Annotated in this window: 96 protein-coding genes and 4 pseudogenes (1 of these 100 running past the window's edge); 52 read left to right on the top strand and 48 right to left on the bottom strand. The window is 69.2% G+C overall.

The window, feature by feature from the left end; genetic code table 11:
* Nucleotides 1-621: the 5' end (the start) of a tyrosine-type recombinase/integrase gene (locus ACWEQO_RS16625; RefSeq protein ID WP_452983616.1), read on the bottom strand. It extends 621 nt beyond the left edge of the window; the window shows 621 of its 1,242 coding nt (coding positions 1-621); its start codon is at nt 619-621; its stop codon lies off the left edge, out of view.
* Nucleotides 622-723: 102 nt separating this feature from the next.
* On the opposite strand from ACWEQO_RS16625, the pseudogene ACWEQO_RS16620 reads away from it, so the two are divergent.
* The 6 genes and pseudogenes from ACWEQO_RS16620 to ACWEQO_RS16595 form a co-directional block, all read left to right on the top strand.
* A pseudogene (locus tag ACWEQO_RS16620) lies at nt 724-1,299 on the top strand (DUF317 domain-containing protein); the annotation flags it as partial.
* A gap of 29 nt (nt 1,300-1,328) precedes the next feature.
* Nucleotides 1,329-1,820: a hypothetical protein gene (locus tag ACWEQO_RS16615; RefSeq protein WP_452983613.1), complete on the top strand. Its 492-nt coding sequence runs from the start codon at nt 1,329-1,331 to the stop codon at nt 1,818-1,820.
* 222 nt (nt 1,821-2,042) lie between these two features.
* On the top strand, nt 2,043-2,327 hold the full coding sequence (locus ACWEQO_RS16610) for a DUF317 domain-containing protein (protein WP_452983610.1): 285 nt from the start codon (nt 2,043-2,045) through the stop codon (nt 2,325-2,327).
* 54 nt (nt 2,328-2,381) lie between these two features.
* Nucleotides 2,382-2,681, top strand: a pseudogene (locus tag ACWEQO_RS16605) (DUF317 domain-containing protein); the annotation flags it as partial.
* 29 nt (nt 2,682-2,710) lie between these two features.
* Nucleotides 2,711-3,736: a SpaA isopeptide-forming pilin-related protein gene (locus ACWEQO_RS16600; RefSeq protein ID WP_452983607.1), complete on the top strand. Its 1,026-nt coding sequence runs from the start codon at nt 2,711-2,713 to the stop codon at nt 3,734-3,736.
* 130 nt (nt 3,737-3,866) lie between these two features.
* Nucleotides 3,867-4,364 (top strand): hypothetical protein, encoded by a 498-nt coding sequence (locus ACWEQO_RS16595; RefSeq protein ID WP_452983604.1) that lies wholly within the window; start codon nt 3,867-3,869, stop codon nt 4,362-4,364.
* A 120-nt stretch (nt 4,365-4,484) separates the two neighbouring features.
* Here ACWEQO_RS16595 and trxB read toward each other — a convergent pair whose 3' ends face one another.
* Both trxB and ACWEQO_RS16585 read right to left on the bottom strand, forming a co-directional pair.
* Nucleotides 4,485-5,465, bottom strand: coding sequence for a thioredoxin-disulfide reductase (gene trxB / locus ACWEQO_RS16590; protein WP_452983601.1), 981 nt, complete (start codon nt 5,463-5,465; stop codon nt 4,485-4,487).
* Nucleotides 5,462-5,884, bottom strand: coding sequence for an arsenate reductase ArsC (locus tag ACWEQO_RS16585; protein WP_452983598.1), 423 nt, complete (start codon nt 5,882-5,884; stop codon nt 5,462-5,464). The genes trxB and ACWEQO_RS16585 overlap by 4 nt, the downstream gene beginning before the upstream one ends.
* A gap of 95 nt (nt 5,885-5,979) precedes the next feature.
* On the opposite strand from ACWEQO_RS16585, the gene ACWEQO_RS16580 reads away from it, so the two are divergent.
* The 4 genes from ACWEQO_RS16580 (at nt 5,980) to ACWEQO_RS16565 (ending at nt 9,911) form a co-directional block, all read left to right on the top strand.
* The gene (locus tag ACWEQO_RS16580; RefSeq protein ID WP_452983595.1) at nt 5,980-6,288 is read left to right on the top strand and encodes an ArsR/SmtB family transcription factor; all 309 of its coding nucleotides are present in this window, start codon (nt 5,980-5,982) and stop codon (nt 6,286-6,288) included.
* Nucleotides 6,285-7,397, top strand: coding sequence for an ACR3 family arsenite efflux transporter (gene arsB, locus ACWEQO_RS16575; RefSeq protein ID WP_452983592.1), 1,113 nt, complete (start codon nt 6,285-6,287; stop codon nt 7,395-7,397). Before ACWEQO_RS16580 ends, arsB begins: the two co-directional genes overlap by 4 nt.
* A complete protein-coding gene (locus tag ACWEQO_RS16570) occupies nt 7,394-8,458 on the top strand; it encodes an ArsO family NAD(P)H-dependent flavin-containing monooxygenase (RefSeq protein ID WP_452983589.1) in 1,065 nt (354 codons plus the stop codon). Before arsB ends, ACWEQO_RS16570 begins: the two co-directional genes overlap by 4 nt.
* Nucleotides 8,459-8,573: 115 nt before the next feature.
* Nucleotides 8,574-9,911 carry a hypothetical protein gene (locus ACWEQO_RS16565; RefSeq protein ID WP_452983586.1) on the top strand — a complete coding sequence of 446 codons (1,338 nt, stop codon included), beginning with the start codon at nt 8,574-8,576 and terminating at the stop codon, nt 9,909-9,911.
* Here the strand turns inward: ACWEQO_RS16565 and ACWEQO_RS16560 are convergent.
* A complete protein-coding gene (locus ACWEQO_RS16560; protein WP_452983583.1) occupies nt 9,895-10,941 on the bottom strand; it encodes a flavin-containing monooxygenase in 1,047 nt (348 codons plus the stop codon). The genes ACWEQO_RS16565 and ACWEQO_RS16560 overlap by 17 nt on opposite strands.
* 46 nt (nt 10,942-10,987) lie before the next feature.
* Here ACWEQO_RS16560 and ACWEQO_RS16555 point away from each other — a divergent pair, with 46 nt between their 5' ends.
* Nucleotides 10,988-11,332, top strand: coding sequence for an ArsR/SmtB family transcription factor (locus tag ACWEQO_RS16555; RefSeq protein WP_452983580.1), 345 nt, complete (start codon nt 10,988-10,990; stop codon nt 11,330-11,332).
* 25 nt (nt 11,333-11,357) lie between these two features.
* Here the strand turns inward: ACWEQO_RS16555 and ACWEQO_RS16550 are convergent, their stop codons facing one another.
* A complete protein-coding gene (locus ACWEQO_RS16550) occupies nt 11,358-11,699 on the bottom strand; it encodes an ArsR/SmtB family transcription factor (protein WP_452983577.1) in 342 nt (113 codons plus the stop codon).
* Between the two features lie 98 nt (nt 11,700-11,797).
* Here ACWEQO_RS16550 and ACWEQO_RS16545 point away from each other — a divergent pair, with 98 nt between their 5' ends.
* The 5 genes and pseudogenes from ACWEQO_RS16545 (at nt 11,798) to ACWEQO_RS16525 (ending at nt 16,177) form a co-directional block, all read left to right on the top strand.
* On the top strand, nt 11,798-11,968 hold the full coding sequence (locus ACWEQO_RS16545; RefSeq protein WP_452983574.1) for a hypothetical protein: 171 nt from the start codon (nt 11,798-11,800) through the stop codon (nt 11,966-11,968).
* 30 nt (nt 11,969-11,998) lie between these two features.
* The gene (locus tag ACWEQO_RS16540) at nt 11,999-13,393 is read left to right on the top strand and encodes an FAD-dependent oxidoreductase (RefSeq protein ID WP_452983571.1); all 1,395 of its coding nucleotides are present in this window, start codon (nt 11,999-12,001) and stop codon (nt 13,391-13,393) included.
* Between the two features lie 140 nt (nt 13,394-13,533).
* Nucleotides 13,534-14,631: pseudogene (locus tag ACWEQO_RS16535) on the top strand (MFS transporter); the annotation flags it as partial.
* 64 nt (nt 14,632-14,695) lie between these two features.
* Nucleotides 14,696-15,283, top strand: coding sequence for an ATP-dependent DNA ligase (locus ACWEQO_RS16530; protein ID WP_452983568.1), 588 nt, complete (start codon nt 14,696-14,698; stop codon nt 15,281-15,283).
* 162 nt (nt 15,284-15,445) lie between these two features.
* Nucleotides 15,446-16,177 (top strand): hypothetical protein, encoded by a 732-nt coding sequence (locus ACWEQO_RS16525; RefSeq protein ID WP_452983565.1) that lies wholly within the window; start codon nt 15,446-15,448, stop codon nt 16,175-16,177.
* A gap of 118 nt (nt 16,178-16,295) precedes the next feature.
* Here ACWEQO_RS16525 and ACWEQO_RS16520 read toward each other — a convergent pair whose 3' ends face one another.
* The gene (locus ACWEQO_RS16520) at nt 16,296-17,618 is read right to left on the bottom strand and encodes a restriction endonuclease, SacI family (RefSeq protein WP_452983562.1); all 1,323 of its coding nucleotides are present in this window, start codon (nt 17,616-17,618) and stop codon (nt 16,296-16,298) included.
* 265 nt (nt 17,619-17,883) lie between these two features.
* Here ACWEQO_RS16520 and ACWEQO_RS16515 point away from each other — a divergent pair, with 265 nt between their 5' ends.
* The 3 genes from ACWEQO_RS16515 to ACWEQO_RS16505 all read left to right on the top strand — a co-directional run bounded on the left by ACWEQO_RS16515 (nt 17,884) and on the right by ACWEQO_RS16505 (nt 19,469).
* Nucleotides 17,884-18,237 (top strand): DUF317 domain-containing protein, encoded by a 354-nt coding sequence (locus tag ACWEQO_RS16515; protein ID WP_452983559.1) that lies wholly within the window; start codon nt 17,884-17,886, stop codon nt 18,235-18,237.
* A gap of 104 nt (nt 18,238-18,341) precedes the next feature.
* On the top strand, nt 18,342-18,632 hold the full coding sequence (locus tag ACWEQO_RS16510; RefSeq protein ID WP_386518453.1) for a hypothetical protein: 291 nt from the start codon (nt 18,342-18,344) through the stop codon (nt 18,630-18,632).
* Nucleotides 18,633-18,647: 15 nt separating this feature from the next.
* Nucleotides 18,648-19,469 carry a DUF317 domain-containing protein gene (locus ACWEQO_RS16505; RefSeq protein WP_452983556.1) on the top strand — a complete coding sequence of 274 codons (822 nt, stop codon included), beginning with the start codon at nt 18,648-18,650 and terminating at the stop codon, nt 19,467-19,469.
* A 247-nt stretch (nt 19,470-19,716) separates the two neighbouring features.
* Here the strand turns inward: ACWEQO_RS16505 and ACWEQO_RS16500 are convergent, their stop codons facing one another.
* The 9 genes from ACWEQO_RS16500 to ACWEQO_RS16460 all read right to left on the bottom strand — a co-directional run bounded on the left by ACWEQO_RS16500 (nt 19,717) and on the right by ACWEQO_RS16460 (nt 28,111).
* Complete coding sequence (locus ACWEQO_RS16500) at nt 19,717-20,409, bottom strand: hypothetical protein (protein WP_452983553.1); 693 nt, start codon at nt 20,407-20,409, stop codon at nt 19,717-19,719.
* Between the two features lie 79 nt (nt 20,410-20,488).
* Complete coding sequence (locus ACWEQO_RS16495) at nt 20,489-20,932, bottom strand: hypothetical protein (RefSeq protein ID WP_452983551.1); 444 nt, start codon at nt 20,930-20,932, stop codon at nt 20,489-20,491.
* Nucleotides 20,933-21,162: 230 nt separating this feature from the next.
* Nucleotides 21,163-22,905 (bottom strand): mobilization protein, encoded by a 1,743-nt coding sequence (locus ACWEQO_RS16490; RefSeq protein ID WP_452983548.1) that lies wholly within the window; start codon nt 22,903-22,905, stop codon nt 21,163-21,165.
* A gap of 14 nt (nt 22,906-22,919) precedes the next feature.
* Entirely contained in the window at nt 22,920-23,321 is a 402-nt protein-coding gene (locus tag ACWEQO_RS16485; protein ID WP_452983545.1) for a plasmid mobilization protein, read from the bottom strand.
* A gap of 550 nt (nt 23,322-23,871) precedes the next feature.
* Nucleotides 23,872-24,063, bottom strand: a complete 192-nt coding sequence (locus tag ACWEQO_RS16480; RefSeq protein ID WP_007491133.1) for a hypothetical protein — start codon at nt 24,061-24,063, stop codon at nt 23,872-23,874.
* Nucleotides 24,060-25,700: a hypothetical protein gene (locus tag ACWEQO_RS16475; RefSeq protein WP_452983541.1), complete on the bottom strand. Its 1,641-nt coding sequence runs from the start codon at nt 25,698-25,700 to the stop codon at nt 24,060-24,062. The genes ACWEQO_RS16480 and ACWEQO_RS16475 overlap by 4 nt, the downstream gene beginning before the upstream one ends.
* Nucleotides 25,697-26,338: a WhiB family transcriptional regulator gene (locus ACWEQO_RS16470; RefSeq protein WP_401459048.1), complete on the bottom strand. Its 642-nt coding sequence runs from the start codon at nt 26,336-26,338 to the stop codon at nt 25,697-25,699. Before ACWEQO_RS16470 ends, ACWEQO_RS16475 begins: the two co-directional genes overlap by 4 nt.
* Nucleotides 26,339-26,498: 160 nt before the next feature.
* Complete coding sequence (locus tag ACWEQO_RS16465; RefSeq protein ID WP_452983538.1) at nt 26,499-27,212, bottom strand: zinc finger domain-containing protein; 714 nt, start codon at nt 27,210-27,212, stop codon at nt 26,499-26,501.
* A 2-nt stretch (nt 27,213-27,214) separates the two neighbouring features.
* Nucleotides 27,215-28,111 carry a helix-turn-helix domain-containing protein gene (locus ACWEQO_RS16460; RefSeq protein ID WP_452983535.1) on the bottom strand — a complete coding sequence of 299 codons (897 nt, stop codon included), beginning with the start codon at nt 28,109-28,111 and terminating at the stop codon, nt 27,215-27,217.
* Nucleotides 28,112-28,796: 685 nt separating this feature from the next.
* Here ACWEQO_RS16460 and ACWEQO_RS16455 point away from each other — a divergent pair.
* From ACWEQO_RS16455 to ACWEQO_RS16440, 4 genes are all read left to right on the top strand, one after another.
* Nucleotides 28,797-29,249, top strand: coding sequence for a helix-turn-helix domain-containing protein (locus ACWEQO_RS16455; protein ID WP_452983532.1), 453 nt, complete (start codon nt 28,797-28,799; stop codon nt 29,247-29,249).
* A gap of 179 nt (nt 29,250-29,428) precedes the next feature.
* On the top strand, nt 29,429-29,983 hold the full coding sequence (locus ACWEQO_RS16450; RefSeq protein ID WP_452983529.1) for a secondary metabolite protein: 555 nt from the start codon (nt 29,429-29,431) through the stop codon (nt 29,981-29,983).
* Complete coding sequence (locus ACWEQO_RS16445; protein WP_452983525.1) at nt 29,980-31,179, top strand: MAB_1171c family putative transporter; 1,200 nt, start codon at nt 29,980-29,982, stop codon at nt 31,177-31,179. Before ACWEQO_RS16450 ends, ACWEQO_RS16445 begins: the two co-directional genes overlap by 4 nt.
* Nucleotides 31,169-31,762 (top strand): hypothetical protein, encoded by a 594-nt coding sequence (locus tag ACWEQO_RS16440; protein ID WP_452983522.1) that lies wholly within the window; start codon nt 31,169-31,171, stop codon nt 31,760-31,762. The genes ACWEQO_RS16445 and ACWEQO_RS16440 overlap by 11 nt, the downstream gene beginning before the upstream one ends.
* Nucleotides 31,763-31,946: 184 nt before the next feature.
* On the opposite strand, the gene ACWEQO_RS16435 is transcribed toward ACWEQO_RS16440, so the two are convergent.
* Nucleotides 31,947-32,177 carry a DUF397 domain-containing protein gene (locus ACWEQO_RS16435; protein ID WP_452983519.1) on the bottom strand — a complete coding sequence of 77 codons (231 nt, stop codon included), beginning with the start codon at nt 32,175-32,177 and terminating at the stop codon, nt 31,947-31,949.
* Nucleotides 32,174-33,031, bottom strand: a complete 858-nt coding sequence (locus ACWEQO_RS16430) for a helix-turn-helix domain-containing protein (protein ID WP_452983516.1) — start codon at nt 33,029-33,031, stop codon at nt 32,174-32,176. The genes ACWEQO_RS16435 and ACWEQO_RS16430 overlap by 4 nt, the downstream gene beginning before the upstream one ends.
* Nucleotides 33,032-33,248: 217 nt before the next feature.
* On the opposite strand from ACWEQO_RS16430, the gene ACWEQO_RS16425 reads away from it, so the two are divergent.
* From ACWEQO_RS16425 to ACWEQO_RS16350, 16 genes and pseudogenes are all read left to right on the top strand, one after another.
* Nucleotides 33,249-33,671 (top strand): ATP-binding protein, encoded by a 423-nt coding sequence (locus tag ACWEQO_RS16425; RefSeq protein WP_401459062.1) that lies wholly within the window; start codon nt 33,249-33,251, stop codon nt 33,669-33,671.
* Between the two features lie 56 nt (nt 33,672-33,727).
* Nucleotides 33,728-34,183 carry a GNAT family N-acetyltransferase gene (locus tag ACWEQO_RS16420; RefSeq protein ID WP_452983512.1) on the top strand — a complete coding sequence of 152 codons (456 nt, stop codon included), beginning with the start codon at nt 33,728-33,730 and terminating at the stop codon, nt 34,181-34,183.
* 112 nt (nt 34,184-34,295) lie between these two features.
* Nucleotides 34,296-35,711, top strand: a complete 1,416-nt coding sequence (locus ACWEQO_RS16415; protein WP_452983509.1) for a protoporphyrinogen/coproporphyrinogen oxidase — start codon at nt 34,296-34,298, stop codon at nt 35,709-35,711.
* A complete protein-coding gene (locus ACWEQO_RS16410; protein WP_452983506.1) occupies nt 35,701-36,177 on the top strand; it encodes a protein-tyrosine phosphatase family protein in 477 nt (158 codons plus the stop codon). Before ACWEQO_RS16415 ends, ACWEQO_RS16410 begins: the two co-directional genes overlap by 11 nt.
* Nucleotides 36,174-37,580 carry a glycosyltransferase gene (locus tag ACWEQO_RS16405; protein WP_452983503.1) on the top strand — a complete coding sequence of 469 codons (1,407 nt, stop codon included), beginning with the start codon at nt 36,174-36,176 and terminating at the stop codon, nt 37,578-37,580. The genes ACWEQO_RS16410 and ACWEQO_RS16405 overlap by 4 nt, the downstream gene beginning before the upstream one ends.
* Nucleotides 37,573-39,927 carry a pyridoxal phosphate-dependent decarboxylase family protein gene (locus ACWEQO_RS16400; protein WP_452983500.1) on the top strand — a complete coding sequence of 785 codons (2,355 nt, stop codon included), beginning with the start codon at nt 37,573-37,575 and terminating at the stop codon, nt 39,925-39,927. The genes ACWEQO_RS16405 and ACWEQO_RS16400 overlap by 8 nt, the downstream gene beginning before the upstream one ends.
* Nucleotides 39,924-40,802, top strand: coding sequence for a phosphotransferase family protein (locus ACWEQO_RS16395; protein WP_452983497.1), 879 nt, complete (start codon nt 39,924-39,926; stop codon nt 40,800-40,802). Before ACWEQO_RS16400 ends, ACWEQO_RS16395 begins: the two co-directional genes overlap by 4 nt.
* Nucleotides 40,799-41,311: an NUDIX domain-containing protein gene (locus ACWEQO_RS16390; protein WP_452983494.1), complete on the top strand. Its 513-nt coding sequence runs from the start codon at nt 40,799-40,801 to the stop codon at nt 41,309-41,311. Before ACWEQO_RS16395 ends, ACWEQO_RS16390 begins: the two co-directional genes overlap by 4 nt.
* 34 nt (nt 41,312-41,345) lie before the next feature.
* Entirely contained in the window at nt 41,346-42,365 is a 1,020-nt protein-coding gene (locus tag ACWEQO_RS16385) for a monodechloroaminopyrrolnitrin synthase PrnB family protein (RefSeq protein WP_452983491.1), read from the top strand.
* Nucleotides 42,362-43,468: a GHMP family kinase ATP-binding protein gene (locus ACWEQO_RS16380; RefSeq protein WP_452983488.1), complete on the top strand. Its 1,107-nt coding sequence runs from the start codon at nt 42,362-42,364 to the stop codon at nt 43,466-43,468. The genes ACWEQO_RS16385 and ACWEQO_RS16380 overlap by 4 nt, the downstream gene beginning before the upstream one ends.
* The gene (locus ACWEQO_RS16375) at nt 43,465-44,109 is read left to right on the top strand and encodes a class I SAM-dependent methyltransferase (RefSeq protein WP_452983485.1); all 645 of its coding nucleotides are present in this window, start codon (nt 43,465-43,467) and stop codon (nt 44,107-44,109) included. Before ACWEQO_RS16380 ends, ACWEQO_RS16375 begins: the two co-directional genes overlap by 4 nt.
* A gap of 22 nt (nt 44,110-44,131) precedes the next feature.
* Nucleotides 44,132-45,172: a hypothetical protein gene (locus ACWEQO_RS16370; protein ID WP_452983482.1), complete on the top strand. Its 1,041-nt coding sequence runs from the start codon at nt 44,132-44,134 to the stop codon at nt 45,170-45,172.
* A complete protein-coding gene (locus tag ACWEQO_RS16365) occupies nt 45,159-46,379 on the top strand; it encodes a hypothetical protein (RefSeq protein WP_452983480.1) in 1,221 nt (406 codons plus the stop codon). The genes ACWEQO_RS16370 and ACWEQO_RS16365 overlap by 14 nt, the downstream gene beginning before the upstream one ends.
* A complete protein-coding gene (locus ACWEQO_RS16360) occupies nt 46,376-47,134 on the top strand; it encodes a phosphotransferase (protein ID WP_452983477.1) in 759 nt (252 codons plus the stop codon). The genes ACWEQO_RS16365 and ACWEQO_RS16360 overlap by 4 nt, the downstream gene beginning before the upstream one ends.
* Before the next feature lie 21 nt (nt 47,135-47,155).
* A complete protein-coding gene (locus ACWEQO_RS16355) occupies nt 47,156-47,872 on the top strand; it encodes an HAD family hydrolase (RefSeq protein ID WP_452983474.1) in 717 nt (238 codons plus the stop codon).
* A gap of 67 nt (nt 47,873-47,939) precedes the next feature.
* Nucleotides 47,940-48,161 (top strand): annotated as a pseudogene (locus tag ACWEQO_RS16350) (kinase); the annotation flags it as partial.
* On the opposite strand, the gene ACWEQO_RS16345 reads toward ACWEQO_RS16350, so the two are convergent.
* The gene (locus ACWEQO_RS16345) at nt 48,158-49,330 is read right to left on the bottom strand and encodes a bifunctional class I SAM-dependent methyltransferase/NUDIX hydrolase (RefSeq protein ID WP_452983471.1); all 1,173 of its coding nucleotides are present in this window, start codon (nt 49,328-49,330) and stop codon (nt 48,158-48,160) included. The pseudogene ACWEQO_RS16350 and the gene ACWEQO_RS16345 sit on opposite strands and share 4 nt — an antisense overlap.
* Nucleotides 49,331-49,400: 70 nt before the next feature.
* On the opposite strand from ACWEQO_RS16345, the gene ACWEQO_RS16340 reads away from it, so the two are divergent.
* Nucleotides 49,401-50,276 (top strand): IS5 family transposase, encoded by an 876-nt coding sequence (locus tag ACWEQO_RS16340; protein WP_452983468.1) that lies wholly within the window; start codon nt 49,401-49,403, stop codon nt 50,274-50,276.
* A gap of 55 nt (nt 50,277-50,331) precedes the next feature.
* Here ACWEQO_RS16340 and ACWEQO_RS16335 read toward each other — a convergent pair whose 3' ends face one another.
* The gene (locus tag ACWEQO_RS16335) at nt 50,332-50,994 is read right to left on the bottom strand and encodes a TetR/AcrR family transcriptional regulator (protein WP_452983465.1); all 663 of its coding nucleotides are present in this window, start codon (nt 50,992-50,994) and stop codon (nt 50,332-50,334) included.
* A 91-nt stretch (nt 50,995-51,085) separates the two neighbouring features.
* Between ACWEQO_RS16335 and ACWEQO_RS16330 the strand changes: the two genes are divergently transcribed.
* The 3 genes from ACWEQO_RS16330 to ACWEQO_RS16320 all read left to right on the top strand — a co-directional run bounded on the left by ACWEQO_RS16330 (nt 51,086) and on the right by ACWEQO_RS16320 (nt 53,866).
* Nucleotides 51,086-51,940 carry a nuclear transport factor 2 family protein gene (locus ACWEQO_RS16330; protein WP_452983462.1) on the top strand — a complete coding sequence of 285 codons (855 nt, stop codon included), beginning with the start codon at nt 51,086-51,088 and terminating at the stop codon, nt 51,938-51,940.
* Nucleotides 51,941-52,081: 141 nt separating this feature from the next.
* Nucleotides 52,082-53,125, top strand: a complete 1,044-nt coding sequence (locus tag ACWEQO_RS16325; RefSeq protein WP_452983459.1) for an LLM class flavin-dependent oxidoreductase — start codon at nt 52,082-52,084, stop codon at nt 53,123-53,125.
* Nucleotides 53,126-53,149: 24 nt separating this feature from the next.
* Nucleotides 53,150-53,866, top strand: a complete 717-nt coding sequence (locus tag ACWEQO_RS16320) for an NADPH-dependent F420 reductase (protein ID WP_452983770.1) — start codon at nt 53,150-53,152, stop codon at nt 53,864-53,866.
* Between the two features lie 95 nt (nt 53,867-53,961).
* Here the strand turns inward: ACWEQO_RS16320 and ACWEQO_RS16315 are convergent, their stop codons facing one another.
* The 22 genes from ACWEQO_RS16315 to ACWEQO_RS16210 form a co-directional block, all read right to left on the bottom strand.
* Entirely contained in the window at nt 53,962-54,864 is a 903-nt protein-coding gene (locus tag ACWEQO_RS16315) for an NUDIX domain-containing protein (protein WP_452983456.1), read from the bottom strand.
* Nucleotides 54,865-54,993: 129 nt separating this feature from the next.
* Nucleotides 54,994-56,184, bottom strand: a complete 1,191-nt coding sequence (locus tag ACWEQO_RS16310; RefSeq protein ID WP_452983453.1) for a M15 family metallopeptidase — start codon at nt 56,182-56,184, stop codon at nt 54,994-54,996.
* A gap of 62 nt (nt 56,185-56,246) precedes the next feature.
* A complete protein-coding gene (locus ACWEQO_RS16305) occupies nt 56,247-57,719 on the bottom strand; it encodes an NUDIX domain-containing protein (RefSeq protein WP_452983450.1) in 1,473 nt (490 codons plus the stop codon).
* A 57-nt stretch (nt 57,720-57,776) separates the two neighbouring features.
* Nucleotides 57,777-58,865 carry an NUDIX hydrolase gene (locus ACWEQO_RS16300; RefSeq protein ID WP_452983447.1) on the bottom strand — a complete coding sequence of 363 codons (1,089 nt, stop codon included), beginning with the start codon at nt 58,863-58,865 and terminating at the stop codon, nt 57,777-57,779.
* Nucleotides 58,866-58,972: 107 nt separating this feature from the next.
* A complete protein-coding gene (locus tag ACWEQO_RS16295; RefSeq protein ID WP_452983444.1) occupies nt 58,973-60,913 on the bottom strand; it encodes an ATP-binding cassette domain-containing protein in 1,941 nt (646 codons plus the stop codon).
* Nucleotides 60,914-61,147: 234 nt separating this feature from the next.
* Nucleotides 61,148-62,260 carry a hypothetical protein gene (locus ACWEQO_RS16290; protein ID WP_452983441.1) on the bottom strand — a complete coding sequence of 371 codons (1,113 nt, stop codon included), beginning with the start codon at nt 62,258-62,260 and terminating at the stop codon, nt 61,148-61,150.
* A 4-nt stretch (nt 62,261-62,264) separates the two neighbouring features.
* On the bottom strand, nt 62,265-64,310 hold the full coding sequence (gene fxlM / locus ACWEQO_RS16285; protein WP_452983438.1) for a methyltransferase, FxLD system: 2,046 nt from the start codon (nt 64,308-64,310) through the stop codon (nt 62,265-62,267).
* Between the two features lie 37 nt (nt 64,311-64,347).
* Entirely contained in the window at nt 64,348-65,418 is a 1,071-nt protein-coding gene (locus ACWEQO_RS16280; RefSeq protein WP_452983435.1) for a lanthionine synthetase C family protein, read from the bottom strand.
* Nucleotides 65,415-67,454: a lantibiotic dehydratase family protein gene (locus ACWEQO_RS16275; protein ID WP_452983432.1), complete on the bottom strand. Its 2,040-nt coding sequence runs from the start codon at nt 67,452-67,454 to the stop codon at nt 65,415-65,417. The genes ACWEQO_RS16280 and ACWEQO_RS16275 overlap by 4 nt, the downstream gene beginning before the upstream one ends.
* Nucleotides 67,455-67,543: 89 nt before the next feature.
* Nucleotides 67,544-67,729, bottom strand: a complete 186-nt coding sequence (locus tag ACWEQO_RS16270) for an FxLD family lanthipeptide (RefSeq protein WP_311582985.1) — start codon at nt 67,727-67,729, stop codon at nt 67,544-67,546.
* A 127-nt stretch (nt 67,730-67,856) separates the two neighbouring features.
* A complete protein-coding gene (locus ACWEQO_RS16265; RefSeq protein ID WP_401459107.1) occupies nt 67,857-68,324 on the bottom strand; it encodes a DUF6082 family protein in 468 nt (155 codons plus the stop codon).
* Nucleotides 68,325-68,397: 73 nt separating this feature from the next.
* Nucleotides 68,398-68,973 (bottom strand): DUF6624 domain-containing protein, encoded by a 576-nt coding sequence (locus ACWEQO_RS16260; protein WP_452983427.1) that lies wholly within the window; start codon nt 68,971-68,973, stop codon nt 68,398-68,400.
* Complete coding sequence (locus tag ACWEQO_RS16255; RefSeq protein WP_452983424.1) at nt 68,970-69,533, bottom strand: hypothetical protein; 564 nt, start codon at nt 69,531-69,533, stop codon at nt 68,970-68,972. The genes ACWEQO_RS16260 and ACWEQO_RS16255 overlap by 4 nt, the downstream gene beginning before the upstream one ends.
* 83 nt (nt 69,534-69,616) lie before the next feature.
* Nucleotides 69,617-69,976: a DNA-binding protein gene (locus ACWEQO_RS16250; RefSeq protein WP_452983421.1), complete on the bottom strand. Its 360-nt coding sequence runs from the start codon at nt 69,974-69,976 to the stop codon at nt 69,617-69,619.
* Nucleotides 69,977-70,230: 254 nt separating this feature from the next.
* Nucleotides 70,231-71,484, bottom strand: coding sequence for an acyl-CoA dehydrogenase family protein (locus tag ACWEQO_RS16245; protein ID WP_452983418.1), 1,254 nt, complete (start codon nt 71,482-71,484; stop codon nt 70,231-70,233).
* Nucleotides 71,485-71,568: 84 nt separating this feature from the next.
* Entirely contained in the window at nt 71,569-72,210 is a 642-nt protein-coding gene (locus ACWEQO_RS16240; RefSeq protein WP_452983415.1) for a GAF domain-containing protein, read from the bottom strand.
* A complete protein-coding gene (locus ACWEQO_RS16235) occupies nt 72,210-72,797 on the bottom strand; it encodes a GTP-binding protein (protein WP_452983412.1) in 588 nt (195 codons plus the stop codon). Before ACWEQO_RS16235 ends, ACWEQO_RS16240 begins: the two co-directional genes overlap by 1 nt.
* Nucleotides 72,798-72,840: 43 nt before the next feature.
* Complete coding sequence (locus tag ACWEQO_RS16230) at nt 72,841-73,248, bottom strand: DUF742 domain-containing protein (protein WP_452983409.1); 408 nt, start codon at nt 73,246-73,248, stop codon at nt 72,841-72,843.
* Entirely contained in the window at nt 73,245-73,760 is a 516-nt protein-coding gene (locus tag ACWEQO_RS16225) for a roadblock/LC7 domain-containing protein (protein ID WP_452983406.1), read from the bottom strand. The genes ACWEQO_RS16230 and ACWEQO_RS16225 overlap by 4 nt, the downstream gene beginning before the upstream one ends.
* 67 nt (nt 73,761-73,827) lie before the next feature.
* A complete protein-coding gene (locus ACWEQO_RS16220) occupies nt 73,828-75,345 on the bottom strand; it encodes an ATP-binding protein (RefSeq protein ID WP_452983403.1) in 1,518 nt (505 codons plus the stop codon).
* Nucleotides 75,346-75,373: 28 nt separating this feature from the next.
* Nucleotides 75,374-77,275 (bottom strand): glycoside hydrolase family 15 protein, encoded by a 1,902-nt coding sequence (locus tag ACWEQO_RS16215; protein WP_452983400.1) that lies wholly within the window; start codon nt 77,273-77,275, stop codon nt 75,374-75,376.
* A 221-nt stretch (nt 77,276-77,496) separates the two neighbouring features.
* Nucleotides 77,497-77,895 carry a DUF6415 family natural product biosynthesis protein gene (locus tag ACWEQO_RS16210; RefSeq protein WP_452983397.1) on the bottom strand — a complete coding sequence of 133 codons (399 nt, stop codon included), beginning with the start codon at nt 77,893-77,895 and terminating at the stop codon, nt 77,497-77,499.
* Between the two features lie 291 nt (nt 77,896-78,186).
* Between ACWEQO_RS16210 and ACWEQO_RS16205 the strand changes: the two genes are divergently transcribed.
* Nucleotides 78,187-79,575: a Tat pathway signal protein gene (locus ACWEQO_RS16205; protein WP_452983394.1), complete on the top strand. Its 1,389-nt coding sequence runs from the start codon at nt 78,187-78,189 to the stop codon at nt 79,573-79,575.
* Between the two features lie 75 nt (nt 79,576-79,650).
* A complete protein-coding gene (locus tag ACWEQO_RS16200) occupies nt 79,651-80,136 on the top strand; it encodes an SAM-dependent methyltransferase (RefSeq protein ID WP_388283352.1) in 486 nt (161 codons plus the stop codon).
* Between the two features lie 123 nt (nt 80,137-80,259).
* On the opposite strand, the gene ACWEQO_RS16195 is transcribed toward ACWEQO_RS16200, so the two are convergent.
* Complete coding sequence (locus tag ACWEQO_RS16195) at nt 80,260-80,766, bottom strand: ATP-binding protein (protein WP_388283354.1); 507 nt, start codon at nt 80,764-80,766, stop codon at nt 80,260-80,262.
* A 319-nt stretch (nt 80,767-81,085) separates the two neighbouring features.
* On the opposite strand from ACWEQO_RS16195, the gene ACWEQO_RS16190 reads away from it, so the two are divergent.
* From ACWEQO_RS16190 to ACWEQO_RS16170, 5 genes are all read left to right on the top strand, one after another.
* A complete protein-coding gene (locus ACWEQO_RS16190) occupies nt 81,086-82,501 on the top strand; it encodes an XRE family transcriptional regulator (RefSeq protein ID WP_452983390.1) in 1,416 nt (471 codons plus the stop codon).
* 32 nt (nt 82,502-82,533) lie between these two features.
* Nucleotides 82,534-83,439 (top strand): phosphotransferase, encoded by a 906-nt coding sequence (locus ACWEQO_RS16185; RefSeq protein ID WP_401459164.1) that lies wholly within the window; start codon nt 82,534-82,536, stop codon nt 83,437-83,439.
* A gap of 509 nt (nt 83,440-83,948) precedes the next feature.
* Nucleotides 83,949-88,955: a hypothetical protein gene (locus ACWEQO_RS16180; protein ID WP_452983387.1), complete on the top strand. Its 5,007-nt coding sequence runs from the start codon at nt 83,949-83,951 to the stop codon at nt 88,953-88,955.
* A gap of 158 nt (nt 88,956-89,113) precedes the next feature.
* Nucleotides 89,114-92,656, top strand: a complete 3,543-nt coding sequence (locus ACWEQO_RS16175) for a hypothetical protein (protein WP_452983384.1) — start codon at nt 89,114-89,116, stop codon at nt 92,654-92,656.
* A gap of 198 nt (nt 92,657-92,854) precedes the next feature.
* The gene (locus ACWEQO_RS16170; protein ID WP_452983381.1) at nt 92,855-93,913 is read left to right on the top strand and encodes a hypothetical protein; all 1,059 of its coding nucleotides are present in this window, start codon (nt 92,855-92,857) and stop codon (nt 93,911-93,913) included.
* Nucleotides 93,914-93,970: 57 nt separating this feature from the next.
* Here ACWEQO_RS16170 and ACWEQO_RS16165 read toward each other — a convergent pair whose 3' ends face one another.
* From ACWEQO_RS16165 to ACWEQO_RS16140, 6 genes are all read right to left on the bottom strand, one after another.
* Nucleotides 93,971-96,295 carry a UvrD-helicase domain-containing protein gene (locus ACWEQO_RS16165; protein WP_452983378.1) on the bottom strand — a complete coding sequence of 775 codons (2,325 nt, stop codon included), beginning with the start codon at nt 96,293-96,295 and terminating at the stop codon, nt 93,971-93,973.
* Nucleotides 96,292-103,029 carry a DEAD/DEAH box helicase gene (locus ACWEQO_RS16160; protein ID WP_452983375.1) on the bottom strand — a complete coding sequence of 2,246 codons (6,738 nt, stop codon included), beginning with the start codon at nt 103,027-103,029 and terminating at the stop codon, nt 96,292-96,294. Before ACWEQO_RS16160 ends, ACWEQO_RS16165 begins: the two co-directional genes overlap by 4 nt.
* Nucleotides 103,026-108,476 (bottom strand): hypothetical protein, encoded by a 5,451-nt coding sequence (locus tag ACWEQO_RS16155; protein WP_452983372.1) that lies wholly within the window; start codon nt 108,474-108,476, stop codon nt 103,026-103,028. The genes ACWEQO_RS16160 and ACWEQO_RS16155 overlap by 4 nt, the downstream gene beginning before the upstream one ends.
* A complete protein-coding gene (locus ACWEQO_RS16150) occupies nt 108,473-111,532 on the bottom strand; it encodes an SNF2-related protein (RefSeq protein WP_452983369.1) in 3,060 nt (1,019 codons plus the stop codon). The genes ACWEQO_RS16155 and ACWEQO_RS16150 overlap by 4 nt, the downstream gene beginning before the upstream one ends.
* Nucleotides 111,533-111,660: 128 nt before the next feature.
* Nucleotides 111,661-112,836 carry a serine/threonine-protein kinase gene (locus ACWEQO_RS16145; RefSeq protein WP_452983366.1) on the bottom strand — a complete coding sequence of 392 codons (1,176 nt, stop codon included), beginning with the start codon at nt 112,834-112,836 and terminating at the stop codon, nt 111,661-111,663.
* Between the two features lie 233 nt (nt 112,837-113,069).
* Nucleotides 113,070-113,240: a helix-turn-helix domain-containing protein gene (locus tag ACWEQO_RS16140; RefSeq protein WP_228679018.1), complete on the bottom strand. Its 171-nt coding sequence runs from the start codon at nt 113,238-113,240 to the stop codon at nt 113,070-113,072.
* A 668-nt stretch (nt 113,241-113,908) separates the two neighbouring features.
* Here ACWEQO_RS16140 and panD point away from each other — a divergent pair.
* Nucleotides 113,909-114,328 (top strand): aspartate 1-decarboxylase, encoded by a 420-nt coding sequence (gene panD / locus ACWEQO_RS16135; protein ID WP_452983363.1) that lies wholly within the window; start codon nt 113,909-113,911, stop codon nt 114,326-114,328.
* A gap of 44 nt (nt 114,329-114,372) precedes the next feature.
* Nucleotides 114,373-114,720 (top strand): GNAT family N-acetyltransferase, encoded by a 348-nt coding sequence (locus ACWEQO_RS16130; protein WP_452983360.1) that lies wholly within the window; start codon nt 114,373-114,375, stop codon nt 114,718-114,720.
* Nucleotides 114,721-115,343: the final 623 nt, after the last annotated feature.

Below are 115,343 nucleotides of genomic sequence, written 5' to 3'. Positions count from 1 at the left end.
CGCGTCGGGGATCCGCCGAGGCGCTCGCTTGGGGATGGCCGGCCGGTAGCGGCCCTGTCGTTCGTGGCGAAACCGCTCGTCAGGGTTGTGGTGAGCGTGTGCCCTGCCATGGCGCCGGGAGCGATCCAGTGGAAACGGGTTCAGGATCGGGCCGGTTCCCTCGGAGAGGTGGAAGTCGTAGAAGGCCCGCAGGACGGTCTCGCAGTGCGCTCGCGTTGTCGGCGCGTATCTCGGCCCTGGGGACGACTTTCCTGTGATCGGATTGGGGGCTCCGGGCGGCAGCTGCTCTCGTACTGGCTTTGGTGTTGTCTCCGTCTGGATGGCCCGTGGGTGGCGCCAGTGCAGCGGTGCGGACTTGTTCGCGATCTGCATCCAGCGGGCGAAGTCCCGAGCGTCCGACCGGTCTGCACGATCCCAGGCAATCCCCCAGCCCCACAGGAAGCGCCACCAACGCAGCAGATCCATTCCGTATGACCGGATCGTGGCTGCTGACTTGTCACAAGCCAGCAGCTCCGCGAAGAAGGCGGCCACAGGTTCGATCTCGACACCGTCCGCGTCCAGGAGGACAAACGGTCTCCATCGATCTCCTGTCTCCGCCAGCTGTCCGGCCTCGGGCAGCACGAGGCTTGCTAACTCCCTCTCGGGTTCCCGTCCAAGCATCCACGGAAGCTAGCAGAAAGGCTATCTGACCTGCGAAAATGTTGGAGTTAGTTCAGTCAACGGTTCGTCACCGCCTTCACCACCGCCCTCGCCGAGGCGTACCGGCAGGGCCCGGCCCATTACCTCGTCCGGCCGCTCGACGGAAGCGCCGACCACAACCCGTTCCTGGCCGTCACCCCACTCATCAACCACGGCTGGCAGCTCGACCGCCCGGACTCGAGCACCTTCGCCATCACCGCACCCGACGGTCTGGCCACGCTGGAGTACACCACCGGCGACCTCGACCCGGCGATCGAACTGGACACCCGCGACGCTCGCTGGCACCTGTGGGCCGGCACCTCCTCAGCCCGGCCCTTCTGGTACGCCACGGCCAGCACCGACACCCCCGCCGCCCTTCTGCGGGCCGTGACCGAAGCCGTGGCCGACCCCGTACCCCTGCCTCGATGGCGGGATGACAGCTACAGCTACGTCAAGGGCCACGCCCAGCTCTCCCCGATTCTCCCGCCGAGTCCGCCATCGCCCACCCCGCTCGACGTCCGGCGGGCCGCCGCGTCCCGCCGCCCGGCCGCGCTTCCCGCGGCCAGCGTCCCGCGCTGGAGCACCACGAGCCGAGCTGCCCTGCCCGGCCCACGCCGCTGACCCCAGCCCAACTCCGACCGGAGACCCTCGTGTCCTTGCAGGCCCCCGAGTTCTTCACCGAGCTGTGCCTCCCTTTCCACGACCACGCCGTCGTGGGCAACACCTACTACGCCGCTCCCGTCCCGGGCACGCCGCTACGGCTGCGGATCGACTTCACCCGCACCATCCACGCGGACACCTACGGCGGGCTGCGTGTCGCAGTCGTCCACCCGGACCGCGGCGAGATCGACGCGGTGGCACTCAGCTTCGCGGACCACGGGACCTTCCACCGCCGCGACGAAGCCACCCACACCCGTCCGAACACCAAGCAGTACGGCACCTTCGACACCTACCACCGCCCCGGCCGCCCGCCGTGGGACGGGGCCGTCACCACCGGGCTGCGCGATGCCATCGAGCAGTACACGGCCGTCTGGTTTCCCGGCGCCTGGGCCGCCTCCGCGCCCAAGCGAGCGGCTGGCCGCACATCGCGCAGCACTCCGGCCCCGCCAGTCGCCCCCGCCGGGGCGGCCCGCACCCGCTGAGCCTCTTCCCGATCCCCGCGCACCGCACCCGCGCCAGCTACCCAGCAGGAGCATCTCCTCGTGTTGCCCGATCCGCCTCCCGACCCCTTCAAGGATCTCGACCCTGTCCAGACCGTGAGGGTTCTCCCGCGTCACCTTGCCGGTCCCGGCCAGGCTGACCTAAAGACGATCTGGGCCTTCCCCTGCGACGATGGCTGGTACCTTCACCAGGGGCTCGAAGGGATGGCGTTCGCCATCAGCCCCTGCGCCCGGCTGTGGACCCGTTTCGCTCCCAAACCCGAGGAGCGAGGCCAGGGGACGTGGACCATCGGCATGGACCGTGTCCCCTTCGGCCCGCGGGCCTGGGAGATCACCTTCGATGCCACCACCCCCGCCGAACTCCTGCGCGACGTCCACGTCGAGTTGCTCGACCTGTACGTCGAAGACCGCCACAGCGACCAGAACCACCTGTTCGAGGACGCGACGGCCCCGCACGAGGTGTACACGCCGCTCCTTACCCACGGCTAGAGCCACAGCGTCAAAACGGACGGCACACAGACCTTCCTCCCACCGGACGGCCTCGGCGGCGTGCGCCACCGGTACGCCACCACCGGCTCCGACGGCCCGGTCTGGCGGGCCTGGGGCGGATACCCGAGCGAGCCGCACTGGCAGGCCCGGTTCTCTGCCGGCGCGCCCACCACCCTCGCCGCGGCTTTCACCGCCTCGCTGATCTCCACCGAACCGCTGCACCGGGCCGTGAAACACATCCCTTTCCATACCCGTCGTCACCTCTACGTCGCACCCGCTGGGGCTCCGCAGCCACTCAACCGTCCGACCCCTGCGATACCACCCACCGGCCATACGACCGGCCGCACCCGCTGACCCCGACCGATCAAGGAGTCTTCTTCCTCGTGCACGCACGTCTCGTCCGATTCGCCGCCGCCATCGCCGTCGCCGCGGCCGGCACCCTCACCTGGGCGCCGGCCGCGAGCGCCGAGCCCTCCGAACCGAGCCCCTCGGCCTCCGCCGCCCCCGCCGAGACTCCGGCCCCGGACGCGGGCAGCGTCGAGATCACCACCAAGGACACGGCCGGAGACGCCCTGCCCGGCGCCGTGTTCCTGCTGCTCGACTCCGCCGGCCAGGAAGCCGGACACGGGAAGACCGACGCACAGGGAAAGCTGACCTTCTCCGACCTAGCGCCCGGCGTCTACCGGCTCAAGGAGACGGCCTCCGGCAGCCCGCTCCACGAGGTCGTCGCCGACCAGGACGTCATCGTCACCCCGGGCGCGACCACACGGCTGACGATCACCGACCCGTTCAAGGCCGCCAAGGTCCTCCTGCAGGCCAAGGACGACAAGACCGGCAAGCTCCTGCCCGGCGCGACCGTGAACATCGGCACCGGCACCTCGACGCTGCTCACCCTGACCACGGGAGCCAAGGGCACGGCCTCCGGAGAGCTGCCCATGTCGAGCCGGAAGACCCAGTTCTGGGTCAAGGAGATCAAAGCCCCTGTCGGCTACGACCTGTACAAGCCCACCAAGACGTTCACCGCTGGTCCCGGCGGCCCGGTGACCGTGACCGTCACCAACGCCAAGACCACCACCACCCCGAAGCCCGAACCCTCGGGCAAGCCCACGCACACGCCCACCGACACCCCCTCCTCCAGCCCAGGCAAGCCGAACAGCGGTACGGGGAGGGCCACGCCGTCCGCGTCGGATAGCGACACACCGGAACCCGACTCCTCCACCATCGCTGCCACCCCGGTCGGCGACTCCACACCGAAGACGCCGACGGGCTCCCTCGCCCACACCGGTGCTGACGCCACGCCGTGGCTGATCGGCGGAGCGGCCGTTCTGATCGTGGCCGGTGGAGGCGCCCTCGCCGTGGCACGCCGCAGTCGCACCGACAGCCACACAGAAGACTCCACCGGGAGCTGACTGCACCCCCCTTCTTCACTACACGGAGCCCCCGCAGCCCCAGCTGGACACGCTGTTGGCGACCGCCAACAGCGTCCTCCCGGGTGTGGGGGCCTCGGTGTCTGAAAACCTCCCCTCTACAATCGAACGTGTGAGCGATACTCCGTCTCGTCTGGAACTGCTGCAGTTCACACGCTCCCGCCTCATCGTCGGCCTGGTCGCCATCCGCGCCGTTGAGGTGGCCCGGCTCCTGCTGACCGACGTGAACCTGAAGAACCGGACCATCGCGGTACGGCGGGGCCTACGCATCCACATCGTCTACCTCGACGACCTGAGCACCCGGCTGGTGGCCGACTGGCTGCGTGAACGACGCACCCGCTGGCCCCGGGCCACCAACCCCCACCTGCTCGTCACCGCCCAGACCTACCGGCATCCGGCAGGCCCGCAGATCAGCTACACCGGCATGCGCTCAGTCTTCGACCAAATCGGGCTCCTGCCCTGCCAGCTGTGGACCGACCGCGTGCTCGACGAAGCCCGCGAGACGGCCGACCCAATCTGCCTCGTACGGCTCTTTGGCATCTACCCCAGGGCCGCCGTGAAGTACGTGCACACGGCGCACCCGGACAAAGCACTGCCGCGAATCCGCTGAAGCTGAGGCGCTCCGATCGGCAACCCGGCGAAAACCGCCACGCACGACGTTGGCATGGCACGACAACGACAGCAACGGGGCTGTCTGGAACATCCGGACGGTCCCGCGCGCGGATGTCACTCAGGCCGGGACGGCTTCCGTCGCCCTCTCAGTCTTGCCCGCGCCCCCGGCGGCCAGGTAGCGCTCGGCGTCCAGCGCTGCGGCCGCGCCGGTGCCCGCGGCCGTGATGGCCTGGCGGTAGGTGTGGTCGACGACGTCGCCGGCCGCGAACACCCCGGGCAGGCTCGTACGCGTCGACGGGGCGGCGACCCTCATGTAGCCCTCGGCATCGAGGTCGACCTGGCCGGTGAACAGCTCGGTGCGCGGGTCGTGGCCGATGGCGATGAACAGGCCCGTCACGTCCAGATCGCGGGTGGCGCCGGTGAAGACGTCGCGCAGGATCACGGCGCCGACCATGCCGTCCTTCTCCTTGATCTCGGCGATCTCGCTGTCGAAGGCGAAGGCGAAGGAGATCTTGTCGTCGGCGAAGGCCCGGTCCTGCATGACCTTGGAGGCGCGCAGGGTGGAGCGGCGGTGGACGACGGTGACCGAGCGGGCGAAGCGGGTGAGGAAGGTGGCTTCCTCCATGGCGGTGTCGCCGCCGCCGACCACGACGATGTCGCGGTCCCGGAAGAAGAACCCGTCGCAGGTCGCACACCACGAGACGCCCCGGCCGGACAGCTCCTCCTCGTTCGGCAGGCCGAGCTTGCGGTAGCCGGAACCTGTCGCGATGATCACCGTCTTCGCGCGGTGCACGGTGCCCGCGGAGTCGGTGAGCAGCTTGATGTCACCGGTGAGGTCCACCTCGACGATGTCGTCGTCGATCATCTCGGCGCCGAACTTCTCGGCCTGGGCCCGCATGTTCTCCATCAACACCGGCCCGTCGACGCCCTCGGGGAAGCCGGGGAAGTTCTCCACCTCGGTCGTCGTCGTGAGCGATCCGCCGACGAAGATGGAGCTGCCGAACAGCAGGGGCCTCAGCTGGGCGCGGGCGGCGTAGAGGGCGGCGGTGTATCCGGCGGGGCCGGAGCCGATGATGACGACCTCGCGTATCTCGCTCACGCCGTCGTCTCCGGCTTCGCCGGGGCGATCTCGGCGATCAGACCCTCGACCAGGGTCTTGATCTCGTCGCGGATCGGGCGCACGGCCTCGACGCCCTGGCCGGCCGGGTCCTCGAGCTTCCAGTCCAGGTAGCGCTTGCCGGGAAAGACGGGGCAGGTGTCGCCGCAGCCCATGGTGATGCACACGTCCGACTCGCGGACCGCGTCGATGGTAAGGATCTTCGGCGTCTCCTTGGAGATGTCGATGCCGACTTCAGCCATGGCCTCGACGGCGGCCGGGTTGACCTGATCGCCGGGGTTGGAGCCGGCGGAGCGGACCTCGACGCGGTCGCCGGCCAGATGGGTCAGCCACGCGGCGGCCATCTGGGAGCGGCCGGCGTTGTGGACACAGACGAACAGGACGGACGGCTTGTCGGCCATGGTGATCGTTCTCTCTCGTCGCACGGCGGAACCCAGCCGCCAATGACTTCAGCCCCCGCTGGTATCAGCGGATGATGATGTGAGAGTATCAGCGCATGCTGACTTCAGTCGATCCTGATGTGATCCGGGCGCTGGGCGATCCGCTCCGCCTGAAGATCGTGACCCTGCTGGCGCGCGAGACGCTCTGCACGACGCACCTGGTCGAGGAGACCGGAGCCAAGCAGACCAACCTGTCCAACCACATGAAGGTGCTGCGCGAGGCCGGGATCGTGGAGACCGAGCCCTGCGGCCGCTACACCTACTACAAGCTCAAGCCCGAGGTCCTGGCCGGCCTGTCCGAGCAGTTCGCCGAACTCGCCGCCTCTGCCCGCACCGCCGCCGAGAACAAGAGGGCCTGCCCGTGACCTCCACCGAGCCCACCACCGCCCCCGCTCCGGCCGGCGGTGGGGACGACTCGATCGTCAAGAAGCTCTCCACCCTCGACCGCTACCTCGCGGTGTGGATCCTGCTCGCCATGGCCATCGGCCTTGGCCTGGGCCGCCTCGTCCCGGGGATGAACGACGCGCTCGCGAAGATCGAGATCGGTGGGATCTCCCTGCCGATCGTGCTCGGCCTGCTCGTGATGATGTACCCGGTCCTGGCGAAGGTCCGCTACGACCGGCTCGACCGCGTGACCGGCGACAAGAAGCTGATGGTCTCCTCACTGGTCGTCAACTGGATCGCCGGCCCGGCGGTGATGTTCGCCCTGGCGTGGATCTTCCTGCCGGACCTGCCCGAGTACCGCACCGGCCTGATCATCGTCGGCCTGGCCCGTTGCATCGCCATGGTCATCATCTGGAACGACCTCGCCTGCGGCGACCGCGAGGCCGCCGCCGTCCTGGTCGCCCTGAACTCGGTGTTCCAGGTCCTGGCGTTCGGCCTGCTGGGCTGGCTCTACCTCGACCTGCTGCCCCGGTGGATGAATCTCGGCGACGGCCAGGGCCTGGACGTGTCCGTCTGGCACATCGCGCTGAACGTGGTCATCTTCCTCGGCGTCCCGCTGCTGGCCGGCTTCCTCACCCGCCGCATCGGCGAGCAGAAGATGGGCCGCGAGAAGTACGAGCAGAAGTTCCTGCCGAAGATCGGCCCGTGGGCGCTGTACGGGCTGCTGTTCACGATCGTCATCCTCTTCGCCCTCCAGGGGAAGACCATCACCTCGCAGCCGCTGGACGTGGCCCGGATCGCGCTGCCGCTGCTGGTCTACTTCGCGGTCATGTTCTTCGGCACCTTCCTCCTCGGCAAGGGCCTGGGCTTGGCCTACGACCGCACCACGACGCTGGCGTTCACCGCGGCGGGCAACAACTTCGAGCTGGCCATCGCGGTCGCCATCGCCACCTTCGGCGTCACCTCCGGGCAGGCCCTGTCAGGCGTCGTCGGCCCGCTCATCGAGGTGCCGGTGCTGATCGGCCTGGTGTACGTCGCGCTCGCCTGGCGACGGAAGTTCGCCGCCGACGCGGTGACGACGGCGCCGTGACGCAGCACACGGATGTGGTGGTGGTTGGCGGCGGCCAGGCAGGGCTGGCCGCCGGCTACCACCTGCGCCGCCAGGGCCTGGATTTTGTGATCCTGGACGCCGGCACGGCGCCGGGCGGGTCCTGGCAGCACATGTGGCACTCCCTGCATCTGTTCTCCCCGGCCGAGCACTCCTCGCTGCCCGGTCGGCTCATGCCCGCCCAGGCGGGTGAGACCTACCCGGATGCCGGGCACGTGGTGGACTACCTCGCCGACTACGAGAAGCGCTACGACCTGCCTGTCCAGCACGGCACCCGCGTGGAGGCCGTACGCCGCGACGCAGGCCGGCTCCTGGCCGAGGTGGACAGCGGCACCTGGCGGGCCCGCGCGGTCATCAGCGCGACCGGCAGCTGGTCGCGGCCGTTCCTGCCCGCGGTCCCCGGCCGCGAGGTGTTCACCGGGCGGCAGCTGCACACGGTGAACTACCGCTCGCCGGCCGACTTCACGGGTCAGCACGTGTTCGTGGTCGGCGGCGGGAACTCCGGCGCCCAGATCGCCGCCGACCTCGCCCTGGACGGCCAGGTCGACGTCACGTGGGTGACCCAGCGCCCGCCACGGTTCCTGCCCGACGACATTGACGGCCGCGCCCTGTTCGACGTTGCCACCGCCCGCCGCCGCGCTCTCGACGCCGACCGCGGCGACGCCGGCGGCGTCGCCTCGCTCGGCGACATCGTGGCCGTGCCGCCCGTACGCGCTGCCCGCGACGCCGGACTCCTGCACGCGCAGCCGATGTTTACCCGGCTCACCGCCGACGGCGTCCGGTGGGACGACGGCACCCGCGCTGAGGCGGACGCGGTCATCTGGTGCACTGGCTTCCGCCCTGCTCTGTCCCACCTCGCCCCGCTCCAGCTCCGAGGCACGCGCGGGCACATCGCGACCGACGGCACGCGTGCGCTGGACGAGCCGCGTTTGTACCTGCTCGGCTACGGCGACTGGACCGGCCCGGCCTCCGCCACGCTCATTGGCGTGGGCCGCCCTGCCCGGGAGACCGCCCTTCAGATCGCACGCCAGCTGAACACCTGACCCGGCGACCTGGTCGGCACGGATAGCAGAGACCATCTGCTGGGCCTGCTGTCGCGCTCAGGGGCAGTGGCAAATCCCACGCGCCGACCGGGTCGCGCGGCGTCTAATGGGCGCCATGACCGACCCGACTTCCCCTCCCTCTCAGCTGTGGCGCTACGTCCAGGACGACGACCCCAGCGCGTTCACCCTCATCGTGGAGACTCCCAACGGGCCCTACGTGCGGCGGATACCTCCGGCGCTGCCCCTGCCGTCCGGCGTCGACCATGGCTCCGGCGCTGAGGCTGCCGCCCATACCGCCGCGGCCACGTGGGGCATGCCGGACTTCGTCTTCCAGCAGGCCGATCACGCCACCAAGGGGTCGGGGCGCCGGGAGCTGGGCGACCGGTTGCTGCTTTCCGGCAGGCGAGGCGCGGTGGTGCAGGTCAAGGCGCGCACGATCAAGCCCAAGCCGGATTCCCAGGAGGTCGCCTGGATCCAGAAGGTGGCGGCCAAGGCGATGAGCCAGGCCAAGGGCACCGTGCGGCAGTTGCGCATGCTGCCCGCCGACATGGTCAACGGCCGGGGCCGGACGCTGCAGGTCGACGGAAACACATACGAGTGGGTCGCGGTGTTCCTGCTGGATCACCCCCAGGTCCCGGAGGGCGCCCAGGTCACCTGGGAGCCGATCGGGATGCCTGCCATCGCGCTGACCCGCCGCGACTGGGACTTCCTGTTCGACCAGCTGCGCTCCACCACCGCCGTACTCGACTACCTCTTCCGCGCAGCTGCCGAAGAGCCTGTGCCGCTGGGCGAGGAGCCGGTCCGCTTCTACGAGCTGGCTGCCGCGGATGCCGCCGCGCCGCCCAAGGACATCGACACCGAACTGGTCGGTCCGGGTGGCACGCTGTTCTCCACACCGCGGCTGCCGCAGGCACCGGCCGGCTCCGACGGTACTCACGCCCACCTCATGATCCGCATCATGCTCGAAGACGTGGCCACCAGCCTCCTGCGCGACTCGGTGGCCGAGGGCGACCGCTTCACGGTGCTGTCCGACTTCGACCGGCTGCCGGTGCCGGCCCGGGCCGAGTGGGGGCACCTGCTGCTGGACATGCTCCGTGACGTGCCAGAAGTACCCGAGGAACACTGCAAGTGGCGCTTTAGGCGCCTGGTCGAGGAGGACGGCACCCGTCAGTTCATCGTGGGCGCGGCCACCCGCTTCGACCCCATCATCGAGGCCGCCTTCTCCGCGTACGTGCAGCTGCGCCACCACGAGGTTGCCGAGCGTACCGGCCGGGCTGAGGAGTCCTCCACGCTTGGGGTCCTGCTCACTCCGCGCCGCGACGGGGTGCGGCCGTGGGACACCAGCGCGGTGCGGGTCCACGGCTACCTGGACCTGTCCGAGGAAGAGATCCAGGTCTACAGCGAGGAGTGGAACCGCGCGACCGAGAACGCTGACGTCAGCGTGAGCGGCTGAGCTGGGCAAGGACGTGCGCGGCGTCGCGGCCGACGCCGCGCAGGGTGTTGGAGGAGAAGCTGCGCTGGAACTCGATGCCGACGAACCCGAGCCCGGGGACGGTGGCGATGCCGCCGCGGTGCCGGGGCCGGCCGTCGGCGTCCAGGGCGCCGCTGCCGTTCAGGTAGGGGTAGGTGAGGCGGTAGCCAGTGGCCCAGATGACGGCGTCGCCCGGTTCCTTGGTGCCGTCGGCCCATACGACACCGTCCGGGGTGAGGCGGGTGAACATCTCGCGCCGTTCGACGCCGTGGGTGTCCAGAGCCGTGCGGTAGTGGCCGTCGTCGAGGACGGACACCGGCATCTTCTCCAGCAGCCGGCTCAGCGGGGCGGTGTCGAAGCGGGTGTGCGTGAGCCACCAGTGGACGTCCCGGCCCAGCGGGCGCTGCTTCATCCAGCCGATCGGCCGGCGGCTGGCCAGCGTCGTCATGGTGACCGCGCCGAGTTCGGCGGCGATCTGCACCGCGGAGTTGCCGCCGCCCACGACCACAACACGCCGGCCGGTGAAGGGTTCCGGACTGCGGTAGTCGGCGGCGTGCAGCGACTGCCCCGCGAACTCAGCGCTTCCGGGCACGTCCGGCGTGTGCGGGCTGCGGAAGGCGCCGGACGCGGCCACGACCGTACGCGCCGTGAACTCAGCACCGTCCTGTGTGCGCACCGCCCAGACGCCGTCGCGGGGCAGCACCGAGGTGACCGTGGTGGAGGTGCGGATCTCTGCGTCGAGCCGGCGGGCGTAGGTGCGCAGGTAGTCGACCACCTCGTCCCTGGTCGGGTAGCGGTCGCGGTCACCGGAAAAGCGCATGCCGGGCAGCGAGGAGTACCGGGCGGGAGAGAACAGGGTGAGGCTGTCGTAGTAGCGCGGCCAGGACCCGCCAGCCTGCTCGGCGGCCTCCAGGACCAGGGTGCGGGCGAAGCCATGGCGCGGGGCGAGGGCGGCGGTGGCCAGACCGGACTGGCCGGCACCGATGACGATGAGGTCGGCGTGATGCTCCATGAGAACCTTCTCCTGCAAATAACGTTGTTTCGGGAAGTGACGAAATATGAGGCGCGAAGAAGCAGAGGCGGCGAGCGGTGAGGCGAGCGAGGGGGTCGACCCGGCGACGGCCGACTTCCTCAAGGCCCTGGCGAGCGAGACCCGCCAGTTGGTCATGCAGCAGTTCGCAGGCAGTCGCGAGCTGACCGTCGGGGAGATCGCCGAGCAATGCGGCCTCAAGCCCTCCACCGCGTCCGAGCATCTGAGCCTGCTGCGCCGCGGCGGCCTGGTTCTCTCCCGCAAGGAGGGCAAGCAGGTCTTCTACCGCGCCGACGGCGCCACCATGGCGAGCCGCCTCGACGCGCTCAAGGAATACCTGCGGCGCTGCTGCCCGCCCGGATGCGGCGACTGACAGCAGGCCCGCCCCGGGGCAGCGGTCAGGCGCGCAGGTCGAGCATGGCAGACATGGCCGCCACCACGGACGGAGCGACCTGGTAGTAGACCCAGGTACCGCGCCGCTCGGAGGTCAGCAGGCCGGCCTCGCGCAGCTTCTTCAGGTGATGGGAGACGGTCGGCTGGGAGACCCCGACGTCGGCGATGTCGCAGACACACGCTTCCCCGCCCGGATGGGACGCGACCTTGGAGAACAGCCGCAGACGCACCGGGTCCGACAGCGCCTTGAACATGGCGGCCATCCTCCCCGCATCCGCAGGGGACAGCTCCCCGGCCGTGATCGGCGGGCAGCACGGCACCACGTCGCCGGCCTGCAGGACGGGCAACTCCACAACCTCTTATTTCGACATACGTCTATGTTGACACTCGTCGATACCGGTGGCAAGCTCCGAGGTATCGACAGACATCGAAACAAGGAGTCGTCGTGACCACCGCCTTCCGTACCGTGCTCACCGCGGCCCGGGCCCGCCGCACCACCCGCCACCTGGCCGGCGTCAGCTTCTGCGACAGCTGCGCCCAGGTCAGCGACAGCGCTACCCGGGCGGCCGAACGCCGCCAGCACGCCCAGCTGACCGCCCTCGCCCACATGCGCTGACCCCCTTCGCCCTCAAGGAGACTGAGCATCATGAGCACCCAGCAGCTCCCCGTCGTCGTCATCGGAGCCGGCCCCGCCGGACTCGCTGCCGCCGCCCACCTAACCGAACGGGGCATCAAGCCCCTCGTGCTGGAAGCGGGCGACAGCGCCGGCGCGGCCGTCCGCGAGTGGAGCCACGTGCGCCTGTTCTCCACCTGGGGTGAAGTCGTCGACCCGGCCGCCGAGAAGCTCCTCGCCCCTACCGGATGGATGAGGCCCGACCCGGCTACGTACCCATCCGGCGGCGACTGGGCCGAGCAGTACCTGCAGCCGCTCGCCGACGTCCTCGGCGACCGCGTCCGCACCGGCGCCACCGTCACCGGCGTCTCCCGAGCCGGCCGCGACCGCATCGTGGACGCCGACCGCGCGACCCAGCCCTTCGTCGTCCACGTCGCTTATGCCGACGGCCGCGAGGAGCGCCTCTTCGCCCGCGCCGTCATCGACGCCTCCGGCACCTGGGCCACGCCGTCACCGGCCGGCGGCAGTGGTCTGCCCGCGCTCGGCGAGCGGGCCGCCGCGGACCGGATCACCTACCGCGTCCCGGACCTGAAGGACCCGGCCGTCCGCGCCCGGTACGCAGGCAAGCGCACCGCCGTCATCGGCTCCGGCGCCTCCGCCTTCACCGCACTCGCCTACCTCGCCGACCTCGCCAAGTCCGACGACGGCTCGGGCACGAAGGGCGTGTGGATCCTGCGCCGCGGCATCTCGGGCTCCACCTTCGGCGGCGGCGAAGCCGACCAGCTCCCCGCACGCGGCGCCCTGGGCCTAGCGGCGAAGGCCGCCGTCGACGAGGGCCACGCCGACGCGGTCACCGGCTTCCGCACCGAGGCGATCGAGCGCGACACCGACGGCCGCCTGATCCTGGTCGGCGAGGACGGGCGCCGCCTGGAACCGGTCGACGAGGTCATCGTCCTCACCGGCTTCCGCCCCGACCTGTCCTTCCTCGACGAGCTGCGCCTCGGCCTCGACGAGCGCCTCCAGGCCCCCGTGGCCCTGGCTCCGCTGATCGACCCCAACCAGCACTCCTGCGGCACCGTCTACCCCCACGGCCACCGCGAGCTCTCCCACCCCGAACCGGGGGTGTACCTGGTCGGGATGAAGTCCTACGGCCGCGCCCCGACGTTCCTGGCGATGACCGGCTACGAGCAGGTCCGCTCCGTCGCCGCCGCGATCGCCGGTGACCTCGATGCCGCCGACCGCGTCGAACTCACCCTCCCCGAGACCGGAGTCTGCGGCGGCGCCGGCCTCTTCGACGCCCCCGACGCTCAGGAGGCTGACGGCGGTGGCTGCTGCGCGCCCGCTCCGCAGCTCGTCCAGCTCGGCGCCCCTGCCCCGGTTGGCGCGGCTGCCGAGGAGGTCCCGGCGGGCGGCTGCTGCGGCTCGTGACCAACCTCAGTACCCGAGGCGGCGGGGTCGCGACCGGAACAGGGGACCGGTCACGACCCCGCGCCGCCCTGCCCGCCCTCTGCGCCACGCAGATCGTGAGCTGGGGCATCGTCTACTACGCATTCCCCGTCCTCAACCCCCAGATCACCACCGCGACCGGCTGGCCGGCCGGGGCGACCACCGCGGCGTTCTCCCTCGCTCTCGTCGTCTCCGCACTCGCCGGAATGCGCGTCGGCCGCATCCTCGACCGAAGCGGCCCGCGCACCGTCATGACCGCCGGATCCGTACTCGGCGTCGTCAGCCTGCTGATCGTGGCCGCGGCCCCGAACCTGCCGGTCTTCTTCGCCGGTTGGGCGCTGGCCGGGCTCGCGATGGCGGCCACCTTCTACCAGCCCGCGTTCGCCGCCCTCACCCGTTGGTGGGCCCCCGACCACATCCGGGCCCTGACCATCGTCACCCTCGCCGGCGGGCTCGCATCCACCGTCTTCGCACCCCTGACCGCGACCCTCGCCGACCATCTGGCCTGGCGCCACACCTACCTCGTGCTCGCCGTGATCCTCGCCGCCGTCACCATCCCGGCCCACGCCCTGGCCCTGCGCGCACCCTGGCCCGAGGCTCCAACGAGCCCTGCCCACAAGGCCGCCGACGCTTCCGAAGTCAGTCGCAGCCGACCGTTCCTGTTGCTCGCCGTCGCCTTCGCCCTGTCGGCCTTCGCGATGTACGCCGTCGTTGTCGCTCTCGTCCCGCTCCTCCTGGAACGCGGGTACACCACCAGCCAGGCCGCCTGGGCCCTCGGCATCGGCGGCGCCGGACAGACCCTCGGCCGCACCCTGTACGCCGCACTCGCCCGCCGCACCACCGCAACGGCCCGCACCACGATCCTCATCGCGCTCGGCGCACTGACCACCGCCGCCTTCGCCGCCGCGCCCGGCCCCTACGGCCTCCTCATCGTCGTGGCGATCGTGGCCGGCATGGTCCGCGGCAACCTCACCCTCCTCCAAGCCACCGCCATCACCGACCGCTGGGGCGCAACCCACTACGGCCGACTCTCCGGATTCCTCGCGGCGCCGGCCACCTCAGCGGCAGCCCTCGCACCGTTCGCCGGCGCCGCCCTGGCCGTGCCGCTCGGCGGCTACGAGCCACTGTTCTTCCTTCTGGCCACCGTCTCCGTGGCCGCCGCGCTCACCGCACCGTGGACAGGCCCCGCCGCAGTACGCCGACGCCCTCCGCCGCGCTAACTTGCGCGTCATCCCCTGGCATAGTCGAACCCGCCCTCGGTCCTGTGCTCAACACGGCGACGACGTGCGGGTTCAGCGGTCGCCCCTTCAGGATCCCGAGAACCCGCGCGCTTCCGTGTGGGACGTTCTGGCGTTGCCCACCGGGGACGTGCGGGGTCGTCCGTATGAGGAGCGGCGCGCCTTGATGCTGGACGTGGTGGCCGGGCTGCCGGAGGGGTCGCCGATTCAGGCAGTGTCGGCGACGGAAGACGTGGAGGTCGCCCGGGTCTGGTGCGAGACGCTGACCGGTTCAGGTGTGGAAGGGGTGGTGGCGAAGTCGGGGTGGTCGCCGTACCGGGCGGGTCGGTCGTCGTCGTGGAAGAAGGTCAGACACGCGGAGACGATCGACGCGGAGGTGGTGGGGTTCACGGGGGCGTCGGGTCGGCCGCGGGCGCTGGCGGTGCGGTTGCCTGACGGCCGTGTTGCATTGTCTCAGTGGCTCGGGGCGCAGCTGGCCGCGCAGGTCGCGGCGGCGCTGGTCGACGTTGCCCCGGCCGCGCGAGGTCGGGCGGCCGGGGGCGAGTCGTTCACGGTGGCGGAGCCCGGACTACTCGTCGAGGTGCTGGCGGGGACGACGAGGCATGCCGTGGTCACCGTGGCGCGTGTGCGGTGAGCTGCCGCGGACGGGTCAGGAGGAACAGCCGGCCTTCAGCTCGGTGGGGGACCGCGGGTCACAGCGCACGAACTCCTCGCTTCGGCGTGGGCGAGGGCACGCCAGCCCTGAGCTGGGGCTCCGTTATCCACGAACGCGCGGACACCTCGTTACGCTGCGGCCGTGATCGAGCCCTCCCCGCTGCCGGGCGACCCCTCCGAGCTACACCTGCGCATCTCCTACGACGATGGACTCTGGGACACTCCCCAGGCTGACGCGCTGGAGTGCTGGAATGTGGCCATCCTGCACCGCCGACGCGCCCATGGTGAACATCACGAGCCGGTCAGCTCCAGCGGGTGTGCGACTGCTGATTGCTCCTCGTGCACAGTCGAGGATGTAGCCGTCGGCTCCATGGCGTTCTACCGGGTGCACCTCGACCGAGGCCGCAACGCCTACTGGGCCATGGAGGAGGAGTCGGAGGAACTGTACGAGACCGCGCAGGTCCTCCTTGATCCCGAGACGGGTTCCTTCACCGACGAAGTCAGCGAACGGCTGGAGTACGTCGGCTCAGCGCTGCTCGTCATGAATCGCGTGACGCTGGATCCGCCATGGCGCGGGCACGGCCTCGCGGCCGTGCTTGCCTGCGAGGTGATCACCCGGCTCATGACCGGCTGCCGGGCCGTCGCCTGTTCGCCCGGCATCACCGATCTCAGCAGCCATCGGCTGACGGCCAGAGCCGAGTGGGACCGCGTGAACGCCAAAATCGCCCAGGGGTGGGAGAGCCTGGGTTTCCGTCCCTACCGAGACAATGTCTATCTTCTGTCTCTCGCCTCGCAGGATCTTGAGGAGCAGCGCGGCGCACTGCGCAGGCATCTTGCCGAACTCGGTGGTTCCTGGCGGGCTGGCGCTTCATGACCAGCCCGCCAGCACGTGAGGCGAGCTGCCTGCTAACCCGGCGCCCTTCTCGGTCCGCGGGCAGCTGCGACGGCTGGCATCCGCTCAGTGGGCAAACGCGTGGTCGCAGCCCGCAGGACTACTCGGCTGCTGGAACATGAGAACCAGTAGTCGACCTAATAGGAGCCTGTGTTTCGCGGGCGATGATTTCGAGGAACTCGGTGACGGACTCGGGCCGCATCGCGGGGTCCTCTCTCGTTGCGGTCTCTACGACCGCACGCCATGCGCCACTCTCCGGTAGGAGGGGAATGTTTGCGCGGGGACGCTTTCCTGTGATTGCCCACCCGACGAATTGACCCAGGCTGTATATGTCGGCCTGCGGCCCTGCGCTGTGAGCGTCGTCTTCCAACTCGGGGGAGGCAAACCCAGCCGATCCCAAAGCTACGCCCATCCTCGTCCTCTGCGGGTCGGTCGTCATCCCTCGCGGACGCCTAACAATGCCCCAGTCAGCGACCACCCACCGACCGTCCAGCAGAAGAATGTTGGCCGGTTTGATGTCACGGTGCACATAGCCTTTTTCGTGTGCTACCTCAAGGACCGAACATACGGATTGCAGTAGAAGAATCAGTGCGTCGTCGTTCCGTAGGTCATCACGGTAGTCCAGGGCCGTTCCCTGTGCATACGGCATGACAAACCAACTATGATCTGGCGCGTGGTCCAGAATGGGCATGGCGTGAGGGTGGCCACTCAGGAACAGCCCGACTTCAATCTCCCGCCCCATTCTGGCGACGCGGCGCTCTAGCGGTGTGCGGAGCTTCTTCAGGGCTACCACGGAGCCCGTGGACTTGTCTCTCGCCCTGAAAACCTGAGCTTGGCCGCCATCTATAGGGATGGGATCGCAGGCGTAATTTTTGCGCACGCCAGCCATGTGGCGGGCAGAGAATTTCGGTTTCTTGTCGTCCTCCGAATGCTCGGAGCAGACTTTAAGGAAGGCCATGAGTGCCAACTTGCATTCCTGCGGGTTTTGCCGATCGAGGAGTCTCAGCGCCTCATCGAGCCCGTCGAAATACGTTCCCTTGCCCGCTTCGGGTCGGGGTATCTCGTCCCAATGGCTGTAGCGGAAAAAGGGCAGATTGTTGAAAGGTTCCCTTCCTGTGGTGTTCAGGTTGAAACCGAGTTCCACGGAAGCGGGTACAAGTACGCTGTGGCATAGAGTCCGGGCGGAATAGGATTGAGCATTATGTGTCTGCTGCTTGATGGAGCGAGGGTCAACGGTCTCATCGAGTGTTCGAGCGAGGAGTGCGGTACCCAACGCGGGGGTGTAAGTGCGTGGGGCTTCTTCCTGTCGCAGCGAGCGCGAAAGGTGCAGCCACGCCTCTGGCAGCGAAGTGGCTTTCATCGCTTGCCTAAACGCCTCGTCCAATGTCTGGCGGGCGATATGCGGGTCGAACCTGACTGTCATCTATCCCCCTGGGTCGATCAGTCTTAATCGTCCGAGCGTTGGGTTCGCCGCTACCGAATCCCGCGGGCCATGTTATCCATCTGCCAGCATCGGGCCGCATCGCACTGATGGTGCCGAAGACCGCCGCCCGGTGGCTTTGCTGTCGACGGACGGCAGTTCGCCGGGGGCAGACAGACAAGATCTCGGAAAGACTGGCCAACGGGCGCGAGGACATGTCAACGTAGACGACCTTGCAAGAAACCCCAGGTCAGAGAGGTGATTGCCCGTGACCGTAACCCCTGCGGGCCCCGGTTTCTCCACCACCGTCGAAGCCCTGCGACCGCGGGAGTGGCAGCTCGGCCCCGGTCAGCCGACTCTGGTCATGGACCAGTTCTCCGCCGAGGACTTCCACCTGATCGTCGATGATCGCGCTGACGTGCACGTCAGCTCCAAGGACGGCCGGTTCTACCTCGGCTGGTTTCCGCTCGGCCGCCCCGGCACGGATGGCGAGGGGTGGAAGATTGCGGTCGCTGGAACCGCCAAGGTCCGTGGCTACCACATGTCGTTCGATACCGAGACGCCGGCCGACATCGTCGCCGCCACCGTAGCGAGTGTGCTGGAGACCTCACGCCGCCTTTGACAGCGCGGACACTGACACGTAGTGCCCGCCCTGTGAGCGCTGGCCGTACCGAAGGCCGGCCCGTTCCGCTGCCCCCGTTTCCCCCGAGCCCCAGGAGGCTGTCCGTGACGTCCCCGGAGATGACCGTCGGCGATCTCATCGACCTGTTGTCCGGCTGCGACCGGAGTGCTCCGGTCCGCCAGGCCATGAACCCCTTCGTCCCGATGGCGCACCGCTTGGCGCAGGTACTGCAGTCGGTCGACGAGACCGGCCAGACAGTCGTCTACCTCGCCGAAGGGGCGGACCCAGACGCACAGCTTGGCCACCTTCCGCCGGAGGTTGCCATCGCCCTGACGTGGCAGGGCCCCGTCCAGGCGCCCCCGCGCCGTCCCCGCCGCCGTGCCGGCGGCAACTAGACCCACACCGAGCCCTTGGAGGCGCCCCTGTACCCCAACCTTCCGCCCGACCCGTCCACCCCGCGCGGCGGCCAACCCGCGTTCTGGGTCGGCCCCCGACACTTGGCCGGTGACGATGGACGCCTCTACGACGCCGTCGCTGACGCGCTCGCCGGCCTGGGCTGGACGAGCCTGACGATCGTCCGCGGACGGCACGAGCCGGACGAGGCGCCGGAGGACCGCCAGGTCCTGCGCAGCACCGTTTTGCACATCAGCCCCGACGCCTTGCGCTGGGCCCAGTGGGGCCTGGCGGACGAGCCGTTCCACCTGGGCGAGCTGCCGATCGCCTGGCAGATCTCCGCCCGAGCCGAGGCGAGCAGCCCGCTCGCGCAGTGGTCGGCCTACTTCACCCGTGACGTCCCCGGCGAGGCGGTGGTCGACTTCCTCGTCGCGCTCGACGCAAGTGACCAGCCTGCCGTGCCGCTCGCCGGATCCGAGCTGGTCCTTGACGCTGTCGCCGCCCACGGATGGTTCCGAGACATCGACCAACCCCAGGCGGCGGCGACGGACCCGACGTTCACCTCGCACATCAGCCTCGGCGAGGTCCCGCCCCTCATCCAGGACGCCGACCCGCGGGCTCTGTCCGCCGAGAGCGACGAGACGGGACCGGCCGGATGGCAGGCGTGGGCCGAGCCCGCGCTCGGCGCGCCGTGTCTGTGGGCGGCATCGTTCGCCGCCAGCGTTCCGCACGATCTCGTCGCCGCTTTCGCCGCCTCCCTCAGCTCGACCGCACCGGTCCTGCGGCGGGTACTGCCCGAGGCCACCCAGGAGCGCCTCCTGCGCGCGTCGGCCATCTAACGGCCCGCGTACCGCACTCGATGATCGCAGTCCGGCACCCTCCCCGATCGGGGGGTGCCGGACTTTCTTGCTTCTCGGGTGAGGGGGCCGTTCGGTCTTCGATGCTCACCGTGCTCTATGTCCAGCTCGGTCAGGTCCGAGCCCGGTACCAGAGCAAGCCGCTCGCGCCGCTCAACGCGTCAGCCAGTAACGCACTGCTGCCCCCGACCTGCGGTGGTCGGAGGCAGCAGCGTGACGTGCACGCAGGTCAGCTCGTTGCCGTGGCTTTGGTGAGGGCCTTGTCGAGGTGGCGATCGACGAGGGCCGGGGAGCCGGAGACGACCAGCAGCAGGTTGCCGTCGCGGATCGCGGTCTGCTTGACCACGCTGCTCCGTCCTCCGGCGATGAACGTCAGGAGCTGGCTCCACTGCTCGTCACCGCCGGCGTGGGGCGCGGGCAGCTTCTGCGAGGTCACGTCGACCGGGGTGCCGCCCGCGACGACCTGATAGGTCGGGCAGTCGGTCATGGCATCGAAGATCCGGCCGATGCCAGTGGAGAGCTTCTTCACGCTGTCGCTGTACAGCCCCTCGGAGATCTCCGAGGAGCTGCCGCCGTAGGCGAAGTCCGCCTCCGCCTTGTGCGGGAAGGCGAGCGTGCCGCCAGTCGCCGCGTCGCCGCCCAGCTCGCTCAGGGCCGGGCAGCCGATGACGGTGACGTCGTCGTGCTGGGCCGGAGGCTCCGGCTTGGGAAGATAGCCGCTGCCGAGGTCCCTCTCATCGAGCAGGCGGGACTCGAGCGCGGCCGAGGAGAGCGCGGCCGACTCCTGGGCGGCCTCGGTCGGCTTTCCCGTACGGGAGGAGGGGGTCTGGTACTTGGACCCGGTGGTGTCGGTGGAGCAGGCGGGCACGGCGAGGAGGGCGGCGGTGATGCCGAGTGCGGTGGTGGCGACGCGAACGCGCATGACGGAACTGACCCCTTGGTGCTAGGCGGCGGGTGGTCAGTGCGGACCCAAGGGCCCGGTGGGGTTGTAGGAGTGGTGGTCAGTGCCCGAGGTGGCGCAGGCAGTCCTCGAACGTGGCGTGTGTCGCGTCTGCAGGCCCCGAGTGCCGGTTGTACCAGGCGGTGTCGATGCGGGTCTCCAGCTGCTGGTGTCCGGCCCGGCACCGCAGCCAGATCTCACCGCGGGTGGAGAGGATGATCCAGTCCCGGTACGCGCCGCACTCGATGCAGGCGACCATCTCACCGTCGAGGACCAAGGGCTGCTTCCACGGCATCACCTTGCCTTCGACCTGGTCGTGGCTCGGCACCCGCAGTTCCGGCGGGAGGAAATCGTCCACGATGGCAGTCGGCTCGGCGGCCTCCGGCTCAGGCGCCGGCACTCCGAAGCCGGGCGGGACCTGGCCCTGCAGCTGCGCGTGCAGCTCGGCGAACTGTCTCTGAGCTTCGCTCGGCTCCTTGGCCCTGCGGCGTATCCGGTGAAACACCCTGGCGTCCTCCTCTACCTCGGCACCTCGTCCTGCGCGTTTCATGATCGTGCCTCACACCCCCCGTGGTTTCAATTCACAAAGTCCACAGCCCCCTCCGGCCAGGTCAGTAGGGGTACTCGACCTCTCGATTGCCCGGATGACGAGTGGGCCACGATGCGTGCTTCGGTCGGCGTGGCGGCATCGCCACGGCGGTGATGCGGTGAGACTGCGTGCCAGCCTTCGGTGGCTTACCGCGTCTGACGCGATGTCTCCTCTCCGCTGCGCCGCCTGCCGGGCGCGGAGGGCCTGGCGGCCATCCCGCGCGTCACGGACCGGTTCCCTGCGGTGCTGGTCTCGGGAAGCTGGGAGGCATCGGCGGGCAGGTCGGCTGTCCGCCGCATCCGCCACACGAGCACGTCGCTGACGGAGTCCGCGGTGCCCAGTTCGCGCCGAGCGGCAACGTCGGACAGGAGAGCGGCCGGGTCGTGGCCGGCGGCTTCGGCTTCCGCAATGGTTGCAGCCAGGGCGTACCAGCCGGGTTCGGAGAGGATCTGCTCGGCCAGCTCCGGCAGCGCCTCGCGCAGCAGCACCGTCTGCCGCTGGAGCATCGGCCGGCTCAGACGCCGACCACGCTGGTAGAGCACACCGAGCGGCTGGGCCGAGGCGGCCTGGTAGGCGGCGCGCAGGTGCTCGGCGGCCCGGGCGGCGGCCTCTGCCTGCTGGGCGTGCCCTTTCCTGGCGTGCCAGTGCGCGGTGGCGGTGATCAGGAAGAACAGCATGTCGATCGCCATCGCCGTGGTGGCTCCGTCCTCACCCCGGCCGAGGGCCGGACCGCCCTGGACGAGGTCGCGGGCGGCCTGTCGCAGGGCTCGATCGTGCCCGCGTACGGCGCGGACGTGAGAGCGCGAGGCCCGTTCGAAAGCCGTCGCTGCGTCGTGCAGTTCGCGTCGGGTGTGAGCGGCAGACGTCTTCGCGAGGGCGTCCAGGACCTCGCCGACCGCGGCGATGTGGGCGGCGGCGACCCCGTCCTCGCCGTGTTCGACGACGAGCATTGCCTGCCACACGGCCGATGCCGTTCCTCGCCGCGCGGAGGCCGGACTGCCCGGCCCTGTACGAATCGCTTCCTCCCGCCGGGCCGCAGGGACATCCTGCGCATCACCGGACCACCGCTCGCGGATGCGAGGCAACGACAGGTCGGGAGCCAGGCGCGCGCCGGGGTAGAACACCGGCTCGCCGTCCTTGTTCAGGTCGTCGGGCAGGGCGACCTTGTATCCGAGCAGGTCGCCGGAGGGCGCGGCGCGCTTGCAGATCAGGAGGCCGGCGGCGGCGAGCCGCTCGAAGAACTCCTCGTCGCTTCTCGCGCCGGCCACCGCACGCCGTACGGACTCACGCAGTTCCTCGCGGGCGGTGCGCTTACGGCCCTGGCGCCGGGCCTTGTGCCGCTCGGCACTGGTTGGTCGCTGGGCTGCGGTGCCGTCGCCGGGCTTGAGACGGCGCAGGCCCAGCTCCCTCTCCAAGCGCCGGGCCTCGGCCTGGACACGGGCGGCGTCGAAGTCCAGATCGGGCCGATAGCCGTCTTCACGGGCGAGCGTGGCAAGAATGTGGATGTGGTCGTCGGCGTGTCGGACGGCGATCCACCGGCAGCCTGCGCCCTGGTCGGGGTCGTCGATACCGGCGGCGGCCACCATGCGGCGGGCAACGTCGCCCCACTCCTCGTCCATGAGGATCCGGTCGGTCGGACCGTTGCGTACCGACAGGTGCCACACGTGCTTCTTCGTCCGCTGCTTGTCATCGAGGAGCGCGAGGGGCTGGTCCAGGAGTTGCTGGAGCTGCTGGTAGGTGGCCTGCGCGTCGCGACCGGGGTCAGGGGCGGCGTGGTCCCAGGAAGCCACCAGATGCGGGTCGATGTGTTCCTCGGCCTTGCCGGGGCCGTAGAGGTAGTAGATCAGGCCGATGGTGCGCTTCCCGCGCTTGTGGATCTTGGGGACCATGACGGGTGGGATTCCTAGTGGTGTTCGAGAAGCTGGTCGGCGACGGCTTGGACGCGGTCGGTGGCCCGTCTCACGGCGGCCAGCACGGCGTCGAGGTGGGCGTCCGCAGGCCGGCCGCCGGAGTTGATGGCCTTGGCTATCTGGTTGAGGTTGTTGCCGACCTGGCCGAGATTGCGGCGGGCGGCGAACACTTCGGAGATCAGTTCGCGCTCGCCGGCGATGGCGCCGGCGGCATGCTCGGGGTCATGGGCGGCGGCGAGTGCACTGCGGGCGAGGAACGCGGGCAGGCTCGTACGGGCTGCTGCGGCTGCGACGGCAAGGCGGTGCTTCTCGTCGTCGTTGAGACGGACGCTGCACACGTAGGTGCGCTTGTTGACGGGGGGCTTCGGCGAGCGCTTGCGCGAGGCGTTCTTCACAGCGCGACGCTCGCGACGCGGTACAGGCTTCTCCTCTGGCTGCGATCCGCCCTCGGTCGCAGCCTGACGCTCCAGCACCCCCCGGTGCTGGAGCGCTCCCGCTCCTGGGGCGGCACTGGCCAAGACGCGCTTCCCCGTCGGGGAAGAGTGTCTTGGCCGATAACTTGCTCGCCCCGAAACCGAGTTGGAGCCGGGATCAGATTCCGGGGTGGTGCCGTTCTTGGGTGCGTTCGTCATCGGGATGCGGGCCTCGTAGAGCGGGTGTATTGCTGGATGGTTGCGGCCAGCGCGAGGACATCGGCTGGACTGGCAAGGACGCGGACCGGTCTGTTGGGACGGTCCTGGACGAGCCACTGCCCGGTCGACGTGAGGACGACGGCGTGGAGGAGGTGTCGGCGGACCAGGACGTCCGCCCAGGCATCGGCCTCGGCGGTGGGCTCGGAAGAACGAGGGGGATGCGGAATCACGGTGTACCTCCTAAGAGGGGCGGTGGCCCGGCTTGAGCCGGGGCACGTTACGGATACGGGCCTTGAGCTGGGGTTTTGCCGGTTCAGCCGCACTCGGGGCAGCGCCCGACGTGGCTGTTGAGCGCGCGGGCCATCCGCTGCTTCGCGGAGGCAGCCTGCTTCGCGCTGGACTTCGCCGCCGGCCTGCCCGCGTGCCGCTCGGAGTGAGCGAGCATGAATCCGATCTCTCGCTCGTACTCCGCGCGGACGGTCTTGAACTGGTGGCAGGTCTTCATCGGGCGGTGCTCCTCGTCGTCTTGATGTCCTCGTTCCGCAGCTCCTGGAGGACGAGGCCGAGTCGGTCGTTACCGACACCCGTCAGCCCTTGGCGGCGGATGATTTCGCGCAGCTGCACTCGGGTAATCGCGCCGTTGCCGTCCCGTTCGAGCAGGGCGGGAACATGGGGGCGCACCTCGCGGACAAGCTGGCGCTCGGACTCACCCAGCTCGCGTGCCTGGCGCTCCGTCTGCGGAGAGCGGGATCGGGCACGCTTGTCCTTGTTCTTCGTCCGGGACGTCCTGGTCGGCTTCCGGCGAAGCGGGACCTTGTGTCCTCGGTCCTGGGTGGTTTCGGTCCCGGACTGTGGGGCGGTCGGTCCTCGGTCCTGGGTGGTTTCGGTCCCGGACTGTGGGGCGGTCGGTCCTCGGTCCTCGGTGGTCTCGGTCCCCGACTTCGCGATGCCCGGTCCCCGATGAGAATCCGGGTCCTGAGCTGCTACTTCTCGCGTGTTGTGGTCGGTCCTCATGGCCGCTGCGTTCCGCGCTGCGGCTTCCGGACCGGCGAGTTCGGTCCCTGGGACGGCACCGCCTTCAGAGGGCTTGGTTCCCGCGGCCGTTCCCGTTGCGTCGCCCTTGGTCCCCGCGCCGACCTCGGCTTCCGGGTCCGCCTCCTCGGGGACCGGTCCCCGAGGAGCCCTCGGTCCTCGGTCCCGGACCGGCTCGTCGGAACCGTCGGGACCGGGGGCGGGGACCGGCACATTCGCTGTCGGCTGTGCGGGGACCGTGGCCGCCGATGCGCTGTTGTGCACCGGGGGCCAAGGAGAAGGGAGCGGGACCGTGGCGAGCGCCAGCGCGTGCCGCCGAGCGGCGAGCTGGTCGAGCAGTTGTGCCCGCTGGAGGGGGTCGGTTCCGACCGAGGCCCTGCCGACCGCTTTCGACAGGCGTCGCGTCAGCCGCCGGCCGCGACGGCTCTGCTGCTGCTCGGGTGTGCGCTCGGCGAGGCGGGCGGCGAGGGTGACCGCACGGGCGGTGGCCCGGTCCCGGGTGATCTGCGCAGCGTCCCGGTCTCGCGCGGCGATGCCCAGGCGGGACAGCAGCCGCTCCCGTGCCTCCCGGCCCAGGACGGCGATCAATCCGTGCGAGGCTGCACCCGGGGTGCGCAGGCGCAGTTCGATGCCCATGGCCAGGTGCCACAGCATCGCCGCCATGACCGGTCCGACGAAGGCGCGGACTGTGCCGCCGATGGGGCCGCTCTCGGCGTAGGCGGGGATCACCTGCACAGTCGTGATCACCCAGACCAACGTGCCCGGCAGGCCGGGAGCGCCTTGGACGGCGAGGTTCTGCCGAGCCATCAGCGCGGTGGCGAACAGGGCGAGTTCGGCGGCGGCGAACATACCGACGCGCTCGGCGGTGCCGGCCATATCGAGGTAATCGGCCGCGAACCGCCATGAGGTGTCGGCGCTGTAGGCGGTGCAGCCCAGGGCGGCGACGGCGGCGACCTTGACTGCCGGGCCACCGAGACGTTTCTGCGGGCGGGTCCCCCGGCGCCGGATAGTCCAGGCGGTCAGCACGAGCGCGAGGGCGGCGGGCACGACGGCGGCGAGGAGGAGAGGGAGGTCCGAAGTAGCACCGAAGGCGAGGACAGGGTGGGTCATGCTGCCTTTCCGAGAGGGGCGTGCGCCGGGGTCGACGCCGCCGGGCGGCCTGCCGGCTGTTGAGTGCCGGGAACTGCGGGCGCGGGGGTGCCCTTGGCCTTGGAGGTCTTCTTCCGCTTCTTCTTGGAGCGGGGCACGCCGTAATTGCGGTCGCGGTCGAAGACCTTGTTGGCCGCTTGCCGGAGCAGGTCGCGGGCGTGCTTGTGACTGATCTGCAGGGCAGCGGCGAGTCGGTCGGGCTGCCAGCCCCGGACGTAGGCATGGTCGATGGCCACCTGCCGCTCGGCCTCCGTCAGGTGCACGTCGCGTCCATGGAAGAAGGCGGTCACACGCCGGTAGTCCAGGCGCCGGTGCAGGTTGTCGTGCAGCGGGCGCCGCTCGGCTTCGGTGAGCCCGCCCCAGACGCCCTCCTTGAGGACGTTCTCCAGGGCGAAGTCCAGGCACGCGCGGCGGACGGGGCACCAGCCGCACAGCTCCTTCGCCTCCGCGATCTCCTCGTGATCCCGGGGGCCGGGGAAGAACACGGCGTCGGCGTCCTCGACGTCCATGCCGTGGCACGCTCCGCGGACGTGCCAGCTGGTGTCTCCGATGCCGCGCAGGCCGGTGGCCGGCGCATCGTGGGTGGTGATGTGGCGCAAGGCGAGTCTCCGATGTGCTGCCACACCGGCCGGCTAGCGCAGTGCTCGGCGGGTGCGGCGTCGGGTGCCGGCTGCGGCGCGTGGGCGTGAGCCGCAGCCGGTGCGGGACGGTGAGGTTGCGGCGGTGCATCGGACGGGATGCACGTGCCGGAGGCGCCGGTCAGGCCAAGGCGGGCTGCTGGGCCTGCTCGGTGTGCTGGGCCTGCTGGGCGGCGAGGTCGAGACGGCCGGGGTGCGGGGTGGCGCGCGGCGTGATGGCGCGTACCCCGTCGTTGGGGCCGATCCGGCGGCGGCGACACGGCTCGCCGACCGGGGCCAGACACCACTCGCATCGCACGCTCAGGGCATCGGGTAGCCCCTGCGCGACGGCAGCTTCGCGTGCAGCCCGGGCGGGCCGGAACGGTGCGAGAGCGGCTCGGGCGGCGGGCGGTATGCAGGAGCCGATCTGGTCCAGCCGAGCCTGCAGCCTCGGGTTGATCCCCTCCTGGCTGCTGGTGATGGCTCGGGCCTGCGCGGGCTGCGCTATGCCTGCGGCGACAGCGCGGCGGGTGCCGACCAACTCTGCGGTCCAGGCGGCCTGGTCGTCCGGGTCCGCGGACGGTGTGGGGTCGGAGTGGAGGGCCAGACGGTTGCGCCGGTAGCTCTCCCAGGGGCGGACTACGTCCGCGGGCTGGATCTGGTATGGCGAGGCGCGGTAGTGCTGGCGGGCGGCGACGCGGGCGTCCCAGCCGTGCGGGGTGGCGATCGGCACGTCACCGAGCAGCTCGTTCCACTGGGCGAGCTGATCGCGGGCCTCGCCCTCGTCGGTGCGAATGCTGCGGGGGTCGAGTCGGCCGATGTAGGCCAGCAGGGCGGCGATTTCGCGGCGGTCCACGGTCAGCCCTCCGTTCCGGTCGGCTCGTCCAGGGCGGCGAGAAGGGCGGCGGTGTGCTTCTCGGCCCGCGTCATGCCACCGGGCGCGGCGGTGTTCTGGCCGGGCACGGCGTAGAGGTTCGGGCGGCTGGGGGCGTGCTCCCTGGTGACCCAGGAGCGCCAGTCGGCAGCCCAGGCTTCCGCTGTCCTCGGGGCGTGGGCCGCCCGGTGGGCACGCCACTTCGCGTCGGCGGCCTGCAGGCCCTGCTCGCCGAGGCGGTCGAGGTGTCCCTGCTGGCGGGCCCAGGTGTGGGTGGCGGGATCGACCTGCCACTCGGCAGCCGAGGTGGCCGCAGCACCACCACTGCTGTACCTCCGGTTCAAATCAGGTTCACTACGGTTCTGTGTGCCGGTGGCCGGTACATCGCTGTGCCGGTGGCCGGTACGCCGCTGTGCCGGTTTCCGCCTCGACCTGCCGGTTTCCGGTACTGCCGGTTTTCGGACCCTCGCGGGGGATTCCGGCACCTCACGCGGGCGGATCCCGTACCGCCGCAGGGCCGACAGCCGGAGCTTCGCAGGGGCGGCGGGCTCGTCCGACACTGCCGTGTCCCCCGCTTCCTCCCGCTGCTCGCGATGTGCCTGTGCGATCGCTTCGGCGGCGAGAGGCAGGCGGTAGACCGTGCTGCGCTGCGGACCCACCAGGTCATCGAGCTGCTCCAGCTCGCCGGCCAGGAGCAGGCGCTCGACGGCTTCGCGCACCGTGGAGACCGAGGCGCGCGTGCGCTTGGCCAGGCTGGACAGCGAAGCCCAGGAGATGCACTGCTCGTCCGTCACCCGGTCGGCGATCGACAGCAGGACCAGACGCGCGGCCCCTCGGCTGGAGCTGTGCTCCCACACCCACTCGCGGGCTTCGCTGCTCATCGGCCGCTCCCGATGCGCGGGAGGGAGCGGCGGCCCGTCGGGGTCAGGATGGTGGGGTCCGGCTCGGGGTGCTGAGGCGCCGAGGCGGAGCTAGCTGCCGCGCAGGCCGGACGGAAGGGCCTTTTGCGCAGGGCGGAGCGCATGCAAGAATCTCCTCTGGTGTTGCCACGCTGAGACGCCCCGTGGAAGGGATCAGCGTGGTGATGGTGGCGATCTCCGCCCTTGCCGGGGCGGTACAGCCGTTAAGCGTCCGGCGTCCGGGAGTTGCTGCTCTCGGGCGCCGTCGCTGTGTCTTGGGACCTATGAGGCCCGGAGGTTGTGCACGTCATTGCTCCTGTGCTCGTCCATGCGGGTGCTCTGCCCGGCGAGGGACGACGAACATACGCACGGCTCCGCGTCAAGGTCCAGAGTTGGTTCTTAAACCCTGTAGAAGTCGCGTGAGCTGCTGCGACGGGGGTGGAGCGAGCATGGGCGGGTCCTAGCGCGTACGTAGGTCACGAAGGCCGGGCAAGGAGCGCTTACTGTGCCCTGCCGACATCGCAACACTTCAGTGAAGCTGTGATCGAGAACCTACGCCAAAGTGATCCCTGTCTGTCAACACTGAAGTGAAGCCTCTCGGCTTTTGGTCCTGGGAACTACACTGCAGTACAGTTCGGAGTCGGCGTCTAGATGAGAGGAGTCGGTGATGGTGGAGTCCAGCGGACCGACGGAGGTGCCCGGCGGCGCGGCCGGCGCTCGGCGCTCATTCGCCGACAAGCTCAACCACCTGTTCCAGACCGTGACGAACCCGGAGACCGGCAAGCGCTACACCAATGCCGAGGTCGCCCGGGCGATCTCCGTGTCCGAGAGCGCGATCTCGCAGCTGCGGACCGGGGCTAAGCCCAACCCCACCTACACGACGGTGGAACGACTTGCCGGCCACTTCCACGTCAAAGAGCAGTACTTCTTCTCGGACTACGACGCCGAGGAGGCTGAGAAGGTGCGCGCCTCCATGGAACTCATCGAGGCTGTAGTCGACAGTGACGTGCGCGGCCTTGCGCTTCGAGCCAACGGCCTCTCGGCGGACAGCTTGAAGATGATCACGGATGTGATCAATCAGGCGCGACGGTGGGAAGGGCTCGACAAGCCCGGGCAGTGATGTGACCTCCCTCACCTGTTGGGCGCATTTGACTGGTATGCCGTGCACGATCCTTCGAGATCGCCTTGGGCAATCATGTGAACGTATGCAAGGCTCCGCTGGAACCACGCGGAACGGAGGGTTCCGATTAGCGCAGGCCGTATCAGCGCTCATTCGGGACTACAGCAAGGATCTCGTTCATGTTCAATCGGCGATTTGCGCGCAAAGAGGCGCAGTTGAGGCGTCTGTGTGAGGAGCAGTTGCGGGGGGTCGAAATATCCGATCCCTACGCGGTGGATGAAATATGCCGGCAGCTCGCCATCAAGCGTGGCCGCCCTCTGCACCTCCACGAATTGCCTGAGACCGGAGGGGTCAATGCTCCCTGTGGAATGGTTCTCTCGTTCGACCACGGGGATTACATCTTTCACGTCGCGGCCACCAGTGAGCGGCATCGTGCGCAGATCGTGCGCCACGAGCTAGCGCACTTGCTGCTCGGGCATGCCGGGAGCAACGAGAACGTCGTCAAGTCTCTACTGGGAGTCCTCCCTGACGGGGTCGACCCCTCTGCCGTGCTCTCCGCTCTCGGTCGGACGAGCTACGACAGCGAGACCGAGTACGACGCCGAGATGGCCGCCTCCTGCCTGGGGGAACTCTTTCACGATCTTGCCCACTCGGGCAGGGAACGCGGCCGGTCCGGTGCGGTGTCGCGGCTCGACGACGCCCTGGTCCACCCACGGAGGAACCGCCGCTCATGAGCACATCCACCCTCGTCGCCGGCGTCCTCTGGCTGGTGGCTCTGTGGCGACTGCCGTCCCTCCGGCACTCTCGCAAGCAGCGAAGCCTGGCGCTGACCCTGGTGGCTCTCGCCGCTGCCATGACGTTCGAGGTTCCGCAGGTCAAAGAGGCAATCGATGCCGCCGTCGGTGCAGACGCCAGGCTGTCGCCGCTGCTGAAGCACCTGCTCGGCGTTACCTCGGCGGCGTATCTGCTCGACTTCGTCATCGCAGTCGTTCGACCGCAGGGCCTGGCGCGTCGCACACGACTGGTGGCCGCTGGCGTGACGTTGCCCCTCATGGTCGCTTCTTACGCTCTGGCCAACTGGACGCCGGGAGGGCCGGTCAGGCTCGGGGAGGGCCGCGGTGCCCTCTTTCCTATCCTCTACATGACGGTCTTCACGCTGTACATCGGCATCGCCATGGTCGTAGCGACCTGGCTGTTCCTCGGCGGCGTACGCCACAGCCGGACTCTCCTTGGGAAGGCCGGCCTCGGATTTCTGGGCTTGGGCACCCTGCTCGGAAGCCTGTACGCCCTCCAGCGCATCGTCTTCGTGACGGTTCAGCTCGCCTCCGGCACCAGCTATCCAGACTTGGAGAACCTTCTCTCCACAACGCTCAAGCAGGCCACCGTCCTGTCGGTCGCACTCGGCGTCTGCTTGCCTCCTCTCTCTGTCGCCGTGGAATACGTCAAGGCGTGGAGCACCCTGCGGAAACTGCGTCCCCTCTGGGTGCAGCTCACGGAAGCAGCCCCGTACGTGGTGCTGGCGACCTCCGTAGGCAGGTGGCGTATCCCCTTCCGGCTGGAGCGGTGCGTCATCGAGATCGAGGATGCCTGCCTGGCGCTCCGCGAGTACGTGTCAGTCGACATGCACACAAAGGCTCGGAGGTTCGTCCGTCAGGAAGGGGTCGACGCACAACTCGCTGACGCAGTGGCGGAAGCCTGCTGGTTGCGTGCAGCCGTCCAGAGCGCCCGAAACGGGGAACGACTGCGGGGAGTGGAATATCCACCCCTCGGCGTCACTGGCCGAGACAGAGCGAGCGAACTGTCATGGTTGCGCACCGTTGCCCGCGCGTACCTCTCCTCGCCAGTCGTTACCGAATTCGTTCGGCAAGAGCAGTCGTCCATTTCCCACGAGCAGGGCGCTTCGGAAAGGATCTCCTCAAATGACAACTGATGTCCGACCCAGCGAGTCGCTGCTGGCCCGCCGCATTACAGACTGGCTTGAGCCGAAGAACTGGATCATCGCTGTCACGCTGCTGGTCGGCTGGCACACCGCACAATGGAAAGGTGTTGCCTGGGGCGTGGTCGGCGCCCTCTTCGCGGCCGTCATCCCGATCACCTTCATCAAGTACGGCATTCGCAAAGGCCACTGGGGCGACAGACACGTTGGAGCGAAGCCAGCACGGCTAGTCGTGATGGTCGTCATCCTGCTCTCAGTAGCCACCGGGATCGTTTTGATGCTCATTGCAGGGGCGCCGCGCACCATGGTTGGCCTCATCGTCTCGATGCTGGTCACGCTCGCGATCCTCACCGCAATCACCTTCGCCTGGAAGATCTCCGTCCATCAGGCCGTGTCAGCGGGCGCCTGCGCGATGCTCGTGCAGACCTACGGGCCGTGGATGGCTCTCGGCTTTCTGCTGGTCATCGTCGTTGGCTGGTCCCGCATCGAACTGCGCGACCACACACGCAACCAGGTAATCGCAGGCACGATCCTTGGCACCATCGTGGCCGCGGCGGTCTTCCATCTGGCGCACTGACTCGGCGGCGAGAGCGCAGCAGGCCCGCCTCCCGCCGAGTGGCACGGCATCGCCCTCATCGGACGGCCGGAGCTCAAGCGTTGGGCACATGGCGAGCACCTCTACGCCGTCGTCGACGAACAGCACTCCCCGGCGTAGCCGGCCAGCCAGATTTGGGCTGGCCGGCAGTTAGAAGCGGTGCAGATCAGCTGCGTCGGAGTTCGCCGCGGAGGATGCCGCCGATGAATGCGTCGTATTCGGCGTCGGTGAACAGGTGCGGGGCCTTGCCGGTGTTCTTGGAATCGCGCAGGGCCACGATGCCCTGGTCGAGGAAGGCGACCTGGACGCAGGTCTGGCCGCCGCTGCTGCTGGTCTGCCACTGGGCGTCGTGCAGTTGGGACTCGACCCAGGCGGGGTCGAGTTCGTTCTTGTTCATGCAAGGTCCTTGGCGATGGTGGTGAGGAGCGGTACGGACGCCTTCTGGGAGAGGGCGTCGGATTTGAGCATGTCGCTGGTGGTGCGGTACACCTCCACCGTGTCTGGCTCGTTGAGGTGGAGCAGGGCCCGGATGGACTCGATGCACACGAGGTCCCGGCCCGTCGGGAAGGACATGAGCATGAAGTGCCCGTCCATCCCGGCGTGTGCGCCGGCCCGGTAGGGCAGGACCTGGATGGTGATGTTCGGGTCCGTGCGGGCGAGCCCGATCAGGTGCTCGATCTGGGCTCGCATGACGGTTTTGTCGCCGACTTCCTGGCGCAGGAGCCCTTCGGGAAGGACCGCCCAGATCTTCAGCGCCGGGTCACGCTCCAGCATGTTCTTCTGGTGCTCCTGGCGCATGGCTACGAAACGTTCGATGTCCTCCGGGGTCTTCCAGGCTCGGCTGCCTTCGGTTACGGCCCGGGCGTACTCGGGCGTCTGCAGTAGACCGTGGATGGCGACGGGATTGAAGACGAACAGGCTGCTGGCGCTCTCCACCAAGGAGAGGTAGTCGCCGAGCGGGTCGTCGACAACACCCTCGTACCGCTGCCACCAGTCGGCCTCGCCGGCGCGGCGCACGAGATTGCGCAGTTCTTCACGCAGGGCCGGGTCGTCGATCTGGTAGACCTCGAAGAAGTGGGGCAGTTGCTGGATCTTGAGTCCCTGCACTCCCTTCTCGATCTTGCTGACGGTGGAGAGGGACTGATACCCGAGGCGGCTGGCCGCCTCCTCCTGCGTCCAGTGCAGGGACTCGCGGATGCGCCGGAGCTCCGCGCCCAGGCGTCGGCGTCGCGGGGTCGGCTCGACCGGCATCCCCACCTCCTTGTGTTGGGCGACAGGCTAGCGTCTGCGCCAGTTCGGGAATATGCCAAATCCCCGAAGGGAAAGGCTTTCCTCAAGGACCTTCTTGCCGCAAGGGTAGTTGGCGGTCCATTATCGAGTCTCGCCTACTCGGACCGTGGCGTACCGGTTACGCAGTGCCACCGCGATCGGGTGCACGTCCGCGCCGCTTGGAGGGCCAGTGCCTGGGATGGTGATCAGCCCGGTCCGGCAGCACCACATGGTGCTGCCGGAGATCAGCCCCGATGCGATGGAGCCCGTGCGCGAGATCGTACGGATCCTGCTGCGGATGTGGCACAAGAGCGACCTGAGCTTCGTGGCCGAGCTCGGCGTCACCGAGCTGCTGACGAACGTCTGGAAACACACTTCGGGCGACTGCGAGCTCCTGATCCGTGAGATGCCCGACGGCGTCCTGGTCGGCGTGACCGACTTCGACGACGCACTCCCCGCGGTGAAAGAGCCGGTGGACGACGCCGAGTGCGGCCGGGGCCTGTTCCTGCTGGCCGCGCTGACCGAGGAGTTGCAGACCCAGCCCCTGCTCACCGGGAAGCAGGTGTGGTTTCGCCTCGGACGCCCCCTCGTCGGCGGCGAGGAAGAAGCGGACCATGGCTGAACGATCACGAAAGATCCGCGCGGCAACACCGGTCCCGTCCTGTCAGGAGAGCGCTCATGCAGGCTGTTCCCGCCGTCCAGGCCGATCTTCCCGCATGGCTGCACCTGGCGGGCGAGGTCGAGGATCTGTTCGGCCCCATGGTCGACGATCCGCAGTTCCGGGAGGCCGTGGAACGCAACATCAAGCGCGGGACCGCCCTGTGCGTACGCGATACGCCGGATGTGTCCGGCGGTGCGCTCGCCGGCGGGCTGCTGATGTCGGTCCATCCACCGCTCTACGAGATCAGCTGGCTGGCGGTCGGCGGCGCCTGGCGGGGCCGGGGCATCGGTGGACTGCTGGTTCGCTCCGCTCTGCGCGACCTCGCCGTCGCTCCGGGCACGGTCGAGGTGACGACGTTCGGACCGGACCACCCTGGCCGGGACGCCCGTGGCTTTTACGAACACCTCGGCTTCGCACCTGTCTTGCCCCTGTCGGCGGACGGCACGCGCCAGACCTACCGACTCCGTCTGTGACGTTCGCTCCCTGGCCGTGGTCCGCGGGCTGCCGCCTGCATCAACTCCAAGAGGACAACAGGCCGAGAAGCAGTCACCGACTGAGTTTCGGCCGCGCGAGGAGGAGAGTGTCGTGAGGAACGCCAGAGCACGCGCCACCATCCCGGTGGTGATCTTGGGTGGGGGACCGTGCGGACTCGCGTGCGCTCACGAACTCCAGCGCCTCGGTCACCGCGACTGGGTACTGCTGGAGGCCGCGCAGACGGTCGGGGGCTTAGGATCCTCGGTCGTCGACGAGGCCGGCTTCACCTGGGATCTCGGCGGTCACGTCGTGTTCTCCACGGTGAAGAGCTTCGACGCGTTACTGGACGAACTGTTCGCGCCGCATGAGCTGTTGCGCCACGAGCGTTCCTCGTTCGTCCGGCACAGCGGACGATGGGTGCCCTACCCCTTCCAGCAGCACCTGCGCCACCTCCCCCGGGCACAAGCCCAGAAGTGCCTGGACGATCTGGCCGCGGCGCAGGCCCGCGGCCCGGCCTCTTCGGGAACGGACTTCGGCGTGTGGCTGGAGGCCACCTACGGTCCGACCCTGGTGGAAGAGTTCTTCGCCCCGTACAACCACAAGATATGGGCCACCGCCCTGAGCGAGATGTCCTCCTCCTGGATAGCGGAGCGGGTCGCGCCCGCCGACACCAGTGCGCTGCGAAGGAGGGGGGCGTCGGAAACGGCGTCCACGAGCCGGTGGGGCCCCAACGCACAGTTCGCCTTCCCGGCGTCGGGCGGCACCGGCGCGATCTGGGAGCGGCTGGCCTCCCGCCTGGAGGGAGATGTCCGGACCGGGCAGGCCGTCCTGCGCATCGACGAGGCGGTGAAGACCCTGGTGACCTCCGACGGCGCCGTTCTCTCCTACGGGAGTCTGGTGGCCACCGGCGCGCTCGACCAACTCGTCGCGATGACGGCCGGGGTACCCGCGCAGGTACGCCAGGCCGCCACGGCCCTGAAACACACCACCGTGGTCATGGTGGGCCTCGGCTACGAGTCACCGACCACCGACAGGCGTTCGTGGCTGTATTTTCCCGGCCGTGAGACGCCGTTCTACCGGGCGACGAACTTCTCCCGGTACGCGCCGACCAATGTCCCTCACTCCGACCCCAGCCGGTACTCGGCCTGGATGACCGAGACGTCGCTGCCCGCCGGAACCCTCCTCGACGAGGCCGCCCTGGTCGAGGAGTGCGACACGGCTCTGCGGCGCTGCGGTCTGGTTCCCGACGGGGCCCGGCGCGTCAGCGGCCACCTGGAGCTGATCCCCTACGCCTACCCGGTCCCGACCACCGGCCGGGACACGGCCCTCGCGCTCATCCAGCCCTGGCTGGAGAGCCACGGGATCTACTCGCGCGGACGCTTCGGCACCTGGCGCTACGAGATCGGCAACATGGACCACGCCGTCACCATGGGCCAGGACATCGCCCGGCGGCTCGTCCACGGCACCGCCGAGAGGATCTACACGGCTCCCCGCCCGGCGGCCCGGGAGGCGGTTCATGGGCACTGAACTCCGCCTCGATGCCCATCCGGTCACGAGCTGGCTCCTGCTCGGCGCCGCACCCGACAGCACACGCGCCGTGGACGAGCTCCTCGACCGGGGCGTCACGCACGTCCTGGACTGCCGGACCCCGCGCCAGATGCCACCGCCCGCGGCCATCTGCCCCGGCCTGGTGTGGTGTTCGGCGCCCACCGAGGACGACGGCGCCTCGCGCGGCACCGACTGGTACTCCGCCTGCCTGGCCTTCGCCGAACGGGCGGCACGCGAGGAGAACGCCCGGCTGTACGTCCACTGCGCGGCCGGAGTGAACCGCTCCCCGGCCGCCGCGTACACGATTCTGCGCTCGCGCGGATGGAGAGCCTCCGCCGCGCGGGCCCGCATCCTGGCCTGCCGTGCCCAAGTCCGCCCTCGCTACTTCGAGGACGCCGAACAGTGCCTGGCTGAACTGGGCCTCGTCGAACAGGAGAGAGCGTGATCCGCGCCAGCCGGCTGCTCGCCGCCGCCTACACCGCCAGGGCCCTCTACATGACGGCCTCCCTGGCCCTGTCCTACCGGTCCCTGCGTACCGAGGCCGACCGTGCCGAGGAGGACCTTCCCGAGGAGACGCCGGGTCTGACGGTGATCATTCCTGCGCTGCGGGAGCAGGCGGTGATGCCCCGCTCGCTGGAGCACTTCGCCGCGCTCGCCGCCCGGTGGCCGACGTTGCACGTCCTGGTCGTCACCGCGGCACGCGAGGCTGCCGAGACCCCCAGCGGCCGGCCCACCACCGAAGACGTGTGCCGGAACCTGGCTTACCAGCACAACACCAGGCTCGGCCGGGAGGTCTTCGCCGTCGTGTCCTACCCGGGGCAGGGCCGCCGGGCCTCCCAGCTCAACTACGCCGTGGCGGCGTTGGACAAGCTGTCCCCGCCCGCCGGGGACTACGTTGCGGTGTTCGACGCCGACGCGGTCCCCGATGCCCGGCTTGCCTCCCAGTTCGCCCACGCCGCGAAGGGGCGGCCCGCGATGATCCAGCAGCCGATGCTGCCCGCCTTCCCCGGCAGTAGCAGCGGGCGGCGCTCGGCGGTGATGTCCGGCCAGGATCTTGCCTCGTTCCGCCGCACCCTGGGCATCGAGTACCGCCGTATCCGAGTGGCCCGCTGGTGTGCTCCCGGCCGGCGCCCCCGGCTGCTGGCCGCGCTCGCACGCCCGATGGTCTACGGGGTGGGCTCCGGGCTCATCGTGCGCCGCGACAAGATCGAGGACATCGGGTTCTTCCAGGAACCGCACGATGACCTCGCCGTCGGTCACCGCCTGAGCATGGCCGGTGAGCCGATCGCGGTTCTGCCTTCGGTCAACATCGTCGAGCCGTATCAGAGCGTGGGGGCGATGGCGCGGGCGTTCAGCAGCGTGGCCTTCGCGAACGCCGCGACCCGCCACGACTACCGTTTCGCCAAAGCGCACCCCACCCGTCTCTCGGCTGCCGGGCAGCGGCTCCTGGCTGCCCGCGCCCTGGCCGATGGTGCGGCCTGGGCGCTGGGACCGGCGGTGATGGGCACCGTCGCCACCCACCTGGTGGTGAGGCGGCGGTACGGGCCGCTGGTGGCCGCCGCTCTGGCAGCGGGCCTGATCGAGCCGGTTGTGGCCTACCGGCTGCGCGGACGCGTCCTCGACGACTTTCGAGCGGCCGGCCCTGCCGGCGGGACCTGGCGGCAGCCGCCCACCGCCGCGGCCGTCGTCACCTACATGCTGCAGCCCGCGGTGAGCGCGCTGGGTCCGTGGCTGCTGGGCGTGCGCGCGGGTGTCGCCCAACTGACCGGCCGGGAACTGAGGTTCACGAAGACCGAGCACCTGGGTGAGATCGCCCCCGAAACCCGAGGAGGCACCGTTCATGGGTGACCTGGACATCGGCTGGTCCGTGCCCACCGCGTTCCCCGAAACCGGCTGGAGCCGCGCGTTGATCGACGAGCACCTCGAACAGGCCCGGCGCGAGATACCGGCGTGGGACGACCCCGAGCAGACCCGGCTCGGCTTCGCGATGGCCGCCCCGCATCCGGAGGCGGTACGTGTCCTGGGCGACTGGTCCGCGCTCAACACCAACAACGTCGGCACCCACACCCGCTTCGGGGAGGGCAAGGCGGGCACTCGGCGGCTGGAGAAGGAAGCCCTGGCCGTCCTCGCCGGCCTCTATCGCGGCGGCGCCCTCGACGGACACCTCACCGGCGGCGCCAACGAAGCAACCCTTGCCGCCCTGCGGATCGCCCGCAACCTGCTGCGCGCCGACGGCCACCAGGTCCGCGTGATCACCTCCGACCTGTGCCACGCCTCGGTCGGCAAGGCTGCCGAGATCCTCGACCTCGACCTGGTACGCCTGCCTGCCGGGCCCACCTGGACCCTGGCCCGCGACCAGGTCCGCCACGCCGCGCAGGAGGCGATGGCGGCCGGGATCACCGGCATCATCGTGGTGGCCACCGCCGGCTATTACAACAGCGGCTTCGCCGACCCCGTCGACGAGATCGCCGCCGACCTGCGCGACCTCGCCTTCCAGCACCCCGGACAGGCGGGATGCTTCCTGCACGTCGATGCCGCCCACGGCGGATTCGTCTTCCCCTTCACCGCCCCCGATCTGCCCTTCGACTTCCGCAGCCCCGGCGTGCACTCCATGGCCGTCGATCCCCACAAGGCCGGTCTCATGCCGTACGCGTGCGGGGCCCTGCTCGTGCGCAAGGGACTGCTCGAACACGTCACCCGCATCGACCCGCACACCCGGATCCCCGACGAGACCGTGCTGGGCTCCCGCCCCGGCGCCACCGCAGCAGCCCTGTGGGCCACGCTGCACACGCTGGGCCGTACCGGCTACACCGCCCTGACCACCCGCTGCCTCGAACACCGCGACCAGCTCACCGCCGCCGTACGGGCCGCCGACCCCGACGCCTTGCTCGTGCCCGCCCCACACGCGCCCGTTCTCTCCGCCGCCTTCAGCCACCCCGGCGGACGGCTGCCGCCGGAATTGTGCGACCGCTACCGCCTCGTCCCCCTCAGCCTCCCGGACCCGCACGGTGGCGGCACCCGCCTCTACTACCACTTCTACGCCTCCGCCTCCCTGACCGATGCCCAGATCACCGCGTTCGCCGGACACCTGGCCGATGCCACCGCCCAAGCCCGCGCGACGGCTTCCGAAGACCGCGGCAGCGGGCGGAGCATCACCTCCGAGGTGATCGCGGACACCCGCACCCACACCGACTGCTTCCGTCACTTCGTCGTCCACCCCGAAGGACGTCGTGACCCGCAGGTGCCGGGCTACTCCTTCCACACCTTCGCCCACCGGCGCGCCACCGGCGAGCAGATGCAGGACATCCGCTGGGGCGAGGCGCGGGCTGGCGGCGACCTGTGGATCTACGCTCCCGACCTGAAGAATCCCTTCGCCAATGAGCTGATGGGGGTGCGCACCGAGCGCTATTTCCTCGAAGTCCTCGACCTCCACCAGCAGCAGTTGTCCCTGGTCGGCGCGATCCACGCCACGATGCTGCTGCCGGGCTCCCTGCGTGTCCTGCTGAACTTCGAGGCGGACGGCACCTTCCGCTCCGCCGAGTACAAGGCCCTCGGCGAGACCGAAGCCGACGAGCTGCAGATCTTCCCCGACGCCATCACCGCCAAGATCGGCAAGGACGCGGCGGGATTCCTCCGCCCCCACAGCGACGACTACTCCTTCTCCATCGACACCTCGGCCGAGATCAGGGTGCGCCGCACCGACGGCACCGCCGCCCCCGTCGTCCAGATGGCCCGTCACAACGCCGATGTGCTGCTGCCGCGCCGCCGGCACCTTCGGCGCGAGCAGTTCCGGCGCTTCCCGAACCGGTTCTTCGACACCGAGCTGGACATCGAGGCCGGCCGGACCTGGACCGGCACCGCCTACCTGGCGGAACTCCTCGCCCCTACCGGCATCGGCACCGTACTGGCAGCACGCTCCGCGACCGCGGGACTGTGCACCGTGGACGGCAGGGTCAGCGACAGCGGCCTGCACTTGGCGCTCACCGCGCTGTCCGAACCCAGGACCGATGCCATCGACCTCGCCGCGCCCTTCGACCTCGGCCGCCGGCTGCACGACGCACTGCCCCGCCTGGACGTTCGCGACCCGGACCAGCTCGGCGTCGAGCAGGTCATCGACTTCGCCGAGAGCGTCCACGAGGTGTTCATGTGCGACGGACTGCCCGCCGGCCTCGTCATCGCGGGAGCCGGCCGATGACCACAGCCACGCTCGACCACACGGCCCTCAGCCGTCTCCTGCCCGGCGCCAAAACCGTCAGCGCCCGGCCCTTGCCCCAGGGCCGCTTCAACACCTGCTGGCACCTTGCCGACTCCGACCGTGCCTATCTCCTCAAGCTCAACGACCGTGAGGGCGAAGCCCATCTGCGCCAGATGGCCGCGGCCATGAGCGACGCGAGGGCGGGCGGCGCCGCAGTCCCGCAGGTCCTGCGCGTGGGCACCGACCCTGACCTTGGCCCCTTCCTGCTCCAGGAATGGCTGGATGGCCGCACCTTCGCCGAAGCCCGCCAGGACAACGCCATCACGGCGGACCTGTGGCCGCGGCTCGGACACCAGATCGCCCTGCTGCACTCCACCCAGCCACCACCTCCCCTCATGGCGACACCGGCCTCCCGTGCCCGCCAACTTTCCGACCTCCTGGACGGCCTGCGCCGACACCGGCTGATCCCCACCGCGCTCGCCGAGGCAGCCCGCAGGCGCGGGCTGCATCTGGCCGAAACACTCAGCGACCACGAGTGCGTGAATACCCATCAGGACATCCACCCCGATAACATCCTCATCCGTCCCGGCGGCAAGATCGCCCTGCTCGACTTCGACCACGCCACCACAGCGGAATACGCCAGCGACTTCGTCAAACCCGACCGCTGGTGCCTGCCCTCCGCCCACGACCGGCAACAGATGCTACACGCCTACTGGCAGCAACGCGGGGAAGGGGCCGACCCGTTGTTCGAGCAGCGCCTCGCCTTCCACCGCCTGGTCATCACCCTGTCGTACTTCCTGTACTGGCACGGCCGTGACCCCACCCAGCTCCCCGGGTGCACCGCGGCCCTGCGAACCGAACTGGAGCGAACATGACCGCCAACGACACCGCCACCACAGCCGTTCCGGCTCCCGCCCCGGTCACCGGGCCCGGTGTCCAGGTCGTCGCCGCACTGCTGCGCCGCGACGACCACATCGTCCTCGTCCAGGAACAGCGCGACGGAAAGGAGATGTGGTCCGTCCCCGGCGGCGGCGTCGAGCGCGGCGAACTCCTCACCGAGGCCCTGGTCCGCGAGGTCAAGGAAGAGACCGGCCTGAACCTGAGGGCGGTTGGCCCGCTGGCCTGCCTGGTCAACACCACGACCGACAGGTACCCCTCCACCGTGGTGTTGACCTTCGACTGCACCGAGTGGGACGGCGAGATCGCGGTGCACGACCCGGACGGCAAAGTGACCGGCGCGGTCCTGCTGCCGCTGACCGAGGCCAAGGCCGTCCTGGCGTCCTCTACCGCGACCCGACCCGAGATCGAACCCCTGCTGGACTACCTCGACACCCTCAGCGCCGGCCGCGTGTGGTCCTACCGGGACGACCTGCCCATCGAATGACCGCGCCCGGGACACCGGGAGCCGGGAGAGGACTATGACGCTCACCCACGACCTCGACTCGATCACGGCCACGCTCGACCCGCTCGGCGCCGACGCGGTGATGAGGGCCTTGCCCCAGGCCAACATCGCGGCCGACACCAGGTGGCTGCACACCCGAGCCGAGCGCCTCTCCCGGCACGCTGCCTCGATCCGTGACGTCGCCCCCGCCCGGGCGGCGTTACGGGACCTGGGCATGATCACCGCCTCCCTCGCCCGCCACACCTCCCGCCAGATCCCTCCGCCCGCCGTCGAAGCGGCCATGCTCCACCTGGGCGCCACAGCCGACGAGGTCCCCCGGGAAACCGTGTACTCCTACGCGACCCGCAACCCCCGTGGTCTCCGAAGGCGCTCCTTCACCGACACCCCGGGCGAGCACGTTTTCATCGACGAGGTCACCGACGCCAGCCACGCCCTCGACGACGCGATCCGGCACTGCGCCGGCATGCCTGAGGCGGCCAACCAGGAAGCGGTCGATTCTCTCGCCGCGACCGTCCACGAGCGACTGCGAGCCTTCGCCGCGCATCTGCTGACGGTCAAACGCACGCTGACACCGGAGTACTTCACCGGTCTCCTGCGTCCGTACTACCCGCCTCTGGACATCGACGGGACCACCTACTACGCGCCGGGCGGCGCCCAGATGCCACTGCTCGTCCTCGACGTGATGATCCTCAGCCAGGCCGCCACCGGCAACCTCGCCGCCTGGTACGAGCAGTACCTCACCGACAACGTCCTCTACCTGCCGCCGCACCACCGTGCCATGGTCGACACAGCCCGCCGGACTCCGGGTCTTGCCCGCCTCGCCCGCCACCACCCGCACCTGCGGCCGGCCGTCGCCCTGCTCATCGATGACCTGCTGCGCTTTCGCCTGCCCCACCGCCAACTCGCACGGGACAACATGGCCGTCCGGACCGAAGGGGCCCTCGGCAGCGGCGGCTACACCACCAGCGCCCTCGACCGCCTGCTCGACGTCACCGAAAGCGCCCGCGCCCTTCTCAGCCCCGGGAGTCCCGTATGAGCACCTCCATCGACAGCGACTTTCCGCCCTTCCCGCTCGGCGCCCCACGCTCCCCGCTCGCACTCGACCCCAGGCCCAGCAACCCGCCACAGCCCGTTGCCGATCACGTCCGCCTGGACTACCCCAGCCGCATCAACGCCATGGCCCTGGACTCCAGCAAGATCGTTCCCAGTCAGGGCGCCTACCTCGCGGGCGAACTCCTCTTCGCCTGCGACCTCATGCGCCGCGTCGAGGTCCAGATCGTCGGCAACGGACCCGCCGTCCAGACCACCCCCGACTGCGACCACCCGGTCCTGGCCCGGCACGCCGCGCTGCTGATGCGCACGGCACTCGGCACTCGAGATCGGCTGCGGGTACGGGTGAGCGCCCCGGACCTGCCCGCGCACCTCGGACTCGGCTCGAGCAGCGGGCAGATCGCCGCCGTGGCCGCGGCCGTCAACGAGCTCTACGGACATCCCGTCCCCGCCCGCCGGCTCGTCAAATTCCTGGCACTCAACCACGGTGAGGAGATCGACCACGACGACGCTCACCTTCTGCCGGTCCAGTGTCTGGGCGGCTCCGCGACGGCCGGGCTCATACCCGGCGCGGCCCAGGTGATCGCCGGCGCGCACGTGCCGCTGCTGCAGGCCGCCCTGCCCGAGGGCATGCGCATCGTGCTCGGCATGCCCCACGACCCGGTGATCTGGGACGCCCGCGACAGTCTCGCCGCCGAGGCCCGAAACTTCGACGCCTTCGCCACCACCGGCCGCACGTACGGCCCCGAGATCGCCTACCGGCTCCTGCACGACGCCTGGCCCGCCCTGCTCGACGGGGACCTCGGTCCGCTCGGCAGCCTTCTGTTCGACTACCGCTTCCGGATGGGGAGCCTCGCCAACTGCGCCTTCTCCCACCCCGAGCTGCTGGCCGCCGGCGAGAAAGTCGAACACATCTTCACCGAGCACCTCGCCGAGGTCCTCACCCTGTCCTCCGTCGGTCCCACCTTCGTCGCCCTCACCCGCACGCCCGAACGGTGCGAGCAGGCGTTCGCCGACGCGGGACTGCGGACCGTGCGCTGCTGGCCGTGGAACAGCGGCTACACCCTCCACGGCCAGGAGGAACAGTGACCCACACCGGACCGGCGCCCACCGGCACCTACTGGAACGACCGCGCAACTATCGCCGCTTTCGCCGAGCTGCCCACGCCGCCCTACCTCGCCGATCTGCTCACCGCCCCGGTGCCCGACACCGCCCTCGCGCTCGACGCGGGCTGCGGTGCCGGCCGGAACGTGCCCGCCCTGGCCGCCGCGGGCTACCGGGTCCTCGCGATCGACCTGCATCCCGGCATGCTGCACCAGGCCCGCCGCCACGCCGGACCCCGGACCGCCTTCATCGAAGCCGACGTCACCTGCCTCCCTCTGGACGACCGGAGGGCGTCCCTCGTCGTGTGCCACGGCGTCCTGCACAATCTTCACCACCGTGACGCTCTCGTCGCGGCGCTGCGCGAACTGCACCGGGTCCTTCTCCCTGGCGGAACGCTGTCGCTGAACCTCTTCACCGCCCGTCACCTCGACCCGTGCCTCACTCCCCTCGGCGACGACCGGTACGCGCTGCCGAACGGCCAGCACATGACGCTCCTTTCCTCCGAGGACCTGCTCGGTTTCATCCATGCCGCAGGACTCGTCCCGAGCGGGGAAGCCGTGCAGTACCTCAGCCCGGGAGACCCGGGGCAGCGCTCGGTATGGCGCGCGATCCTCACCCGGCCGTAGCCCATTCCGAAGGGACTCACTCGTGCTTCTCGTCGCGGCCACCACCGATTCACCGACCGACCCCGGCGTCGCCTACGCCCATCTCAGCGTCCCCGTGTCCGGCCCCGCTCTCGTCCTTGACGGGCCGACCCTGCGCCGTCAGCGGTGGCACGGGCCCAACGGCGGGCGGCCGAAGGAGGCCGTCCCCGGGGTGGTCCGCGTCCCCTTATGGGCCTGCCATGTCGACGAATTCACCGGTGAGGCCGTCTTCTTCGTCACCGTGGGATGGCGTCCAGACGCCGTCGTCCTGGCAGCCTTCCACCGCACCACCGTGTCCGCCGACGCGCCCGGAGACCTCACGGCGTGGGCCTGCCGGATCGCAGATGAGCGTGCTGCGGTGAACTTCCCGCTGCCCCGCCCCGGGCAACGCTCCGGACAGGGCCCGGAGGCCGAGGAGAAGATCACCCTCACCGTCCCGGCCAATCCCGCCGCGGTCGCCCGTCTGCTGCGCGATCACCTGCCCGCTACCGGTGTGCCGGTCTGCGGCCCCGACATCCACCGGCGGGTCCTGCGCTCGGACATCTATCTGCCGCCCGGTACAGGAAGGCGCGAGTACGCCGCCCTCACACCCCGTTCCGATGGAACCTGGTGGGCCAAGGCCAAAGTCCTCAAGGGCGGCCGGCTCCACAAAATCATCCGCCCCGCCGCCACCCGTGACGAGGCCCTGGCCCAGGTCGCGGAAGTCCTCGGTCACCCACGCCTCCTTCATGCCGGCCTGCTCCAGCGCGCCACCTGGGACCTGCCCTCGCCGGCCGACACGGACGGCCACTGGTCCACCGTCACCGTCGACACCACCACCCTCGCTCCGCACCCCGGCACCCTGCAGCAGGTCGAGATCGAGTACGGGGCCTGCTTCACCGCGACCCCCGTCACCGCGACCGCCTCCCAGATACGGCAGTCCGTGGCCCAGACCGCCGACACCGTCGCCGCCGTCCTGACGGCTCACCACATCCCGCACGCCCGCAACGGCCAGAGCAAGATCGAACACTTCCTCGCAGCCGGAGATGCCGATGTTCGCCGCTGATCAGGTCATACCCATGCTCCACGCCTTCCTCGACGGCGACACCCATGCGGCCTCCCTCGACGCGTGGTGCACCGAGAAGATCACCGTCCAGCTCAGCGGTCTCACGATCGAGGTGCTCGCATCTACCAGCACCGCAACGACCTACGTACAGCGCCTGTTCACGCCGCCCAGCAACCTGTGGAACGTCGTACGCCCCGACGCCGCAGTCACCGGCGTCACCGCGACGATGCGCTGTCTCGCCCTGCCCCGTGCTCACGTCTCGGCCCTGGCCGAGCGTGTCCGTTCACGGGGTACCGGAGCACCACGCCCTGCGCTGATGCACGTCGGTGCCCCGGCAACATGGCACCAGATGCCCGGCGGCCCGGTACTCCTGACCGATCCCGATGCCGGGATCGCGCCGCAGCTCATCGTCCGCCACCCCGGCAGCTTCACCGTCATCACCTGCGACGACACCGACGCCACGATGAACGCCGCCCGGCATCTGCGGGAGATCGGCTACCGGCGGGCCGAGGACGACGGCTGGGTGTGCCTGCACGCCTCGGCCGCCACTATGGACGGCCGCGGCATCCTGGTCGTCGGCGACTCTGGCGCCGGCAAGTCCACACTCGCGCTCGCGCTGGCCGCGACCGCGAAGGGCGCCTTCCTTTCCAACGACCGGACCATGATTGCCGCTTGCTCAGGCGTGGCTCCGCAGGCTGTCGCCATGCCCGGCCCGATCCGGCTCAACGGCGGCACCCTGCAAGCACTCGGATACGCGAGCGCCGAGCAGTGGGACCTCACGCGCCCCCAGTCCACGATGAACTCCGACTGGCAGAATTTCCGCGGCTCCAACAAACTGCACATCCTCCCCTCCGAATGGCATGAGCGCACCGGCACTCCATTGGCCACGACCTCAACCGTGGATCTCGTCGTCTTTCCGGAGGTCATCCAGGGCTCCCAGGAGCTACATCTGCAGGCGATGCGCCCAGAGTCGGCCCGGGAGCTGCTGGGCGCTCAGTGCATGTCGCCGGGCGACAACATCTACGTCAGCGACTGGCTCGGCATCCGGACGAGCAGCCCCGACGACCTTGCGCGCAAGGGAGCCCGCGTTGTCGACGCCCTCGCCGGTCGGCCGGCTGTCAGCCTGCGCTTTGGCACCCGTGCCCCGTACGCCGCCGTCGCCGAGACCGTGCGCGCGGCCTTCAGCAGCCCCGCTTCAAGCCGATGAGCGCCACGGTGATTCCCCCGAGCAACCGGCTTCTCCGCCTGCCCGGCGCCGTGGCCAAGGTCTACCGCGAACCCTGGCGCGCGTACACCGAGAAGGCAGCTCTGCAGAGGCTTTCCGAGGCCGGCATACGAGCCCCGTCCGTACTTGCGGGCGGTTCCGTCCGGGGCCGCCGACTGCTGATCCTGCGACGTCTGCACGGCACGGCGCCGGGCCGTGGTGAGGAGGCGCTGCGGCGGGTCATCCCCTACCTGCATCGTGTCCACCAGATCACCGGTCCCGGCTTCGGTCGTCTCTTCGACCCGGGGGCCGCAAGCTGGGGAGACTACCTGCGCGAGCGGCTCGTCTCGTATCAGGCCGCGCTCGCCCGCCACGGATTCCACGAAGCCGCCGCCACGGCCGAGGCACTGGCGAGTGCGCTCCCGCCCGAGCCGGACGCGCCTCGTCTCCTGCACAACGATCCGGAACCCGGGAACTTCCTGTTCGGGCCAGCCGGTGCGGCGGGCCTCGACTGGGAGCTGGCGATCTATGGGGATCCGAGCCTCGACTACGCGCGGGCCGCTCATGCCTTCGCCGTCCATCCGGTCCAGCTGAGCCGACTCCTTACCGACCACGGCATTCCGCACTCGGAGGAGACCTTGGCCGCCTACCGCTCCGTTCACCTGCTTGGACGGCTCATGTCAGCGGTCACCGCCACCCCGCCCGACCCCGTGGCCGCCCAGCGCCACGCACGAGACCTGATCACAAAAGCCACCTGACGTCGCGACAGCGAGGCCCCTATGCAGGCACGTCACCCTCACATCGGCTCCCTGGCCGACCAGCACTCGTCCACCTCACCACACGAACGCGACCCGCTCGGCGCCGCTTCACCACCCGACTCCAGCTGCCCGGCGCCCGGCACCTGCGACCACGGGAATCCTCCGGACCCGGACCGCTACGACGCGGTGCTCTTCGACTGGGACGGAACGCTCGTCAACAGTCATCCCCTCAACTTCCGCGGCCTCTCCCGCGCCTGCGCCAGCTGGGGTCTCACCATGGACGAATCGTTCTACACGTCCAGGATCGGGACCTCCGGTGCAGAGCTGATCAGCGAACTGGCCGCCGCCGCAGGAACCCACGTGCCGATCGACGAGGTTGTCGCCCAGTGTCTCGACCTGATCCTCGACGAGATCGTCGAACTGCAGACCTACCAACCGGTAGTACAACTTGCCGAGACCCTGCACGGCAGCCTGCCCCTGGCAATCGCCTCGGGCGGTGCACGCCGAGCCGTCCACGCCGACCTCGACGCCACCGGCCTACGCCCTCTGTTCACCGACGTCATCACCGGTGAAGACGCCCCTCGGGGCAAACCGGACCCCGGACTGTTCCTCCTCACGGCCGCCCGCCTCGCCGTTGCACCCGCCCGCTGCCTGGTCTACGAAGACTCGACCGAGGGCGTACAGGCAGCCAAGGACGCAGGCATGGACGTCGTGGACGTTCGGTGTTTCCGAACATAATCCGGCCGAGCCCAGTGGCGTCGCCGGCATTTGCAGATATCGCTGCTCGCGTAGCGTGACGCGGGTGATGGTGGGCACCGAAGAGACGCGGCTGGTGATCGTACGAGGCAATAGCGGCTCGGGAAGATCGAGCGTCGCGGCCGGCATGCGTGAGAGGTTCGAGCGCGGACTGGCCTTGGTCAGCCAGGACAACATCCGCTGTGTGGTTCTGTGCGAGCACGACCGGCCCGGGGCGGCAAATATCGGCCTGATCGACGTCGTCGCCCTGTTGTGCCAATGCGCCGCCTACTTGGCTGGGGCGAAGGCAGTGAAGTGCGCCGGCGGGTGGTCGATGGCCAGGTCTGGCCGCCAGGCGGTGAGGACTTGGGCGCTGCACACGAACAGGCCTTCGGGGAGCTGATCGAGCGGGTACCACGCCCAGTCGCCGACGCTCTCGTCCGGCTGCGTGGTCGGCTGCCCTTGCCAGTCGTGGACGAGCGCGCCGACGGTGATCCGCAGGAGGCCTTCGACGTGATCGACGAGCGTGCCCAGGAGTCTCACGTCCTCGGCGTGAACGGCCAGACCGGTCTCCTCGGCGAGTTCGCGGATCACCGCGTCTCCGAAGGATTCCCCGGCTTCCACGCTTCCGCCGGGCAGTTCGAGGGTTCCGCGGCGGTGCCGCCCAAGCAGGATGCCCTGCTTGCTCAGCAGGATTGCTCCGACGCCGACGGCCGCGTGTGCCGCTGGCGCTTGGGTGCTGCGGGGTCGGCTGGAGACGCGCGCCGGCCGGTCGGGTAGGCGCCGGGCGCGGATGAGCTGCTGGACAACCGTGGCGTTCTCGTCGGGGTGTGGCAGCAGGTCGATGGCTTCGACGCAGAAGCCGCACTCGGTGAGCAGGTCCTCCCACAGCTGCGGTGCCAGGACCCACATCAGTGTCGGCAGGGGCGGATCGTCGCTCAGCAGGATCATCTGCTCGCGCGGCGCGACTTCCGTGGACGGACCGCGGCCGTGCAAGTCGGTGTGCAGGAGCGAGAGGATCAGAGGGGCGCCCGGGCGTAGGCCGTCGCGCAGTGCCGGCAGCGAGTGGTGCGGGTCGATGAAGGCGAGCGTCCCGATCGCGTACGCGGCGTCGAACGGCTCGGCTCCGGCCAGGTACTCGGTCACGTCTGCTTGCACGAATTCAACGCCGTCAACGTCCGCGTGGGCGGAGACGGCGCGCTCGTGCTGGGTCGGGGACAGCTCGATGCCGGTGACATGGGCTCCGTGAGCGTGGGCGAGATGGACGGCGTGGTGGCCGGCTCCGGAGCCGATGTCCAGGACCCGGCGGCCGGTGACGTCACCGAGGACTTCTGCCCCCGGTCCGACTCCTTCCCAGGGCGTCCAGCCGAGCCGGTCGGGGATGAGCGGGGTGTAGGCGCGAGCCAGTTGGCGCTGGCCGTAGATCTGCCAGGCCCGGGCGTTGGTGTCCTCGGCGGGCACGGTTGCCTCCTAGGCCGTGTATCGAAAATCGGATCCGAAGTGGATCTCGGCTTGTGAATGATCACGGTTCATGGGTCGGGGAGATCTCACAGACGAGCAGTGGGCGGTGCTGGAGCCGCTGTTGCCGAAGGGTGCCAGGTCGGGGCGGCCGCCCGTCTGGCCTCGGCGGCAGCTGATCGACGGCATACGGTTCCGTGTCCGGACCGGAGTTCCGTGGCGGGACGTCCCCATCGAATACGGACCATGGAACCGGGTCTACGATCTGTTTCGCCGATGGCAACGGAACGGCACCTGGCACCAGATCCTCACCCAGCTTCAGTCTCTGGCCGACGCGAAGGGTGCGATCGTCTGGGACCTGAGCGTCGATTCCACGGTCTGCCGCGCCCACCAACATGCGGCTGGAGCTCAGAAGCAGGGCGACCTACAGAAGGAACCACCAGGGGGCATCTTCACCGAGCCTCATGATCATGGGCTGGGGCGGTCGCGCGGCGGGTTCACCACCAAGCTCCACTTGGCCGTCGAGCAAGGCCAGAAAGCCATGTCCATCCTGGTGACGGCGGGACAGCGCGGGGACTCGCCGCAGTTCGAACCTGTGCTGGAGAAGGTTCGTGTGCCCCGCATCGGGCCGGGCCGGCCACGCGTCCGCCCCGACCGCGTGCGGGCCGACAAGGCGTACGCCTCCCGCAGGAACCGTGCCTATCTGCGCCGCCGAGGGATCCGCTGCACCATCCCGGACAAGGCCGACCAGGCGCGCAACCGCCGGAAGCTCGGTTCCCGCGGCGGCCGGCCGCCGCATTTCGACCCGGTCGACCACCGCGAGCGTCATGCGGTCGAGTGCGGCATCAACCGACTCAAGAGACATCGCGCTGTCGCCACGCGATACGACAAGCTCGCTGTCCGCTACGAGGCGACCGTGCTGATCGCGGCCATCAACGAATGGCTTTGACCAGAGGTGGCGTACCCGTCCTCAACCTCATGCGGCCAGCACTTTCACAGCAGCCCTAACGCCAGCGCGGGTTGGCGCGTTCGCTGGTGAGGGCCCGAACGATCTGTGTCGCCGTGGGTGCCTCTGCCAGTGGGGTACCCGTCGTGACCTGCAAGCCGTCAATGATCATGGCTGAGGCTCGCTGCCATGCCTGGGGGGCGGCGTCACGTACGGCGTTGGCGATGCCTGCCACCGCGAGCAGGAGCAGCGCGACGTCCTGGTGCACGAAGTCCGGGCGGAGACGGCCTGCTGCCTGTGCGCGCTCGATGAGGGTCGGGAGAGCTCGTGCGGCCCTGCGCCGCTCCTCGGCGAACTCCGGAGCGGAGGGGAGGCTGGTGGTGAGGACGTCCGCGAAGCTGCGGTCGGACGCCTGCAGCTCGAAGGCGGTCTCCAGGTAGGAGCGGAAACCCTCCCACGGATCAGGATGAGCGAGGGCGGCATCCATCGCCTCGACGTATGCGCAGATCTTGTCCGCGTATACGGCGGCGATGAGATCAGCGCGGCGAGGGAAGCGCCGGAGCAGAGTGGCCGCGCTGACCTCGGCGCGCCGGGCGACCTCGTTCAGGGAGACGCCGGGGCCGATCTCGGCGAAGGCTTCGCGGGCCGCTTGCACGATGAGGTCGCGGTTGCGGCGCGCATCGGCGCGTAGCGGCTGGTTCGAAGACTCGTGGCTGGTCACAGGCCCATCCTACAACCGAAGCAGGCACTCCACTTATGTGTTACGGTCGAGCAAACGAAGTGCCCACTTCACTTCGAAAGGTGGTGGAGCCATGACTGAGAGCTACATCGAGACCGCTGACGCGGCGCCGGCGCTGGTCGAGCGCATCCGGACGTACCAGGACACCAAGACCTCGCAGAACACCGAGGCGACGATGGAGTTCTTCTCCACCGAGAAGCTGGTGTACGGGGACGCCACCCTCGGCTGGCACCTGCCGAGCCACGACGCGCTGAAGGCCGTGTTCGCCGACGCGATGCCGAAGTGGGGCAAGGGTCGTTCGTACGCCACCCGCGTCCTGGGGCACGAGCGCAGCGCGATCGTCTTCGTGACCGATACCCCTGAGCTCTTCGGCAGTGAGATCCGTGCGATCGCCGCCGTCGACTTCAAGGACGGCAAGATCGTCCGCTTCGTCGACTACTGGGACGGCCGGGCCTTCGGAGCCGACGCGGCCGCGGCGCTGCGCGTGCCCGCCGACAGCTTTCCCTCGGAGTTCGGCGAGGGGCATGTGCGGGAGTCGACAGCCCCGGCCATGCGGGCGGCGGCGTCCGGCCTCGTGCAGGCCATGGACGCCGGGGACACGGACGCCCTGTCGGCGCTCATCCATGAGGACGCCCACTTCGAGGACCTGACACTCCGGGTGAGCCTGCGCGGCCGTAAGGCGGTCGTGCGCTTCCTCGCGCAGGCGAAGGAGCTTCTGCCCTACGCATCGGGGGCCGCCATCCGTCACACCGTCGGCGGCGAGACCGGCGGCGGGTTCGAGTGGACGAACGGCCGAAGCACAGTCGCCCGCGGGATCACCGCGGTCCAGCGGCGCGATGGGCAGGTCAGCGAGCTGGTGTCGGTGTGGGACGGCACCCTGCTCGCCGACTCCGACCTCGACCGGCTCATCTCGCCGGCGCGTGCCTGAACGCACGCACCAGGCGAGCCCCGGGCGGATGACCCCAAGCCCGGGCGGCGCCGTCACCTCACCGCGGCCCACGGCAGGGCCGGTGACGGCGCCCGCGCCCGCACCACGTGACGCGGGCGCGGCTCACGATCAAGCACCGTCATGAAGAAGGAGAACGCGATGGAACTCGGCATCTACTCGTTCGGGGAGATCAACCAGCACCCGGACGGAAAGGCGACCACGGACGTGACCGTGCGTCTCGACGAGCTGGTGAAGCTCGCCCGGGCGGCGGAACAGGGAGGCCTGGACGTGATCGCCCTCGGGGAGCACCACCGGCCGGACTTCGCGCTCTCGGCTCCCGAAATGGTGCTCGCAGCGATGGCCAACGCCACCGAGACGATCCGGCTCGCCTCCGGAGTCACCGTCCTGTCCAGCCAGGACCCTGTGCGGGTCTACCAGCAGTTCGCCACGCTGGACCACCTGTCCCACGGTCGCGCCGAGATCATCGCCGGGCGAGGCGCCTTCACCGAATCCTTCCCGCTCTTCGGCTACGCCCTGAACGACTACGACGAGCTCTACGCCGAGAAGCTCGAACTGCTCCTCGAGCTGCGCGAGAAGGAGACGGTGACCTGGCAAGGCCGTCACCGACCGGCACTCGACCACGCGGGCGTCTACCCGCGGGCCGTGCAGCAGCAGCTGCCCGTGTGGGTGGCGATCGGCGGCACCCCTGCCTCCGCCATGCGCGCCGGCGTGCTCGGGCTGCCGATGATGATGGGCTTCTTCAGCGGAACGGAACACTTCGTACCCCGTGTCGAGCTCTACCGCCGGGCGGCCGAGCAGGCCGGCCACGACCCGGCCACCCTGCGCCTCGGTGCCAGCGGCCACATGTTCGTCGGCAAGACCTCCCAGGCGGCGCGCGACACGTTCTACCCGTACTACGCGAACTACATCAAGGACATGGGCCTCATGGGCGGAGGCTCCCTCCCGCGCCACGCGTTCGACGACTGGATCCAGCGCGGCCTGCCGGTCGGCAGCCCCCAGCAGGTCATCGACGAGATCCTCAAGCGCGTCGAACTGCTCGGCATCGACCGCTGGCTCGGCCAGATCGACGTGGGCAACCTCTCGTGGCCCGTCATGAACGAGTCCCTGGACCTTTTCATGACCGAAGTGCTGCCCGTCGTCAAGCGGGAGACCGCAGGGCGCTGAGCCGGTCACACCTCGACCAGCAGGATCAGTGCGCGTCGGCCCGCGCCGCCACGGGGTCCGCGCCCCCCACACACGGATTCAGGCAGGCACCGCATGAACAACACCATTGCAGTCCTCGGTGTCGGGCGCGTCGGCTCCGCCGTAGCCCGCACAGCCCTGGCAGCCGGCTATGACGTCCACGTGGCCGGCTCCGGCCCGGCGCAGGACATCGAATTGCTCGCACAGATTGTCATACCGGGAGCGCGAGCGATGACGGCAACAGATGCCGTACGCGAGGCCGACATCGTCATCCTCGCGGTCCCCCTCAGCAAGCACCACTTCGTCGACCCCGCGACACTGACCGGAAAGATCGTCGTCGACGCCATGAACTACTGGGCCCCGGTCGACGGAGTCCTCGAGGACTTCGAGACCGGCAACGTGACCAGCAGCGAGATCGTCGCCCGACACTTCTCGGCATCGCGCGTGGTGAAGACGCTGAACCACATCGGCTACCACGACCTCGAGGAGCACGCCGCACCCGCTGGAACAGAGGGACGCCGGGCGCTCGCGGTCGCAAGCGACGACGAAGCCGCCGCCTCACAGGTGCAGGCCATGATCGAGCGATTCGGGTTCGACACGATCTACTCCGGCCCCCTGCGTACCGGCCGCGCCTTCGAACCCGGCACCGCCATCTTCGACGGCGTACACCAGCGCGACGAACTCGCAGCCCACCTCGACCACAGCTGCGCACAACACGCATAGGACCTGCTGTGAAAACCCTGGTCGCGTGGGGTCGGAGGTCCCTCGGAGTGGGGGTCACCAACATCCACTTTCGATACATGGCCTAGGTGGGGGGATCAGGTGTGCGTGATCAGGTAGGCGGGGCCCTCGCCGCGCCGGGCTCGTTCGATGGCGTCGAGACGGGCGAAGGCGTGCGGCGCCATCAGCTCCTGCCAGGTCGCGAGGTCGTGGACGGCCCACATGTCGTGCTCGGCGGGATCGAGGCGGATCCGGCCGAGCTGGCCGGCGCTCAGCCGACCTCCGTCGAAGATGAGCCCCACCTTGTTCAGCGGCTGGCGCAGTCCGGCGTGCAGGAAGTGCGTCAGGAGCAGCTTCGGCGTGTCCAGACCGAGTTCGAGGCCCGTCTCCTCAACCGCCTCTCGCCGTGCGGTCTGCAGCGGGTCTTCGCCTGGGGCGTCCAGGTTGCCACCTGGGAACTGCCAGAGTCGCGAGCCGTAAACCGAGCGGAGCTGGACCGGTCGGTCGTGCTCGTCGCGGATGTACAGGCAGCCGTACACCGTGTGGTGGGGGACGGTCTGCGCGTACTGCGTGGGCGTCATCGGCAGGGGGCGGCCGGGCTGGGCAGGGCGGTGGTCGAAGGCTAGGGCGAGGACGCCGAGCGCTTCCTTGGCCGGCGGGTAGATGCTGCGGAGGTTGGTGAGCAGCTCGCCGGGCGGCCCATCCGGGTCGATGCGCGCGGCGTCCTCCGAGCTGAGCATGTCCTCGAAGGAGGGGTACGGGGTGATCCGCTTCACGATGACGTCAAGTTCCCGCCCGGTGTCCCGGTCGTGGAAGACGATCGTGTCGCCGACGGCGACGGCACGCTTCTGCGGGGTGGCCACCCTCACTTCGATCGTCTTGCGGCCTGCTTCCACTTGGCGGTAGTACCGCCCGAGCAGGTGCATATGGCGCTCTTGTGGTTCACCTCCGGTCGCCGGACTCGGGACGGCTGGGATCGTCTGCTGGGTGTCGTCAGGCATACGTGCCTCCGTTCGATGCGTTCCGTCCGTTGCGGCCTTGGGATCGCAGGCCGCCAGGGTGCGGTGGCCGCGCTCCTGTGTGTCCGGATCGGCGTGGGTGGCGAGGAAATGGACGAGGATGCCGGCGTGCTAAGGCAGTTCGACCGGTCCGTAGCGCGCGTGCGGCTCCTGCCGCATCAGCGCGTCGTACCGGTCTGCTACCGAGAAGTGCCAGAACTCGGTCCCATAGTTCGTGAATCCCGCGCCCTCCATGGCGTTGAGCAGCAGCGTGCGGTGGTGGCGCGCGCGATCGCTGAGGTTCGGGGCGTGAGTAAAGCAGGCACCGTCGCTCTCCTCGGGGGAGGCATTGACGCGTGTGCCGAGGTCGAGTTCGTGGCCGTCCTGGCCGACGAGGGTCACGTCCACAGCCGCGCCCGCGGAGTGAGGCGCGATCTCCGGCGGCGACACGTACCGGCTGGCGGCCTGGTGCAGCTGCTCAGGTGTCCAGTCAGAGTGAGCGGCGGCCAGCTCGTCACGGTAATCAGTGAAGTAGCGCTGCTGGAGGGCCAGCGGCCGGTAGCCCTCGATGAACAGCAGGTCGGTGCCGGCGGGCAGGAGCGAACGGGCGTGCTTCAACCGGGCCAGGACGCCTTCACGGACGTGGGCGAACGCCCCCAGCGGGTCTTGCTTGCGGGGGTCGACGCGGAAGTCGTGGTCGCGTACGTCGACGAGCGGCTCTCCGCACTCGCGCACGGGGATCGCCGCGACCTGCGGATCGGACATCAGCACCAGAGGAATCATCGAGTCTCCCTGTGACGGATTGCGCTGAGGCGGCGAGGCGGGGGCGGCAGCGGTCAGATCGGTGTCGCGGACGATCCGGGCGACGGTGTCCTGCAGCGTGCTGTCGGCCGGGATCACGCTCTCCAGACCGCTGGGCAGCAGATCCAGCTCGCGGTACCAGGAGGTGAGATGGGTGTCGGTGACCTGGGCCAGGTAGGCGGCATCAGCCTTTGACGCGTGCCGTACCAACGTCGCTTCCAGCGGTACGTCCAGGTAGTAGCACCTGGAGAAACCGCGGTGATCCCGTACCAGAGACGTGATCATGTGGCCGTAACGGTCGGCGTACAGGATCCCTTCGAGTACGACGTGGAAGCCGGCGTCGAGGGCTGCGCGCGCGATCGTGCCCAGCAGGGCGATGTTGGCGCCTCGCGCGGTGTCGTGTTCCCTGAGCACGTTCCGGCGGATCACGTCCTGGCCCACGATCGCGATACCGCGGCCGTAGTGATCTCGCAGGCCCTGGGCCACGCTCGACTTGCCGGACGCCGAGTTGCCGCGGATCACCACGAGGCGGGTATCTGGACGCCCGGCCGCTGTCGCAGCGGATGCGCCGGTCGATGCGCCGGTCATGCGGGCCAGCCCGTCTCGCTGTACAGCTCGCCGTTCTGGATCTTCGCGATAGCCAGTCGGGTATAGGGGACGAGGTCGTCGGGAAGGGCGGCGGGATCCCAGAACTTCCACTGGGTGCACTTGTCCGGCTCGCGCAGCACCGGCTCGCCACTCCAGGTACGGGCGCGGAAAAACAGGCCCATGCGGGGCGGGTTTCTGGGCTTACCGATGTGGTGGACGACATGGACGAGTTCCACGTCCTGGCGCTCGATGTGCAGCCCGGCTTCCTCCATCGCCTCCCTGATCAGACAGGCGATGGCGTTCTCCTGCTCGCAGTGGCCAGCCAGGACATGCCAGGTGGACGGCGCGAACGCGGAGTCGGGGTGGCGCAGCCCGAGCAGCACCGTCCCGTCGGGGCGTTCCAGGTAGAGGTGGACGCCGATGATGTTGGGGACCGTGCCGTGCGGCGAAGCCAGACGTTCCTCCTCGGGTTCCGGCCCGCTCTGCGCCGCCGGAAGGTTGGCGGCGTGGCGCCGTACGAGGTCGCTGGTCGTGTCCGCGATGCGCAGGCGGTGGAGGTCGTCGGGGGCGAACCAGGCGAGCATTACTCCTTCGGTCAGGCGGAGTTCGCGCGGGTCGCCGTTCCAGCGGCCTGCGTAGATGGCAATGGGTACGGTCGTGCCGTCGTCGTGGGAGGCGTACTCGGTGCCGAACGGGGACAGGTCGGCGAGATCGAGGCCGGTTTCCTCGGCCAGTTCGCGCCGCACGGTGTGTTCCAGAGTGGCGTCCTGGGGCTCTCGGCCGCCGCCCAGCAGGGACCACATGCCCGGCTCCCAGATCTGACCGGGGAAGTAGTCGCGGAGATGGAGCAGGTACTCGCCGCGGTCGTTGTAGATCAGGGCCGAGGCGTTGGCCGTCTCCGGTTCGACCTGGAGCGGCAGTTTAAGCAGCTTCTCGCGCAGTGCCGGGGAGGTCACCCGGTCCACGGGACGCCACTCGATGCCGCCGACCTCCTCTTCCTGCAGCACGACCGACACCTCGGTCGTATGCAGACGGAAGAGGAACCGGAGGTCGAAGTGCTGGTGTCCGGGCTCACCCTTGCCCGGATGGGCGTCGATGTCGTGGATGTCGATGTCCAGCGGCACGGTCTCGTAGCCCGGCCACGGCGTGACGGCCCGAGACGGGAGCCCGGTCTCCTCGTGCAGCTCACGCAGAGCCGCCGCTGCCAGGGAGTCGTCGGTGGGCTCGGTGTGTCCGCCGGGGGCGAGGACCTTCCCGCTGGCCAGGTGCAGCACGTGCAGGACGCGGCCGAGCTGGTCGACGACGATCGCGCCGCAGGTGACGTGCCCGGTGAAGGTCGAGCGGCTGGCGATGTCCTCGCCAGGCCGGTCGAGGGCGTCCAGGAGGACGCTGAGCTGCTCGCGCTCGTGAGGGTGACGGGCGAGGTAGGTATCGACGGTGGTGCGGATGTGGTGGTGCGACAACGGCATGGGAATTACCTCAGAGGGGCGTGGGTCGGGAAGGAGACGAGGTGGGCGGGGGCGGGGTCAGCTCAGCCGCATCCCCTCCGCAGGGATCTCCTCGATGACAGCGGGGGAAGCGGTGGGCAGACCCCACCGCTCACGTGCCGTGTCCGCAGCGAGTTGGGCCTGCCGGGCTCCGGGCGGGCCCCAGCCCAGCAGGGCGGCAGTCTGGGCGGGGGTGGCGAGCAGGCGGGCGAAGGGGTGCCCGGTGGCGGGGTCGATGGCCGCCGGCCCGATGGCGGTGACCTGGGCGGCCAGGCGGAGCCGGGCGTTGGGCCCCACGCCTCCGTAGACCTCGCCGGTCTTGTCCAGCACCCAGCCCAGTCGCACCGGGTCGGTCAGGGTGAGCTGGGCTTCCTCGGCGGCTTCGCGATGCAGGGTGTCCTCGGGCGTCGCGTCGGTGCTCTCCACGGTGCCGCCGGGCAGCATCGGCAGCGCGCCCCTCGGGCCAGAGTCGGCCACGATGACGACCCGGCCGTCGGGGATGAAGCACCACGCCCAGGCTTGCTGCACGTGCAGCCGCTCGAGCACGGGTCCGCGGTGGAGAGGGCTGTCCCACAAGGGCCGGTAGCGTACGTGGACGTCGTGCCGGTCCAGGGCCGGGACGTCAAGGATGTGCCAGCCGTCGGCGAGGTGCGCGGTGGCGGTGTTGCCGAGCCGGGCACGGTAGGCGGCGAGCATGATCTGCCCGTCCACGGGGCGCAGCCGCTGGACCGCGTCCCGGGTCTCCAGGAAGGCGTACTCGGACAGCTCCTCGTGCGGCAGGCGGATCGCCTCCACCTGGTCGGGGGTGAGGGTTCCTCCGTCGAAGACGAACCGGATCTCTCCGGGACGGTGCGTGCCGGGTTGCAGGTCGGGGTGGTGCGCTGAGAAGGAGTGGACGGCGAGCACGGCCGACAGCGGCAGGTCCAGGCCCAGTTCCTCGGTGATCTCGCGCCGGCAGGTGACGTGCGGGTGTTCACCGTGTTCGACGACACCGCCGGGCAGCACCCACGAGCCGTCCTCGCGGTAGGTGGGGCGGACCAGCAGGACCTGGCCCACCTCGTCGGTGATGATCGCGGCGGCACCGAGCCACGCGGCATGCCGGGTCGCGGCGTGCTGCTCTGCGGGCACAGCGGCACGCGCTGAGATGTGATCCGAAGAGGACGCGGGAGAGGTCACGTAGCTCTGCCTTTCGAGACGATGGGCGGGCGGGTGTGCAGCGTGTCGGCGACGGTTACTCAGGGGGTGTCGCCGCTCATCCGACGTTGCAGCTCCCACAGGGTCCGGAACAACCCTGGCTGCTGTGTGAGTTGGGCGTAGGTGCCCTCCTGGACGATCCGCCCTTCGTTCAGCACCACGATTCGGTCGGCGACAGCCACGTTGGTGAGGCGGTGCGTGATCAGCAGGATGGCGCGGTCCTTTGCCAGTTCGCGCAGGCCGGCGAAGATCCGGTGCTCGGCGCGGGCGTCAAGGGCGGCCGTGGGTTCGTCCATCACCAGCAGCGCTGCCTGCCGATGGAACGCGCGGGTGAGGACCAGGCGCTGCCACTGCCCGCCGGAGAGCTGCTGTCCGCCGAACCACTCGCTGGTCAGGAGGGTGTTGAGGCCCGAGCGGAGCTTGGGAAGCATCTCCGCGGCGCCGGACGCCTCGCACGCGGCGAGCAGGGCGGCGTCGCTGGTGTCGCCCTGCCCGAAGGTGATGTTGTCGCGCATCGTCAACGGCAGATAGGTGAACTTCTGCGGGACCAGCGCGACGTGCTCCCACGACCTCCACGGGTCCAGGTCCGCGGTGGAGGCGTGGTCCCAGGCCACGTCGCCCTCGGTGGGCAGCAGCAACCCGCACAGCAGGCGCGAGAGGGTCGTCTTGCCGGAGCCGTTCTCCCCGACCAGCGCCACGATCTCCCCGCGCCGAACATGCAGGGAGACGTTGCTCAGGCTGTCCTTCGGGGCGCCGTCGTAGCGGTAGGTGACGTCACGGACCTCGAAGCGCTCCGGGGGCGCGGTCACGGGCGCGGTACCGCGGGAGTCGGACATGGCCTGACCGTGAGCGTTGTCGAGAAAGTTCTGCCAGTCCTGCACGTACCAGCCGGTGCGCACCAGGCGGGCCCCGCCGTTGATGATGCCGCGCACCGAGCCGATGGCGGTCTGGAGGGCGAAGACGGCGCCGCCGCCGGCCGCCAGGCTCATGCGGCCGGAGGCCAGGAGCCACAGCAGCGCCGCCCACACCGCGGTCGATGCGACCCCGCCGGCAACGGCACCGGCCAGCCCCGTCCCAGCGCCGGTGTTCGCGGCCTTGCGTTCGGCCGCGTTGACCGAGGCGGCCAGCTTCCGGTACCGGCCGATCAGGAAGGGGCCGGCGAGGCAGGCGCGCATCTCCTCGCTCGACTCCTGGTAGGCCATGTGCCAGCGCAGTTTGCTCAGCATCCGGCGCCGCCCGGAGGTCTCCAGCCCGGCGAGGTAGAGCACGCGGGCGGAGCGCACGTACGCGGCGGCCTGCGGCAGGCAGGCGAGGAAGAGAAGGGGCAGGAGCAGCGGGTGCAGGACGGTCAGGACGGTGGCGCCGGCCGCGAGCGTGGCGGTGGCCGCGAGCACGTCCTGCGCTTCCTCGACGAGGTCGGGGGTGACCTGGGCGCCGCGGTCGGCGATGTCGTAGGCGTCGTTGTAGCCGGGCTTGTTGTTGGCGGCCAGTTCCGCGCCGAGCGCGGCTTCGATCATCGTCAGCTCCGCCGCCCGGCCGAGCACCGGACGCAGACGCCCGGTGAGCCAGACGACGGCGATGCCCAGCAGCGCGCGCAGGCCGGCGGCGGCGGCGATGACGGCCAGCTGCGGGGCGGCGTCCCACAGCCGCTCGGTGATGTCGCCCGAGGAGACCAGCGCGGTGATCGTGCCCGTCACGGCCAGGAGGCCGAGGGCCGCAAGGACGCCTGTCCCGATCTGGCACACCAACAGACCGATGGTCGCGCCGCGGTCCACGCGCCAGGCCATCTGCACCGAGCGCCGCACCAGCGAGGGAAGGCGCCGCGCCATGGTGCGGGAGGTCAGCAGGGAGCCGGCCTGGAGCCTCGACTCGTCGCGGTAGAGGTATTCCTCTTCTCGAACACCGGCGTCCTGCGGTTCGCCGTCCGGCGCGGTCCCCTTGGGCGGTTGCGGCGGCTGGTCCTGCGTAATGGCCGAGGTCATCATTCCCCCTAGGACGGTCGCTGCGGCAGAGTCGTGAGGTCTAACGACACGGCTGCGATATCGAACACACGTCATTCGGTCGTGCTGGAAAGCCCGTAATTCCCTGCGTCCGTGGAACCCGCAGGCGCCACATCCCTGGCCTGGCTTGGAGCGGCTGCGGGCAGGAAATGGCCGAAACGCCGATACCGCCACACCACGTGGGCAGTACGCCTGAGCACCGCAGGTCGCCCCCTCTTAACCGGGATTGGAGTCGGCCTGCAGCAGCTTTTCCAGCTCCCTCTCGGCGTTGCCGACCGCGCCTGTCAGGGCTTGGTGGTCGTGTGCGGACAGGGCGCCGGCTCCCAGTCCGGCCGCGGCGATCACCGCGGTCAGCGCGACCGCCTCCTGGTCATCCAGGGCTGACGCGGCGACGGGGTGGTGCAGAGCCTCTCGTGCGGCGTAGGCGTCGAGTCGGGCGACGCTGACGAGGGAGTCGAGTATCCGGGCATGATGGCGGCCGGCGCGGTCCAGTTCCAGGGCCGACAGGCCCGTGCGGGTCTGGAAAACGGCGGTCGGCGGATCGGGATGGGCAAGGAGCTGGACGGCTTCCTCCACGGTGCGGTCGAGATCGGCTCCAGGGACGGGGGCGTCGGCAGGCCGGCAGTGGGCGTGCAGGAGGAGGGCGACGGCTTTCTCCCAGGGCTCGGCGGGCTGGGTGGTGTCGATCAAGTCGCGGGCCTGCTGGTCCAGGCCCTGCTCCATCAGGGCCATGATCTTGATCTGGCGGCCGTCGAGGAGCCGGTTGCCGATGCCGCGGTGCTGAGCCATCGCGCCTGCGGCCTCGGTCCACCGACCGACCTGCGCGAGCGCGCGGGCACCGTCCACGAGCAGGGCGACGTACAGCTCCTGGCACACCGTGCGGTGGTCCTCGTCCGTGCCGGTCAGGGTCGAGAGGTCGACGGTGCGGCCGTCGATGTCGGTCTTGTTGCGGTGCCGGGCTGCGTCGTTGAGGCAGTGCAACAAGCTGTAGGCGAGTTCGCCGTGGCCGGCGCGGGTCTGGAGCCGGGCGAGGTTGACCAGCGGCATCAGCGACATGACGGTGACCCGTCCGCTGAGGCGTCCGGCGTTGGCGAAGACCTGGTGCTGGCGCCAGCACAGATCCTCGGCCAGGTCGGGCAGGCCGACGTCGGAGGCGATGAGAGCCGCGTAGTTGAGGACCCCGCAGGTGCGGGCCACCACGTCGTGGTGGCCCGCACCTGCGGGCGCGACGGTCAGCCCGGTGAGGTGGTTGATGCGCTCCTCCAAGGGGAGCGCGGGCGCCTTGGTGCGGCGGACCAGGGGGATGCGGCTGGCTATCGCGGGGATCATCGGCTCAGCCCTTGCGCGCCCAGTCGACGACCAGTCGGCTGTAGGGCTTGTCGACGACGAAGCGCGGGTCGTCTGCCGTCAGCCGGTCGTGCGAGTCGGCGACGGCCATCCGGAAGCCCGGTTCGGGAGCGTCGTTGCCGCCGCTGGCGTCCCAGGCGCGGATCTCGCTCACGACTTGCTCGGCGAGGTCGGCGCCGCTCTCGCCGTGGCCGATCACGCCGACCTCCCAGTACCGGCCCTTCTCGTCCTCGCTCTCCCGGATGGTCAGGTACGCGAGCGACCCGCCGTCGAGGGCTGCCATGGAGCCCCACCCGAAGTGCGGGGTGAACCCGGGGCGCTGGCCCGGCAGCCGCGAGAGGCCGTTGGGCAGCACGCAGGCCAGGTACAGGTACAGCCACTCCCAGGCTGAGCCCTGGCGGAACTTCACCCCGGTGTAGATCTTGGTCTGCTGCTGGTCGAGGACGGAGCGGAGGGCGTCGCGGTCGACGTCCTGCTCGCTGAACGTCTCCAAGCGCACGTTGCCCTCGCCGGCCATCGGCACGAGGGTGTAGACGTCGTCGCAGACGCCCTTGCGCAGCGGGATGAAGGTGGCCATCTCACAAGAGACGGTCTTCCACGTCTCTCCGTCACGTTCGAAGGCGAAGGAGCGGGAGACGCTGCCGCGGATCCGCATCGGCAGGACCAGGCGTCCCCCGGGAGCGAGCTGGTCGAGGATCTTCACGGGGACATCACCGGCGCCGACAGTGAAGATGATCCGGTCGTACGGGGCGTGCTCGGGCAGCCCGGCCGCGCCGTCAGCCATCACCGCAGTGGCGTTGTCGACGCCGGCCTCGGAGAGGTTCTTGTTCGCGCCGACGACGAGGTCCTGGTCGACGTCGAGGGTCCACACCTGCCCGCCGGGGGAGACGATCTTGCCGAGGAGGGCGGCGTTGTAGCCGGTGGCGGCCCCGGCTTCCAGGACCTTGTGGCCGGGCTGGGCGCCGAGCTGTTCGAGCTGGGTGGCGACGATGGACGGCGCGGAGATACAGGAGATCATCTCCCCGTGCTCGTCATGCTTGATCGGGACCGCGTCCTCCTTGTACGCGCTCTCCAGGTCAACGCCGGGCAGGAAGGCGTGCCGGTCGGTGGTGTGGAAGGCGTCGATGGCCGCCTGGCTGCGCAGGTGGCCGCTGCCGACGAGGCGCTGGGCGAGGGCTTCGCGCAGCTGGTTGGGGTCGGTTTCGGGTGTCACGGTGGTCTCCATTCGAGGGAGGCTAGGGTCCGCGGAGGCGGACTTGGGGGTAGACATGTCGGCTCCTTCTCCGGTGGAGAAGGCGACGTGACGGCCGAGCCACGCGGTGGCGGCCTGCGCGTTGGCAGTCACGCCTGCGCGGTTGAACGCGAAGATCGCGTGATGGGCGATGACGCCCCGGATTCCGCGTATCAGTCGGCCGTCGGCGGCGAGCCGGCGCAGGCGGCGGCCGGCGTCCTCGAACGCGGCGACGCGCTCGGTCCAGCCGGTTTCCGCGTCGGGGCGCAGGGCGGCGTCGGCGTTCATCAGCCGTCGCATCGCGGAGACGGCCTGCTCCAGCGCAGGGCCCTGGGGCGGGGTGACGGGGGGCCGCAGGGCGGCCCATTGGGCGTAGACGTCTCCGGCTTCGAACGGGTCCAGCCCGGCCGCGCGGATCATGGCGGACAGCAGCAGCACGCTGCGCTCGCGGGCGCTGGGGGTGCCGGTCTCGGCGAGCGCGGCAGGGCTGTCGGCGCAGAACACGTCGTGTGCGACCGCCATGCCCTCCAGGCCGCCGAAGGCATATGTCTCCGGCTCGTAGATCCCGCCCGTCCAGCTGGTGATGACGCGGTCAGCGACGAGCTGGTCCAGTAGGCCGGTGGCGGGCTGTTCGGTGCGCAGGCGCACGCCGGCGTCCTTGCGCAGGAAGTGAAAGCGGTGTTTGGCCAGCGCGGACGCCAGGGCCCGAGCAGCGTCCACATGCGGATCGGCGAAGGCCACGGATGCGTGCCACCAGGACGTGGCCGGAGGGATCGGCAGGTTCTCGTCGTCGAAGGCCATGGGGAGGCAACTCCTTGCACGTCGGCAGGTTCGGGGGTCAGGTGAGCAGGAGGGCGCGGCTCCAGCCGGTGGTATCGGTGGCTTGCAGGGCGAGTTGGGCTCCGGCGCGGCCTTCCATGAAGCCGAGCTTGGGCAGGCGCTCCCAGTCGGCGGCCAGCCGTCGGTGCAGGTCCTGGATGATCGGGGTGAAGCGGTCGGGTGCGGGGCTGTCGGCGGCGACCGCGCGGGTGAGCGTCAGCAGCCCAGCCCAGCCGTGGCAGAGCGTGGAGTCGGTGATGCGGTCGAGGCGCAGCGGCTCGGTGAGGGTGGTCTCGATGGTGTCCTCGGCCGCCCGGCGGCGGGCGGGGTCGCCGAGGGCGAGCGCGGCGAGCTGCTGGGCGCGGGCGATGCCGGGCTGGCCGTAGCACCAGGACTGGCGGGCCGGTTTCGCCTCTGGCGGCTGGTCGGCGTCCAGGTGTGCTGCGGTGGACCAGTAGTGGGCGCCGTGCCGGTCGAGCCAGGTCGCGAAGGTGTCGACGGCTTCCTCCTGACCGGGGACGCTGATGCCGTCGCGCAGAGTGAGGGAGAGCACGGCGAGGGGCCCGGCGATGCCGTGAGCCATGCCGTTGTTGCCGTGCCCGCCGGCCATCTCCTCCCCGTCGGGGCCGACAGGCGACCACCACCCGGGCAGTGTCCGGCCGTCACCGGGGGTGGGGTGGGCGAGCGCGACGAGGCAGGTGAGCACGTCGGGCAGCCGGGGCGCGAGCGGTTGGCGGGAGAGCAGGAGGGCGGCGAGTCCGGTCATGCCGCGGATGAGGTCCCATTCGGCGAGGTGGGGCAGCGCGCCGGCCGCCTGGCGGCGGTGGGCGGCGGCGAGCCGGGCGTCCACGACGCGGTCGACGGCCGCGCGGACGTTGTCGTCGGCTCCGTGGGCGCGGGCCAGGACGAACTCCAGGGCGGGTGCGCCGTGGAAGAGGCTGGCGTTGCTGCCGGTGCTGACCCCGCGGGCGGTGGCCTGGGTGAGGTGGCGGCGGGCGGTGGACAGGTCGCGGCGCTCGATGTCGAGCAGGGCCATCCCCAGGGCGCCCTCGGACAGGTCCTGCGTGCGGGGCACGGTCGTCGTGGTCATGAGCGCCTGGCCAGGGGGACGACGATGCTGTGAGCCCGGCCGCCGATCCACCCGTCGGAGTCTGGCGGGGGCGCGTCGTGCAGGGTGGCGATGCCGAAAGGGCTGGCGTCCAGGTGCGCGCGCAGGAGGTCCAGGTCGATGTCGCGGGCGAGGTCGAGGGGCAGCTGCTGGTCGTCCTCGGCGAGCAGGACTCGCTCCGGCACGCGGAACCGGGCACGCCAGGCGTGGAGTTGGTCCGCCCACTGCTGGAGTGGGGCGGTGCGGGCAGGCAGCGTGCGGCTGTGGATCTTCCAGCGGGCGGCGGTGAGGATGGTGCGCCGGTAGGTGAGGGCCGGGGCGAAAGGCAGGGTCCAGGCGGCGCCCCAGTCGAACCAGGTCACCTGAGGGGAGGCGGCCCGGCTGATCTCGCCGAGGAAGCGGGCCATCGGCGGGGTGTAGTTGTTCCACAGGAAGTTGATGGCGGTGGGGGCCAGCAGCTCCAGCGGCTTGCCCGTCACGGACTCCACCAGCTGAGGGCGGCCGTCGGTGACGGTGACCGACAGGTCGCGGGGGAAGAGGACGTGCGAGGCGGGGCGGCGGAATTCACCGACGCTCACCACGCGGGGCAGGGCCTGGGGCGCACGGGTGAGCAGGTCGGCCGCCACCCGTCCGGCGTGGAAGGAGAGCTGCGCGAGTTCCGCCTCCGGATTGACGGTGGGCAGATGCGCGTACGTCGCCTCGGTTCCGGGGAGCAGGTGCCAGAACCGGCCGGTCATCGATCCGGCCGAACGGGAAACGGTCAGCACGCGCAACCGGAAGTCACCCCGGTCCAGGGCAGGGCCGGAGGAGGCGTGGACCTGCGCGGCCAGTTCGAGGTGGGGCGCCGCGTCGCGCGGCTTGCCGCCGGCCGCTGCCTCCAGTTCCTCGATCATCACCCCGGTCACCGCGACGGTGCGGCTGCCTTCGGCGGCGGCGGCGCCGGCCAGCTCCAGCAGTAGACGGTCCCGCCGGGACATCGGCCGAGGGGGTTCGCTCGCCGTGACGAACCCTGCAGGAAAGCCCACGCCCCGGTCGGGGTCCGTGGCCACCTCCACCGGCACTGAGGTGTTCTCGCCGTAGCGCTCGGAGAACTGCTCGATCCACCGCCGCCAGGTCGGTGTCCCGTTCGGATGGGTGACCAGGCGGGCCAGGACGGTCGCCGCGGTCTCCGCTTCGGTCAGCACCTGCTCGGGCAGCCGCACGTCGGCGTCCAGCCGCAGGTCGCACGCAGCCCGCAGTCTGGCTGTCTGAGCGCGCGCCGCAGGCGGTAAGACGTCGGTGGGATCGGCGACGGTGGCGGGCGCGCGCAGCGAGGAGCGCAACAGCCGCACCCGCAGCAGTTCACCGAGCAGCCGGTCACGCGCGGTGCCGTCCACGGCGGGGAACTCCGCGGCCAGCTTCTCTGACAACTGGCGGTACGCGATGGGTGATCGGGCCAGGTCGAGCACGAGACGCAGTGCGGGGCTCAGAGCGAGGCGGAAGGCGGCGTCTCCCTCCGAGGGCACGTGGATGTGCCGGTCGCGCTGCCGGATCAGGGTGTTGACGCAGACGTCGGCGTCGGCCATGCGCGCCGCGTCGCTCTCCCAGGTGCTGAGCATTTCCTCGAGCCCGACCGGCTCGGGGCGGGCCACGGCCTGGTGCTCGTCGCCGATGCGGACGGACGTGGTCTGGTCGAAGCCGAGCGGGACGACGCCGGCGAACAGGCCAAAGGGGGTGGAGCGGCGGGCGTAGCGGATTGCGTAGCGGGCGGTGGCCAGCGCCGCCCGGCGCATCCGGCGCACCTTCGGTGTACGGCCGTCGATGATGGCCCGCACCTGCTCGGCCAGGTGAGGGCTCGCCTGCGACACGGTCCGACGGAAGTCGGTATCGGACCACACCGTGCTCAGCCACGCGCGCCACTCTTCCACGGGCGCCGTGGATGACGGCCAGAGCGGCATGGCGGGCTCGGTGGTGTGCACCGCGGCGCGCAGCATGGCCTGCCCCGCGGCCTCGTACAGAATGGGCCGTCGCCGTGTCATCAGGGCTCTCCTCATCTTCTGGCGTGGCGGGCGGGGCGGGCCGGACGGGGAGAGTCCCCATCCGGCCCGCGTTGCCGGGGTGTCCCGGCTTACGAGGTGGTGCAGGCGCTGGGGCAGGAGCTGCCGCAGGTGTCACCCGTGCTGCACATCAGGACCGTCTCGGTCGCCGGCGTGCCCTCGATGAAGGTGATGTCGAGGACGAACGGGTCGTCCTCGGTCTTCGCGAGGTTCGCCTGCGCGGGAGCGGTCGGCCTCTCGGCCTGGATGGCGGTCATACATGCCTCCTAGGAGTGGGTGGTGCGGGATGCCGAGGCCCGGTCGGACCCCGGGGTCTGCCACCAGACGGCGACGGGCGGCGAAGGCGCCTGCGTGGTCGCGCGCCGGGGAGTCGGGTTGGTGCCGTCAGGCCGTAGCGGCCTGTGCCCGCGGGGGATTTTTGGCGGCCTGGTCCAGCACCCGGGTGAAGTGCTCGGCCTGCTCATCGCCCTCGGCCTCCTCGGCTCGGAGGCCGCCGAACCGCTTCCAGTAACGCTGGCAGACGTCGCTCTCCATCAGCTTCGCGGCGTACCACGGCAGATGTCCGGCGCGGACGAAGCCGAGGCGGTTGCGCAGGCTGAGCATGCAGATGAGCTGGTTGGCTTTCAGCAGCTGCATGTACTCCTCGACGTCCATGTCCTCGGGCGTCCAGAGCTTGGCGAGGTCGGGGTTGGTGGAGATCTGGGCCAGCCAGTCGAGCTGGTTGCGGGCGAGAACCGTCTCGTTGCGCTCGGCCTGGTGCCGCGCGTCCTGCCTGAGCCGGACGGTTCCGACCACCGCGCTGGTGAGAGAGACGGCCGCACCGGTAGCCAGGACGGCGGTGGTGAGCTTCATCGGTCAACGATCCTTTCGCAGGGCGGAGTCGCGGCCGGCAGGCCGACTGGTGGAGAACCTGGGGGTCGCGTGTTCACGCGGCCCCCGCGAGGACGACGGTCGGGGCTTCATCGGCAGAGCGGTCCGGCGTGTAGCGGCGGCGCACCGCCTTGAGCGCGATGGCAAGCGGCGGCAGGCCCACCGTTGCCCTGCGTGCGTCGACGGACGCCGGCGCACGCAGCGGGCACAGCTCGATCCCGTCGGCGCTCAGCAGGAGCTGGGTGCCGTACTCCTGGTCCTGGCCGGTGTTGATGAGGGTGCGGTCGTGCAGGCGTGCCCAGTGGTGGACGAGCGCGTCGTTGGACTGAACCGCTCGTTCCAGCAGTCTGGAGGCGGCGCGCTGGAAGCCTGAGTCGTCGTCGCTGTGCAGGGCGATGCGCCAGGCGGCGCGGGCGCCGGAAACACCGACGAGGCGGTGGCCGGGCCAGTCGTGCTCGGCCAGGATGCGACGCAGCATGTTGGTGTTGGCGTGGTCGGTGTGCCGGCCCTGCCCGAGTTGGACTGCGTCGAGCTGGTCGCGCACGCGCTTGGCGCGGTGCGCGGCCGACGCCTGTGCGCGGGCGATCAGCTCGCGGGCGATGTCGGGTCGCTGTGGCTCGACGGTTGTCACGCGGTGCTCCGATCGTCCCCTGTCAGATAAGAAGCATGGGCCTGGCAGCTGATCAGTGCGCTTAGTCCGGGGCGGTGCTCGGCGGCCAGTTCGAGGCGGGCGACGCGGTCCCCCTCCCGTCCCGGACCGGAACCCCGCACGTCCCAGCCCATGTCGGTGAACCGACGCAACAATGCGGCGATGGGCTCGGCTTGGAGGGCGTGGCGGGCCAGGATTTCGGCCCGTACGAGCGGGAGGCTCTGCCGAGCGGCGAGGTCGGAGGCCCACAGGGTGATCAGCCGGGTGATGTCGTCGGGCTGCTCGGGCAGGGTGTGGATGCGTCCCAGGCGGAGGCAGGGGCCTTCGCCCCAGCTGAGGCCGGGGTCGCGCGCGGGGACCATGCAGGCGAGCAGCTTTCCGTCCTCGAACAGACCGGCCGAGTTCGTCTGCGGGTCACGGAACAGGGCTGGCACGTCGGCTTGAGCGGGCACGGGGAGGCCGCGCAGGGTGAGCCAGCGCTGCCGGTCCTGCACGAGAGCAGCGGCTTCCGCGCGCTCGGCGTCCGTGCGTAACGTGCGCACCGCGTAAACGGCGCTCGGGTGCTCGGACGCGAACGAGGTAGCAGCCGGAGGCTCCTCGCGGGCCAGGGGAGTGGGGAGCCTTCTCACTGGCTCGCTCCGCTCCGCGCCACCGGGTCGGTCGGCAGCAGCTTCCAGCCATGGGCAAGGATCACCAGGTGGGTGATGTCCCGCGCGCCTGTGTCGGCGAGGAGTTGGTCGAGTGCGGCGCGCTGGTCGGCGGGGGCGAGCTTGGCGGCGACGGCGATGTCGCGGGCGTCGCTGTGCTCGGCAACGGCTCGGAGCAGCAGCAACTGGTCGGGGCTGAGCGGTGGCGCCGGCCTGTCCGCCGTGGGTGAGGCCACCTGCTGGGTGGTGAACAGGCGGTGCACGATCACCGCGGGCTTGCAGCGGGGCGGGCAGTGGAGGCTTTCGCGGAGGTCGCGGATGTACTGGCGGACGGTCACGGCCGACAGGCTGGTCTCTGCCGCAATCTCTTTGGCTGTGAGGCCGTTTGCGAGGTGCTGTGCGGCACGCTGCAGGGTCGGCGTCAGAGGTGCGATCGGTGCGCTGGTCGTCACGGGCGGGGTCACGGTGTCTCTTTCTCGGCTGGGTGGATGGTCAGGTGGGGGAGGTGCCGCCGGTCCCCGCGGGGGACGGGGGCCGGCGGCACGGGCCCGTGCGCGGCGGTTTGGATCCACGGGGTGCCGCGCACGGGTGCTCATGCGGCGGTCGGGTCGGGGTGTGCCCAGGCGGCTTCGGCGGCGAGGTGTTCGGACCACTGGATGTGGTCCTCGTCGAAGGCGGCGTCGGCCAGGCGTATGCGCTGGACTTCGCCGGTTCCGGCCGGTGGGTAGGTGTGCTGAATGTCGCGCCACAGGCGTTGGAGGACGTAGTCGCGGTCGAGGGCGTGGGCGCCGTGCAGTTCCATGGCGTCCTGGGCGGACTGCATGGCCCACTGGTGGCCGAGGTATTTCGAGTTGATCAGGTCGGCGTCGCAGGGCAGGCCCTGGTCGAGGAGGTGCACGGCCTGATAGGCGAGTATCCGGCCGGCGCGCAGGCGGGCTTCCATGCCGCCGACGCGGTCCCGCAGGACGGGCAGGTCGGACAGGGCGCCCCGGTAGCGGGCACGGGTCTTGAGCCGACTGGTGGTGGTGTCCACGACCGCTTCGTGGATGCCGAGGCTGACGGCGGCCAGGTTGGGGCGGCCGTAGAGGATGCTGCTGCTCTGGGCCACGGCCAGTCCCTGGCCGACCTCGCCGACCACGTTGTCTTCGGGGACGCGGACGTGATCGAGGTCGAGGCGGCCGGCGGAGAAGCCGTGCAGGCCGAGGCTGGCACGGTGGTCGGGGACGGAAAGCCCGGGGCGGTCGGTTTCGACCATGAACGCGGTCAGCGCCTGCGAGGTGCTCACTCCGGCCGCGGCGGTGCGGGCGACGACGAGGTGGGATCCGGCGAGGTGACTGTTGCCGATATGGATCTTGCTGCCGGTGATCACCCACTCGTTGCCGGCGCGTTCGGCGGTAGTCTCGATGCCGCCGATGTGTCCGCCGGCGAGCGGTTCGGTCACGGCGATCGACAGCAGCAGGGAACCGTCCGCGACCCTGGGCAGCCAGCGGCCCTTCTGCTCATAGGTGGCGAAGTGCAGCAGGGCACCCACGGGAATCAAGGTGGCCTGCAGGATGCTCGCGGCAGCCGCCGAGACCCGCGCGATGCGGTGGACCAAGACGGTCTTGGCCACGTGTCCGGCGCCCAGCCCGCCGAAGACGGCCGGGACGGTGACGGCGAACCAGCCCCGGGCGGCCATCAGGGCGGCGACCTTGCGCTCCACCCGGCCCGGAGCAGCTTCCATCCGCGCGGCGCGCACCGCGACGTGCTCGGCCGCGAAGGCGTCCGCCTCCTGCCACAGCAGATCGTGGCGGGCGGTGAGGTAGGGGCGCAGCGCCGGTGGAGGCGTGGTGGGTGTGGCGGACATGGTCTCCCTCTCCCTGGGTGAAGGTCGCAACGCGGAGCGGCCGGGGATCGCCTACGGCTCCCGGGTGGGGGGTTGTGGAACGGCCTAGCGGACGGGGGCGCGGGCGATGTGGTCCATCACCTGCGCACTGGCGTTGATGACGATGTCCCGCAGACGGCGAGCCTCGGACAAGGGCCGCTTCTCGGGGTCGATGACGCACACCGTGCCCAGCACCGTGCCGCTGTCGTGGATGAGCGGTGCACCGAAGTAGGAGCGGATCCCGACGGCGTCGACCACCACATTGCCGCTGAAGCGCGGGCTGGCGTGCACGTCGTGCAGTGGGAGGGCCTTCTTGCGGGCCATGACCTCCGGGCACCAGCCGTGGTCGCGGCTCATGGCGCGGCCGACGATCACGAACCCGCTGTCCGCGGGCGGCTGGTGCAGTCCGACGAAGGTCTGCTCCTCCAGGAACAGGTTGACGAAGCCGTACAAGAACCCGGCCTGTGTGGCCATGTCGCGGGCCAGGTCGTCGAAGTCCTCGTTGGCCACCGGGGGCACACCCAAGCGGTTGAGCAGCTCGTAACGCTGCGCCAGCTCCAGCGACTGCTGGGGCGGCTGGCTGGTGAGGGCGGTGGCGGGCGGGGTGAACGGGCCGCGGGTGACGTCCCGCATGTCGCGTCGCGGCAAGGACCGTGCGGGCGGGGTGGCCTGCGGCGTGCGGTAGGGGTCGCTGGGGTGCTGTGACATCAGGCGTCCTGAAGGGTGGTGGAAGGGGCGTGACCAGCGCGGCTCGTGGCGGCGTTGTTCACGGCGTGGTCGACGAGGGTCAGCAGAACGTTGGCGACGTGGTTCGGGTCGCGGGCGTCGCAGGTGACCACCGGTACGTCGGATGGAAGTTCGAGAGCGGTGCGGACCTGCTCGGGGTGGTAGCGGTGTGCGCCGTCGAACTGATTGACGGCGACGACGAAGGGCAGGCGGATGTCTTCGAAGAAGCTGACGGGGGTGAAGCTGCTTTCCAGACGGCGGGTGTCGACCAGGACGACCGCGCCGACGGCGCCGCGGGAAAGGTCGTACCAGAGATCGACGAACCGGTCCTGGCCCGGCGTGCCGAACAGGAAGAGCTCCAGGGGCATCAGCGCGTCGGGCAGGCTCAGGCGGCCGAAGTCGAAGGCGACCGTGGTGGTCCGCTTGGACGCCAGGCCCGCCAGGCTGTCGACGTCCGCGCTGGCCTCGGTCAGGTACTCCTCCGTGCTCAGCGGTGTGATCTCGCTGACGGCGCCCACGGCGGTGGTCTTGCCCGCGCCGAAGCCCCCGGCGATCACGATCTTCAGCACTGTTGGCGCACCGGCCTGCGGGTGCGGCGAAACCGTGGTCGGGTCATCCGGCCTGGGGATAGGCGACGGCATCAGGCCACTTCCTCTTCAAGCCCGCTGAAAGGGCTGCCAGCAGTTGGGTAGACGGACCGGAGCCCGCACCGGTATCGGCATAGGACTGAGTCAGGGGGACGACGAGGGCATCGGCGTCCAGGAGGTCGGAGACGAGCACTTTGACGGCGGTGGCGGGCCGGCCGAGTCGGCCCGCCAGTTCGACCACCGACCGTCGGCGCTCCCGGCACAGGGCGAGGATCTCCTCGCACTCCTCGACCTGTGCCGGGCCTGGCCTTCCCGGTCCCGCCTCCAGCACGGTTTCCAGGCCGAGCAGGTGCCGCGGCTTGGTACGCCCGCGCGTCAGCGTGTAGGTCCGCACGAACGCCGACTCCTCGGCCGCGCGGCCGTACGTGCTCACCGGACCTCTCCCCCCGTGCCGACGCGGATGGGGATCAGCATGTAAGGGGCGAACTTCGCCACGAGCCGACCCATCTCGAAGCCGACGGTGCCCGCGTCGGCGTCCCTGGTGGCGATGACGGCGAGGATCGTGTCCACCTCACCGCGTTCGTTACCGGGGTGGTTGTCGAAGGCCGCGCTGCGCCCAGCGCTCTGGACGAAGAACAGGCAGTCGTCTCGCTCGACGATGACCTGCCGGGCCGGCCTCTTCTTGTGGCTGGGGCCGGTGATGTTCGCCGCGAGGGAGGCAACCCCGCTGAAGGCGGCCGACAGTTCGTCCGCCCAGTCCTTGTCGACGTCGCTGTCCAGCAGCCGCAGTCCGTCGCGCGAGAGCAGGACGGCGTGCGTGACGCCCGGCGTCTCAGAGGCGAACTGACGCAGCAGCCAGACCATGCTGTCCCGCTGTCCGCTTGTCGTCGTCGCGGATGCGGGCGTGCCGCCGGTCACGTTGTTCATCGCGGGGTGGGTGCTCATGGGGATCGCTCCAGAAGGGGGAAGGGCCAGTGGGTGTACCTGGCCACCGGGAACGCGGAAGGAAGGGTCACGGGGTGGGGTGTTCCGTCGAGGCGGGAGGGGAACCGGCGGTGCCGCCGGCCTGGAGGCCGCTGCGGAAGGCGGCTGCGAGCCCAGGCGTTGCCGCGGACACGGGGGCTTGCTCCCGCTCGTGTGAGGGTCGGAAAGGTTCCGACCGACGCGTGCGCGTGGGCAGAGCGGGCGCGTCGGCCGACTGACCTGCCTCTGCGGTCGATGCCCCAGCGGCGCCGGGGCGTGCGACCTGCCCCACCCCCGGGGCGGCAGGAGTCGCGGCAACCTGCTGCGGCTGCCGCCCGGAGGGCCGGACTTCCTCGGGCGGCAGCGCGCCCGCATCGTCGACCGGTGGAATCGCTACCAGGAGCCGTGCCGGTATGACGACCAGGGCAGTGGTGCCCCCCGTCACGTTCTCCTGCAGGAGGACGGACAGCCCGTGTGACCGGGCGATCAGCGCAGCGACCAGCAAGCCGAGCTGTCCGGCCCGGACTTGGCCGCTGACGTCGACCTCGTCCGGGGCCTTGAGTAGATGGTTCATCTGCGCCCGCGTCTGCGGATGCATGGGGATGGCCCGGTCCTCGACCTCGATGGCCAGCCCGTTCGCCACCCGCTGCGCCCGTACCATCACCTTCGTCGCCGGATCGGAGCACTCGCAGGCGTTCTCGATCAGCTCGGCCAGCAGGTGCGTCAGGTCCGGACCCACATGGCCGGGCAGACCCAGCTCGGCGCCCACGGACCCGGCCGCGACAGCGACCCGCGGATATTGCACGACCTCGGAGACGGCGCCGCGCAGGGCTGTCGTGACAGGAACGGGCCGGCGCACGCTGCGCAGGGACTGCCCGCCCAGCACCGCCGTGCTCTCCACCTGGCGGCGCATCCGCGTCACGAGGTGATCAATCTCGAAGATCGCGGCCAGCAGCTCCGGGTCGTCGGTCAGCATCTCCAGCCGACTCAGTGCCTGGAGTGCCTTGCTGACCAGGGTGTGCTCCCGCATGGCCAGGCGGCGCAGTACCTCCAGGAGGACCACGGACTGGGACTGGTCGTGCACGCGGATCAGCGACGCGATGGCCTGCGCCTGGAGGGCACTCAGCGCGTTGTCGATCTCGGCGTTCGCAGTGGGCGACTGCGGTGTCTGCGGGTCGGACAACGGTGGGCGCTTTCCACGGCACAGCTCGTCCGCCGACCATCGCACCGACTTCTCGACGGCTGCCGCTGCCCCTGCGACCGCTTTCAGTGCCGCAGTCTGGGACTCCTCCACGGCCGACTGCACGGCTCTGGCGACGGTGCGCGCTCCGCGTGCCGCCACCGTGACGACGCCCGCCAGTCCGCAGATGAGGCCGGTCAGGACCCAGCCGGGGCCTACTGCGGACACCGATCGGAGAGCGAAGGCGGCGACCAGCACCGCGGCCAGGAGCACCAGGGGCAGTGCCACGGCGCGCCGGGCGAGGTGCAGCGTGTTCGCGTCGACCAGGGGCCGCCGTCTGCGGTGGCCGGTAGCGGCTGGCCGTGCCGGGAAGGCGCTGTCAGACATCGGAATCCTCGTCAAGGGGTGGGGGTGGTCAAGCGTGCTGCGGCGTCAGGTCTGCGGCGCTCTGGCGCGTGCTGCGGGAGGTCGAGCGGGGCGCCGGAACCGCTACCGCGCCGTGCTGGCGGGAGGGCCCCGTCGTCAGGAGCTGAAGGAGCAGGGCACTCTGGATCAGGCCCATGTGGCTGAACGCCTGCGGGAAGTTCCCGAGCTGGCGCTGCCGGACGGGGTCGTACTCCTCCGCCAGGAGCCCGAGGTCGCTGCACAACGCCAGGAGACGCTCGAACAGGGCACGGGCTTCATCGAGGCGGCCGGTCAGGGCCAGGCCATCGACGAGCCAGAAGGAGCACAGGACGAAGGTGCCCTCATTGCCCTTCAAACCGTCCACCCCAGTGCGCTTGCCGCGGGTCCGATACCGATGCACGAGCCCGTCGTCCGTGGAGAGTTCACGACGTACGGCGTCCACGGTGCCGATGACGCGTGGGTCGTCGGGCGGCAGGAAGCCGGTGCGGGGGATGAGTAGCGTGGCGGCGTCCAGTCCCTTCGAGCCGTAGGACTGGGTGAAGGTGTTGCGCACCGGGTCGAAGCCTTTGTCACAGACCTCCCGGTGGATCGTCGCCCGCAGTTCGACCAGGGGGGCCAGGTCCATGTCGAGCGCGCCGGCTTCGGCCAGGCGGATGGTGCGGTCGACGGCCACCCAGGCCATCACCTTGGAATGGACGAAGTGCCGGCGGGCCCCGCGGATCTCCCAGATTCCCTCGTCGGGCTCCTGCCAGCGCTGCACCAGGTGCTCGACGAGCCGCTGGTGTAGGACTGCGGTGTCGGCGCAGTGGGCGACACCGCTCTGATGCGCGAGATACAGGGTGTCGATCACCTCGCCGTACACGTCCAGCTGCAGCTGATCCGCCGCGCCGTTTCCGACCCGGACCGGGGCCGATCCCTCGTACCCGGGAAGCCAGGGAAGCTCCCGTTCCCGCAGATCACGCTCCCCGGTGATCCCGTACATAATCTGCAGGTTCTCCGGGTCGCCAGCCACGGCACGCAACAGCCAGCGCCGCCATGCCTGCGCCTCTCGCCGGTATCCGGTCCCCAGCAGCGCGGCCAGGGTCGTGGCGGCGTCGCGCAGCCACGTGTAGCGGTAGTCCCAGTTCCGGTTGCCGCCGATCTCCTCGGGCAGCGACGTGGTCGGCGCCGCGACGATCCCGCCGCTCGCCCCGTACGTCATCGCCTTCAACGTGATCAAGGACCGGACCACGGCCTCGCGATAGGGCCCGTCGTAGGTGCACTCCTGCGTCCAGTCCTGCCAGAAGTCGAGCGTCTCAGCGAGCACGGCCTCCGAATCAAGAACGTCGGGCGCGGCGGCGTGGGACGGGCACCAGCTGAGCACGAACGCCACGCTCTGCCCGGCCCCGATGACGAAGGCGCCGACGACCACACCGTCCTTCTCCACCTGCGGAACGCAGGTGTCGAGCCACAGAGCGTCCACGCCGGCCTCCGCGACCATGCGCCCACCGACCTCGTGGATCCACGGGCTGACGCTGCCGTACCCCGGCCGAGGACGCATGGCCGAGACCATCTCCACCTCGCCGCTCAGGCCCTCGACGATCCGGATCACCTGCGGGATGCCGTCGCGCGGCGGCATGAAGTCCAGGACGCGGACCGAACCCGCCGGGGTGCGCCACACCGATTCGAGGACGAGCGAGTCACCGCGGTACTGGCGCTCAGCGACCTTCTCTGAGCCGCTCCGGCCTGCGGACGAGGCCGGTGCGATCTGCCAGGAGCCGTGCTTCTGCGTACCCAGGAGCCTGGCGAAGACAGCTGGCGAGTCGAAGCGGGGCAGGCACAGCCAGTCGATCGAACCGTCATCGCAGACGTGGGCGCTGGTCTGCGTGTCGCCGATCAGGCCATACTGCTCGATACGCGGAAGGCGTTTCATCGTGTAGATCTCCGTTGAGCCCCGCGAACGGGGTGGGCTTCAGGGCCGTCAGAGGCGGCCGGTGAACTGTCGGTGAGGCGGGGCATCGCCGGGGCGGTGACTCGATCTGCGCAGGTGAGGTCTCCTCGCCGACTTGCGGGGACTGACGGGGCGGTCACCGCAGAGAGCCAGCCACGCTTTGGGACCGAGGATCAGGGCGATCAGAACCGCTCCGGTGTCGGTCATGCCCGCGGTACGGAGGCAGCCAGGACGAGGCAGGCGAGTGCGAGGGCGAGGGCGAAGACCGCGCCACGCGGGATGTTGATTCGAGGCGTCCACCGACGCCGTCCTTGCTGCTGCTTCGCACGGCCGCTGCCGCAGGTCTCCGCTGTCGCGGCGAGCTCCTGGGCGGCCTTTGCGAGTTGGACCAGGTACACCCTGCTGGGCACATAGCCGTCGGGGACCCCCGTCGAGCCGAGTTGCTGGGCGTGGCGCAGCACTGGTGTCTCCTTCGGCACCATGACGCCGAGTCGGTGGATGTGACCCCGCAGTCGCCTCGCGAGGTCTTCCACGTCAGCAGCGGTTTCCGGCAGCGGTGATTCCTCGTCCAGCACGAGCGCCACCGTCTCTGCCGTGGCCATCGCTTGATCGCGTCGCCGGACCGGCTCGTCAGTGACGCGAGCCTTCCTGTTGGGCGCGGCGCGTTGACCGTCCGCCTGCCGTGGAGCCAGCGAAAGGCGCATGTCACAACTCCTGTTCGAATCAAGCCAAGTTGACTGGGGTTCACCGTGCGGCGGCGTCGGTTGTCGTGCAAAGTGAGTGATCTGGTCGCTACGTTGAGCGAACCGTGATTCGCTGCCGAGAGGTATGCCTGCGCGACTCCCGGGGCCGTCAAAGGCGTCAAAGATCATTTCGGAACCGAGGGGCAGCCCATGGCCCGTGCGCGAAACGAAGCCCTTGCCGCACTTCTGCGTGAAGCTGGCTGGTCCCAGCCACGAGCAGCCGCAGCGTTTGCCCGGGTGGCCGCGGAGAGCGGGGTGCGTGAGCTGGAGGCGATCTCCCGCTCGCACATCGCCATGTGGGTGCAGGGCACACAACCGAGTGGCCAGGCACCTCATATCCTGCGCGAGACGCTCTCCCGTAGGCTCGGCCGCCACCTCACCCTGGCCGACCTCGGGCTGGAAGGTGAAGCCGCAGGCCGAACCAACAGCGGTTCCGACTGGAGCGTCGACCCTCTGACCGTGCTGGCCGAGCTGGGAAGCGACGACCTCGATATGCACCGACGTAAGCTGCTGGCGACCGCCGCGTACTCGGCCGCTGGCCTCGCCTTGCCCACCGCCTCGTGGTGGGCAGCCGCCCCCGCCGCGGCGGCAAAGCGGCCGGCGGTCTCCCCGCGACCGGTGACCCAGGCTGACATCGACGATGTCCGGGGCCTGACGACTTTCTACTCCGCGCGAGACCAGCAGCGCGGCGGATCCGCCGGCCGCTCGGCCCTGGCCGGCCACCTTCGCGACGAAGCGGTGCCCCTGCTCGGCAGCAGGTTCCGCACGGAACAGCTCCGCCGCGACACGTACTCGGCCGTGGCGGAGATGACCTACCTCGCCGGCTGGATGGCCTTCGACGCCTCCGAACACCGCGCCGCCCAGCGCTACCTCACCCTCGCCGCCCGCATCGCGGCCGAAGCCGGCGACGGACCGCTCGGCGGCCACATCCTGCGCGCCCTCGCCCACCAAGCCGTGGACCTCGGACATCCGCGTAGGGCACTCGCTCTGGCTGACGCCTCCATGTCCCGCGACCGCTACGGCCAGGCGAGCCCCCGGGAGAAAGCCCTGCTCGCGATCGTCCACGCACGAGCCCTGGCGGCCGACGGTGACCGCCCCGCAACCCTCGCGGCCATCAGCCGCGCAGAGCGGGACCTCGCTCGAGCTGACAACAACGAGGCGCCGGGCCGCGTGGGCTTCTTCCAGGAAGCATCCCTTGCCCACGAGACAGCCTGTGCCCTGCGCGACCTGGGCCAGCCGCTCGACGCAGAGATCCACTTCAAGCGCAGCGTCGCAACCCGACGCCGCCAGCAGTACGCCCGCACCCACAGCGTGACCCTCGGCTACCTCGGCACCGTACAGGTGCAGCAGGGCCACGTCGACGAGGCGTGCGCGACCTGGAGCCGTGCTCTGGACGCCATGACCGGAGTGCAATCCGGACGGGCCCGGGACGTCATCGTCCGCATGCGGAGCGACCTGTCTCCCGTGCGCGGCCGCGGCGGCCGTCACATCGCGGAGCTCGACCGCCGCGCCCGGGAGACGCTGCGAGCCATAAGCTGACACTCGATCATGTCGGCGTCCTGCTGCGGGGCGTCCGGCCGTGCCGGCAGTCAGAGGGATGGAGAGGGAAGAACGGTGCCCAGCTACGAGGTCAGCTCGATCGCCACGGTCGTCGGAGGCCACACCCAGGTCCTGGACGACTACCAGGGCGGCGTCCGCTCGATCATCCGGTTCAACGACGAGTACCCGCTGGAGACCCTCCGGGGCATCGAGGAGTTTTCGCACCTCACCGTGGTTTGGCGCTTCCACCGGGCACGCCCCGAAGACGTGCAGTTGCACGCCCGCAGCCCGCGCGGCGACGCCCGATGGCCAGCGACCGGCACCTTCGTGCACCGCAACCACCGCCGCCCCAACCAGCTCGCGATCAGCTTCCCGCGCCTGCTCGACGTCGACGGCCGGGACCTTCATGTCACCGACCTCGACGCGGTCGACGGCACCCCCGTCCTGGACCTCGCCCCGTACTTCCAGCAGATGGGCCCGCGAGGGCCGATCCGCCAGCCGGCCTGGCCCGGTGAGATGCTCGCCCCGACCTACTGGAGCGACGCTGGCGAGCGCCCGTAGTCGTGTTGAGAGCAGCGAGGGACCCTTCAGGCGGCCACTCGGCTCGTCGAGTACGCACGGCATGAAGACTCCCGGTGTCACAGGAAGCCGGCAGGTTTGGAGGTTTTTCGACGACATGGGTTGTTACGCCGATCGGGGGAGGAGACCAGCGGACTCCGGGCAACGGAAGACGGCCCACACGCCCTTGCCAGTGACCCCTTGGGCGTTTTCTCGCGGCGCTGCCGTCCAGTAGTCGGCCACCACGTCGACGAGCTTCAGACCGCGGCCACAAGTGGCATGGAGGGCAGGCCGAACGGCCGCCACGGGCGCCTCGTTGGAGTTGTCAGTGACCAGAACACCCAGCGCTCTGCCCGGCTTGAAGGCCAGCGCGATACCGACGTGCTCGCTGTCGTCCGCCAGCCGGGTTCGGCCGTGCAGCACCGCGTTGGTGACGAGCTCGCTGACAGCCAGTACCACCCCGTCGGTGAAGCTCCCCGCCTCGGGGAAGCGCCAGCCGAAGAGCTGCTGCCGGACGAAGGACCGCGCGTCGCGAATCGACGCCGGCGTGCTCTCGACCTCGATTGCCGCACGCTCGATTCCCTGACCATCGGCCAGCTCCGCCAGGACCGTGTGGTACGGCGAGGACGTCATCGATCCACCTCCCTGTGGGTGACGAACGCCGCGCCTTCCGCCGCAAGGCGCGGTGGGAGACGACGGCGAATGCAGGCCCGGCGACCGGGCGTTCCACGCCACCGGCCGGCGAGCGGTTCGTCGGGCTTCTGGGAGCAGCAAGGTTCGCCCCCACCGGTATCGACGAACAACAGTCACCCTGCGCCGATCAGTCACTTCTTGCTTGCAGGTGACTGATCCGGTCGCCAGGCCGTCGAATCAGTCACTGATCCCGCGGATGGGGGAGTGCCTCACCGATACGCTGCCCGGACTAGGAGCAGGGCGAGTTGGAGGAGGGGCCTTGGATCACAAGCCGCACCGTCCGTCCTGTGCACAGCGGTTACGCGAGGACGCCGCCGACCGTAGAGAGCCGGTCCAGGAAACCGCCCATCGGATCCACGCCCACTGCGGTGTGACGCTGCTCCGCGCGCATCGCCTGGCGCGGGGACTGACCCTGCAGGAGGCCGCCGACGGCCTCAACACACTCGGAGCGCGGTACGAAGCAGCGCCCCGGGCGGACGGTGATCAACTGGGTCACTGGGAAAAGGGCCGACAGCCCCGCCCGGTCACCGTGGACCTGCTGTGCGAGTTCTACGCGAGCACGGTCCAGGACCTGGGACTGCGCGGAAGCAGCCAGTCCTCCTCGCCGGACGAGCCTCCGGCTGACGAGAGGGCGCCGGCACGGAGACCCCAGCAGGCACTCACCCCCGCGGTTGCCCCACGACGCGCGGCGGACACGGTTTCCCTCTCCTTCGAGCAACAGATCGACGCCGCCCGGCGCTCGGTCGACCGCACCCTTGCGGTGGGCACAGTGACGCCCACGCAGCTGGACCTGCTCGACGAGCAGCTGCTGTGGGCGCGCGAACAGTACGTCTACACGCCGCCCGCACCGATGATCGAGATTCTGCTGGGCCACCTGTTCGAGGTCGAGGACCTGGCCGCCCACCGTCAGCCGGCCGCCATACAGGTCCGGCTCTCCGAACTCACAGCGATGATCGCCACACTGATTGCCGACGCCCTGATGAAACTCGGGCACCTCCGCCGGGCGCAATCCTGGTACGCCACCGCCCGCAGCGCGGCCGACGACAGCGGCAACACCGAGCTGCGCGCCCGCGTCCGCGCACAGGCCGCCATGCTCCCCTACCACTACGGCCCGATCGAGGCCGCGGTCGCCCTGTCCAGAGAGGCACGGATTCTCTGCCGCAACCGGCCCACGCCCACCGCCGCCTTCGCCTCGGCCGCCGAGGCACGGGCCTTGGCGAAGCTTGGCCACGTGGAGGGAGCGGAAGCCGCCCTTCGGCAGGCCACCGAGATCTTCGAGCGAAGTCACGCCAGAGCGGACACGGGCAACGACGCCTTCGCCTTTCCCGAGCGGCGCTTCCTCCTCTACATGAGCGGTACCCTCACCGCCCTCCGGCGGACCGCCGAAGCCCGACGCGTCCAGGAGAACGCGCTCGCCCTGTACTCGGAAAAGACCGGCATCGACCCGGCCCTCCTCCACTTCGAGGCAGCCCTCTGCCTCGCCCACGAACACAGCACCGAGGAAGCATGCCAACTGGCGACCGCCACGTTCCTACGGACGGATCCGGCGCATCGGACCCCTATCGTCGAGGAGCGGGCGCGGGAGGTCGTGGAAGTCCTGCCGCCGCGCGTTCGAGGCAGCCGTGCGGCGCGGGAACTGCGCGAAATTCTCGCGCTTCCTCCCGGCCAGATGTGACACTCGGCCATGTGTCCGCGAGCCTGGAACGCATGAGAGAGATGGCGCCGGCGCCCGGCGGGTACGACGAGGCCGAGATGCACCGGATCCTGGAACGGGCGTGCGCTGCCGCCGGTCTCGACAGCCGCGGTTCCCGCCTCCTCCGCGGCCACACCAACGCGGTTGTCCTACTGGAGAAGGAACAAGTCGTCGCGAAGATCGCCCGCAAGGGCTCCCGGGTCGAAGACGTGACCCGCAAGGTCGAGTTCGTCAGGCGGCTCATGGCCGCGGGCTTCCCCACCGTTCCGCTCCACCCCGTCGACCAGCCCGTCCTCGTCGACGGCCACGCGGTCACCTTCTGGACCTACCTGCCCCAGCCCGAGCAGCCCGTGGAGGCCCAGCAACTGGCCCAGCCCCTCCGCGAGCTCCACAACTTGCCCCTGCCACCGCTTTGCTTCCCCAAGCACGACAACGTCGGGGCCATCCGACGCTCACTGTCCGCCATAACATGCCTGCCGCCTGACGCCATCCGATTCATGGAAGCGCAGACGGACCTCCTCGCAGCCGAGCTCCGAGACATCCGTTTCCCCCTGGCCCGAGGGCTGATCCAAGGCGATCCCCAGCACCGGAACGCCCTCCACGCCCCGGACGGCAGGGCGGTCCTGTGCGACTGGGATACGGTCGCCTACGGCCAGCCCGAATGGGACCTGGTCACGATCGAGGTGCACTGCCGCCGCTTTGGCTTCGACCAGCACCATTACCGCCGCTTCGCCGACGTCTACGGCTGGGATGTCACCGCTTGGCCGGGCTACCCGGTACTTGCGGGACTGCGCGAACTACGCATGATCACGACCAACGCCCGAAAGGTTCACCACGCGCCAGCGAGCCTTGCTGAGGTGCAGAGGCGGGTGGAAGCACTACGGAAAGGCGATCGGGCGTTCCGGTGGAACATTCTCTGATGGGGCTATCTGAACTGCGGCGCGGCTTCCTTGCTGCCCGGTCCTCGATCGCGGCCAAGAGGTCGACTGCCGGTGATATTGATCAGAAACGCTTTGGATTCATACTCGTTCGCCGTGCGTGAGTGATCTGGTGGGGGATGCGCGGAGCTGGTCACCGGACGCGCTGGGAGGAAACCACCCCGGTACGGACGGATGAGCGGGTGCGATCGCAAATCAGGCGCCCGGAAGAGTCACAGGCACACGAACCACACAGTCACCGACCGCATCGTGTGCGCCAGCGTGTTCGATCTCAGACCAGTCCGGTCCCGGGTCGGACTCCCAAGCCGATGCCGTCACTCACTTCATGACCGGCAGCGCGCAGGTCAGCACCGGCCACAACGGAATTTTCGCGCCTGATCTACACCGAGCTGCCGGTCCATCGGCACAGGAGGGCTTGGTGTGTCAGTGCAGCCCTCTACGCTGGGATCCGACACGCGCATAGTGGGGCGGCGGGACGGTCGAGGACGGCAGTGGCATCGAACGACAGCAGGGCACACAACTGGCAGAGCATCCGTGAGTGGGACGGAAGCCAGCATCGCGCGTTCGAGGAGCTCTGCTTCCAGCTCCGGACGCCGGCGCCTCCGGGCTGGGAGACGATCAAGACTGCTGCTCCGGACGGCGGCGTCGAATGGTATGACCAGGCGCCCGACGGCAGTGCTGCGCACGGATACCAGGTCAAGTTCGTCCACAACATCGACGATCTCATCCCTCAGGCGAAGAAGAGCGCCAAGACAGTCGGCGAGAACATCGCGAACCGGAAGATTGTCCGGCTTGAGTTCCTCGCTCCCTTCGACCTCTCCGACCCCACCCCTGTCACCCCGCGCGGGAAGGCGCGTACCGGTGCGAGGGAGCGGTGGAACAGCAACGTCGCCCAGTGGAAGAAGGACCTGCCCGGCCTTGCCGGCGTGGATATCCGCTATGTCGGTGGCGGTGAGCTGCTGGAGCGGCTGACCCGCCCTGGAAATGAGGGACGTCAGTGGTTCTTCTTCGAACGGCGGGCGCTGGGCAGCGAGTGGTTCAGGGAACAGGTCACGCTTGCTGAGCGTCTGGCCGAGGCACGGTACACACCCGAGCATCATGTGACGTTGCCCCTTGCGCGCGTGGCGGATGCGTGCGCCCTGCCGCAGGAGTTTTTGAGGCAGGGCGTCCAGCGATCCCGGGATCTGCAGGCCGCTGTGGTGACCCTCCTTTCCGAGATGACGCGCTGGTACGACAGCTATCCCGCGCCGGCCAGCAGCCCCGACCATCAGGCGCTGTCGCGGTGGGTGCATGCGTGGACGCCCGCGTTGCGGGAAGGCGCCCACACCTTGGTCCACGATCTGTCCGCTGCATCCGCAACGTCCGGTTTCCCCGCCGAGCAGAGTTCTGCTGTGGTGGAGGACATGCTGGAGCGGCTGGGTGAGTTTAAGGACCTGGCTGATCGGTTCGCCGAGGAAGAGCCCAAAAGCGACGACGCCACACCTGCGGCCGGACGGGGTGCAAACGCTCCGGTGACCGCGGTGCGGAGCGTGCAATGGTTGTGCGAGCGCGCTCTGGCTCGGGCCTTCGACGCCTGCGAGCGTCTGGACGGCTTGTTGCGGAGTTCCGCTGCCCAGGCAGCGGAGAAGAAGACCTGGCTGCTCGTGGGGGAGGCAGGGCAGGGCAAGACGCATTTGCTGGTCGACGCCGCGCGACGGGCCGTGGACGAGGGCCGTCCGGCGCTGGTGGTGTTCGGGCAGGAGCTCACCGGGCACAACACGCTGAGTGAGATCGCGCAGAAGCGTGGCCTGGGGCCGCTTGCCGAGCGGGACTTCCTCCAGGCGATGGATGCCGCTGGCGCGGCCAGCGGTTGCCGCTTCCTGTTGATCATTGATGCGCTCAATGACTCCGACGACGCCGGGAACTGGAAGAGCGAACTGCTCGCGCTGCAGGTGCGTCTGGCCGGGTACCGGCACATCGCTTTGTTGGTGTCCTGCCGCTCGACCTTCAAGTCGATCGTCGTGCCTGATCGTTTCGATGTGCCGGCGTCCGTGCACTCCGGCTTTGCCGGACGGGAGATGGAGGGGCTGGAGAGCTACCTGCGGGGTGTGGCGGCGGTTCTTCCAAACACTCCCCTGCTGGCCTCGGTCTTCACCAACCCTTTGTTCGTGAAGCTGTACGCAGACAGTCTGATTAAGAGCCTGGAGCGTGGCGGCTCGGGCGGCCATCCGCGTGACCGAAGCGCGGTGTTCGACGCCTATGTCGACCACCGTGCGGAGACCATCTGCTCCCGGCTCGGGCTCGATCCTCTGGAGCGGCCCGTGCACCGTGCGGTGGACGCCCTGGCGTCGCGCATGGCCGACGCACGGCGTTCCGTGCTGCCGCGTGAGGAAGCCCGCGCTCTTGTCGACGCGTACGCTCCGGCGGCCACGGCGTGGCCGGACACGATGCTCGGGCAGCTCCTCGCCCAGGGCCTGGTGTCCAACGAGCGGACCTACAAGGCCGACCAGGCAACCGGTATCGGTTTCCCCTACCAGGCGTTCGGCGACGACCGCGTTATACGGTCGGTCTTCGCCGCCCACCAGGACGAGATCGACGTGCTGTGCGAGGGACGCCCCCTGGCCGCTGATTCCGCGCTGCAGAGCTGGCTGGAGCAGGCTGCTCCGAACTACCAGGAAGCAGCGTCGATTCTCCTGCCCGAGCAAACCGGGTCGGAACTCATCGACCTGCTGGCCGCTTCTCCCGCATCTGCGGAGGCCACAGCTGGCCCCGGCAGTCGCGCGGACGTACGAGGCTACCGGCTGGCCCGCAGCTTTCTGGAAACGCTTCCGCTGCGCAGCACACGCAGCGTCAACGAACGCACCATCCAACTTCTCAACGAGACCGCCGCACGTCACGGACGCAATTCCGACGTGCTGGAGGCCGCGGTGGCGGTCACCGCCGAGCCGGGGCATCTGCTGAACGCCGACCGTCTCCACCGCGTGCTGCTGCGAAAACAGCGGCCCGAGCGCGACGCGTGGTGGGGCGTCGCGACCTACTCCTTGCTGTGGGACGTCACGGCACTGCACCGGCTGCTGCGCTGGGCCGAGCAGTACCCCACCCCGCGCCATTTCCACCCTGCGTCCCTCACGGCCCGGCCTCGGCTCGGGGACCGAACCCGCCGGCCGGTGCAGACGGCCGGAGCCGACCACGAGGAAGTCGTCCGGCTGGCTGCCACGACACTGGTGTGGACCCTGACGTCCTCCAACCGGTTCCTGCGGGACCGGGCCACCAAGGCCCTGGTGCAGCTGCTCCTGGGGCACGGAGACGTTCTCGTCTCCCTCCTGGACAGATTCCTTCACGAGGACGCGGAGAAGATCGACGATCCCTACCTCTTCGAGCGTCTGGCGTGGGTCGGCTACGGAGTCCTGGCCCGTCGCGGCGAGGACGACGACCAGCACGACCTCCTCGGTACAGTCGCCCGGCGGCTCCTCACGTACTCCTACGGCGCCGTTGATTCGCCCGTGCACGCTTCACGGAACGCGCTGCTGTGCGAAGCGGCTACACGCGTTGTCACCTTGGCGCACCGTGCTGGAGCCGTCACCAGCGAGGAAGCAGACGCGGTCAGGCATCCGCACGCCTGCGCTCAGATCGGGCAGGCCCCTGCGGAGGAGGACCTTGACGTGCTCTTCCCTTGGCGGGAACAGAAGGAGTCGCTGTGGGGATCGCTCCGCTCGTCCCTTTCACCGCTGGGAGACTTTGCGGACTACCAGGTCCGGCCAGCCGTGCGCCATTTCAGTTTGCTGCCGCTGTCGACCGACTATCCCCGTCGGCCGGCGTGGCAGCGCGCCGACGATCCTGTCCTAGTCGACCCCGCCCGTATCCCGGCCTTCGCGCAAAGCCTTCCGGAGTCCGTCCGGCCCGCCTTGAGCACACCGGCTGCCGTTGAACAACTCCTCACTGGGAGGAAGGCGAGGGACGTCCTCGACGCGGACCAGTACGCGCTGCTGCGGGCCTGCCGAGTGCCCCCGCCCGACGACGAACGCCTCGCCGCTGCCCACGTCGACGCCGAGTGGGCCGCACGCTGGATCCTCGCCCGCGTCGCCGACCTGGGCTGGACACCTGAACTGTTCGCCGAATTCGACAACATGCGTTCCCGCCACTCTGGCTCTCGCCAGTCACACAAGGGCGAACGGATCGGCAAGAAGTACCAGTGGATGGCCCTCCACGAGCTCGTGGAACGCCTGGCGAACCACCGGCATCCCCACCGGCAGACCGAGCACGACGCCGCCGAATACCCGGGAGCGGCAAGACTGTCGCTGCTCGACATCGACCCCTCCCTTCCTCCGGCCCGACACCCCTTCTCCGACACCGACGACGACAACAGTCCAGACGAAGCCGACCACGCCACCTTCCCGACCGCCGACCCCGCACACCCGCTGGCACCGCCTGTCCCCGACCTGCCCGACGACGAGGGCGTCGACGAATGGATCAGCCGTCCGGACAACCTGCCCGACCTCGACGAACTGGGCATCCGTACCGACAGCCAGGACAGGCAGTGGATCGTCCTCTACGAACAGGCCATGGACGACCACGACGGCCGAGGATGGAACGTCACCCGCGGCCAGGCAGAGCAGTGGCACCGCATCCACAGCTGGCTCGTGCCCGCCCCCCAACTCACCAGCCTGCTGACGTGGCTTGAGGGACGTTCGTTCACGAACCGGCTGATGCCCGAAGGGCTCGATCGCCACAGCCTTCTCCTGGCCGACTTCCCCACCGTCCCCGGGCCCTGGACCGATCCGGAACCCGACGCCTGGCATGTGAGTACCTTTCAGTATGACGAACCCGGTTCCGGTGAGGACGCCTCCCCTATCCCAGGGGACGACGATCTCTCCTCTCCGGAGCCAGCCCCTGGACCACCGGCCTCGGAGGAGAGCGTCGCCATCCTCGCCATCTGGCGGGAGCGCAGGGAAAAGCGCCGGGAAGAGCTGCTCCTGGAGCTCGCAGAGCAGTGGGCGGACGGTCCGATGGAAGACGACGAGGACGACTGGCTGGAGCGCACCCTCGCCGCACAGCCGCAGGGCCAGATGGTGTTCGCCACAGATCCCGATGGGGAACCCGTCACCGCTATTCCGACCGACCAGACATACAACTGGAGTGGTCAGAGCCTGGACTGCTCCCTCGACGCATCCGTCTCCGTGACGCTGCTCAGTGACCCACTCCTGAGAGACAGCAGGCTGCGGCGCGACCCGGACCGCCCCTTCTGGTACGACACCGACGGGCAACTGCAGGTGCAGTACCTGACATGGGACCGCCCGAGCGGCAGGGCTTACAGTCTCCTCGCGTCCAGAGAGTGGCTCGAGCACCACCTCGAGCGCAGCGGCCATTGCCTGGTCCAGGGCATGATCGGTGAACGGCAGCCTGTGACCGCCGAGCACCCGCGTGTCTGGAGAGAGTTCAGCCAGAGCGCCGGCCGCACGACACAGGGACAAGGCAAGCCTGGGACCATCGTCACCGAAATCAAGAAAAGCATCCGGTAGCAGGCTGTCACCGCACTTGGCCCGGGCACGACCGCAGAGCACGGCCCGCACGGCGGCCTGTGCGTCGAGCTGGTCCGATTTTCCCAGCAGACGGCGAGCCGTCCGGCTGTGCGGCTTTCCACATTCGTAGACCTCACATGGTGCGTAGCATATGGGCTGTGAATCTTCCGGCTCGCGTGCGGCAGGCTCTCAACGAATCTGTCCATCCTGCAGAGTTCGAACGGTGCGCTTGCGCCCTGTTGCAGTCCCGGTATCCGGGGTTGTCGGCGGTCGAGGGTGGTCATGACTTCGGCCGTGACGCAGACATCTACTTTCCCTCTGATAGCAATGATCCTCAGGCGCGGGGGCGCCTTATGGTCACCACTGGTGATCCGATCGCCAACGTGCGCAACGGCCTGAATCGGATGCAGGAAGAGGGCTTGCAGGTCGACCTGGTTGTCGTAGCCAGCTCGCGCCCCGTCGACGCTCGCACCCGGAGGGCTCTGGACAAACTGTGCTCGGACCGAGGGCTTCCTCCAGCTCACGTGTACGCCCAGGAGTGGTTCGTTCACCAGTTGGTGCGTGATGCGGCATGGCGGCGGAGTCTGTTGGGTATCGAGGGCCGACTCGGCGCCTTGCTCGACGAGCCTTTGGAGGCACCTCTGGTGGCGAGCCCACCGCCACTGGTGGGCAGAGGGAGTGAGGTTGCGGCCCTGTCTGCTGCGGTGGCTGCCTGCCAGGATGTGGTGCTCGTTGGAGTTCCGGGGGTGGGTAAAACTCGGCTCACCGGTCAGCTCGGAGATCAGGTGGTCTACGTAGAGCCCGCTTCGCTGGCTCACCTTCATGACGACCTGCTTCTGGTGCTGCCGAGAGCAGTGATCGTGGATGATGCTCATGCTCATCCTGACGCGATACGTGTCCTACGACACACCCGTCGACAGACCGGTCTTCTGTTCTCCGCGGTGGTCACAACCTGGCCGGATCGGCTCGATGAGGTGCTTGGCTGGCTGCCCGGGGCGCTGGTCATCAACGTAGGCCTTCTCGAACGGACGGAGATGAACACGCTGGTCACCACTGCAGGTGTCACCGGTCATCGGTCCCGGGCTGCAGTACTCGACCAAGCGGATGGGCGGCCGGGGTGGGCGGTGACGCTGTGTGAGCTACTGGCTAATGGGCAGGGCGGGGACGTCTTCAGCGGTAGAGCGCATGTAGCGCACGTCGAACGGTACCTAAGCGAGGCCACAACATCACACACCGTGCTGGATGCGCTGGCCTGTGTAGCTGCCCTGGGTGGCGCATCGCCGGAAATGCTGTACGCCCTCGCGCCCCTGGTCGGGACAACTCCCGCTGAGTTGTCTGGCATGGTGGAGGGCCTTGCACACAATGGCCTGGTGGAGTCGGTGGAGGACATTTGGCGTCTGCAGCCGGCCCTGTGCGCGCCGCTGGTAGCGCGCTGGTTCTTCACCAGTCCGGTGCGACGGCCGTGGGCCACACTGATGGATGCCTTCCCCGACCACGCGCTTGACCTTGGGTCCGCAGTGATGTCCGCAGCCGATGTATCCCCTTCCTCGCAGGCGCGGACACAAGCAGAGAAGTGGATCCAGTCGCTGTCGGCCCCTACGTCTTGGGACGTCAGCACCTTCGCCGTCGTGGCGCAGTATGCCCGATTGGACACCCGGGCCGCCCAGTTTGCAGTGAACGGGGCTCTGGCCGTGCTGGCCGCTCCCCGCGAACCCGAAGAGCTGTATGGGATGGTCGTCGACCCTCTCGGTGATGCAGCGACCCGGCAACTCATCCAGAGCGCACGTCAGTTCTTGCTGCCGGAAGCGATCGGAGGACTGCTGGTCCTGGCGGTGGGAGACAGGCGGCGTCGGAACTCCACTCCAGATCACCCGCTGCGTGTGCTCAGCGATCTGGCCGGCGTGATCGACCCCGACTTCGGTACGTCACTTGAGATCCGCACCCGTCTGTTGCGGGCGGTGCTCGACTGGATGCGCCGCCATCGCGCCTCGGTCGAGCAATGGAGCGTGGCCACCGAGGCCCTGGCGGGCATTTTCAGCGTCGAGGTATCAGGGAACTGGCCGGATCCAGGGGCACCGAACACAGTCACTCTCGCCCACGGTGTGGACACCGCAGACAATCTCTCGAGACTACTCGGTCTGTGGAAGCAGGTGGTACCGCTTCTGACCTGCGACGCGACAAGCGGGGACGGGATGCCCTGTCCGCCAGTCGCGCTGGTCGCCCTGCTCGACATGGCGCTGGGATGGGTCCGGCTCGGCCTGGGCGTCGCTCCCCGTGGCCAGACTCCCTCCGCCGAGCAGATGCGGTGGGGAGTTGAGGGAGGACGCCGCATCCTTGAGTCACTCCGCCCGTTGCTGCAAAACAGCCCGGGAGCAGTGATGCGCGCTCACCGCGAACTCGCCCGGATGCAGGGCCGGGCTCAAAAGGCTGGCCAGAAGCTGCCCACATTCGACGTCGACTCCGACCTTCAGTCCTTCTGTGAATGGGGAAGCGTGGACTTCACCCATGACTACGAGGCAGCCACCGAGCAAGTGCTCACTCAAGCGAAGACGCTCGCGAAAAGACTGACTGCTCTGGGACCTTGCGCCGGAGTGGCCCGCTTCGGCGAACTGGCCGAGCAGGCACAGGTCGTCGGTGACTACACCGGTTATCTGACAGCCGTCCGCATGGCCGAGCTGATGACCGACCCGGCTGCCTGGTACCAAGCAGCCGCCGAATCAGGTGAAACACTGCTGTTGGGAACCGCCCTGACGCAATGGCTCACCACGGCTCCCAACACTGTGCCGCCATCCGTGTTGCTCACGGCTCTCGACGATGCGGCCTCCCGACCCACTGTCATCAACGCCGTCCTCGCGCGCAGCGTGGTGGATAAGACGGGAGAGCTGGTGATCGACTCGATGCAGGCTGAGGACGCGGCACTGCTCGAGACGCTGATTCGCCACGAGCCCGACGATGTCATGCATCGCCTGCTCATCCACACCATCCCAGCCATCGCCACGAGCGCAGCGATCAGTTTCTCGGTCGGAGTGCCACATGGCCCCGCCCTGCCGGCAGAATGGCAGACATCATGGCGCCGCGCGATGCAGAACCTACGTATCGATCACCTGCCCCCACACAACCAGTGGCGAGCAGGCAAAGTCCTCGCGTACCTCGCGAAACATGACGCCGACACCTTCGAATCCTGGTTCCACGAGCGGCTACAGGACATGACCGCCCAGGGCTGGTACGCCTCGCCGCTCCCGCACGACAGTGATCACATCCTCGCTTACCTCCCACGCCCGCACCGGCTACGTCTAGCCATCCACTGCATCGGCCTGCCCTGCGTTGGCCACAGCGCGCTCATCCATCTCGTCGGCTCGGATACCGAGCTGGCCCAGCACTTGCTCGACGAACACGCGGTAAGCCCGGACAAGCTGGTCGACGCCCTCTTTGGGCAGCGCAATGCAGCTGTAGAGAAGATCGGTCCGCTCCTGTTGGAGCGAGGAGCGAGCGCTGGCAGGATCGCGGCGGCTGTCGCCTGGTGCGACTCCTGGTCAGGGGACCGCTCGCGGATGCACTCTCAGCTTCTGGACTACTTCACCGCTCTTGCCGACCGAGTGCCTGCGCTGCGTGCGGTCGCTGCGGCGGGCTGCGCACAACAAGAGAAGCTGCTCCATCAGGCTGAAGAGCGCGAACGTGCCGCACGAGTCCGTGGACGGTGACCACAGATGCCTTTGCTGAGGGGGCAACGCCCCTGAAGTAACCCAAAGAAGGCAAACATCATCCTCATCATATAAGCCGATCCAGCGCAACGTGATGTACCGCACACGCGCCCGCGGCGGTGGAGAAGGGATGAGTAAGCCTTGGAACCGGAAGGCAGCGCGGTACTGATCACCGCAGTTCCGTGTAGGGGGTTGGCCATGATCAAGGGTGCCGTACTGCGGGGGTATTTATTGGAGGAGGCGCTTGCCTGGCTTCTGCGCTCCTCTGGCTACCGCCTGCTGGTGCACGAGAGCCAGGACCCCGAGGAGCTGGCGACCGAAGGGAACACGCTTCGGGTGCGGGGCCGGGGAGCACTGCATCAGGTGGACGCATTAGGGGAGTTCGCGTTCACACCGGCGTTCTCGATGCCGGTGCGGCTGTTCCTGGAGGCGAAGTTCTACCAGGAGCGCTGCGGACTGGAGATCGTGCGCAACGCCCACGGAGTGCTGCACGACGTGAACGAGAACTTCGTGATGCACGCCGGTAGAAGGCCGCGGCAGCGGTATCAGTACGCGTACGCCCTGTTCTCGACGAGCGGGTTCACGCCGGATGCTCAGAAGTACGCCTTGGCGCACCAGATCTCGCTGGTGGATCTGTCGGGTGCCTCGTTCGCATGGCTGCTTGGGACGATCGGTACCACCGCGTGGACTTTGGAGCAGGCGCAGTTCCACCTCGGGGCGCCCGGGACGTTCCCGGTGACGTGGATGCGTACGGAGCTGCGCAAGAAGTTGGGGACCTGGACCGCGTCTGCGGAGCTGCAGCCGACCCCGGCGCCGGCGGACGGCAGATTCCGGGACGAGGCTGAGGCGGCGATCGCCGGCTTCACAGCCGCGCTCCAGCAGAACAGCGGTGCCGAGTTGCTGTTGGGCTTCCCGTCGGCACCGTTCATCCTGCCGCTGGCCGCCAGCGATCACCTGGCGTTCACCACGTACGCGGATGCCCAGCCGGACCATGCGGTGCGCATTCGGCGACGTGGCAATGGCGGTTCGGCGGAGTGGACGCTGTCGCCGCTGGGTGAGGAAAGCGCGTACGAGCTTGCCTTCAAGCTGCCGAAGCAGGTGGAGGACTGGATCAGTGACGTAGAGGGGAAGGAGCGGCGGCGCGCCCTGGAGGTCAAGGAGCAGTTCCTTTCTGCGATCACGATCTACCGGATGAATGGCGGTGGCGTGCGGGCGTATCAACTGCGCTACGAGGCGAGTTCCCTCTCGCACTTCTGATTCCCAGCGAGGAGGAGAGTGTGGGCCTCCCTGAGGCCAGGGAGGCCCACGTCCGTGTCAGACCGGCAGGTAGGGGCTGTGCTTGCCGTGCCAGCTGATGTTCAGCGCGTCTCGGGCTCGCGTGGTCGCCACGAAGAGCAGGGAACGGGCCTTGCGCTGTTCGCGCTCGTAGCGGGGCGGATCCTCGGTGCGGTAGCGGTCGATGACGTGCGTGCGGGGGATGATGCCGTCACTGGCACCCACGATGGCGAGGCGTTGGTACTCGAGGCCCTTGAAGCGATGCATCGTGCCCACGTGAACCTCGCCGTCACCCTTGGGGCCGTCCTTGGTCAGTTCCGCGCAGGTGATGCCGGCCTTGGTGACCAGGTAGTACATGGTCTGGCTGACCAGGTCGCGGTCGGCGACGCAGACGGCGATATGGCCGCTCGGGTCTATGGGTGAGCCGTTCTCGTCCGTGGAAAGCTCTTCGCGCCACGTGGTCAGGGTGGTGGCAAGGCCGACGAGCTCGTCCTCCCAAGTTTCGTACGGCGTGAAGGCCGGGGCGGGGCCGTGGAGGACGGAACGGTATCCGGCGAGGTTGTCGGTGCCATCGTCCAGGTCGTCGTAGTTCACCTGCTGCCCGGGCTTCACGGGGTCGACCACGCGGAGGGCCTCGGTGAGGATCTCCTTGGTGGTGCGGTAGCTGAGGGTGAGGCGAGAAGAACGGCCGCGGATGTTGATGCCGAGGCTGCCGAGGGCTACCTGGTGGTCGTAGATGCGCTGGTGGGTGTCGCCGGCGATGAACATGTCGTTGGACAGGTCCGGGTCGGCCATGGCCCGGAGCATCTTCCAGTGCGCGGGACTGAGGTCCTGGGCCTCGTCGACGACGATGTGCCGGTAGCGGTAGTTCAGGTAGCGCATGCCGGAGCTGTTGTCGCGGTGGATGAGGTCCTTGCCGCCGACCTCCTCTTTGTACTCCCGCCGGGTCCTGATCTTCGCGGCGCGCTCGATCTCGAAGCGGGCAGCGCGCTCGGATGCCTGGCCCCAGGTCTCCACGCCGAGCTTGTCCAGGCGGGCGGTGAACTGCTCGACGAGCTTCCAGATGTGGTTGCGCTCGGGCCGGGTCAGGGAACGGCCCCGTCCTGCACGGCGGGCCTGGAAGTAGGCGGAGCGGGTGGCGACGGACTGGCCGAGGATGACCTGCTCCCACTCTTCCAGGAGGAACTCGGCCTCCCAGCGACGGTCGTCGAGTTCGGCGAGGAGTTGGCGCATCTCATTCAGCGCCACGTGGTCGTAGACACGCTGCCGGCCCCGGCCAGGTGCGGTGTTCTCACCCAGGACGCGGGCGGCGAGCTGGTCGATGTGAGCGATCTCGACACGGGCGAGGAGTTCGGGCTCGACGAGGGATGCCAGACGCAGGCGCAGGTCCGTGGTGAGGTTCTTGGTGAACGTGGTCAGCAGGATCGCCTTGTTGTTACCGGGGGGCAGTTGCTCGGCCAGGTGCTTGACCCGGTGCAGGGCGACGATGGTCTTTCCGGTGCCGGGCCCGCCGGAGACGCGGGCAGGTCCGTTGTAGTGGCGGTGGACGATGCGTTCCTGGGTGGGGTGGAGGAAGACCTTCCAGGCTCGGAAGTCTCCTTCGTCGATGGCCGCCTGAACGGCATCGTCGACGGCGGTGACCTTGGTACGGCTCAGGGCCGCGGCGAAGTCACCGAGATCGGGCTCGTGGCCGAGCTCGACGGGCTGGGTGATCTCCTTGCGGACCTCGTCGATGGGCATACCGGCGGCGAGACCGTAGAGGACGTCCTTGGACAACAGCGGGGCGCCCTCGACGAGCTGGTCCAGCTCGGCGCTGTCGGTGACGGCGAGGGCCAGCTCGATCAACTGGTCGGCGACGCCCAGCTCCCGCAGCTGGTCGGCGCTGTACGCGGCGAGCAGGGGAGGGGTTTCCACCGTCGGCTGCGGCTGCGGCTGCGGCTGTGGTTCGGGCTCGGCCGACGGCGCGGTCCGGTCAGGTTCGGCCGGGGTCAGGGTGATCCCGGCGCGGCGTAGTGCGCTGCCGCCGACGACCGAGAGGTCGACGAACTCGATCTCGCCGGTGACACGGTTGACCGCGACCTGGAGCTCTTCGTAGACGTCCTTGCGGTGGCGGACGGCGATGACCAGCCAGCTCTGGGTGTCGTCCGCGTCTACTCCGGTCGGGGTCAGCAGCGCGCGGTAGGAGTCGTTGACCCGCGCGGACCAGATGCGCGAGTCGCCTTTGAGCTTCTTCAGCTTCAGGCCCGGCTGGTTGGGGTTGTTCCGGAAGACGTGGCAGAAATCGTAGAACTGGGCCTTGACCGAGCGGTCGAGCTTGTACAGCTCCTGTTCGGCCTTGCGGTACAGGCTGAGCCGGGCGGTCATCGGGTGGTGCCTTCCGTATTGGGGAGCTGTACGAGCAGGGTGTCGAGGTGGTCGAGCCATGCGGCGGCGGTCCGGACCGTCCAGCCGTCCTCGGCGTAGGCGGCGTCGCGTCGTTGAGCCTCGATGTCCTCGTCGCCCTGGTGGGCGGCCACAACGGCGATCTTGAGGTCGGGAGTCCACCAGGCGAAGTCCGCCTGCCAGCGGCTGCTTCCGAGTTCGAACCCGAAAACGGGGGCCTGCTTTCCGTGCTCGGCAAGCGTCTCGGCGAGGCGGAGCAGGGCAGGTGCTTCGTCGGGGTCCTCGCGCAGGATCTCCAGGATGTCGTCGTCCCAGACGGCGTCCCGGATGATCTTCCGGAGGGCGGCTTCCGCCGGCGAGTCCGTGCTCGGCTTCGAGGCGGCGGGCCGGACTGCGGGCTCGGGCACGACGGTGGGCGCGGGGGCGAGTGCTGCGGCGAGCGAGTCGAGTTCACCCAGGCCACCGCACACGGCGAGAACCTCTACCTCGAAGTCCGCAGCGGTGCTGACGGCGAGCTGGACACCGTCCCCGCCCACGAGTGACAGGAACTGGGTGATGTTGGTCCAGTACAGCCAGGACCGCCACCGCAGCTTGTGCTCGTCGGTGTCGAGGACAGCGACGCTGTCGTCGAGGACCGTCAGGGCGGTCCACCGCAGGTTGTCAGGGTCGGCCGCGTCCAGCGCGAACACGATCGGCAGACCGTGCTCGTCCTGGGTCCGGAACACATGAACGGGACCGAGGCTGCCGGCGTCGGGTACCACCGGCTTGCCGTGCCGTCGGCCGGCTCCGAAGGAGGCGAGCTGTTCGCGCAGTGCGGCGACGAGCTCGCTGCGCTTGCCGGTCGCGGCGACGGCGGTCGTGGCGGAAACAGCGGTGAGGCCGGTGACCAGGGCGCGGGCCCGGCGGGCCCAACGGGTGGCGTCAGGATCCCGCAGATAGGCGATGAGCGTGTCGATCGGGTTGGCGAAGACGGCTTCGCCGAAGTGGGCACGGTTGCCGCCGTACTGCTCGTAGGCGGCCTTGGCCTGCTCCTGGGCGGTGCCCCGGTACGGCGGCCAGACCGGTTTGGTGCGCCCCGGGCGCCGCTCGAACAGGTCGATGTCGGCCCAGGTGATCTGGAAGACGACCTTTCCGTCGGCACGGAGCCGGGTGCGCTGGGCCGCGTTCTTGGCGATGAGGTTGTGCTCCCGGCTGGCGTGGAACCGGAAACCTTCCAGATAGACGTGCACGCTCTGCACCGGACCGCCGACGCGGGTGAAGGTGAAGTCCGTTCGGGTGCCTTCGAGCTGCCGCTGGGCGGTCAGCCTCCAGTGCATCACGTCTGAGCCGTCGGTGAATCGCAGATGCCCGCTGGCGTGGCCCTCCTCGTCCAAAGCCGCGTCGTCGGTGACCTTCACCCAGTCCCGCAGCGCGGTCAGGAAGCGGGCCTCCAGGTCGGATTCGACCTGAGCGTCCAGCCCGACCAGCCCGGTGTGCTCCACATCGCTGATGTCCCAGCCGTCCTCGCCGTCCCCCTTGAACAGCAGCGACTCCAGCATGCTGAGCGCCGCCTGGCGCGAGACGACGTCCTGGAACTGCTCGGGGGTGTAGCGGTGCAGACAGCGGTGGCAGGCGCGCCGCTGCTCCTCGGCGCACGGACATGCCTTGAGCTGTTCGTACGCCCGAGCGAGGGTGTCCCGGAAGGCACGGCGGTCGGTGAGCCGGTCCAGGTATCCGGTGCCGCCCGGGAGAGAGTCGAAGAGAACCAGGAACCAGCGGCGCTCGCCGCTGTCCATGTCCGGCATGGAGGCCACCGTGGTGTCCAGGTGCTGCGGGTCGCCGCCGAAGTGCAGGTCGACACCGAGTCGCAGGGCGGCCCGGAAGGAGTGCACCCGCGCGTCGACGTCGGCTGTCGCGGCCGGGATGAGGATCCGCAGGGCTTCGGTCTGCAGCTGGTGTGCCAGCAGCACCTGCTCCTGCGTGACGCCGTCCTTCTTGCCACGGCGCAGCGGGCACCACGGGCGGTGGTGCTTGAGCTGCGGGGCGCGTGCTGCTGCCGATTCCAGGGCGTCGGTGTCGTGGTCGAAGACCGGACGGCCGTCCGCGCTCGCGGCCCCGCAAGCGGTGCACACGTGGAAGGGGTTCAGCCGGACCAGGTGGCCGGCGAAGTCATCTCGAGCAGGAGCGTCATAGCGGACCGGGCCGACGTTGATCCGGCGGATCATTGCCGTGCGGCAGAAGTCCACGCCGAACGTCTCGCGGTCGTGCCGCCAGGACTTCCCCCGCTCGATCTTCTCGACGGGGATGTCCACCGCGTCCACAACGGTGTAAGAGCGGCGATCACGGTCGTCCTTGTCGTCCCGGATCCGTGCGTCCTCACGCTTGTCCCGCGACGTCACGGTGGCCGGCTCCACGACCTGGAACAAGCAGGAGCCGTCGTCGGCGATCTGGCTCGTCCGGCACCGAGGGCACGGAGAGCGATCGTCGGTGGCGTCCTCGGTACGTACGTACCCGCACCCTGGGCACACCCGCCAGGTCCGCCACTCCTGGCGCCCGCCCGTCGACAGCTCCAGGCCGGTGATCTCGTGCCGGTAGCCGTTGACGTAGAAGGTGTTGCCCGGCGCCAGCTCCTGGATCGCGAAGCGGCGGGGCCGCTCATAGGAGACCGTCTCGGACGTGTACACCACCTTGCCCGTCTTCGGGTCCATGCCGTCCTCGCCGTACAGGGTCGCCGACAATGTCGTCGACGAGTCGATGAGGGCGTAGTTCGGCAGCAGACCCAGGTCACACAGTGCGGTCTGGGCCGTGGTGTCGCCCAGGTGGAGCAACTGCCTGCCCACCCCGCGCCGTTCGGCGTCCAGTTCCGCCTTCTGGCGGGCCTGGTCGGGGTCGCTGTCGTGCAGCTCGCCGTGGGCCTCGTCGATCTCCCGCAGCCGCGCCCGCAGCGCGTCCTCGGCGCGCCGCCACTCGCCTTCCGCCCTCTCTACGGCGCTGCGCAGACCGTGCGTCGCATACGCCTCCAGGTCGGCCCCGGCCTGCTCGCTGACGCCGACCGGGAACAGCCGCAAGAACCCCTTGACCAGCTCCTCGCCCTGGTCGAGGGCCAGCTCCACCAGATCGGTCAGATAGCCGGACGGGCCGAACAGGCGCGGCGCCTTGTGCGGCAGCGCGCGCAGCACGATGCCGTCCGCCCGGACGAGACGGCCGGCCGCGGCGAGGTCCAGCAGATGCGCCAGGTACTGACGACGAAGGATCTCGACGGCCGACAGGTAGGACCCGGGCGGCACGATCGTGCCTGCGATCAGGTCCTTCGGGCGCTCGAGGAAGTACAGGTCACGGCGCCGCCGGTCGGGGATGGTCAGCAGGAAGGCATTGCCGGTGCGGCGACCGGCCCGGCCGACCTGCTGAGCGTAGGAGGCGGGGCGGCGCGGCAGCGCTGCCAGCACGACGGCGGACAGGTCGCCGATGTCGATGCCCATCTCGAGCGTCGGCGTGCAGGAGAGCACATCGGGGTCCTTGAACCCGCCGCCGCGCTTGAACGCCTCCTCGACCTTCTCGCGCTGGTGCCGCGTCAGCATGCCCGTGTGCTCGGCGGTGACCACCTGATAGGTGCCCGCGCCGAGGTAGAGCCGCCGGTAGTAGTCGTCTCTGTAGTCGCGGTCGCGGTGGTGTACCCCCAGCCCTTCGGGCCGGTCGCCGGCCACAAGGCGGCCCCGTCGGCACCGGTAGGAGGGACAGGGCTGGTCGTGCCACTGGTCCAGCAGCGACGGGTGGACCGTCTGCTCCCAGAAGCACACCGGGCACCGCACGTACGAGACCCGCACCTGCTCGTCGTCCAGCAGCCGGGCCTCGATGTTGCCGGGCTTGAGCCCGTACACCCGCACCGAGGTGTCGTTCGGGGTGCGCACCGATAGCAGCCCCATCGAGGCGAGTTCGGGCAGCAGCCGGCTCCACAGCTCGGGTGCCAGCTCACGCGGCAGCTCCAGGCACCGCCCGGCCCACCGCTCGTACCAGGAGAGCCGTCCGGTCGCGAAGTCGAACTCGCTGCCGTTCTTGGGCTGCCCGAGCAGGAACACGGGGGCGGCGATCCCCTTCGGGAAGGCCCGCATGCCCGGAGCCCGCTTGCCCCAGATGTAGTACCGGCTGGTGCCCGCCTCGTCGATGTACTTGTTCAGCCACTGATGGGCGACCGCACCCCGGGTACGGAGCCGCTCCAGGAAAATGCGCACGAACGCCAGATAGCGGGCGTCGTCCTGCGCCACCAGCGGCAGGCCGTCCCGCACGCACTCCTCGTGCAGCCGCTTGACCAGCGCGATCACTGCCGCCGGGTCGTTGATGCGGACCTGCGCGGCGGCAGTGCGGGTCAGCTCCAACGTACGGCCGTTCCGGGACCGGAAGCCGAACTCCATCAGCGCCTCGAACGCCAGCCGCTGACCGATCAGCCGCCACGTCTTCAGGTCCCCACCGCGACCCTGGCCGGACAGCAACCGGTTCACGCCCTTGAAGCCGTGCAGGTCCGGTGGCACCACCGCCGAGAGGGTGTCCTTGTCCGTCGTGGCGTCGACGACGTTCGCGATCAGATCATTCAGCGCGGTCGGCTCGTCGTGCCGCAGGTGGTCGGCGAGGAGAGCACGGAGCGAGAAGGTGTACGAGCGATTGGCGACGAACCCGGCGCGGTGCGCGGCATCTTGCACCGAGTCGTTGAACATCAGCGTCTTTTTCTCGTGGAGCTTCTTGTCGAGCTCCCCACCGGTGAAAAGCTGGGTGATGGACGCGGCCGCCATCGCGGCAGCACCCGTACCGAGGTAGCGGATCGCGTTGCGCTCACCGCACGCCGGACACCAGTCCTCCTTGGCCGCGGTGTTCGCCGTCTCCCCGAAGTTCACGAGCACGAACGCCGAGTCACGGGCCGTCAGCCGGGGCTCCTTGGTCTCCCGGTCGTAATCGTTCAGCGGATCAGGCAGTCGCAGTCGCTTACGGGTGCCGTCCAGCACCATCAGCACCCCGCCGGCACCCTGCGACGCAGCCGAGCCCCCCTTGCCGCCGGCCGCAGTGAGCAGCGCGGCCCCGGAACCCTCGCGGGCCTCCCGGTCCGTCGCGGCGATCAGGTTCCGCACCCGGGCCTTGTCCTGACCCAGCGAGGCCCGCCGAATCTTGTACGTATCGAACTGGACATCGTGGTCATCGCTCTCTGGCGAGAACACCGCCCACCCCGACCGCCCGCAGTCACGGCAGTAGATCGCCGGCAGGAACAGGTTCGCGCTCTGCCCCGTCGTCGCCGTCGTCACCGGCGCCATACGGCCGCTGTCGGCCGCGCCGGCATCGGCCGTGCCGGCCACATCCCAGCGGAACTCCGCCTTCGGCCACGGCAGCACTCCGCGCAGCAGCCGAGACACCGAACGCGCCCATTGATGCACCTCGACGTGCACGAAGGGCCGGGGCTCGGCGGGCGAGGACTCCGGATCGCGGGCGTACGACAGCAGCGCGACGAACCGCGCCAGGGCCTCGGCCGCCTTCTCCGGCTGTCGCGCCACCGCCTCGGACCAGCCGGCGGCGCCCGCACGCCACATCACATCCAGCACTTCGGCACTGGTCTTCACCCCGCCGCCGAGGGCCTGCATCACCGCGCGAGTGAACAGATGCCGCTTGAGGTTCCCACCGAGGAGGAACGGATCGAGGTCACGGACGTCCGTCACCTTCTCGATCAGATCCAGCAACGCCTCGTCACCGGTCGCCGGATCGGGCAGCGCCAGCAACTCGTCGGGTGTCGGCATCGGCTGCATGGTCACGTCCCCGAGCGGGATGAACTCCTCGACCGTGAGCCGGTTCTCCCCGACGATGGAGTCCGCCGTGAATTCCGTGCCAAAGACGTGGGTGGCCACCTCCAGCAGCTGCGCCGTGCCGTCCTCGTCCGTGCCGGAAGCGAGCGTCGCCGATGTCGCGACCGGGCAGATCTTGCCCAGCGGACGGCCTTCCTCAGCTGCCCCCACGGAGGCGGCGAGTCGACGCAGCAGCATCCCGACGTCCGTGCCCTGCGCGCCGTCGTAGGTGTGGAACTCGTCCACGACGACGTAGCGGATGTCCGACTCCCGCCACAGGGGGGCGTCGTCCGCCCGCTGGAGGAGGAGGTCCAGCATCTTGTAGTTCGTTATCAGGATGTCCGGCGGGGACAACTGCATGTCCGAACGGCGGGTCCGCACCTTCTCGTACTGCGTCGCCGCGCGCTCCCCGATGTAGAGGCCGGCCGACAGCTTCCCCAGCTCGGCGTTCTCCGTGAGCAGATCGTTGATGCGCTGCGCCTGGTCGGTGGCCAGGGCGTTCATGGGGTACAGGAAGACCGCCTTCACCCCGGTCTTGCCGGCGGCCCGCTCCCGACGGCAGTGGTCCAGCACGGGGTAGAGGAACGACTCCGTCTTACCGGACCCGGTACCGGTGGTGACCAGCGTCGGTTGCGGGGTGTGGCCGTGCGCCGAGGTTAGCCGCGCGAAGGCGACCGCCTGATGCGCGTACGGCTTGAAGCCCACCGGCTGCCACTCCAGATGGGTGCGCCACTCCTGGCCGGCCACGGTGAACGGTGTCCGGATCCGCAGATATGGGCCCCGGAACATCCCCGACGTCTCGTCCCCGAGAAACCGGTGCAGCGCTTCACGCGCCCCCTCGTCGGTGAGCGCGTACGTCGTCGACAGGTACTGCAGCAGGCTCTCCTTGAGCCCGCGCGCCTGAAGAGTCGGCCTCACGGCTTCGGCACCTCCTGCTTCACCGGATCCCACTCGCCACGGGCGACGGCGTCATCGAGCCGCCTCTGGAAGTAGGCGTGCGTGGCCCGCATCTCCGCCTCGCGGTCAGCCTTGTAGAACGGCGCGGTGTACCCCTCCGGCACGGGCGCGTTGGCGGGGTCGGACCGGTATGCCTCGAACTGCGCCCAGCTCTCCTTCGTCTGCCGCTGTCCGATCGTGCGGGCGTTGCCCGCGATCTTCCAGCCATCGGCGTCGAACCAGGTCACGGCCTCGTACTTCTGCAGCACGGGGAAGCGTCCTCGGTACGCGGCGACGAGCGCGTCCGCATCCATACCGAGCCACACGGCGACCAGAGCGTCGATCTCGACCAACGCGGAACGTCGGGCTCGCTCGCTGCGGAGGGGTGTCTCAGGACGCCAGTCCGGGGTGACCTCGTGGAGTGGCTGGAGGCCGGGCCAGTCACCGGCCCACGGCTCGTAGGCGGGCCATGTGGGGTCGTAGAGCTCCGCCCAGAGGTCCGCGTAGGCGCGGGTGAGGCAGTTGAGGCGGAGCGCGCGGAGGAGGAGGGCGGAGGCCAGGGGATGGTGAAGGGTTGGCGCGGGCATAGCTTTGGCCCCGGCCACCCGGAGGTCTCCGCGTCCCGTCGCGCGCAGGAAGTAGTCCAGGGGAAGGGAAGCCCAGAAACCAGCTGTGAGAGCCGTCAACTGAACCGACGGCATGGCAAGGCTATGCACCGCGTCAATGTGTGTCGTGCCTGGTGGCACGAGTGCCGCGTACAGCGCTCGCTCGGTGTTGGGGGCCACTTGACGGCGCCAGGCAAGGCGGGGCAACACGGCGTACCGTCGGCGTGCCCGCTCCTCAAGCACAGCATCGACCTTCGCTGGGTCAACTGCCTGCTCGGCGACCTTGTCTCGCTCGGCGACCTGCGCACGTGCTCGGGCGACTGCCTTGTTATCTACGCGCAGTCTGGCTAGAACCCTGTGGTCGATCCAGCGATCCTGCTCGGAGAGGAAGGGCTTGGCCATCTCCCTGGTACGCACGTAGGCGGTATCGGGAACAAAGTCGTGTGCGAGGCTGACAAGATCCCGCCCGTATGGGTCGTTACTGTTCGCGTCGTGGCGCTTGAATACTGGAGTGGCAACGCCCAGCTGGGTGCCCTTGAGGATGACGTGACGCCAGCGATCTGGCTGGTATACCTGACCCGTGGCTGGATCCGGTCGGTTGTAGTCGATTAGGTTGTCCTTTTTGGCGCCGCTTTCGTGGTATCCGGGTGAGATTTGCGGAGAGAGGAAGCCAAGCCGCAGCGGGTAATTCGCCAGAGCCTCGATCGCCGAGGCTTCGCCAGTGCTGACAGGGAATAGTAGCCGTGCCTGTTCGACAGGTTGGTCGACCTCGTCCAGTAGAAGCTGCCAGACAGAGAGTTGGTGCCTGTCCACTCTGACGACGCGAGCCCGGTGCGGACGTTCGTCGAACTCGCCGTTGCGGTATCGGACCCCTGGTACTTCGCCGGAACCGTCGTGTTCAGCGGAGAGCCGGAGCGCATCTGTTGAGACGAGCCAGGACAGGTGATCGAAAGAGATTTTCGTCGGCTGCCCGTAGATGTGCACCCCGAAGTGCGCGGTATGGCCGACCGGTTCGGGAAAGAATCTCTGCCCAGCGTTAACGAAGTCACCGTGAATTCGAAGCCGCCGGTACGCCGCTTCTCGAAGAGCTCCCTCCTTGTCGCCAGTGAAGTGCGTGTCAGGATGCACCATCCCTGCCGTGCCATCGGATGAGGCGTGCGCCCAGACTTGGGACATGAAGGCGCGGTATAGGTCCGGTTGGGTACCCATCAGTAGCGGGTACATCTGTGGTGAACCGAACACGGCAACTTGGGCAGACGTGCTTCTTAGCTCATTGAGCACGTATCGACGTGCGTCCTCAGACGCCAGCACATTTCGACGCCGACGATCCTTTTCGATCTCCGATGCTTTGTCTTCCAGCTCAAACCATGGCTCGCGCTCTGCCAGCACAGCTGATTCGTTCCAGCGGGGCCGTACCCACGGCGGGTTGCCTACCTGGAGGTCGAAGCCACCGTTCCGGGCGAAGACGAGGGCAAATTCCAGTTCCCAATGGAGGAAACCCTGCTCCTCCGCGATGTCGTGCACCTCCCAGAGCCAAGGGAAACGGTCTTCTGGGTTACCGGGGTCCATTCCCATGAAGCTGGGCAGCGTCTCTTCGAAGCTTTTAAGCGCTTCAAGGTCTTTGAAGCTGTCGATGAGGGTGCCCTCGGGCACGTCGGCAGTGCCGAGCATGGCCTCCAGGAACTCCAGCCAGTCGTCCAGATCCTTGAGCGGGACGATCGGCCGGCGCTCCGGGGCCTTCGGTTTTGGCGCTGTCGCCTGGTTCCTAGCCCGCGGCCTGACCTGCTTGACCTCCACGACCGAGTCGTCGGCGCTCAGTTCGAGGTCTGCGAAGCTGGTCTGCTCGGGGCCGAGAGCAAACAAGGCCGTCGCCTCGACGAAGCGCGGCGCAGGCAAGGGCTCCGCTACAGGGTACGTTTCATGGCCAGCCGAGGGAGCGAGCGGTTCCGTGGCCAGCGGCGCGCCGTCGAGGATGCGGCTGAGGCTGTCTGCCCCCATTACCTGGGGCACCGCCGTGTACTCCCCAGCGGTACCGTCGAGCAGCCTGGCCTTATCGACGGGCCAGAACCACAACGCGCACCAGGCATCCATGACCTTCTTCAAGCGCCAGTACGGGGTGTCGACAGCATTGAAGAGGTCTTCGAGGACCTGTTCCTTGGGAACGGCCTGGTCGGGACGATGGAGGAAGGCGAACTCAGGATCGGTGAGGTCGGCACCCCAGACGTCGATCCGGCGAGCGATCGCCTGCTCGGAGAGTTCCATGCGCTTCACGACGAGCGACCAGAGGAATTCGACGCGGCGGGCGGCGTCCCTGAGGCGGGTGAACTGGGACACCGGCTCCTTCTTCGACTTGCCGGCCTTGCTGCGCTTGGGGCGCTGGAGAATGCCTTTTTTCCAGGCGGCGAGCTGCTCGACGCCTTCCTTCGCGAGTTCCTTGGCTTCCTTCGAGCCCGCGACTGCCGCCCATCCGGGGCTCGGTAGCAGGAACTGGTGTACCGAGTCTTGGGGGAGTGGCTGGGGCTTGCCGTCCTTGAGGAAGGGCAGCGTGGTAGGAGCTAGGGCACCCTTGGCCTTGAGCCATTCCTTGCCGGTGACTTCGTCGGCCGCGTAGACGGCGCGGCGGGCACCGATGAGGCTGTTGCCTCGACGGAGGTGGAGACCGAACCAGGGGGCCCGCATGCCGGGGTGCATAGTGTTGAGCCAGAGGGACACCTCGGCGAGCTCGACGCCGGTGGCGTTGAGGTCTACGCCGTACGCATTGTGCAGGGCGATGTACGCCTTGGCCTTCTGCTTCTCGGTGAGGGCGTCCGCGGTGGGGATGGTGACGCCCAACTCGTTCTGCCTACGGCGCAGGTATTCCTCGGCGACCTGGTTGATCGCCTCGTTGAGGAAGGCGCCGGAGCCGAGAGCCGGCTCGCAGATCTTGTACTTGAGCAGTTCCGAGGCGCGAGTCTCTATTACGTTGTCCTCGGCATCGCGATCCTGGTCGAGGCGGTGCTTGAGCGTGAGCTCGACCGTCACCTGGGTCAGCGACTCGGGCGTGTAGTACGAGGCGGAGGTCTCGCGGTCACGGCCGGCGAGGCGGTAGACGAAGGATCCCTTTTCGTACTTCTTCACGCCGCGCAGGCCCTTGCGGGCGTCGTCCTCGTCGTAGTGGACGAGGGCTTTGTCTGGGTACTGGTCCTGCTTCTTGGAGGGGATGAGCCAGGAGCCCTTCTCCGGGTCGCCGCCCTTGGCGACCTCGCACAGCTCCTCCTCGGCGATGATGCCGGTGTACGACATCAGGCCCTCGTAGACGGCGCCGAGCTGGTTGATGCCGAGGTTGCGGTAGGAGATGAAACCGCCCCGCTCGCCGCGCTTCCCCTTCTTCATGGTGAGGAGACGCAGCACCTCGTGCAGGGCGGCGTTGCGGAGCCGCAGGTCGAGCCAGCGCGGGTCGCTGTCCTCGTCGCTGCGAGGGTCGAGGACGCCCCTGCCGATGAGGCGTACCGAACGGGGCTCAAAGAGCTCGCTGCGCAGGGGTTCGAAGCGCAGGCCACGGTCCTCGCTGCGGCGGGCGGCCTTGGCCTTGCGGGTCTCCTCGTCGTCGCCGGGCTGGTCGTCGTCGGCCTCGGTGCCGTACGGGCGGTGGCCGAAGTTGACCTTGTTGAAGAGGACGTCCAGAGATTCGTGCAGATGGAAGCCGTTGCGGGCCTCCTCCTCGACGAGTTCCTCGTCGCGTTCGACGAGGTCGCGCAGGCGGGCCATCGAGTAGCCGGCCTCGTAGCTGCCGTCGTCGGCGGGGAGGATGCCGAGTTCGGGGCGGGCCTCGGCGTAGAGGAGGAACAGGACGCGGTAGAGGTAGCGGAGGGATTCGCTGGTGAGTTCCCGGGCGAAGGGGATCTTGGGGCTCTCGATGTCGGCCGGGGTGACGTCGTTTTCCGGCTCGGCCATCCGCGCGAGGACTTCGTTGGCGATGATCTCTACCGAGCGCTGGAGCCCATGGCGCAGTTCGCCGGAGACGCCGGCGGCGTTGGCGCTGGAGGACTTCAGCAGGGCATCGATGGTCCGGCTCTGGTCGTTCTCGCCGGGCCGAAGCATGTCCAGGCTGAACAGCGCCGCGATGGTGGCGAGTTCGCCCTGCTGACTGCGGTCGTTGCGTTCGAGGGCCGCGTCGAGGTTGACGGCGAGGTAGCGGCCCTCGTTCCAGGACTGGCGATCCGCGAGGACAAGCACGCCTCCGCACAACAGCAGGACGAAGCGCGGGCGAGGCCCGCCGGCCTCGCCGAGCTCGCTCTGGAAAAGCCAGGACGCCAGGGCCGGGCCGGTTTCGTACATCTCGCTTGCACTGACACGCAGCGGGTGCAGCAGCCGGCCGGGGCCTGTCCCGTCCAGGGCGGTGTCGTTGTCGGCGGCCCAGCCGCAGTCCAGGGCGATGATCCCGTGGCCGTGGTAGGCCACGGTCAGGGAGTGGTCGCGTCCGGCGCGGTGGACGGTGACCTCGGTAGGAGTAGCCCCGAAGCCGAGGGCTTGCAGGATCGTCTGATGCCACTCGGCGAGGCGCTTGCGCCACTCGGAGTTGTTGTGGGTGTTCGGTCGGACCTCATCTCCTGCGTCGCGCTCGGCGGCCTCGGCGAAGTAGCCGCGTACGTCTTCGGCGAGGTAGGCGCCGCGCAGCGAGCGGAGGAGCTCTCGGGAAGTCTTTCGCGGGTCGTGCTCATCGCCTTCGCGTAGGGCCCAGGTGGCGAACAGGCCCTTCTTCAGGTCGGTTCCGAGCTGCTCGGCGAAGTAGTGCGCGGCGAAGTACTCGCCGCGGTTGCTGAAGGAGTCGAAAGCGGTGCTCATCGGTCGGTGTCTCCCTCAGCGGCGTTGAGCGGTTCCAGGACGGCGAGCAGGCGCAGCATCGGCTCACCCGTGGTCTGCAAGGAGTTGAGAAGGCTCAGTCGCCTGCTGGCGCTGAGGTTCACTCCGCGCTTTCCCGTCCCGTCAGAAGAGAACATGGCTTCCTGTTGCCAGTGCACGACGCGCTTGCGGGACGGGGCCAGGATCGCCTCGATCTCCTCGCCGTACGCCTCTTTCAGGTCCCGGAGATGCTGTTCAGCCCTGTCGATGGCTGCGGGTACGAGCTCTGTCAGGCCACCGAGGTCGCGGGGCGCGGCGCGGCCCGGCATGGTCGGACTCACGCCGTAGTCCTCCAGTACCTCTGGAGTCAGAGACGTCACCTGAAGGTCGTCCGGGTCGCCGTGGACGGCCATCCACGCAACGATGGTGGGCCGCCCCAGCGCGTTGGAGCAGATGCCCTGCACCAGGAACGTCGGTGAGTCCACGGAAGCGGCGAGCACGGGGGCCTGGTGGCGGCCGACCTCGACGAGCACCTTGTCGGTCAACCAGTCCAGGACCGGGTGGACGTCGGTGACGTAGGAGACGTTCGGCCACTGTGACTTGGACGACTCTCGGGCCGCCTTCAGACGCCGGTCTGCGAGATCCTTGGAGAAGGTGATACGCATCCGTCCCGGCTCAGTGTTCCGGGGCATGATCCGCTGCTCTTCGAGGTACGACTTCGGCAGTGCCTTCAGCCGGTACAGCAGGTCACGCGGAGGTTCGAAGGCGATCGTGCCGTCGTCGTCGCGGCGCATCGAGAGCTGGTCCTCGGGATTCGGACGGCAGACCTGACGCAATGCCTCGTCGAAGTAGTCAGCGGTGGACGAGAACAGACGTGGCACGTACGCGCGCCGCACCTCGGGATACTCCGGGACGGCGCCCACCTGGCCGAGCAGTCCGGAAAGGAACGCCGCACCCCCTTGCTGGGACTGCTTGATCGACTCCTCGACGGTCCGGCCCGCGATCAGGTCCTGGGTGAGGCGGTTCTCTTCCTCCTTGGCCCGGTACAGGCCGGTTACCGCCTCCACCGAGCCCTCGATCTTGTGCGCTTCCTCCTCGCGTTTCAGCAGCTTCTCGCCCACGAGGCGGTCGTCCAGCGTGCGGGGCTCCCCGGTCGTCTCGTCCGTCCGCCAGGGGATGTCGCTGGTGAGGATCAGAGCACGGAACTCAGGCCGGTGCTGCTGGCCGTAGCGGTCGATGCGGCCGTTGCGCTGCTCGATGCGGATCAGGGACCACGGCAGGTCGAAGTGGATCAGCCGGTGGCACTGCTGGTGGAGGTTGACGCCTTCGGAGGCGACGTCGCCGGTGAACAGGATGCGTACGGGGTCGTCGCGCAGCCCGAACTTCTCGACGATGGCCTGCTGCTCCTCATCGCTGGTGGCATCGCCGTGCATGAGCTGGATCGCGCCGCCGAAGGCGAGCCAGGGCTTGTTCTCGTCGGGGTCGGCGCCGCGACGAAAACCGAGCGCGGTCGGGACAGCCTCTGCAAGCCACTTCAGTGTGGGGATACGCTCGGAGAACACCACCACGCGGGTCTCCGAACCAGGGCCGACACCCATGGCGCGCAGCTCGTCCACGAGGGCCGCCAGCTTCGCCGAGTCGTTGTCCTGGATCCGTTCGGCCACGTCCCGGAGGTCCAACAAGGCTGCGCGCTCCGCCTGCCTTGCCGCTTCCCGGACCGCCGGGTCGACCGGGCGGGCCGGCCTCTGCCCGCTTCGCGCCGACTCTGCGGTCGGCGGCTTGTCCAGCGTCTTCAGTCGCGTCTTGACGGTCTCCAGCAGGGCCTTGTGCGAGGACAGGAAGGACTTCAGCAGCTGGTAGGGCACCAGCTGGTGTCGGCTGACCGACGCCTGGTCGGGATCGGCCGGGATCCAGCGCGTGGCGAGCTCCTGGAAGACGGCGAGTTCCTTCTCACCGGCCGTTACGTGGACCGGCTGGGACGGTCCACGGTCCGCCCAGGCGCCCTTCAACGAGTCGCGGACCTCCGCCGTCGTCTTCGTACGCCGGATGTAGAGGTGCTCAAGGTCCTTCACTTCGTACTTCGACGGGTTGGCGATGGCCGCCTCGTCCAGCATCTTGATCAACTCGGCGAACGACTCGGCACGACCGTTGTGGGGCGTGGCCGACGCCAGCACCAGCGCGTCGGTCTTCCGAGCCAGCAGACGGGCGAGCTCGTTGTTCTTGGTGCCCCGGTTGACCAGATTATGGGACTCGTCAATGACGACGGCGTCCCAGTTGGTGTGCTCGAGGTGGTGCGCGTAGACGTCGCTCTTGAGCGTGTCCACGGAGATGATCGCGCGCTTGAAGTACGCGAACGGGTTCCGGCCGGCCGGGATGTCCTGCTGGATGCGCTGGATACCGGTGGAGTCCAGACGGACGAGCGGAATGGCGAAGCGGGTCCACAGCTCCCGCTGGAACTGCTCCAGCACATGCTGGGGGGTCACGACCAGAATGCGCTCGCCGCGCCCGCGCCGGATCAGTTCGGCCAGCAGTACCCCGATCTCAAGGGTCTTGCCCAGGCCCACCACGTCGGCAATCAGGATCCGCGGTTGCGGGTTCTTCTCCAAGGACAGCGCCAACTCGGCGGGCCGCAGCTGGTGCACCTGCTGGTCCATGAGGAACCCGTCGGCCAGCGCGAGCCCGTGCTCGGTCTGCGGCAGGAACGTCTTGCGCATCACCGCTTCAAGGAACAGACGGCCCCGCCGGTGGTTGGGCGAGTCGTCCGGGACGAGCCGCGTCTCCCGCGGGTCCAGCACCTGGATCGCGTCGAGCCGGCTGTAGAAGACCGCGTCCGTGCCGCGCACGAAGGACGAGATGCCGGTGACCTCCACCATCCACCCGTCTTCGCCGACGTCCTTGGAGTTCCGGACGAGCCACAGCTCGTCGCGGATCAATACCTGGGACCCCGGGGCGTAGCCGGAGGACCCGCTGGTCCGCCGTGAGGCCGGAGCACCCTCCGGCGCCCAGGCGTCCCACACCTCATCGCCCTGGCCGCCCACGGCTTCCGCCTCGACGCTCAACGTCCACTCCGATCCCTCATCAGCGGCCACCGACGACCGCACACACCGCACACGCCTGTAAACGACGGACTACGCCGTCCGAGCGCCATTCCGACAAAGACTTTCACCCAGTACTGTCAGCGCAGGAGTCACAGAACGGGATCGGCGGCGTACAACGCGCGCAGCTCGTCCGCGATCCGCTTCGACGCCAGAGGGCGTCCCTTGGCCGCGCGGGCCTTCGGAGGGTCGCTCCGCCTTCCGGACCCCGGCGCCGGCTTGGGCAGGAAAACCTCAGGCTCTTCTGGCTCCCGTTCCGGTTCGTCGGCCTCGGCCAGTGAAGCCCGCGGCGGGTCGTCGAGCGGGCTCACCGGTTCACTGTTCTCGACAAGATCAGCCTGCTCGTGGATGAGCTTCTCGAACGGCACCGGCGGCGGCTCACCAGGGGTCGACGGAGCCTCGCCTCCCTTGGTGTGGGCGATCAGCGCGAGCCGGGCAGCCGCCGGTGTCACCTCGGAGTCGGAGAGGACCCTCGCGCACGTTTCGGAGACCGCTGACAGAGTCGGCCGCTCCTCCGGCGTGTGGGCGAGCATCGACTCCAGCAGGGGCACCAACGGTGCAGGCACACCAGAGAGATCGGGAGCGATCTCGGGATTGGTGACCTGTGCCGCGATTGCTTCCCAGCGTGAACCGTCGTACGGATAGTGGCGGGTCGCCGCGTACAGCAGGACCGTGCCCAGCGCGTACACATCTGCCGCGGGTGACACCTGTGGATGGCCGCCGGCCTGCTCCGGAGGCATGCATCGGACGGTGCCGATGATCATGCCACTGTGTGACAGCGTCTCCTGCGAGGAGTCCATGAACGCGCCCAGCCCGAAGTCGATGATCATCGGGCCGTCATCGCCCAAGATGACGTTCTGCGGCTTCAGGTCTCGATGGAGCAACCCCGCGGCGTGGACTGCCGACAAGCCTTCGGCGAGCAACGCCCCGAGGCTGGCCGCCAGTGGCAGCGGAAGTACACCGTCGCTGTCCACACAGGCCAGCAGCGTGCGACCGGCCACGTACTCCATGGCCAGCCAAGGCCGGTCTGCGTAAGGATCCGCGTCCAGGAAGCGGGCCACCCGGTTCGTGCCGATCACCGTGCGGGCGATCAACGCCTCCTTCTCGAAGCGCGCACGCGTCAGGGGATCGAGCTTGTCGTTGCGAATCACCTTCACCGCGACGGGATCGCCTGCGGGCGTGTAGGCGAGATAGACCTCACCCATCCCGCCCGAGCCGAGCTCCCGCGCCACCGTGTACCGGCCGATCCGCGTGGGCACCCCGCTCATCCGCACCGACTCACCTTTCCACCGCGCCTCACCCGATCGGCGCTCTTGCCCGACACACTCTAATCGGCCAAGAGGTCAGCCTGAGGTGCTTTCGTCCTGATCAGGACGCCGAGCAACGCGATGTAAGCCGAAACCGGCCGTGAGGAAGTCGGGACACCGGGATCTCCAGCAGCCGCTGTGTCGACGACTGCTGTGTGTCTGTGAGTCCGGGGCCGACAAGAAACTGCCCGCTTCTAATGGATCTTCTGCTGCTCCAGCCACTTGAAGACCTCGGCCCTCTTGTACAGGACCTTGGCGTTCCTGCCTCGGCCGAGTTTGTAGCCCTTCAAGCCCAGTTTCGATGCCTCTTTGTAGACCCAGCTCGTGGACATATTGAGCATCGCAGCGACCTCAGAAGTGTCCATAAGGACGGGCTCGACGCTACGGCGCCTGCGCGACGAGTCGATATCGGTGCGGGTCTCGTCGGGGTACGACTGCGGTCCCATGGGCAAGATGACTCCTTGAGGCTGGCCTGAGCCTGATCGCGGCAGCGGCTCGCGCTCTGCTCTGGTCGAATTCCAAACGTCCTTGACGCCCGCCCTGTGCCACCGCCAAGAGTCACCGGACGAGCCACAGCCATGGTCGTGAGAATCGCCGGTTTGGCTAACCGGCGATCCGCCGCTATGTTGCCGCGCTGCTTCGGCCACTCAGATTCATGGGGCTGTGGGCGCCTCCTCCTTTGAGACGGGATACGAGGGGCCTGGGCCAGCTGTCCCATGGCGGCGCGTGGTCCGACTTCCGGTCGAGCGCCTTCGCTCCTGACTGCCGTCCAGACCGTCCGCGTGACGGTGATCACGGACGCCCTTCGGGGGGGGCTGCGTAGGCTTGGGTCGTCGCCACGGTGGGGTCCGCGAGAGTGGGCGAAGCCCTCCTCCAGTCACCTGACGGGGCGTCAGGAAAGTCAGCAAGTGGTCAGCATGAGTCCTGAAAAACCTGGGGACAGCTGCCCGAACATGCGACTCGTTGTAGGGTGTCGAAACAGCCCTTGACCTGCAAAAATGCAGGCAGGGAGCCTACTTGTGGGAGTGCCCCGATGTTGCGTACAATGTTCAAGTCCAAGATCCATCGCGCCACCGTCACCCAGGCTGACCTGCACTACGTGGGGTCCGTGACGATCGACGCCGATCTGCTCGACGCCGCCGATCTGCTGCCCGGTGAGCTCGTGCACATCGTCGACGTCACAAACGGGGCCCGGCTGGAGACGTACGTCATCGAGGGGGAGCGGGGCTCGGGTGTCGTCGGGATCAACGGGGCCGCGGCGCATCTCGTCCACCCCGGCGACCTGGTGATCATCATCAGTTACGCTCAGGTGACCGACGCCGAGGCGCGGGCGCTGGAACCCCGGGTGGTGCACGTGGACGCCGACAACCGCATCGTGGCCCTGGGCGCCGACCCGTCCGAGCCGGTGCCGGGGTCGGACCAGCAGCGCAGCCCGCAGGCCGTCACGGCCTGACCGGCGCGGACGGCGGCAGACAGAGGCAGGAGCGTGATGCGTCCATGAGAGGCATCGAGATCCGCGACGACCGGGCGGCGGGCCGCCTGGAGGCGGTGACGGGCGACGGCGAGGTCGTCGGGCGGATCGAGTACTTCGTGCTCGAAGCCCCCGAGCGCGCGATCGTTCCGGTGCACACCGTCGTGGAGCCCGCCCACGAGGGCAGGGGCATCGCCGGCTCCCTGGCCCGCGAGCTGTACGCCACGGCCGCCCGTGAGGGCGTCGCGGTCGCCCCGCTCTGCCCGTACGTCGTCAAGTGGGCCGAACGCCATCCCGACCAGGCCCCGGCGGCCTCCCCGGAGCTCCTCCGAGCGGCGAAGGCATGGCTGGCGGCGCACCCCGGCCGCTTCTGACCTGGCCGGACGCCCCGACTCGCGGCGAGGTGGCGTCCGGTGTGGGGGCAGCGCCGGCCGGCCCCGCGCCGTCCTGCGGGGGAGTGACTGGGGGCGCGGCCGTCGGGTAGGCGGGGGAGTAGTCCAGAGCCGATGCCGACCGACTGGCCGGAGGACACCCGCCATGACGCAACCGCACCCGGACCCCGTTCCACCGGGCCCCACCCCGGACCCCGGCACCCCCGGGCCCGCCCCGGACCCCGTCCCCCCGGGGCCCACCCCCGTCCCGCCCCCCGAGCCACCCCCCGGCCCGGGACCGACACCCCCGCCTCCCGCCCCGGGGCCGCCTCCTCCCGGGCCCCCCGCTCCGGGGCCGAACCCGCCCGTTCCCGGGCCGCCGCCACCCCCGCCGGGGCCGCCCGGACCGTCGCCCTCGCCCATTCCGCCAGGCCCCGAACCCGTCCCGGGACCGGAGCCGGGTCCGCCGCTCACCTGACGGCCGGGACAGCGAGCGGGCGCCCGCCGACGTGGTCGGGGGGGGGCCCCCCCCGGAGGTTGACGGTAAGGGGGAACAACCCAAAGGCGGCCCCCCCCCCCCACAGGAACAAAACCCCACCCGGCCCGCCCCGCGATGGGTGGGAGGC

The sequence above is a fragment of the Streptomyces sp. NPDC004051 genome, from assembly GCF_053604275.1.
This window is presented reverse-complemented; position numbering and strand designations above follow the sequence as displayed.

Bases quoted from the DNA above. Each gene is read 5' to 3' on its own strand.
- ACWEQO_RS16610 (WP_452983610.1), top strand. From the start codon at position 2,043: ATGGCGTTCGCCATCAGCCCCTGCGCCCGGCTGTGGACCCGTTTCGCT.
- ACWEQO_RS16585 (WP_452983598.1), bottom strand. From the start codon at position 5,884: ATGGCCGACAAGCCGTCCGTCCTGTTCGTCTGTGTCCACAACGCCGGC.
- ACWEQO_RS16580 (WP_452983595.1), top strand. From the start codon at position 5,980: ATGCTGACTTCAGTCGATCCTGATGTGATCCGGGCGCTGGGCGATCCG.
- ACWEQO_RS16565 (WP_452983586.1), top strand. From the start codon at position 8,574: ATGACCGACCCGACTTCCCCTCCCTCTCAGCTGTGGCGCTACGTCCAG.
- ACWEQO_RS16560 (WP_452983583.1), bottom strand. From the start codon at position 10,941: ATGGAGCATCACGCCGACCTCATCGTCATCGGTGCCGGCCAGTCCGGT.
- ACWEQO_RS16555 (WP_452983580.1), top strand. From the start codon at position 10,988: ATGAGGCGCGAAGAAGCAGAGGCGGCGAGCGGTGAGGCGAGCGAGGGG.
- ACWEQO_RS16540 (WP_452983571.1), top strand. From the start codon at position 11,999: ATGAGCACCCAGCAGCTCCCCGTCGTCGTCATCGGAGCCGGCCCCGCC.
- ACWEQO_RS16520 (WP_452983562.1), bottom strand. From the start codon at position 17,618: ATGACAGTCAGGTTCGACCCGCATATCGCCCGCCAGACATTGGACGAG.
- ACWEQO_RS16500 (WP_452983553.1), bottom strand. From the start codon at position 20,409: ATGCGCGTTCGCGTCGCCACCACCGCACTCGGCATCACCGCCGCCCTC.
- ACWEQO_RS16490 (WP_452983548.1), bottom strand. From the start codon at position 22,905: ATGGTCCCCAAGATCCACAAGCGCGGGAAGCGCACCATCGGCCTGATC.
- ACWEQO_RS16480 (WP_007491133.1), bottom strand. From the start codon at position 24,063: ATGAAGACCTGCCACCAGTTCAAGACCGTCCGCGCGGAGTACGAGCGA.
- ACWEQO_RS16475 (WP_452983541.1), bottom strand. From the start codon at position 25,700: ATGACCCACCCTGTCCTCGCCTTCGGTGCTACTTCGGACCTCCCTCTC.
- ACWEQO_RS16460 (WP_452983535.1), bottom strand. From the start codon at position 28,111: ATGAGCAGCGAAGCCCGCGAGTGGGTGTGGGAGCACAGCTCCAGCCGA.
- ACWEQO_RS16455 (WP_452983532.1), top strand. From the start codon at position 28,797: ATGGTGGAGTCCAGCGGACCGACGGAGGTGCCCGGCGGCGCGGCCGGC.
- ACWEQO_RS16450 (WP_452983529.1), top strand. From the start codon at position 29,429: ATGTTCAATCGGCGATTTGCGCGCAAAGAGGCGCAGTTGAGGCGTCTG.
- ACWEQO_RS16445 (WP_452983525.1), top strand. From the start codon at position 29,980: ATGAGCACATCCACCCTCGTCGCCGGCGTCCTCTGGCTGGTGGCTCTG.
- ACWEQO_RS16440 (WP_452983522.1), top strand. From the start codon at position 31,169: ATGACAACTGATGTCCGACCCAGCGAGTCGCTGCTGGCCCGCCGCATT.
- ACWEQO_RS16435 (WP_452983519.1), bottom strand. From the start codon at position 32,177: ATGAACAAGAACGAACTCGACCCCGCCTGGGTCGAGTCCCAACTGCAC.
- ACWEQO_RS16430 (WP_452983516.1), bottom strand. From the start codon at position 33,031: ATGCCGGTCGAGCCGACCCCGCGACGCCGACGCCTGGGCGCGGAGCTC.
- ACWEQO_RS16425 (WP_401459062.1), top strand. From the start codon at position 33,249: ATGGTGATCAGCCCGGTCCGGCAGCACCACATGGTGCTGCCGGAGATC.
- ACWEQO_RS16420 (WP_452983512.1), top strand. From the start codon at position 33,728: ATGCAGGCTGTTCCCGCCGTCCAGGCCGATCTTCCCGCATGGCTGCAC.
- ACWEQO_RS16410 (WP_452983506.1), top strand. From the start codon at position 35,701: ATGGGCACTGAACTCCGCCTCGATGCCCATCCGGTCACGAGCTGGCTC.
- ACWEQO_RS16400 (WP_452983500.1), top strand. From the start codon at position 37,573: ATGGGTGACCTGGACATCGGCTGGTCCGTGCCCACCGCGTTCCCCGAA.
- ACWEQO_RS16395 (WP_452983497.1), top strand. From the start codon at position 39,924: ATGACCACAGCCACGCTCGACCACACGGCCCTCAGCCGTCTCCTGCCC.
- ACWEQO_RS16390 (WP_452983494.1), top strand. From the start codon at position 40,799: ATGACCGCCAACGACACCGCCACCACAGCCGTTCCGGCTCCCGCCCCG.
- ACWEQO_RS16385 (WP_452983491.1), top strand. From the start codon at position 41,346: ATGACGCTCACCCACGACCTCGACTCGATCACGGCCACGCTCGACCCG.
- ACWEQO_RS16380 (WP_452983488.1), top strand. From the start codon at position 42,362: ATGAGCACCTCCATCGACAGCGACTTTCCGCCCTTCCCGCTCGGCGCC.
- ACWEQO_RS16365 (WP_452983480.1), top strand. From the start codon at position 45,159: ATGTTCGCCGCTGATCAGGTCATACCCATGCTCCACGCCTTCCTCGAC.
- ACWEQO_RS16360 (WP_452983477.1), top strand. From the start codon at position 46,376: ATGAGCGCCACGGTGATTCCCCCGAGCAACCGGCTTCTCCGCCTGCCC.
- ACWEQO_RS16355 (WP_452983474.1), top strand. From the start codon at position 47,156: ATGCAGGCACGTCACCCTCACATCGGCTCCCTGGCCGACCAGCACTCG.
- ACWEQO_RS16340 (WP_452983468.1), top strand. From the start codon at position 49,401: ATGGGTCGGGGAGATCTCACAGACGAGCAGTGGGCGGTGCTGGAGCCG.
- ACWEQO_RS16330 (WP_452983462.1), top strand. From the start codon at position 51,086: ATGACTGAGAGCTACATCGAGACCGCTGACGCGGCGCCGGCGCTGGTC.
- ACWEQO_RS16325 (WP_452983459.1), top strand. From the start codon at position 52,082: ATGAAGAAGGAGAACGCGATGGAACTCGGCATCTACTCGTTCGGGGAG.
- ACWEQO_RS16315 (WP_452983456.1), bottom strand. From the start codon at position 54,864: ATGCCTGACGACACCCAGCAGACGATCCCAGCCGTCCCGAGTCCGGCG.
- ACWEQO_RS16305 (WP_452983450.1), bottom strand. From the start codon at position 57,719: ATGCCGTTGTCGCACCACCACATCCGCACCACCGTCGATACCTACCTC.
- ACWEQO_RS16295 (WP_452983444.1), bottom strand. From the start codon at position 60,913: ATGACCTCGGCCATTACGCAGGACCAGCCGCCGCAACCGCCCAAGGGG.
- ACWEQO_RS16290 (WP_452983441.1), bottom strand. From the start codon at position 62,260: ATGATCCCCGCGATAGCCAGCCGCATCCCCCTGGTCCGCCGCACCAAG.
- fxlM (WP_452983438.1), bottom strand. From the start codon at position 64,310: ATGGCCTTCGACGACGAGAACCTGCCGATCCCTCCGGCCACGTCCTGG.
- ACWEQO_RS16280 (WP_452983435.1), bottom strand. From the start codon at position 65,418: ATGACCACGACGACCGTGCCCCGCACGCAGGACCTGTCCGAGGGCGCC.
- ACWEQO_RS16275 (WP_452983432.1), bottom strand. From the start codon at position 67,454: ATGACACGGCGACGGCCCATTCTGTACGAGGCCGCGGGGCAGGCCATG.
- ACWEQO_RS16270 (WP_311582985.1), bottom strand. From the start codon at position 67,729: ATGACCGCCATCCAGGCCGAGAGGCCGACCGCTCCCGCGCAGGCGAAC.
- ACWEQO_RS16265 (WP_401459107.1), bottom strand. From the start codon at position 68,324: ATGAAGCTCACCACCGCCGTCCTGGCTACCGGTGCGGCCGTCTCTCTC.
- ACWEQO_RS16245 (WP_452983418.1), bottom strand. From the start codon at position 71,484: ATGTCCGCCACACCCACCACGCCTCCACCGGCGCTGCGCCCCTACCTC.
- ACWEQO_RS16240 (WP_452983415.1), bottom strand. From the start codon at position 72,210: ATGTCACAGCACCCCAGCGACCCCTACCGCACGCCGCAGGCCACCCCG.
- ACWEQO_RS16225 (WP_452983406.1), bottom strand. From the start codon at position 73,760: ATGAGCACCCACCCCGCGATGAACAACGTGACCGGCGGCACGCCCGCA.
- ACWEQO_RS16220 (WP_452983403.1), bottom strand. From the start codon at position 75,345: ATGTCTGACAGCGCCTTCCCGGCACGGCCAGCCGCTACCGGCCACCGC.
- ACWEQO_RS16215 (WP_452983400.1), bottom strand. From the start codon at position 77,275: ATGAAACGCCTTCCGCGTATCGAGCAGTATGGCCTGATCGGCGACACG.
- ACWEQO_RS16210 (WP_452983397.1), bottom strand. From the start codon at position 77,895: ATGGCCACGGCAGAGACGGTGGCGCTCGTGCTGGACGAGGAATCACCG.
- ACWEQO_RS16205 (WP_452983394.1), top strand. From the start codon at position 78,187: ATGGCCCGTGCGCGAAACGAAGCCCTTGCCGCACTTCTGCGTGAAGCT.
- ACWEQO_RS16195 (WP_388283354.1), bottom strand. From the start codon at position 80,766: ATGACGTCCTCGCCGTACCACACGGTCCTGGCGGAGCTGGCCGATGGT.
- ACWEQO_RS16185 (WP_401459164.1), top strand. From the start codon at position 82,534: ATGAGAGAGATGGCGCCGGCGCCCGGCGGGTACGACGAGGCCGAGATG.
- ACWEQO_RS16170 (WP_452983381.1), top strand. From the start codon at position 92,855: ATGATCAAGGGTGCCGTACTGCGGGGGTATTTATTGGAGGAGGCGCTT.
- ACWEQO_RS16165 (WP_452983378.1), bottom strand. From the start codon at position 96,295: ATGACCGCCCGGCTCAGCCTGTACCGCAAGGCCGAACAGGAGCTGTAC.
- ACWEQO_RS16155 (WP_452983372.1), bottom strand. From the start codon at position 108,476: ATGAGCACCGCTTTCGACTCCTTCAGCAACCGCGGCGAGTACTTCGCC.
- ACWEQO_RS16145 (WP_452983366.1), bottom strand. From the start codon at position 112,836: ATGAGCGGGGTGCCCACGCGGATCGGCCGGTACACGGTGGCGCGGGAG.
- ACWEQO_RS16140 (WP_228679018.1), bottom strand. From the start codon at position 113,240: ATGGACACTTCTGAGGTCGCTGCGATGCTCAATATGTCCACGAGCTGG.
- panD (WP_452983363.1), top strand. From the start codon at position 113,909: ATGTTGCGTACAATGTTCAAGTCCAAGATCCATCGCGCCACCGTCACC.
- ACWEQO_RS16130 (WP_452983360.1), top strand. From the start codon at position 114,373: ATGAGAGGCATCGAGATCCGCGACGACCGGGCGGCGGGCCGCCTGGAG.